The sequence below is a fragment of the Sphingomonas sp. BL-S-30 genome (assembly GCF_055521475.1).
In genome coordinates this window covers 2375966-2485965 of the sequence record NZ_CM145481.1, presented here as the reverse complement: position 1 = coordinate 2485965, position 110000 = coordinate 2375966, and the positions used below count along the sequence as shown (strand labels likewise).

The 110000-nt window shown below is 65.9% G+C and carries 116 protein-coding genes and 2 tRNA genes (2 of these 118 running past the window's edge); 60 read left to right on the top strand and 58 right to left on the bottom strand.

Annotated elements, in window-relative coordinates; all coding sequences use genetic code 11:
• Window positions 1-1592 carry the 3' end of a LamG-like jellyroll fold domain-containing protein gene (locus ACZ1I5_RS11560; RefSeq protein ID WP_465173950.1) on the top strand. 2152 nt of this gene lie to the left of the window's left edge, so 1592 of the gene's 3744 nt are visible here — the last part of the coding sequence; the start codon falls outside the window, past its left edge; it ends in the stop codon at window positions 1590-1592.
• Between the two features lie 7 nt (window positions 1593-1599).
• Here ACZ1I5_RS11560 and ACZ1I5_RS11555 read toward each other — a convergent pair whose 3' ends face one another.
• The gene (locus ACZ1I5_RS11555) at window positions 1600-2496 is read right to left on the bottom strand and encodes a LysR family transcriptional regulator (protein ID WP_465173828.1); all 897 of its coding nucleotides are present in this window, start codon (window positions 2494-2496) and stop codon (window positions 1600-1602) included.
• 104 nt (window positions 2497-2600) lie between these two features.
• Between ACZ1I5_RS11555 and ACZ1I5_RS11550 the strand changes: the two genes are divergently transcribed.
• A complete protein-coding gene (locus tag ACZ1I5_RS11550; protein WP_465173827.1) occupies window positions 2601-4214 on the top strand; it encodes a family 43 glycosylhydrolase in 1614 nt (537 codons plus the stop codon).
• A 6-nt stretch (window positions 4215-4220) separates the two neighbouring features.
• Here ACZ1I5_RS11550 and ACZ1I5_RS11545 read toward each other — a convergent pair whose 3' ends face one another.
• From ACZ1I5_RS11545 to ACZ1I5_RS11515, 7 genes are all read right to left on the bottom strand, one after another.
• On the bottom strand, window positions 4221-5216 hold the full coding sequence (locus ACZ1I5_RS11545; protein ID WP_465173826.1) for an alpha/beta hydrolase: 996 nt from the start codon (window positions 5214-5216) through the stop codon (window positions 4221-4223).
• Between the two features lie 76 nt (window positions 5217-5292).
• Window positions 5293-8247 carry a TonB-dependent receptor gene (locus tag ACZ1I5_RS11540; RefSeq protein WP_465173825.1) on the bottom strand — a complete coding sequence of 985 codons (2955 nt, stop codon included), beginning with the start codon at window positions 8245-8247 and terminating at the stop codon, window positions 5293-5295.
• 272 nt (window positions 8248-8519) lie between these two features.
• Window positions 8520-10073, bottom strand: a complete 1554-nt coding sequence (locus tag ACZ1I5_RS11535) for a carboxylesterase/lipase family protein (RefSeq protein WP_465173824.1) — start codon at window positions 10071-10073, stop codon at window positions 8520-8522.
• On the bottom strand, window positions 10060-11067 hold the full coding sequence (locus ACZ1I5_RS11530; RefSeq protein WP_465173823.1) for a sugar kinase: 1008 nt from the start codon (window positions 11065-11067) through the stop codon (window positions 10060-10062). The genes ACZ1I5_RS11535 and ACZ1I5_RS11530 overlap by 14 nt, the downstream gene beginning before the upstream one ends.
• A gap of 67 nt (window positions 11068-11134) precedes the next feature.
• The gene (gene kduD, locus ACZ1I5_RS11525) at window positions 11135-11893 is read right to left on the bottom strand and encodes a 2-dehydro-3-deoxy-D-gluconate 5-dehydrogenase KduD (protein ID WP_465173822.1); all 759 of its coding nucleotides are present in this window, start codon (window positions 11891-11893) and stop codon (window positions 11135-11137) included.
• Window positions 11894-11997: 104 nt separating this feature from the next.
• Complete coding sequence (gene kduI, locus ACZ1I5_RS11520) at window positions 11998-12837, bottom strand: 5-dehydro-4-deoxy-D-glucuronate isomerase (RefSeq protein ID WP_465173821.1); 840 nt, start codon at window positions 12835-12837, stop codon at window positions 11998-12000.
• A 90-nt stretch (window positions 12838-12927) separates the two neighbouring features.
• Entirely contained in the window at window positions 12928-13947 is a 1020-nt protein-coding gene (locus ACZ1I5_RS11515; RefSeq protein WP_465173820.1) for a LacI family DNA-binding transcriptional regulator, read from the bottom strand.
• A 177-nt stretch (window positions 13948-14124) separates the two neighbouring features.
• Here ACZ1I5_RS11515 and ACZ1I5_RS11510 point away from each other — a divergent pair, with 177 nt between their 5' ends.
• The gene (locus ACZ1I5_RS11510; protein ID WP_465173819.1) at window positions 14125-14919 is read left to right on the top strand and encodes a 2-keto-4-pentenoate hydratase; all 795 of its coding nucleotides are present in this window, start codon (window positions 14125-14127) and stop codon (window positions 14917-14919) included.
• A 22-nt stretch (window positions 14920-14941) separates the two neighbouring features.
• Window positions 14942-16249: an MFS transporter gene (locus ACZ1I5_RS11505; protein ID WP_465173818.1), complete on the top strand. Its 1308-nt coding sequence runs from the start codon at window positions 14942-14944 to the stop codon at window positions 16247-16249.
• A gap of 3 nt (window positions 16250-16252) precedes the next feature.
• Here the strand turns inward: ACZ1I5_RS11505 and ACZ1I5_RS11500 are convergent, their stop codons facing one another.
• Window positions 16253-17383, bottom strand: a complete 1131-nt coding sequence (locus tag ACZ1I5_RS11500) for a nucleotidyltransferase domain-containing protein (protein ID WP_465173817.1) — start codon at window positions 17381-17383, stop codon at window positions 16253-16255.
• A gap of 262 nt (window positions 17384-17645) precedes the next feature.
• On the opposite strand from ACZ1I5_RS11500, the gene ACZ1I5_RS11495 reads away from it, so the two are divergent.
• The 9 genes from ACZ1I5_RS11495 to ACZ1I5_RS11455 all read left to right on the top strand — a co-directional run bounded on the left by ACZ1I5_RS11495 (window position 17646) and on the right by ACZ1I5_RS11455 (window position 25957).
• Window positions 17646-17939 (top strand): TrbC/VirB2 family protein, encoded by a 294-nt coding sequence (locus ACZ1I5_RS11495; protein ID WP_465173949.1) that lies wholly within the window; start codon window positions 17646-17648, stop codon window positions 17937-17939.
• Between the two features lie 3 nt (window positions 17940-17942).
• The gene (locus ACZ1I5_RS11490; RefSeq protein WP_272627477.1) at window positions 17943-18227 is read left to right on the top strand and encodes a VirB3 family type IV secretion system protein; all 285 of its coding nucleotides are present in this window, start codon (window positions 17943-17945) and stop codon (window positions 18225-18227) included.
• Complete coding sequence (locus tag ACZ1I5_RS11485) at window positions 18206-20578, top strand: VirB4 family type IV secretion/conjugal transfer ATPase (RefSeq protein WP_465173816.1); 2373 nt, start codon at window positions 18206-18208, stop codon at window positions 20576-20578. Before ACZ1I5_RS11490 ends, ACZ1I5_RS11485 begins: the two co-directional genes overlap by 22 nt.
• Window positions 20578-21843: a TrbL/VirB6 family protein gene (locus ACZ1I5_RS11480; protein ID WP_465173815.1), complete on the top strand. Its 1266-nt coding sequence runs from the start codon at window positions 20578-20580 to the stop codon at window positions 21841-21843. Before ACZ1I5_RS11485 ends, ACZ1I5_RS11480 begins: the two co-directional genes overlap by 1 nt.
• The gene (locus ACZ1I5_RS11475; RefSeq protein ID WP_465173814.1) at window positions 21840-22691 is read left to right on the top strand and encodes a VirB8 family type IV secretion system protein; all 852 of its coding nucleotides are present in this window, start codon (window positions 21840-21842) and stop codon (window positions 22689-22691) included. The genes ACZ1I5_RS11480 and ACZ1I5_RS11475 overlap by 4 nt, the downstream gene beginning before the upstream one ends.
• Window positions 22688-23383, top strand: coding sequence for a TrbG/VirB9 family P-type conjugative transfer protein (locus ACZ1I5_RS11470; protein WP_465173813.1), 696 nt, complete (start codon window positions 22688-22690; stop codon window positions 23381-23383). The genes ACZ1I5_RS11475 and ACZ1I5_RS11470 overlap by 4 nt, the downstream gene beginning before the upstream one ends.
• Window positions 23383-24501, top strand: coding sequence for a TrbI/VirB10 family protein (locus ACZ1I5_RS11465; protein WP_465173812.1), 1119 nt, complete (start codon window positions 23383-23385; stop codon window positions 24499-24501). Before ACZ1I5_RS11470 ends, ACZ1I5_RS11465 begins: the two co-directional genes overlap by 1 nt.
• 62 nt (window positions 24502-24563) lie before the next feature.
• Entirely contained in the window at window positions 24564-25496 is a 933-nt protein-coding gene (gene virB11, locus ACZ1I5_RS11460) for a P-type DNA transfer ATPase VirB11 (protein ID WP_465173948.1), read from the top strand.
• Window positions 25497-25546: 50 nt separating this feature from the next.
• Window positions 25547-25957 carry a hypothetical protein gene (locus ACZ1I5_RS11455; RefSeq protein ID WP_465173811.1) on the top strand — a complete coding sequence of 137 codons (411 nt, stop codon included), beginning with the start codon at window positions 25547-25549 and terminating at the stop codon, window positions 25955-25957.
• A gap of 374 nt (window positions 25958-26331) precedes the next feature.
• Here ACZ1I5_RS11455 and ACZ1I5_RS11450 read toward each other — a convergent pair whose 3' ends face one another.
• The gene (locus ACZ1I5_RS11450) at window positions 26332-26706 is read right to left on the bottom strand and encodes a hypothetical protein (RefSeq protein WP_465173810.1); all 375 of its coding nucleotides are present in this window, start codon (window positions 26704-26706) and stop codon (window positions 26332-26334) included.
• Window positions 26707-26819: 113 nt separating this feature from the next.
• Here ACZ1I5_RS11450 and ACZ1I5_RS11445 point away from each other — a divergent pair, with 113 nt between their 5' ends.
• Both ACZ1I5_RS11445 and ACZ1I5_RS11440 read left to right on the top strand, forming a co-directional pair.
• The gene (locus ACZ1I5_RS11445) at window positions 26820-27488 is read left to right on the top strand and encodes a DJ-1/PfpI family protein (protein ID WP_465173809.1); all 669 of its coding nucleotides are present in this window, start codon (window positions 26820-26822) and stop codon (window positions 27486-27488) included.
• A 40-nt stretch (window positions 27489-27528) separates the two neighbouring features.
• The gene (locus tag ACZ1I5_RS11440; RefSeq protein ID WP_465173808.1) at window positions 27529-27732 is read left to right on the top strand and encodes a hypothetical protein; all 204 of its coding nucleotides are present in this window, start codon (window positions 27529-27531) and stop codon (window positions 27730-27732) included.
• Window positions 27733-27914: 182 nt separating this feature from the next.
• Here the strand turns inward: ACZ1I5_RS11440 and pncB are convergent, their stop codons facing one another.
• Complete coding sequence (gene pncB, locus ACZ1I5_RS11435) at window positions 27915-29219, bottom strand: nicotinate phosphoribosyltransferase (RefSeq protein ID WP_465173807.1); 1305 nt, start codon at window positions 29217-29219, stop codon at window positions 27915-27917.
• A 58-nt stretch (window positions 29220-29277) separates the two neighbouring features.
• On the opposite strand from pncB, the gene ACZ1I5_RS11430 reads away from it, so the two are divergent.
• From ACZ1I5_RS11430 to ACZ1I5_RS11405, 6 genes are all read left to right on the top strand, one after another.
• Entirely contained in the window at window positions 29278-29862 is a 585-nt protein-coding gene (locus ACZ1I5_RS11430; RefSeq protein WP_465173806.1) for a cysteine hydrolase family protein, read from the top strand.
• 98 nt (window positions 29863-29960) lie between these two features.
• The gene (locus tag ACZ1I5_RS11425; protein WP_465173805.1) at window positions 29961-30284 is read left to right on the top strand and encodes an ArsR/SmtB family transcription factor; all 324 of its coding nucleotides are present in this window, start codon (window positions 29961-29963) and stop codon (window positions 30282-30284) included.
• Window positions 30281-30691 (top strand): SRPBCC family protein, encoded by a 411-nt coding sequence (locus tag ACZ1I5_RS11420; RefSeq protein ID WP_465173804.1) that lies wholly within the window; start codon window positions 30281-30283, stop codon window positions 30689-30691. Before ACZ1I5_RS11425 ends, ACZ1I5_RS11420 begins: the two co-directional genes overlap by 4 nt.
• 30 nt (window positions 30692-30721) lie before the next feature.
• On the top strand, window positions 30722-30931 hold the full coding sequence (locus ACZ1I5_RS11415; RefSeq protein ID WP_465173803.1) for a hypothetical protein: 210 nt from the start codon (window positions 30722-30724) through the stop codon (window positions 30929-30931).
• Between the two features lie 13 nt (window positions 30932-30944).
• Window positions 30945-31346, top strand: coding sequence for a DUF1801 domain-containing protein (locus tag ACZ1I5_RS11410; protein WP_465173802.1), 402 nt, complete (start codon window positions 30945-30947; stop codon window positions 31344-31346).
• Window positions 31347-31506: 160 nt separating this feature from the next.
• On the top strand, window positions 31507-32646 hold the full coding sequence (locus ACZ1I5_RS11405; protein WP_465173801.1) for a vWA domain-containing protein: 1140 nt from the start codon (window positions 31507-31509) through the stop codon (window positions 32644-32646).
• Between the two features lie 71 nt (window positions 32647-32717).
• On the opposite strand, the gene ACZ1I5_RS11400 is transcribed toward ACZ1I5_RS11405, so the two are convergent.
• Window positions 32718-32794, bottom strand: a tRNA-Arg gene (locus ACZ1I5_RS11400).
• An 84-nt stretch (window positions 32795-32878) separates the two neighbouring features.
• Between ACZ1I5_RS11400 and ACZ1I5_RS11395 the strand changes: the two genes are divergently transcribed.
• Both ACZ1I5_RS11395 and ACZ1I5_RS11390 read left to right on the top strand, forming a co-directional pair.
• Window positions 32879-33622, top strand: a complete 744-nt coding sequence (locus tag ACZ1I5_RS11395) for a queuosine precursor transporter (RefSeq protein WP_465173800.1) — start codon at window positions 32879-32881, stop codon at window positions 33620-33622.
• Window positions 33582-33956, top strand: a complete 375-nt coding sequence (locus ACZ1I5_RS11390) for a hypothetical protein (protein ID WP_465173799.1) — start codon at window positions 33582-33584, stop codon at window positions 33954-33956. Before ACZ1I5_RS11395 ends, ACZ1I5_RS11390 begins: the two co-directional genes overlap by 41 nt.
• 15 nt (window positions 33957-33971) lie before the next feature.
• On the opposite strand, the gene ACZ1I5_RS11385 is transcribed toward ACZ1I5_RS11390, so the two are convergent.
• From ACZ1I5_RS11385 to purS, 3 genes are all read right to left on the bottom strand, one after another.
• Window positions 33972-34043 (bottom strand) — tRNA-Cys (locus ACZ1I5_RS11385).
• Between the two features lie 321 nt (window positions 34044-34364).
• Complete coding sequence (gene purQ / locus ACZ1I5_RS11380; protein WP_465173798.1) at window positions 34365-35033, bottom strand: phosphoribosylformylglycinamidine synthase subunit PurQ; 669 nt, start codon at window positions 35031-35033, stop codon at window positions 34365-34367.
• A complete protein-coding gene (purS, locus tag ACZ1I5_RS11375; RefSeq protein ID WP_465173797.1) occupies window positions 35030-35260 on the bottom strand; it encodes a phosphoribosylformylglycinamidine synthase subunit PurS in 231 nt (76 codons plus the stop codon). The genes purQ and purS overlap by 4 nt, the downstream gene beginning before the upstream one ends.
• Window positions 35261-35403: 143 nt before the next feature.
• On the opposite strand from purS, the gene ACZ1I5_RS11370 reads away from it, so the two are divergent.
• Complete coding sequence (locus tag ACZ1I5_RS11370; protein ID WP_465173796.1) at window positions 35404-35553, top strand: hypothetical protein; 150 nt, start codon at window positions 35404-35406, stop codon at window positions 35551-35553.
• 18 nt (window positions 35554-35571) lie between these two features.
• Here the strand turns inward: ACZ1I5_RS11370 and purC are convergent, their stop codons facing one another.
• The 5 genes from purC to ACZ1I5_RS11345 form a co-directional block, all read right to left on the bottom strand.
• On the bottom strand, window positions 35572-36351 hold the full coding sequence (gene purC / locus ACZ1I5_RS11365; RefSeq protein WP_465173795.1) for a phosphoribosylaminoimidazolesuccinocarboxamide synthase: 780 nt from the start codon (window positions 36349-36351) through the stop codon (window positions 35572-35574).
• A gap of 99 nt (window positions 36352-36450) precedes the next feature.
• Window positions 36451-37317, bottom strand: a complete 867-nt coding sequence (locus tag ACZ1I5_RS11360; protein ID WP_465173794.1) for a DUF4349 domain-containing protein — start codon at window positions 37315-37317, stop codon at window positions 36451-36453.
• 85 nt (window positions 37318-37402) lie between these two features.
• Window positions 37403-38617, bottom strand: coding sequence for a kynureninase (kynU, locus tag ACZ1I5_RS11355; RefSeq protein ID WP_465173793.1), 1215 nt, complete (start codon window positions 38615-38617; stop codon window positions 37403-37405).
• The gene (locus ACZ1I5_RS11350; RefSeq protein ID WP_465173792.1) at window positions 38614-39507 is read right to left on the bottom strand and encodes an alpha/beta hydrolase family protein; all 894 of its coding nucleotides are present in this window, start codon (window positions 39505-39507) and stop codon (window positions 38614-38616) included. The genes kynU and ACZ1I5_RS11350 overlap by 4 nt, the downstream gene beginning before the upstream one ends.
• A 46-nt stretch (window positions 39508-39553) precedes the next feature.
• On the bottom strand, window positions 39554-39736 hold the full coding sequence (locus ACZ1I5_RS11345) for a hypothetical protein (protein WP_465173791.1): 183 nt from the start codon (window positions 39734-39736) through the stop codon (window positions 39554-39556).
• 113 nt (window positions 39737-39849) lie between these two features.
• On the opposite strand from ACZ1I5_RS11345, the gene gcvA reads away from it, so the two are divergent.
• Window positions 39850-40749: a transcriptional regulator GcvA gene (gene gcvA, locus ACZ1I5_RS11340; RefSeq protein WP_465173790.1), complete on the top strand. Its 900-nt coding sequence runs from the start codon at window positions 39850-39852 to the stop codon at window positions 40747-40749.
• A 55-nt stretch (window positions 40750-40804) separates the two neighbouring features.
• Window positions 40805-43057, top strand: coding sequence for a DNA topoisomerase IV subunit A (parC, locus tag ACZ1I5_RS11335; RefSeq protein WP_465173789.1), 2253 nt, complete (start codon window positions 40805-40807; stop codon window positions 43055-43057).
• A gap of 19 nt (window positions 43058-43076) precedes the next feature.
• Here the strand turns inward: parC and ACZ1I5_RS11330 are convergent, their stop codons facing one another.
• From ACZ1I5_RS11330 to ACZ1I5_RS11315, 4 genes are read right to left on the bottom strand one after another with little or no spacing between them, the layout of a single operon-like run.
• Entirely contained in the window at window positions 43077-44282 is a 1206-nt protein-coding gene (locus ACZ1I5_RS11330; protein ID WP_465173788.1) for a CCA tRNA nucleotidyltransferase, read from the bottom strand.
• Window positions 44270-44872, bottom strand: a complete 603-nt coding sequence (locus tag ACZ1I5_RS11325; protein WP_465173787.1) for a CoA pyrophosphatase — start codon at window positions 44870-44872, stop codon at window positions 44270-44272. The genes ACZ1I5_RS11330 and ACZ1I5_RS11325 overlap by 13 nt, the downstream gene beginning before the upstream one ends.
• Window positions 44869-45435 (bottom strand): DUF1285 domain-containing protein, encoded by a 567-nt coding sequence (locus ACZ1I5_RS11320; RefSeq protein WP_465173786.1) that lies wholly within the window; start codon window positions 45433-45435, stop codon window positions 44869-44871. The genes ACZ1I5_RS11325 and ACZ1I5_RS11320 overlap by 4 nt, the downstream gene beginning before the upstream one ends.
• A gap of 37 nt (window positions 45436-45472) precedes the next feature.
• A complete protein-coding gene (locus ACZ1I5_RS11315) occupies window positions 45473-45985 on the bottom strand; it encodes a GNAT family N-acetyltransferase (RefSeq protein ID WP_465173785.1) in 513 nt (170 codons plus the stop codon).
• 91 nt (window positions 45986-46076) lie between these two features.
• On the opposite strand from ACZ1I5_RS11315, the gene ACZ1I5_RS11310 reads away from it, so the two are divergent.
• The 3 genes from ACZ1I5_RS11310 (at window position 46077) to ACZ1I5_RS11300 (ending at window position 47480) form a co-directional block, all read left to right on the top strand.
• Entirely contained in the window at window positions 46077-46709 is a 633-nt protein-coding gene (locus ACZ1I5_RS11310) for a glutathione S-transferase family protein (RefSeq protein ID WP_465173784.1), read from the top strand.
• A 61-nt stretch (window positions 46710-46770) separates the two neighbouring features.
• Window positions 46771-47142 carry a dihydroneopterin aldolase gene (locus ACZ1I5_RS11305; protein ID WP_465173783.1) on the top strand — a complete coding sequence of 124 codons (372 nt, stop codon included), beginning with the start codon at window positions 46771-46773 and terminating at the stop codon, window positions 47140-47142.
• Window positions 47139-47480, top strand: coding sequence for a Rossmann fold domain-containing protein (locus ACZ1I5_RS11300; protein ID WP_465173782.1), 342 nt, complete (start codon window positions 47139-47141; stop codon window positions 47478-47480). The genes ACZ1I5_RS11305 and ACZ1I5_RS11300 overlap by 4 nt, the downstream gene beginning before the upstream one ends.
• On the opposite strand, the gene ACZ1I5_RS11295 is transcribed toward ACZ1I5_RS11300, so the two are convergent.
• A complete protein-coding gene (locus tag ACZ1I5_RS11295) occupies window positions 47477-48316 on the bottom strand; it encodes a hypothetical protein (protein ID WP_465173781.1) in 840 nt (279 codons plus the stop codon). The two genes, ACZ1I5_RS11300 and ACZ1I5_RS11295, sit on opposite strands and share 4 nt — an antisense overlap.
• Window positions 48317-48540: 224 nt before the next feature.
• Here ACZ1I5_RS11295 and ACZ1I5_RS11290 point away from each other — a divergent pair, with 224 nt between their 5' ends.
• The 5 genes from ACZ1I5_RS11290 (at window position 48541) to ACZ1I5_RS11270 (ending at window position 51645) form a co-directional block, all read left to right on the top strand.
• Window positions 48541-49200: an energy transducer TonB gene (locus ACZ1I5_RS11290; RefSeq protein WP_465173780.1), complete on the top strand. Its 660-nt coding sequence runs from the start codon at window positions 48541-48543 to the stop codon at window positions 49198-49200.
• 86 nt (window positions 49201-49286) lie between these two features.
• Window positions 49287-50069 (top strand): MotA/TolQ/ExbB proton channel family protein, encoded by a 783-nt coding sequence (locus ACZ1I5_RS11285; protein WP_465173779.1) that lies wholly within the window; start codon window positions 49287-49289, stop codon window positions 50067-50069.
• A gap of 92 nt (window positions 50070-50161) precedes the next feature.
• Window positions 50162-50647, top strand: coding sequence for an ExbD/TolR family protein (locus tag ACZ1I5_RS11280; protein WP_465173778.1), 486 nt, complete (start codon window positions 50162-50164; stop codon window positions 50645-50647).
• 27 nt (window positions 50648-50674) lie between these two features.
• Window positions 50675-51103, top strand: coding sequence for an ExbD/TolR family protein (locus tag ACZ1I5_RS11275; RefSeq protein ID WP_465173777.1), 429 nt, complete (start codon window positions 50675-50677; stop codon window positions 51101-51103).
• A 185-nt stretch (window positions 51104-51288) separates the two neighbouring features.
• Window positions 51289-51645 (top strand): tetratricopeptide repeat protein, encoded by a 357-nt coding sequence (locus ACZ1I5_RS11270; RefSeq protein WP_465173776.1) that lies wholly within the window; start codon window positions 51289-51291, stop codon window positions 51643-51645.
• Between the two features lie 28 nt (window positions 51646-51673).
• Here ACZ1I5_RS11270 and dcd read toward each other — a convergent pair whose 3' ends face one another.
• From dcd to ACZ1I5_RS11245, 5 genes are all read right to left on the bottom strand, one after another.
• Entirely contained in the window at window positions 51674-52228 is a 555-nt protein-coding gene (gene dcd, locus ACZ1I5_RS11265; RefSeq protein WP_465173775.1) for a dCTP deaminase, read from the bottom strand.
• Between the two features lie 126 nt (window positions 52229-52354).
• Complete coding sequence (locus ACZ1I5_RS11260) at window positions 52355-52693, bottom strand: RcnB family protein (protein WP_465173774.1); 339 nt, start codon at window positions 52691-52693, stop codon at window positions 52355-52357.
• Between the two features lie 264 nt (window positions 52694-52957).
• A complete protein-coding gene (locus ACZ1I5_RS11255; protein WP_465173773.1) occupies window positions 52958-53416 on the bottom strand; it encodes a cytidine deaminase in 459 nt (152 codons plus the stop codon).
• On the bottom strand, window positions 53413-54102 hold the full coding sequence (locus tag ACZ1I5_RS11250) for a glycoside hydrolase family 25 protein (protein WP_465173772.1): 690 nt from the start codon (window positions 54100-54102) through the stop codon (window positions 53413-53415). The genes ACZ1I5_RS11255 and ACZ1I5_RS11250 overlap by 4 nt, the downstream gene beginning before the upstream one ends.
• Window positions 54103-54106: 4 nt before the next feature.
• Window positions 54107-54589, bottom strand: coding sequence for a UPF0262 family protein (locus ACZ1I5_RS11245; protein WP_465173771.1), 483 nt, complete (start codon window positions 54587-54589; stop codon window positions 54107-54109).
• A 126-nt stretch (window positions 54590-54715) separates the two neighbouring features.
• Here ACZ1I5_RS11245 and ACZ1I5_RS11240 point away from each other — a divergent pair, with 126 nt between their 5' ends.
• Window positions 54716-56206: a replicative DNA helicase gene (locus tag ACZ1I5_RS11240; protein ID WP_465173770.1), complete on the top strand. Its 1491-nt coding sequence runs from the start codon at window positions 54716-54718 to the stop codon at window positions 56204-56206.
• Window positions 56207-56349: 143 nt separating this feature from the next.
• On the opposite strand, the gene ACZ1I5_RS11235 is transcribed toward ACZ1I5_RS11240, so the two are convergent.
• The 9 genes from ACZ1I5_RS11235 to ACZ1I5_RS11195 all read right to left on the bottom strand — a co-directional run bounded on the left by ACZ1I5_RS11235 (window position 56350) and on the right by ACZ1I5_RS11195 (window position 64358).
• The gene (locus ACZ1I5_RS11235; protein WP_465173769.1) at window positions 56350-57105 is read right to left on the bottom strand and encodes a phosphoadenylyl-sulfate reductase; all 756 of its coding nucleotides are present in this window, start codon (window positions 57103-57105) and stop codon (window positions 56350-56352) included.
• Window positions 57098-57523, bottom strand: coding sequence for a DUF934 domain-containing protein (locus tag ACZ1I5_RS11230; protein ID WP_465173768.1), 426 nt, complete (start codon window positions 57521-57523; stop codon window positions 57098-57100). The genes ACZ1I5_RS11235 and ACZ1I5_RS11230 overlap by 8 nt, the downstream gene beginning before the upstream one ends.
• Window positions 57524-57645: 122 nt before the next feature.
• The gene (locus ACZ1I5_RS11225; protein ID WP_465173767.1) at window positions 57646-59277 is read right to left on the bottom strand and encodes a nitrite/sulfite reductase; all 1632 of its coding nucleotides are present in this window, start codon (window positions 59275-59277) and stop codon (window positions 57646-57648) included.
• A 115-nt stretch (window positions 59278-59392) separates the two neighbouring features.
• Window positions 59393-59689, bottom strand: a complete 297-nt coding sequence (locus ACZ1I5_RS11220) for a DUF2849 domain-containing protein (RefSeq protein ID WP_465173766.1) — start codon at window positions 59687-59689, stop codon at window positions 59393-59395.
• Window positions 59686-60474, bottom strand: a complete 789-nt coding sequence (cobA, locus tag ACZ1I5_RS11215) for a uroporphyrinogen-III C-methyltransferase (protein WP_465173765.1) — start codon at window positions 60472-60474, stop codon at window positions 59686-59688. The genes ACZ1I5_RS11220 and cobA overlap by 4 nt, the downstream gene beginning before the upstream one ends.
• Before the next feature lie 68 nt (window positions 60475-60542).
• On the bottom strand, window positions 60543-61871 hold the full coding sequence (locus ACZ1I5_RS11210) for a glycoside hydrolase 5 family protein (protein ID WP_465173764.1): 1329 nt from the start codon (window positions 61869-61871) through the stop codon (window positions 60543-60545).
• A gap of 96 nt (window positions 61872-61967) precedes the next feature.
• Complete coding sequence (locus ACZ1I5_RS11205; RefSeq protein ID WP_465173763.1) at window positions 61968-62483, bottom strand: hypothetical protein; 516 nt, start codon at window positions 62481-62483, stop codon at window positions 61968-61970.
• Window positions 62480-63073 carry a hypothetical protein gene (locus ACZ1I5_RS11200; RefSeq protein ID WP_465173762.1) on the bottom strand — a complete coding sequence of 198 codons (594 nt, stop codon included), beginning with the start codon at window positions 63071-63073 and terminating at the stop codon, window positions 62480-62482. Before ACZ1I5_RS11200 ends, ACZ1I5_RS11205 begins: the two co-directional genes overlap by 4 nt.
• Before the next feature lie 4 nt (window positions 63074-63077).
• Window positions 63078-64358, bottom strand: coding sequence for a YadA C-terminal domain-containing protein (locus tag ACZ1I5_RS11195; protein ID WP_465173761.1), 1281 nt, complete (start codon window positions 64356-64358; stop codon window positions 63078-63080).
• Between the two features lie 155 nt (window positions 64359-64513).
• On the opposite strand from ACZ1I5_RS11195, the gene ACZ1I5_RS11190 reads away from it, so the two are divergent.
• Window positions 64514-65677, top strand: a complete 1164-nt coding sequence (locus ACZ1I5_RS11190; protein WP_465173760.1) for a helix-turn-helix transcriptional regulator — start codon at window positions 64514-64516, stop codon at window positions 65675-65677.
• 69 nt (window positions 65678-65746) lie between these two features.
• Window positions 65747-67393: a hypothetical protein gene (locus tag ACZ1I5_RS11185; protein ID WP_465173759.1), complete on the top strand. Its 1647-nt coding sequence runs from the start codon at window positions 65747-65749 to the stop codon at window positions 67391-67393.
• Between the two features lie 29 nt (window positions 67394-67422).
• Here ACZ1I5_RS11185 and ACZ1I5_RS11180 read toward each other — a convergent pair whose 3' ends face one another.
• On the bottom strand, window positions 67423-68607 hold the full coding sequence (locus ACZ1I5_RS11180; RefSeq protein WP_465173758.1) for a cytochrome-c peroxidase: 1185 nt from the start codon (window positions 68605-68607) through the stop codon (window positions 67423-67425).
• Window positions 68608-69322: 715 nt separating this feature from the next.
• On the opposite strand from ACZ1I5_RS11180, the gene ACZ1I5_RS11175 reads away from it, so the two are divergent.
• The 3 genes from ACZ1I5_RS11175 (at window position 69323) to ACZ1I5_RS11165 (ending at window position 76162) form a co-directional block, all read left to right on the top strand.
• The gene (locus ACZ1I5_RS11175) at window positions 69323-69925 is read left to right on the top strand and encodes a response regulator (RefSeq protein WP_465173757.1); all 603 of its coding nucleotides are present in this window, start codon (window positions 69323-69325) and stop codon (window positions 69923-69925) included.
• Window positions 69922-71718, top strand: coding sequence for an ATP-binding response regulator (locus ACZ1I5_RS11170; protein ID WP_465173756.1), 1797 nt, complete (start codon window positions 69922-69924; stop codon window positions 71716-71718). The genes ACZ1I5_RS11175 and ACZ1I5_RS11170 overlap by 4 nt, the downstream gene beginning before the upstream one ends.
• 784 nt (window positions 71719-72502) lie before the next feature.
• The gene (locus ACZ1I5_RS11165) at window positions 72503-76162 is read left to right on the top strand and encodes an autotransporter outer membrane beta-barrel domain-containing protein (protein ID WP_465173755.1); all 3660 of its coding nucleotides are present in this window, start codon (window positions 72503-72505) and stop codon (window positions 76160-76162) included.
• A 237-nt stretch (window positions 76163-76399) separates the two neighbouring features.
• Here ACZ1I5_RS11165 and ACZ1I5_RS11160 read toward each other — a convergent pair whose 3' ends face one another.
• The 3 genes from ACZ1I5_RS11160 to ACZ1I5_RS11150 all read right to left on the bottom strand — a co-directional run bounded on the left by ACZ1I5_RS11160 (window position 76400) and on the right by ACZ1I5_RS11150 (window position 81251).
• Complete coding sequence (locus tag ACZ1I5_RS11160) at window positions 76400-76942, bottom strand: DUF5681 domain-containing protein (RefSeq protein ID WP_465173754.1); 543 nt, start codon at window positions 76940-76942, stop codon at window positions 76400-76402.
• A gap of 424 nt (window positions 76943-77366) precedes the next feature.
• Window positions 77367-79781 carry a TonB-dependent receptor plug domain-containing protein gene (locus ACZ1I5_RS11155; RefSeq protein ID WP_465173753.1) on the bottom strand — a complete coding sequence of 805 codons (2415 nt, stop codon included), beginning with the start codon at window positions 79779-79781 and terminating at the stop codon, window positions 77367-77369.
• 99 nt (window positions 79782-79880) lie between these two features.
• Complete coding sequence (locus ACZ1I5_RS11150; RefSeq protein ID WP_465173752.1) at window positions 79881-81251, bottom strand: protein adenylyltransferase SelO; 1371 nt, start codon at window positions 81249-81251, stop codon at window positions 79881-79883.
• 37 nt (window positions 81252-81288) lie between these two features.
• Here ACZ1I5_RS11150 and ACZ1I5_RS11145 point away from each other — a divergent pair, with 37 nt between their 5' ends.
• The 11 genes from ACZ1I5_RS11145 (at window position 81289) to queE (ending at window position 92041) form a co-directional block, all read left to right on the top strand.
• Complete coding sequence (locus ACZ1I5_RS11145; RefSeq protein ID WP_465173751.1) at window positions 81289-82179, top strand: alpha/beta fold hydrolase; 891 nt, start codon at window positions 81289-81291, stop codon at window positions 82177-82179.
• A gap of 34 nt (window positions 82180-82213) precedes the next feature.
• Entirely contained in the window at window positions 82214-82972 is a 759-nt protein-coding gene (locus tag ACZ1I5_RS11140; protein WP_465173750.1) for an SDR family oxidoreductase, read from the top strand.
• Window positions 82969-84084, top strand: coding sequence for a glycoside hydrolase family 130 protein (locus ACZ1I5_RS11135; protein ID WP_465173749.1), 1116 nt, complete (start codon window positions 82969-82971; stop codon window positions 84082-84084). The genes ACZ1I5_RS11140 and ACZ1I5_RS11135 overlap by 4 nt, the downstream gene beginning before the upstream one ends.
• A 48-nt stretch (window positions 84085-84132) precedes the next feature.
• Window positions 84133-85269: a glycosyltransferase gene (locus ACZ1I5_RS11130; RefSeq protein WP_465173748.1), complete on the top strand. Its 1137-nt coding sequence runs from the start codon at window positions 84133-84135 to the stop codon at window positions 85267-85269.
• A 66-nt stretch (window positions 85270-85335) separates the two neighbouring features.
• Window positions 85336-86739: an NAD(P)H-dependent flavin oxidoreductase gene (locus tag ACZ1I5_RS11125; RefSeq protein WP_465173747.1), complete on the top strand. Its 1404-nt coding sequence runs from the start codon at window positions 85336-85338 to the stop codon at window positions 86737-86739.
• Between the two features lie 128 nt (window positions 86740-86867).
• Window positions 86868-88040 (top strand): acetylornithine transaminase, encoded by a 1173-nt coding sequence (locus tag ACZ1I5_RS11120; protein WP_465173947.1) that lies wholly within the window; start codon window positions 86868-86870, stop codon window positions 88038-88040.
• Window positions 88018-88965: an ornithine carbamoyltransferase gene (gene argF / locus ACZ1I5_RS11115; protein WP_465173746.1), complete on the top strand. Its 948-nt coding sequence runs from the start codon at window positions 88018-88020 to the stop codon at window positions 88963-88965. Before ACZ1I5_RS11120 ends, argF begins: the two co-directional genes overlap by 23 nt.
• Before the next feature lie 126 nt (window positions 88966-89091).
• Window positions 89092-90006, top strand: coding sequence for an Hsp33 family molecular chaperone HslO (hslO, locus tag ACZ1I5_RS11110; RefSeq protein WP_465173745.1), 915 nt, complete (start codon window positions 89092-89094; stop codon window positions 90004-90006).
• A 95-nt stretch (window positions 90007-90101) separates the two neighbouring features.
• Window positions 90102-90536: a DUF3617 domain-containing protein gene (locus ACZ1I5_RS11105; RefSeq protein WP_465173744.1), complete on the top strand. Its 435-nt coding sequence runs from the start codon at window positions 90102-90104 to the stop codon at window positions 90534-90536.
• 172 nt (window positions 90537-90708) lie between these two features.
• Window positions 90709-91398, top strand: a complete 690-nt coding sequence (gene queC / locus ACZ1I5_RS11100; RefSeq protein ID WP_465173743.1) for a 7-cyano-7-deazaguanine synthase QueC — start codon at window positions 90709-90711, stop codon at window positions 91396-91398.
• Between the two features lie 10 nt (window positions 91399-91408).
• Window positions 91409-92041, top strand: a complete 633-nt coding sequence (gene queE, locus ACZ1I5_RS11095) for a 7-carboxy-7-deazaguanine synthase (RefSeq protein ID WP_465173742.1) — start codon at window positions 91409-91411, stop codon at window positions 92039-92041.
• 9 nt (window positions 92042-92050) lie between these two features.
• Here the strand turns inward: queE and ACZ1I5_RS11090 are convergent, their stop codons facing one another.
• The 3 genes from ACZ1I5_RS11090 to lipB form a co-directional block, all read right to left on the bottom strand.
• Window positions 92051-92734: a hypothetical protein gene (locus tag ACZ1I5_RS11090; RefSeq protein WP_465173741.1), complete on the bottom strand. Its 684-nt coding sequence runs from the start codon at window positions 92732-92734 to the stop codon at window positions 92051-92053.
• Between the two features lie 161 nt (window positions 92735-92895).
• Complete coding sequence (locus ACZ1I5_RS11085) at window positions 92896-93147, bottom strand: hypothetical protein (protein WP_465173740.1); 252 nt, start codon at window positions 93145-93147, stop codon at window positions 92896-92898.
• An 89-nt stretch (window positions 93148-93236) separates the two neighbouring features.
• On the bottom strand, window positions 93237-93917 hold the full coding sequence (gene lipB, locus ACZ1I5_RS11080) for a lipoyl(octanoyl) transferase LipB (protein WP_465173739.1): 681 nt from the start codon (window positions 93915-93917) through the stop codon (window positions 93237-93239).
• Between the two features lie 117 nt (window positions 93918-94034).
• Between lipB and ACZ1I5_RS11075 the strand changes: the two genes are divergently transcribed.
• Window positions 94035-94850, top strand: coding sequence for a hypothetical protein (locus ACZ1I5_RS11075; RefSeq protein WP_465173738.1), 816 nt, complete (start codon window positions 94035-94037; stop codon window positions 94848-94850).
• Complete coding sequence (locus ACZ1I5_RS11070) at window positions 94847-95593, top strand: hypothetical protein (protein WP_465173737.1); 747 nt, start codon at window positions 94847-94849, stop codon at window positions 95591-95593. The genes ACZ1I5_RS11075 and ACZ1I5_RS11070 overlap by 4 nt, the downstream gene beginning before the upstream one ends.
• Here the strand turns inward: ACZ1I5_RS11070 and ACZ1I5_RS11065 are convergent.
• The 3 genes from ACZ1I5_RS11065 to ACZ1I5_RS11055 all read right to left on the bottom strand — a co-directional run bounded on the left by ACZ1I5_RS11065 (window position 95560) and on the right by ACZ1I5_RS11055 (window position 97602).
• The gene (locus tag ACZ1I5_RS11065; protein ID WP_465173736.1) at window positions 95560-96156 is read right to left on the bottom strand and encodes a GNAT family N-acetyltransferase; all 597 of its coding nucleotides are present in this window, start codon (window positions 96154-96156) and stop codon (window positions 95560-95562) included. The two genes, ACZ1I5_RS11070 and ACZ1I5_RS11065, sit on opposite strands and share 34 nt — an antisense overlap.
• A 4-nt stretch (window positions 96157-96160) precedes the next feature.
• A complete protein-coding gene (gene hemF / locus ACZ1I5_RS11060) occupies window positions 96161-97021 on the bottom strand; it encodes an oxygen-dependent coproporphyrinogen oxidase (protein ID WP_465173735.1) in 861 nt (286 codons plus the stop codon).
• 128 nt (window positions 97022-97149) lie between these two features.
• Window positions 97150-97602: a tRNA (cytidine(34)-2'-O)-methyltransferase gene (locus ACZ1I5_RS11055; RefSeq protein ID WP_465173734.1), complete on the bottom strand. Its 453-nt coding sequence runs from the start codon at window positions 97600-97602 to the stop codon at window positions 97150-97152.
• Window positions 97603-97648: 46 nt separating this feature from the next.
• On the opposite strand from ACZ1I5_RS11055, the gene ACZ1I5_RS11050 reads away from it, so the two are divergent.
• The 6 genes from ACZ1I5_RS11050 to ACZ1I5_RS11025 all read left to right on the top strand — a co-directional run bounded on the left by ACZ1I5_RS11050 (window position 97649) and on the right by ACZ1I5_RS11025 (window position 101600).
• Complete coding sequence (locus tag ACZ1I5_RS11050) at window positions 97649-97786, top strand: hypothetical protein (RefSeq protein WP_465173733.1); 138 nt, start codon at window positions 97649-97651, stop codon at window positions 97784-97786.
• A complete protein-coding gene (gene petA / locus ACZ1I5_RS11045) occupies window positions 97787-98371 on the top strand; it encodes a ubiquinol-cytochrome c reductase iron-sulfur subunit (RefSeq protein WP_465173732.1) in 585 nt (194 codons plus the stop codon).
• Between the two features lie 10 nt (window positions 98372-98381).
• Window positions 98382-99671 carry a cytochrome b gene (locus tag ACZ1I5_RS11040; protein WP_465173731.1) on the top strand — a complete coding sequence of 430 codons (1290 nt, stop codon included), beginning with the start codon at window positions 98382-98384 and terminating at the stop codon, window positions 99669-99671.
• A 15-nt stretch (window positions 99672-99686) separates the two neighbouring features.
• Window positions 99687-100532 carry a cytochrome c1 gene (locus ACZ1I5_RS11035; RefSeq protein WP_465173730.1) on the top strand — a complete coding sequence of 282 codons (846 nt, stop codon included), beginning with the start codon at window positions 99687-99689 and terminating at the stop codon, window positions 100530-100532.
• On the top strand, window positions 100507-101094 hold the full coding sequence (locus ACZ1I5_RS11030) for an adenine phosphoribosyltransferase (RefSeq protein WP_465173729.1): 588 nt from the start codon (window positions 100507-100509) through the stop codon (window positions 101092-101094). Before ACZ1I5_RS11035 ends, ACZ1I5_RS11030 begins: the two co-directional genes overlap by 26 nt.
• 131 nt (window positions 101095-101225) lie before the next feature.
• A complete protein-coding gene (locus ACZ1I5_RS11025) occupies window positions 101226-101600 on the top strand; it encodes a hypothetical protein (RefSeq protein ID WP_465173728.1) in 375 nt (124 codons plus the stop codon).
• 19 nt (window positions 101601-101619) lie between these two features.
• Here the strand turns inward: ACZ1I5_RS11025 and ACZ1I5_RS11020 are convergent, their stop codons facing one another.
• The 5 genes from ACZ1I5_RS11020 to ychF all read right to left on the bottom strand — a co-directional run bounded on the left by ACZ1I5_RS11020 (window position 101620) and on the right by ychF (window position 106302).
• Window positions 101620-102069, bottom strand: coding sequence for a MaoC family dehydratase (locus ACZ1I5_RS11020; protein WP_465173946.1), 450 nt, complete (start codon window positions 102067-102069; stop codon window positions 101620-101622).
• A 2-nt stretch (window positions 102070-102071) separates the two neighbouring features.
• Window positions 102072-103307: an alkaline phosphatase family protein gene (locus ACZ1I5_RS11015; protein ID WP_465173727.1), complete on the bottom strand. Its 1236-nt coding sequence runs from the start codon at window positions 103305-103307 to the stop codon at window positions 102072-102074.
• 119 nt (window positions 103308-103426) lie between these two features.
• Window positions 103427-104788, bottom strand: coding sequence for a hypothetical protein (locus ACZ1I5_RS11010; RefSeq protein WP_465173726.1), 1362 nt, complete (start codon window positions 104786-104788; stop codon window positions 103427-103429).
• A gap of 52 nt (window positions 104789-104840) precedes the next feature.
• Window positions 104841-105161, bottom strand: a complete 321-nt coding sequence (locus ACZ1I5_RS11005) for a hypothetical protein (protein ID WP_465173725.1) — start codon at window positions 105159-105161, stop codon at window positions 104841-104843.
• Between the two features lie 40 nt (window positions 105162-105201).
• Window positions 105202-106302 carry a redox-regulated ATPase YchF gene (gene ychF / locus ACZ1I5_RS11000; RefSeq protein ID WP_465173724.1) on the bottom strand — a complete coding sequence of 367 codons (1101 nt, stop codon included), beginning with the start codon at window positions 106300-106302 and terminating at the stop codon, window positions 105202-105204.
• 182 nt (window positions 106303-106484) lie between these two features.
• On the opposite strand from ychF, the gene ACZ1I5_RS10995 reads away from it, so the two are divergent.
• Window positions 106485-107084, top strand: coding sequence for a hypothetical protein (locus tag ACZ1I5_RS10995; protein WP_465173723.1), 600 nt, complete (start codon window positions 106485-106487; stop codon window positions 107082-107084).
• 13 nt (window positions 107085-107097) lie between these two features.
• On the opposite strand, the gene ACZ1I5_RS10990 is transcribed toward ACZ1I5_RS10995, so the two are convergent.
• The 4 genes from ACZ1I5_RS10990 to ACZ1I5_RS10975 all read right to left on the bottom strand — a co-directional run.
• On the bottom strand, window positions 107098-107703 hold the full coding sequence (locus ACZ1I5_RS10990; RefSeq protein WP_465173722.1) for a TIGR02466 family protein: 606 nt from the start codon (window positions 107701-107703) through the stop codon (window positions 107098-107100).
• The gene (gene pth, locus ACZ1I5_RS10985; RefSeq protein ID WP_465173721.1) at window positions 107700-108275 is read right to left on the bottom strand and encodes an aminoacyl-tRNA hydrolase; all 576 of its coding nucleotides are present in this window, start codon (window positions 108273-108275) and stop codon (window positions 107700-107702) included. The genes ACZ1I5_RS10990 and pth overlap by 4 nt, the downstream gene beginning before the upstream one ends.
• Window positions 108276-108368: 93 nt before the next feature.
• Entirely contained in the window at window positions 108369-109073 is a 705-nt protein-coding gene (locus tag ACZ1I5_RS10980; RefSeq protein ID WP_465173720.1) for a 50S ribosomal protein L25/general stress protein Ctc, read from the bottom strand.
• A 245-nt stretch (window positions 109074-109318) separates the two neighbouring features.
• Window positions 109319-110000: the 3' portion of a TraB/GumN family protein gene (locus ACZ1I5_RS10975; protein ID WP_465173719.1), read on the bottom strand. The gene runs 221 nt beyond the window's last position; the window shows 682 of its 903 coding nt (coding positions 222-903); its start codon lies off the right edge, out of view; the stop codon is at window positions 109319-109321.

Sequence of the window (110000 nt, the reverse complement as noted above, 5' to 3'; positions counted from 1 at the left end):
ACCGGCAGGTGCCCTACGGCGATTTTGGCGGCGGCATTTCCGACGATACCGATCTGGTGCAGCAATGGCCGGGCCTCGCGCTGATGGGCGTCGAGCCGGACAAGATCAACGCATCCGTCCGCGCGCTGTCCGATGCGGCCCATGCCAATGGCATGATCACCAACGGGCTTGGCACGATCACTACCGACGAGCTCCACGCCTATGAGGAGGGGCTGAACAGCGATGCCGAGCGGCTCTATCTCAACTGGGGCGAGCCAAAGGCAGTCGAGCGGCTGATGGCGACGACCCGGGCGCTGGGCGGCGTCATCCTGAAGAACCCGGCCGGGCACCTGCATTTCGCCAGCAACTGGTATGGCGGGCAGAAGATGTACCGCGAGGGGCCATGGGAATGGCAGAAACCCTATAGCTTCACCGTGATGCACGGCCCGATCCTGATGGGTCTCTATAACGGCAATCCGTCGGCTCGGGGGCTCGTGACCGGCGTGGTCGATGGCTGGATGGCGCATGGTAGGCAGGACAAGGATGGGAACTGGGCCTATCCCAACGAGATCAACTGGCACACGGATGCCGAGCGCGTGGGTGATGGCGGCGGGGTGGCGACGCCGCTGCAATCGGCCTGGGCGGCGTGGCGCTTCACCGGCAACGAGACTTATCTCCGGCCAATCCTGGCGCGTACCGCGAAGAGCGGTCCGGGCTCACTTGCCGATATCAACGAGAATGCGGTCGATGCGCTTGGCCGAGGGAAGGACTGGGGCAAGGCGTTGACCGCCAGGGCGGGCGGCGGCGGGGCGTTCGAGCGCTATGCGGCGTGGAACGCGACCGGCGACACCAAATGGCTCGACGCGCTGCATGCGGATGCCATCGCCGACAAGGCGCAGCATCAGTATATGTATACCGAGGGGCATTGGTGGTCCGACCGGGTCGATCAGCCCAATGAGATCCTGCAGCGTGAACGGCTGGGCGGCGTGGCCCTGCGCCGCAACCAGAACTGGCCGGGCAACAGCGTGAGCTGGCGCTTCGCCGATCCGGGCGCAGCGGAGCAGGTCGCGATCCTGGTGCCGGGCGCGACCATGGGCAGGTTCAAGGTAATCGCCTGGAACACCAGTGGCCGTCCGCAGAGCGTCGCCATGACGGCGTGGAACGTGACCGCCGGGCGCTGGACGATGAGCGGGCCGGCCGGCGCGTGCGAGGTCGCGCTCGAACGCAGCGCGTCGATCCCGCTGGTCTTTGCGCCGGGCGAGAATGTCTTCGAGTTCGCGCTGGCGACGCCGGGCCTGCCGACGGAGCGGCGCGCCGATCTGGGTATCGGCGTCGACGATGTGGTGGTGGCGAAGCGGGCGGTGACGGTGACCGTGCACAGCCTCGGCGCGATCGACGCGGTGGGCGGGACGGTGTCGCTCGAGGATGCGGGCGGCAAGATGCTGGCCACGGCACCAATACCCCCGCTCGCCGCGCCGCTGGATCTTCAGCCGAAGACCGCGAAAGTGAAACTGGCGCTGCCCGCTGGTGCGGTGCGGGTCCGCGTCGCACTGGCGGGCAATGCGCCGGAGACGACCTTGCTCAACAATGTCGTCGTGCTCCCGGTCAAATAGGCCCGTGTCAGGTCAGGCTGGCCCAGAAACGCTCCGCCGCGGCGGCTTGCGGCGCGATCGGGCGGAACAGGCCGATCTCGATCGGCACATCCCAGTCCGGCCCGCCGGCGCGAACCAGCATGCCGCTCGCCATTTCCTTCGCCGCAAGCCCGGCGGGAAGCCAGGCGATGCCACGGCCCTCGCGCGCCTTGCCGAGCAGGGTGGCGGCAAGCTGCGCGGCGAAGACGCTTTCCAGCGCGGGCACGCGATCGGTGATGCCATGCGCGGCGACGATCTGGCCGAGCCCGGATTCCGCGGTGTAGGACAGCAGGGGCAGGGTGCCCGTCGTCCTGTCCAGCGACCAGCGGGGCGACCCGGCCGGATCGGGCGCCACGAGCGGCACCAGCGAGTCCATGCCGACCACGATCGAGGTGAACTGGCTTGGCTCGAACCGGCTCGTCGCCAGTGCGTGGCGGTGACAGAGCAGGAATTGCGCCTGGCCTTGCAGCATCAACTCTTCGCACGCGGCAAGGCTATCGGAAAACAACCGCATGGGGCCGATCGGCGCGCGCTGTTCGATCTGCCGGATCCAGCCCGGGAAGAAGGAGAAGGCAAGCGCGTGAGTCGCGGCGAAATGCAGCGTGGTGTTGTCGCTGTCGCGCGCCTCGCCCACTTGCCGCGCGTCCCGGCGCAGCCGATCGATCGTTTCGATCAGGCCGGCCGCGCCGCGTTCGAACTCGAGGCCGGCGGCCGTCATCGTCACGCCGCTGGACGAGCGGATGAACAAGGCGGTGCCGATCCACTCCTCGAGCGCGCGGATGTGGCGGCCAAGGGTAGGTTGTGCGACACGGCGTGCCTCCGCCGCCCGCGAGAAACTGCCGCTTTCGGCAAGCGCGACGAAATCCTCGATCCACGCCAGTTCCACGCCGTTCCGACCTCGCCTTGCCCCGATCGGAAGTGGAATAGCAGGATGCGGTACGGAGGCCTACCGGTGCTGAAAGCGCGCGCTGCGGACATGGGAGCCCGATGATGACGGACGACACTGGCGGCGGGATCAACCGGCGCGACATGTTCGGCACGGCCTTGGCCGGTACCGCGGTCGCGCTGATCGGCACGGCGGAGGCCGAGGCCGCGACCCGGAAGCCGGCGGTGCCTGACTGGCGGCGCGGCTATGATCGTCAGCGTGTCGCTGACCTGGGCGACGGGCGCTTCCTCAATCCGCTGCTGGCCGGCGACCATCCGGATCCGGCGATCCTGAAGGACGGCGGCGACTATTACATGACCTTTTCCAGCTTCGATTCCTATCCGGGGCTGACCATCTGGCATTCGCGCGACCTGGTGAACTGGCAGCCGCGCATCGCTGCGCTGACCCGCAATATCGGGTCGGTATGGGCCGTCTCCCTGGAGAAGCATGAGGGGCGCTATTTCCTCTACATCCCGGTCAAGGCGACCCCCAATTCGATCTGGGTGATCTGGGCCGATCATGTCGACGGCCCATGGAGCGATCCGGTCGATCTGGGGCTGCACCGCCATATCGACCCCTGCCATGCGGTGGGCGAGGACGGATCGCGCTGGCTGTTCCTGTCGGGCGGCGACCGCATCCGGCTGAGCGCCGACGGCCTGTCGACGGTCGGTGAGGTCGAGCATGTCTATGACCCATGGCACTATCCCGACGATTGGGACGTGGAGGGCTTTTCGCCGGAGGGACCCAAGCTGGTCCGTCATGGCGGCTGGTTCTACATGATCACCGCGGTCGGCGGCACCGCCGGCCCGCCGACCGGGCATATGGTGATCGCGGCGCGGTCCCGCTCGATCCACGGCCCATGGGAGAATTGCCCGCACAACCCGCTGGTCCGCACCGTCGACAATGAAGAGAAATGGTGGTGCCGCGGCCATGCTTCACCGGTCGAGGCGCCCGACAAGAGTTGGTGGTCGATCTATCACGGCTATGAGAACGGCTTCTGGACGCTCGGCCGGCAGGCGTTGCTCGACCCGATCGAATGGACTGCCGATGGCTGGTTCCGGATGAAGGGCGGCGATCTCTCGGCGCCGATCGCCAAGCCGAAGGGCGGTCAAGCGCTGCCGCACGGCCAGCCCCTGTCCGACGATTTCAGGACGCTCGCGCTCGGCGGCAAATGGAATTTCTTCAAGCCGGGTCCGAGGGAAAGCGCGCGCGCGCGCGTCGATAACGGCGCGCTGATCCTCACCGCCAGCGGGATAGCCCCGGTCGATTCATCGCCGCTGCTGCTGATAGCGGGCGACCTCGGCTACCAGTTCGAATGCGATATCGAGATCGCGCCGGGCGGCACGGCCGGGCTTGTGCTGTTCTACGACGAGAAGCTCTATTGCGGCCTCGGCTTCGATCAGGATCGCTTCGTCACGCACCAATATGGCATCGAGCGCGGCAGGCCGGCCAATCCGCACGGACGCAGGATGCGGATGCGGATCTCCAACAAGCGCCATATCGTTGCGATCCACACCAGCGGGGACGGGGGCAGGACCTGGGCACGCTTCGATCGCGGCATGGAGGTGTCGGGATACCACCATAATGTCCGTGGCGGTTTCCTGATGTTGCGGCCCGGCCTCTATTCGGCCGGAGCTGGTGAGGCGCGCTTCTCCAACTTCACCTATCGAGCGCTGTAGTCACCATCAGGCGAAGCCCTGAGTCCTGGCCCAGTCGACGAACAGCTCGGGCCATGCCGCGACCGGCTTGCCGATCGTCTTGCGCAGCCCGAAGCCGTGGCCGCCATTGGTGAACAGGTGAGTCTCGACGGTCACGCCCTGCGCCTTCAGCGCGGCGCGGAACATCAGGCTGTTCTCGACCGGCACCGTCGGATCGTCCTCGGCATGGAGCAGGAAGCAGGGCGGGGTCTGTTTCGTGACATTGTCCGCGGGCGTGTGCGCCCTTTCCAGTGCCGGACTCGCGTCCTTGCCGATCAGTTGCTCGCGTGAGCCCGCATGGGCGACCGGCAGGCTCATCGACTGCACCGCATAGATCGGCGCGGCGAGGAACGGGCGCGCGCTGAGCCGGTCGGCGGCATCGACCGGATCATAGGTCTTTGCCGCAAAGCGCGTGGCGAGATCGCAGCACAGATGGCCACCGGCGGAAAAGCCCATCGCTGCGACGCGCTCGGGATCGATCGCGAACTCCCGCGCGCGCGACCGGATCAGCCGCATCGCGCGCTGCGCATCCGACAGCGCGACGTCAGGTCCGGCCTTCCATCCGTCGCCCGGCAGGCGATAGAACAGAACGAACACCGTATACCCGCGTGCGCTCAGCCAGCGGGCGATCTCATACCCTTCCTTGTCGACCACGATGCGGACATAGGCGCCGCCCGGCATTGCGAGCACGGCGGCGCCATTGGAAATGCGCGGCCTGAACACGACCAAGCGCGGGCGCGCGATGCCGCGGACCGCACGATCGGGAAGATCGGGATCGGTGCTGCGTTGATCGACCGTCTCGACCGGCGGCGTGGCGGGCATGCCCGGCGCGCCCTTCGGCCAAAGATCGATCGTCTCCACCGGATCGGGCAGGCCGGGCACGGGTGCGTCTCCCGCCTTTGCCGGAGGAGGGGTTTGCGCGCGTGCGCCGGCTGTGACGCTTGCGGCAAGAGTCCCGAGGATCAGGTCGCGACGATCGAACATGGAACCTCCGAAGAAAAAGAAACGGACGCTGCCCGGATAGGCAAGCGTCCGTCAGGATAGTCCAGGGGAGGCGGACTTACATCTTCACGCGCGCGCCCACCAGGATCGTACGCCCGAAATGGTTGTTCTCGTAACTGCGGTTTGCGTCGTTGTCGTTGTAGCGATAGCGATATTCGTCGGTCAGGTTGACGCCTTCGACTGACATTTCGAGCCATTCGGTAAAGCGATAGCGCACCGAGGCATCAATGTTGATCGTCGAGCCATAGCCTTCGAACAGGTTGCCGTTGGCGCTGCCCTGATCGACATACGGACCGCGGTAGCTGACTGAGCCGCGTGCGCTGAACTTCTTGTCTTCATAATAGAGCGTGCCGTTTATGGCGGTCTTGGACAGTCCATACAGAGTCGTCGAGCGTGTGGTCGCGACGTTCGGCCCGAACGCGCCGGTCGCGGTCTTCACCACAACCACTGGGCCAGCCAGTGTGTAGGATGCGCTCGATTCGATAAACGTGGCGTTGGCGATGCCGCCGAAGTTCGAGAGGAAGCCAGGCAGGAATTTGAAAGGCGCCTGGATCGACAATTCGATGCCTTTCAGGCTCGCGCCCGACCCGTTCACGTTGCCGGTAATCGTGTAGATCTGGTTTGGATCGAAGTTGATATAGGCCGGTGAACTGGTCGGCAGCACCGACTTCGGGAGGCCAGTAGACGCGAACGTCCCGCTATAGGTTTGCGCAACCGGGAAGCTATCAACATTCTTCTTGAAGACCGCGACCGACGCGATCGACTGCGGCGCGAAATACCATTCGAGCGCGAGGTCGTAGGCGGTCGCCCGGAACGGATTGAGCAGCGGATTGCCGAAGGTGATGCGATAGTTGAACCCGTCGACCGAACCGCCCGGTGTCAGATTGCCCAGAGTTGGGCGCGTGATGACCCGCGAGATCGCGCCGCGCAACACGACGCTTTCGGTCGGAAATAGCGCGACGTTCACCGACGGCAGCCAATCGTCATAATCGCGCGTGACCGTTACGCCGGTTCCGCTGTTCAGGCCGAACGAAGACTGGTCGGTATGGGCATAACGAACGCCGGCATTGGCCGCATAGCGCAGGCCGAAGAGATCGCCCTTCACATCGACCTGGAAATAGCCGCCCTTCACCGTCTCGGTCACGCTTCGGGTATTGCCCGCGTCGACCAGTGGTGTGCGGCTGTACAGCTTGGTCAGGTTCGCCGCGGCGTCGATATTGGGAACGAGCCAGGTCGTGGTGGTGCCCGCTGGCTGGCCGGCATCGCCCAGTTTGACGGTGTCGGACAGCGCCGATGTCGCCTGGAAGCCGTAGATCGCGCTTGGACCGAACACCGTGTTCGCCGAACAGGTCAGGGTGCCCAGCACCAGGTCGGCACCGCCATTGCCGCACACTGCGGTGTCGCGCAGGAACCCGGCGGTGTTGAAGCTGAAGCGGCGATAGACCCCGCCCGCCTTGAGTGTGAAGCCCTCCGTCACGTCCCACTCCGTGCGCAGCTGAGCGGTGCGGAACTTGTTGGTCGTGTTCGACGGGCGATCGCGGATTTCGGCGAGCTGGAAGTTGGCCGGATCTGTCACGCTCGTGCCGAAGGTCAGCACCGGGGTGGCCATGTTGCTGTAATCATATTTGTACCCGGCGGCGTCCCGGTCGTCATAGACGAAGGTCGTCTCCACCGGGATGTCCGCGCTGGACTTCGAGAAGCCGCCGAGCAGGGTGAAGCGGAAGCTGTCGGTGACGTCCTGATCCCAGGTGCCGCCGAGCTGGTAGAATTCGGTCTGCGACTTGCGCAGATAATGTTCGGTGCGGACCCAGGCGTCGTTCAGCGTCGCCGAGATCATGTTATTGTTGCCGTCATAGACGGGGTTGAGCACGTCGATCGAGCGTTCGTTGCTGCGCAGCAGGACCTCCGCCCATTTCTCTTCGCGCTCCTCCTTGAAGCGCGAATAGAGGCCGTCGATCGAGATCTTGGTCGAATCCGTGGGCGCGAACTGGACGCTGGCGGTGATGCCGAGGCGCTCGCGGCGGTGATCGACCACGCCGTAGCGCGGGATACGCGGATGGAAGGCGAGCGCCGCCTTGTCGCAAGCCGCGTTCTGGAAATAGGTACCGCCGGTATTGGTCTTGGCGGTCGTCGGGGCGCCGGCTGCATTGGTGTTGAAAAAACACGGCGTGCCATCGACCGAGTCGAAGCGCGCCTGCGCCCAACGAACCGAGTTGTTGCCGAGCTCTAGCGTGTTGATCTTCGAATAGGCGGCGGAAACCGATGCACCGAAGGTGCCGGCATCGTTGCGCCACGACAGCAGACCGGCAAAGCGCGGACCGACATTGTTGCTGAGATCGTTATACGACGCCTGGGCGGAGAGGGCGCCGGTAAAGCCGACCTTGCCCGCGAGCGGGTTGCCGGTGTTCAGGTCGACCACGGCGCCGAGCGAGCCCTCGTCAAGCGAAGCCTCGGCCGTCTTGTGGACGACGAGCGAGCTGAACAGCTCCGAGGCGAAGACGTTGAAATCGAAGGCGCGGTCGCGGTTGGCGCTGGCGCCGTCGGTCGAGGTGGCGACCGTTTCCATGCCGTTGACGCGGACTCGGGTGAATTGCGCGCCCAGACCGCGCACCGTGATCGCGCGGCCTTCGCCGCCGTCCCGCTGGATGGTGATGCCCGGGATTCGCTGCAGCGACTCGGCCAGGTTCTGGTCGGGGAACTTCGCGATATCCTCGGCAACGATCGCGTCGACGGCGGAAATCGAGTCGCGCTTCAGGGTCAGCGCTTGTTCGAGCGAGCGGCGGAAGCCGGTGACGACGATATCTTGTTCGTCGGTCGCGGGCACGTCCTGCGCCGCGGCATCCTGCGCGGCGACCGGCTGGGCCGGGGCTGGAACGGCCTCTGGTTCGGCTGGCTTGAGCTCGGCCGCGAAGGCCGCCGCCGGCATGAACAGGCCGATCGCCAGCGCGCCAAGCGAAGCGCCTGCAATATTGCGAGAAATCGCGCCTCGCGAGGCCCGGACTGCATTCCCCATTTACCCACTCCCCATCTGCGTCGCTTTGCGACGTTGCTGACACCGGTAGCCGGAGAGAGCAGTTCAGCTGCTCATCCGGCCCGTCGGCACGTCAGGAGAGGGGAGGCCATAATGTGGCCAGCGATTCGCCCTCTCCTTCGGTGACCAATCTCCGTTGATCTTCCTCGGCCCCAACTTGTCGCCTTTGGTAACCGGTGTCAATGGTCAGAGGCAATGATCTGCGTCAGTCCGTAACGAGGCAATGCCGCACGGCTAAGCTGTCGCGAGCGGGTTCAGGATCCCGGCTGGATATAGGGAATGCGCGCAAATAGCTCGCGCTGCCATTGGCGCGGATCATTCTCGACTCGGCTGCGCGCGTCGAAGATCATCGTCGGACGGCAGACCAGGTCATAGACCGGCCATTTCGGCAGCCCGGCATGGTTCGGATTGCCGGCCCTGGTGAAGGCGACGAAGCTTTCCTGCATCGCGGCCGAGGCGGCGCGGGCATCGGCCGCAGTGCCGGTCTGCGAGCCCTTCGCGCCGAGCGTACCGAAGACCAACGCGATATCGAGGGAGTGATAGGCGCCGCGCCGCGGATCAGTGCGCGAGGTGAAGTCAAGTTGATAGACCCAGGTCTTCGTCTTCGCCCGGGCTCGCTCCTCCGCCTCGATCACCTGGCCGCGCCAGCTCCGTCCGGCGGTGGTCGCCCGGTAGAAGATCTCGGTCGGCGACCAATCGGGGAATTTCGCGCGATATTCGGCAACCACCCATTCAGGCAGCACATCGATCCGCAACTCGGGTGCGATACGTTCGGCGAGATTGTCCCAGTTCAGCGTCTGCACCCGGGGCGAATCGGGCGAGATGAAAGCGCGCGTTTCGTCATGGGTATTGCCGAGGATCATCGGGATCGCGTTCGACTGCGGATTGGCATCGGGCCAGAAAGGGTGACGGACCAGCCATTTCATATCGAGCACCGGCCCGAAATAGACGCCGCCGCCGAGGATCGGGTCAGTCGCGTCGAGCGCGTCGACCAGCTTTCCGGCCGGCATGGCCAGAAGCGTGGAGAGATCGGCAGTGCCGAGCTTCGCGAGATAGGCCTGGGCGCGGCGGGTGGCGTTGAGCGGGCCGGAGGCGGTGACCTGCTGGCCGCTCATCGTCGCGGCGCGGTGGAACAGGCCTTTGGCGGCGGGCATGCCCATCATCGTCGCGATCTTCGCGCCGCCGCCCGACTGGCCGAACACCATCACGCGCGAGGGATCGCCACCGAACGCCGCGATATTGTCGCGCACCCATTGCAGGGCGAGGATCAGGTCGAGCTGGCCGTTATTGCCGCTGTCCGGGAAACGCGGGTCGAGCCGCGCGAGATAGAGATAGCCGAAGGCGTTGAGCCGGTGGTTGACGGTGACGACCACGACATCGCCGCGCGCGGCCAGCACCTGCCCGTCGTTCAGCGCATCGGTGCTGCTGCCGTTCGAATAGGCGCCGCCATGAATGTAAAGCATGACCGGCTTCTTCGCGGCCGGCCCGGCCTCCGCGGTCCAGATATTGAGGAACAGGCAGTCCTCGCTCTGCGCGCCGTAGCGATCGTCCTTTTGCGGCGCGACCGGGCCAAAGGCCCGAGCGGTGATGGTCTCGCCCGGGCGCGATACCGGGCGGGGCGGCTGGAAGCGCTCGGCAGTGCCGTAGCGGATACCGCGAAAGACGAGTACGCTGCCCTCGGTCGATCCAACGAAATTACCTGACGGCGCCCGAACGCTGGCCGATGGGGCAGCCCGAGCCGAGCCGGCAAGGATCAGCGCCGCGCCGGCGCCGATCACGCCGCGTCGGGAGACGTCAGCGGCGGACATCGAGCCCGCCGGAGAGATAGGCGTCGATATCGGCCTGGCGGAACAGGCTGGCATCGCCGGGCAGCGAATGCTTGAGCGCGGTAAGGGCGAGCCCGGTACGCGCGGCCTCAGTGATATCGCCCCCCGACCGGAGCGCATGAAGCACACCGACGGCGAAGGCGTCGCCCGCGCCGATCCGGTCGACGATCCCGGCGAGCAGCACTTCGTCGGTCTGGGCATGCTCGGTGCGGCCATCGATCCGGGCCGAGAGGCGGTGCCGGTCGGCATCTTCGACGTGACGCGCGGTGGAGGCGATCAGCTTGAGCTTGGGGAAGGCGGCAAAGGCCGCCTCGGCCGAGGCGAGGCGCCGATCCTCGCCGTCGCCGCCGAAATCCTTGCCGAGCAGCAGCGCGACGTCGCGGTGGTTGCCGAACATGATGTCGGCATGCTGCACCAGCCTGGTCAGCACGCCGCGCGGATCGCTGTCCCAGCTTTCCCAGAGGCGCGCGCGGTAATTGCCGTCGAACGAGATCGGCACGCCGCGGGCGCTCGCGGCTTCGGCGGCGGCGATGGCGGCTTCGGCCGGAACCGGGCCAAGGGCAGGGGTGATGCCGGAGAGATGCAGGCGGTCGGCGCCTGCGAGCAGCGTGTCCCAGTCCCAGGCGCTGGCGGGCGCCTCGGCGAAGCTGGAGCCGGCGCGGTCGTAGACGACGTCGGTCGCGCGCATGCCGGCGCCGCTGGTGACGAAATACAGCCCCATGCGATCGCCACTGAACTGGATAGCCGAGCAATCCACGCCGTTTGCCCGCAGGCCGGAGATGGCGGCGCGGCCAAGATCATTGTCGGGGACGGCGCTGACCAGGCTGACATCATGGCCGAGGCGGGCAAGGCCGCTCGCCACATTGGCTTCGGCGCCGGCGATCCACACGTCGAACCTGGGCGTCTGGAGCAGCAATTCCCGCCCCGGAGGCGAGAGGCGCAGCATGATTTCACCAAAGGCGACGAACTTACCCATTATCCACCTGCTGCTCCGTTCGGACCGAGCCTGTCTAAGCCCTTCTCTTCGGCGGAAGTGCAAGAGTTCATCGCGCCAGCCAACCGCCGTCGACCGCGAGGATATGGCCCTGGACATAATCCGCGCCGGCCGATGCGAGGAAGACCGCCGCACCGCCAAGATCGCTTGCATCGCCCCAGCGCCCGGCGGGAATGCGTTCGAGGATCGAGCGGTTGCGCGTCTCGTCGGCCTGAAGTGCGGCCGTGTTGTTGGTCGCGATATAGCCGGGCGCAATCGCGTTGACGTTCACGCCCTTGCCCGCCCACTCATTGGCGAGCAGCTTGGTGAGTCCGCCGATGCCCGATTTGGAGGCGGTATAGCTCGGTACGCGGACGCCGCCCTGGAAGGTGAGCATCGATGCGATGTTGATGATCTTGCCGTGACCCTGACCGATCATGTGGCGGCCGGCCGCCTGGCACAGGAAGAAGACCGATTTCAAATTGGTGTCGACCACCGCATCCCAATCCTCCTCGGTGAAATCGACCGAATCAGCGCGGCGGATGATGCCGGCATTGTTGACCAGAATGTCGAGGCCGCCGAGCTTCTCCAGCGTTTCGTCGATGACGCGCTGGACCGGCTCGATGGTGGAGAGATCGGCGGAGACGATTGCTGCCCTACGGCCCAGGGCGCGGGCCTTCTCAATGGTTTCCTCCGCAGGCGTACGGCCGACCGCCGCGATATCGGCACCGGCGGCGGCAAGGGCGAGCGCGATCGCCTGGCCGATGCCGGTATTGGCGCCAGTGACGATGGCGACCTTGCCGGTGAGGTCGAAGGGGTTGGTGGGCATCCTAAATCCGTTCGTTTCGAGCGAAGTCGAGAAACATGTCCTGGCGCGCCGTCACAGTGTCTCGACTTCGCTCGACACGAACGGAGAAGGGATTCCTTCCAGCGTTACGCCAGCTGGCAGATATCCAGCACGTTCATGTCGGTATAATCCTGGTTCTCGCCCGCCATCGCCCAGATAAAGGCATAGGCCTTGGTGCCGGATCCCATGTGGATCGACCAGGGCGGGCTGATCACCGATTCCTCGTTGGCGACGACGATGTGCCGCATCGCCTCGCCTTCGCCCATGAAGTGCATGACGCGGTCATTGGGACCGTCGAGTTCGAAGTAGAAATAGATCTCGCTGCGGCGCTCATGGATATGCGGCGGCATGGTGTTCCACACGCTGCCGGGCTTGAGCACGGTCAGGCCCATGACGAGCTGCGCCGAATCGCACACGCCGGGGATGACGAGCTGGAAGATGGTGCGCTCGTTCGATTCCTCCAGGCTGCCGCGCTCCAGTGCATTCGCATCGGCGATCGAGAGTTTGCGCGTGGTGAAGCCCTTATGCGCCGGGCAGGAGGCGAGATAGAAACGCGCGCCGGCGCCGGAGAAGACGACCTCCTTCGCGCCCATGGTGACGTAGAGGCAGTCCTTGTTGCCGAGCGTGAAGCTCTCGCCATCGACGAGGACCGTGCCATCCATATTGCCGACATTGACGATCGCCAGCTCGCGGCGTTCTAGAAAGGGATGGCCGACGGCTGAGGCAGGCTCGGTCTGGTCGGGCAGTTTGACCGGCGTCTCCGCCACCTCGACCCCGCCGATCACGAAGCGGTCGGCATGGGTATAGTTGAGTACGCACTCGCCAGCGCGGAACAGGCCTTGGATCAGATAACGGTCGCGCAGCTCGTCGTTCGAGACGCACTCCATCATGTCGGGGTGCGTGGCGTAATAGGTACGATCGAACATCAGGGTCCCTCCAGCTGCGCCTTCGCAGCGCATGATTCTTCGACACGCGGGGTAACCGGTGTCAGCCCCTTTCGCAATATCAGTCGCGGATCAATCGCGGGGCGGTGCGACGGAACCGCGGCGAATGAGCGTCGAGCGGAACATCGACGGTTCCTCGACCACCTCGTCACCGTCCGCGGTGAGCTTCAACGCGGCGGAGCGGGCCATGGAAATGATCGGCCAGCGCACCGTCGTCAGCGGCGGCCAGATATGCGCGGCGATCGGCGTATCGTCGAAACCGATGATCGACAGGTCGCGCGGCACCTCGATCCCGCGCTGGCGCGCGGCATGGAGAACGCCCGCCGCCATCTCGTCATTGCAGGCGAAGATCGCGGTCGGGCGCGGCATCAGGTCGAGCAGGCGATCGGCCGCCATCACACCGGATTCGAAGGTGTAATTGCCCTCCGCGATCATCGAGCGGGGCAGGGTGATCTTCGCGGCGTTCAGTGCCTGCTCGAAGCCCTGGCGCCGTTCGCGCGCGGAGCGGAAGCCGTGCGGGCCGAGCACCAGGCCGATGCGCTTATGGCCTTGGTCGATCAGATAATCGACCGCTGCCGTCACCGCCTCGCAGTCGTTGGACGCCACCATATGCGCGGGGTCGTCAAGCTCGGCCGATCCCATGCGCACATAGCGGCAGCCGATATCGTCGCACAGCTTGGCGAGCTGGTTGTTCTCGCTGACCGGGGGCAGCAAAACCACGCCGAACAGCCGCTGCCGCTCGAGAAAGTTGCGGACATCGTCGAGCATCGTTGCCGATCCGCGGTCGATCGGGCGGACGACCAGTTCGAACTCCGTGCCGTGCAGCGATTCGAGAATACCCTGCTGGACGTTCATCACCATCTGCGCGTTCGGATTGTCGTGGATCAGCCCAATCAGGAAATTGCGCCGGAGCGCGAGCGCCCGGGCCTGGGGATTGGGGACATAACCTAGCCCGCTAATCACCCCTTCGACATGCTTGCGCGTATCGTCGCTGAGCAGCGGCGACCGGTTGATCACCCGGCTGACCGTCTTCTTCGAGACGCCCGCGATGCGCGCGACGTCGTTGATCGTGGGAAGGCCCGTTTTACGCATCATGAGAGGGCATAGCGCCTATCCCGGCAAATCGCCAAATGCGCGTCGCAACCGCAACAATCCGCGCTGTCGGAAGGGCGATGGCGAAACAGCCAGAACCGGTCCTTGTCATTGACACCGGTTTACCTTAGGGTCCTACATGAAAGCGCCGGGAGCGCGTGCGGGAGGGTTACCAGGGTGGATTCCACCGATTTCGCCCATGAAGTGGGTCATATTGCTCAATCATTCGTCGAGGCGCGCCGCGCCGGGCGGTCCTTGCCGGACTATCCCGGCACCGTGCCGGTCGCCCTGGCCGATGCCTATGCCGTGCAGGACGCGGCGATCGCGCTGAACGAGGCCGAGATCGGCGGCTGGAAGGTCGGCCGGATCAATCCGCCGATCGACGGCGTCGACCGGCTCGCCGGCCCGATCTTCACCAGCCAGATCGTGGCAGCGACTGACGAGCCCGTGGCGATGCCCGTGTTCGTCGGCGGTTTCGCCGCGGCCGAGGCCGAATTCCTGCTGCGGATTGGTGCCACGCCGCCCGCCGGCAAGACTCGCTTCAGCCATGAGGAAGCGGCCGCGCTGATCGATTCGGTGCATGTCGGGATCGAAATCGCCAGCTCGCCGCTGGCGGCGATCAACGATCTGGGCGCCGCGGTGACGATCTCCGATTTCGGCAACAATAACGGCCTCGTCATCGGGGCCGCAATCCCGGACTGGCGCAATGCGGATATCGATGGCTGGCCGCTCGCGGTGGCGATCGATGGCGAAGTCATCGGCACCGGCAAGGCGTCGGACATGCTCGACGGCCCGGTCGGCGCGGCGCGATTCCTGTTCGAGCTGATGGCGGCGCGGGGCATCGCCCTAAAACCCGGACAATGGATTTCCAGCGGTGCGGTAACCGGCGTACACGCGGTGAAGATCGGCGAGCGGATCGAGGCGCGTTTCGGTGCGGATCTCGCGGTGGAATGCACCATAAAGGCCTCGTAAAGGGGCTCTTCGGGAGAGAGTGATGGCTGAATCGGCGATGCCGGAGATGACTGGGCCGGAGGTCGCCGACGCGGCGGCAAGCCGGATGGGCCGGTATCGCTGGGTGATCTGCGGGCTGCTCTTTGCGGCCACCGCGATCAACTATGTCGACCGGCAGATGATCGGCGTGCTCAAGGCGCCAATCTCGCAGGATCTCGGTTGGAACGAGACCGATTTCGCCACCGTGATCATCTGGTTCCAGGCGGCCTATGCCCTCGGCTATGTCAGCTTCGGCTGGTTCATCGATCGGCTCGGCGCACGCATCGGTTATTCGGTCGCTTTCATCATCTGGACGCTCGGCCATACCTTGTGCGGCTTTGCCGGCAGCGCGGCGCAATTCTCCGCGGCACGGTTTGTGCTCGGCATCGGCGAATCGGGGAACTTCCCGGCCGGCATCAAGGCAGTGTCCGAATGGTTCCCGGCGAAGGAACGCGCGCTTGCCACCGGCATCTTCAACGCGGGCGCCAATATCGGCGCGATCGTGACGCCGGCGGTCGTACCGTTCATCGTCGTGTCGATGGGGCTCGGCTGGCGCATGGCTTTCATCATCACCGGCGCGGCCAGCCTGGTATGGCTGGTCGCCTGGATCGCGATCTATCGCCGCCCGCGCGAGCAGCCGCGCGTCTCCGCCGCCGAGCTTGCCTATATCGAAAGCGATCCGGCGGATCCGCCGGAGAAGATCGGCTGGGGCCGCCTGCTCGGCTATCGCGAGACCTGGGCCTATGCGCTGGGCAAGTTCCTGATCGACCCGATCTGGTGGCTCTTCCTGTTCTGGACGCCCGATTTCCTGTCCAAGACCTATCATCTCGACCTGAAAAGCTTCGGGCCGCCGCTGATCGTGATCTATCTGATCTCCGATCTGGGCAGCGTCGCCGGCGGCTGGTCGTCCTCGACGATGATGAAGCGCGGCTTCTCCGCCAATACGGCGCGCAAGCTGACCATGCTCGCCTGCGCCTTTCTGGTGATGCCGATCTTCTTTGCGCAATATGTCGACAATCTGTGGCTCGCGGTCGGTATCGTCGGGCTGGCGACGGCGGCGCACCAGGCATTCTCCGCCAACCTCTACACTATCCCGTCGGACATGTTTCCGCGCGGGGCGGTAGGGTCGGTTGTCGGCATCGGCGGTACGGTCGGCGCGATCGGCGGCATGGGGATGGCGTGGTTTACTGGCTATATCCTGCAGACCACTGGCAGCTACACGTTGATCTTCGCGGTCGCGGGCAGTGTCTATCTGATCGCCGTCGGGGTGGTGCACCTGTTGTCGCCGAGGCTAGCCCGGGTCCAGCCCTGAGGGTCAGGCGGGCCGTTTGCGGGGCGACCAAGGGGATCTCTTCCAGATCCACAGCGGCAGACGCAGCACCGGATAGAGAATGCCAAGCCCCGCGGGCAGGCGCAGCAGCGCCACGTCCTCGGCGGGAATCGCGATTCGCCGGAGATGCGCCCAGGCATCGCGCCAGCGCGACAGGGTCAGCAGCGTCGCGCTCGGCTCCACCACTGAGTTCCACGGTGTGTCGGCCAGCTCGCGCGCACCGCCGCCAGCCGTCATCACGCGCAGGGCAAGCGCGTTCAGCAGGTTGAGCCGGATCGATCTAGGGCCGACGAAATTCGGGGGCAGGGGCGTGCCGAATACGGCATTGGCCAGCATGATCGCCGAGGCAGCCGGCCGCGCCGCCCCGCCGGCCTGCGCTGCCGCCCATAGTTCCGCGCCGCCGTCCTGGCTGGTGCCGAGCAACGCGGCGATGTCGGCCAGCCATTTCAGCCGCGCCCAGGCATGGCCCGAACCATGCACGCACAGATAAGCGAACAGCGGAGGGTCGGCGAGCGTGCGCAGCGCGCCGGCACCCGGTATCGTGACCATTTGGTGCTCGCTTGCCGGGGGCATGCCACGATCGCCGGCAGCATCGGAAAGCCGCCAGTGGAGCTCGATCGACACCTTGCGCTCGCGGTGACGATGCGCGCTGTCCTTCGAGATCGCCTGATAGGTTCTGAGCGCACCGGGCGGGAGCGGCCGGCCCGGCGCGGTCATCACATAGCCGGCCTGGTCGAGCACTTCCCAGGCGCGGGCGACGTCGGCGGATGGCACGACCATGTCGATATCGATCGAATCGCGGACAGCGATTGAGCTATAGGCGCGTACCGCCAGCGCAGATCCTTTGAGGAACAGCGGCTCGATCCCCGTCTGTTCGAGCAGGCCCTGAAGCCGCAGGGCCTCGCCCGTATTTCGCAGTGCCGCCGCCATGGTCCGGTACGCGCGTTCGGTGATGCCCGGCGGCACGGCAAGGCCGGCATTGGCCAGGCCTTCGCTGACCAGGCCGGCCACGCGGTGGCGCGCGGCGATGCGCTCGACAAATCCCCAATCCACCCCGACCGCCGCCATCGCGACGATGCGGTCAGTGCGCTCATCCGAGAACGGTCGAACGACCAAAGCGCATACAAGCGCGAATTCGGGGGATGTATCGAGGCGAATTGTACGTGCTGCCTGATCTTGCGACGGGGTGGGTAGCGTCTAGCATCGCCGCTGAAAAAGGGCGATTGGCAATCTTCCGGGACGGTTTCGCCATCAGAAACCCGTCGCCGAAAGCTGTTGGCAAGTGCCAAGCCAGCGCGCAAAGTCGAAATCGGGCGAATCAGACTGTTACGCGGGGATGTAAGGGTTGAACGGCAAGAAAGTACGCGGCGGTGGCTGGTTGGCCGCTGCCTGGGCGACGATCCAGTCAAGTGCCGCACTGGCGCAGGATTCGCTCGCCGACCCGCAAGGCTCGGGCGCGATCGTCGCTGCCGTGCGCTGGCTTCAGGGCACCTTGCTCGGCACGGTCGCGACGGTCGTCGCGGTGATCGCGGTCGCCTCGGTCGGTTTCCTGATGCTGACCGGACGGATTAACTGGCGTTACGGCGCGACCGTGATCCTGGGCTGTTTCATCCTGTTCGGGGCGGCCAGCATCGTCGCCGGCATCCAGTCCACCGCCAGCGCCGGATACTGAAGCATGAACGGGCTGGAGCGGGACCCGCTGTTCGTCGCGCTCACCCGGCCGCAGATGTTCGCTGGCGTCACCTATAGCTATTTCGTGTTCAACGCGGTCATCGCGACTGAGCTGTTCCTGATCTTCCACGCCTTCTGGGTGCTGGGCGTCGCCCTGATCGTGCATCTGGTCGGCGTGGTGCTGTGCGTGCGGGAGCCGCGCATCTTCGACCTGTGGCTCACGCGCCTCGGCCGCTGCCCGCGCGTGCGCAATCACAAGATCTGGCGATGCAACTCCTACCGCCCCTGACATCCGACCCGCGGGCGGTCGCCCGCGAGAAGTCAGCGGGATCCCATCTTCCCTATGCACGGCACGTCGACGATCACACGATCGAGACGCGCGACGGGCTGCTCATGCAGTTCATCCACCTGCGCGGGCTGCTGTTCGAGACGGCGGACACTGACGAGATCAATTACCGCAAGGTGCTGCGCGACGCGATGTTGCAGGCGATCGGGTCGTCGCGCTTTGCGCTCTACCACCATGTCATCCGCCGTCAGGCCGAGGTGGAACTGCCGGCCAAGTTCCCGGACGCGTTCTCCGGCCAGCTCGATGCCGCGTGGCGGGCGCGGCTGGCGGGCAAGCAGCTTTACGTCAACGACCTGTTCCTGACCCTGATCCGCCGGCCGTTACAGGGCCGGGTGGGGGTCGCCGATCGGGTGCGCGGCATGTTCGGGCGGGCAACGACGACGTCGGAGGCGGTGTCGGCCAACGAACTGCGCCAGCTCGACGGTGCACGCGACGCCTTGCTGGCGCAGCTCGGCAGCTACGCGCCGCGCCTGCTCGGGGTGTATGAGACCAAGCAGGGCGTTTGCTCGGAACCGCTCGAATTCCTGTCCGCGCTCTACAATGGCGAGATGCGGCCGGTGCTGATGCCGATGCAGGATGCCGGCAGCTATATCCCCTATCGCCGTATCAGCTTCGGCGAGGAGACGGTCGAACTCGGGCCGGCGGGCAACACGCAGCGCGGATTTGTCGGCATGGTCTCGATCAAGGATTACCCCGCGCAGACCGCGCCGGGCATGCTCGACGAGTTGCTGCGGTTGCCGTTCGAGTTGACCGTATCGCAATCCTTCGGTTTCGTCGATCGCCAGGCGGCGCTGGGCAAGATGAACCTCGCGCTGCGCCGCATGCGCTCGGCCGAGGATGAAGCAGTGAGCCTGCGCGGCGAGCTGTCGAGCGCCAAGGATGACGTCGCGGCCGGGCGTGCGGGTTTTGGCGAGCATCACATGACGGTCGCGGTGCGTGGTGATTCGCCGGCCGCTGTCGATGCGGGCGTGGCCGAGGTTCAGGCGTCGCTGGCCGATCTCGGCATCATCGCGGTGCGCGAGGAGATTGCGCTGGAACCGGCCTTCTGGGCGCAGTTCCCGGGCAACTTCAAATATATCGCGCGGCGCGGGCTGATCTCGACCGGCAATTTCGCCGGGTTCGCCAGCAGCCATAATTTCCCGCTCGGGCGGGCCGAGGGCAATCACTGGGGCGACGCAGTGACGTTGCTCGAGACGACCGCGGCGGGGCCTTATTATTTCAACTTCCACCAGGGCGATCTGGGCAATTTCACCGTGATCGGACCGTCGGGCTCGGGCAAGACGGTGGTGCTCAATTTCCTGCTCGCCCAGGCGCGGAAATTCCATCCTCGGGTGATCTTCTTCGACAAGGATCGCGGGGCCGAGCTGTTCATCCGCGCGATCGGCGGCCGCTATGACCTGTTGCGGCCGGGCGAAGCGTCCGGGCTCAACCCGCTGCAGATCGAGGACAATCCCGCCAATCGTCAGTTCCTGATCGACTGGGTCCAGCAGCTTGCGGGCGGCGCCGACATCGATGAGGTGGCGAAGATCAAGGACGCGGTCGATGCGAACTTCGCCCAGCCGCGCGAGCATCGCCGGCTGCGCCATTTCGCCGAACTGTTCCGCGGCGGGCACCGCCCGCACGCCGCCGATCTCTGGGCGCGGCTGCGGCCGTGGTGGGGCGAGGGCGAGCGCGCCTGGCTGTTCGACAATGACGAGGATCTGACCGATCTGTCCGCCGAGGCGGTCGGCTTCGACATGACCGCGATCCTCGACGATCCCGCGGTGCGCACGCCGGCGATGATGTATCTGTTCCACCGCGTCGAGGAGCGGCTCGACGGCACGGCGGCGATCATCGTCGTCGACGAGGGATGGAAGGCGCTGGACGACGAGGTGTTCGTCCGCCGCATCAAGGATTGGGAGAAGACGATCCGGAAACGGAACGGCATCGTCGGCTTCGCGACCCAGAGCGCGCAGGACGCGCTGGAGAGCAGGATCGCCAGCGCGATCATCGAGCAGGCCGCGACGCAGATCTTCATGACCAACCCGAAGGCGCGGGCGGCGGATTATGTCGACGGCTTCGGCCTGACGCCGCACGAGTACGAGATCGTGCGGACCCTGCCCGACGATGCACATTGCTTCCTGATCAAGCACGGCACCGACAGCGTGGTGGCGCGGCTCAACCTGTCGGGCGAGCGCGATATCCTGACGATCCTGTCGGGCCGCGAGCGCACTGTGCGGCTGCTCGACGAGATCCGCGCCGAGAGCGGCGACGATCCGCAGAGCTGGATCCCGCGTTTGCTGGAGCGTGCCTGATGACATGCCCGTCGATCTCGCCCGGCGGCCCCTTTCTCAGCGGCGTGCTGAGCTACGTCGATTGCCAGGCCCAGACGATCGGCGAGAATGGCTATCACGCGCTGACCGCGCCGGGATCGACCGTCGCGGTGCTGCTGACCGGGCTGCTGACGATCTTCGTCGCGCTGTTCGGCTATCGCATGATCCTGGGCCAGACGCCCGGCACGCGCGAGGGCGTGATGGCGCTGGTCAAGATCGGCGTGGTGCTGGCGCTGGCGACGAGCTGGCCGGCCTTCCGCACGCTGGCCTATAATGTCGCGATGCACGGGCCGGCCGAGCTGGCGGCGAGCATCGGTGGTTCGGCGGGCCTGCCCGGTTCGGATGGTGGTCTGGTCGGGCGGCTGCAGGGGGTCGACAATGCCCTGGCCGAACTCCAGCGGATCGGCACCGGCAAGCCGGCGGATGCGGAGGAGATTGTCGGGCCGACCCAGCCGCTGACGCCGCAGCAACAGCAGCGGGAGTACTCGCGGCTGCAGCAGCTCCAGCAGAAGCCGCGCTGGGATCCGACGCGCGATGCGACGATGCTCAGCGAGTCGCGGACGCTGTACCTGACCGGGACGATCGCGTCCTTTGCCTCGGTGCGGGTGGTCGCCGGGCTGTTGCTGGCGCTCGGGCCGTTGTTCGCGTTGTTCCTGCTGTTCGATACGACGCGCGGGCTGTTCGAGGGCTGGGTGCGCGGGATCGCCGGCGCGGCGCTGGGCGCGCTGTCGACATCGATCGTGCTCGGCGTCGAACTGGCGCTGATGGAGCCATGGCTGATCCAGATCCTCGAATTGCGCCGCCAGAATATCCCGACCCCGTCGGTGCCGACCGAGTTGCTCGCGCTGACCCTGGTGTTCGTACTGACTCTGCTCGCGGCGCTGATCGCCACGGCGCGGGTTGCCCAGGGGTTCCGCATGCCGGCGGCCGTGCGCAGCGCCGCGTCGCGCTGGGCTGAGGCGCTCAAGGAGCGGGCGCCGCAGCCGGCGCTCGCTGGCGCAGGACAGCATGAGATCGCCGATCCGCGGACGCGCGCGCATTCAGTCGCCGATGCTGTTGACGCCAGCCAGCGGCGCGAGGCGGGCATGTCGCCGCCGCCCCCGGCGCAGCTCGCCCATCAGGGGACGACCCAGGCGGTGTCGCGTGATATTCCGGTGGCGGCGCCGGTGCCGCTCGGTCAAAGCTATCGGCGCCGCACGCGCGGGCGCGTATCGGCCGGCGCGTCCCGGCGGGACAGGAACGCATGAAGAAGACCTCACGAGACTCGCTCGACGCTTATTACCGGGAGGCGGAAAGCTGGGCGAGCGACCGGCAGGACATGCTGCGCGCGTCGCGCCGCAATGCCTGGATCGTCGCGGCCGCGGCCGGCACGATCGCAGTGTGCGAGGCGATCGCGCTGATCGTGCTGATGCCGCTCAAAACGGTCGAGCCCTATACCTTGCTGGTCGATCGCCACACCGGCTTCGTCGAGGCACTGAAGCCGCTCGACGCCAATCGCATCGCGCCGGACAAGGCGCTGACTCAGTCGTTCCTGGTGCAATATGTCATCGCGCGCGAGAGCTTCGACATTGCCGCGCTGCAGGCCAATTACCGCAAAACGACGCTCTGGTCGGCCGATCCGGCCAAGGCCGAATATGTGTCGAGCGTGCAGGTGTCCAACCCGTCCAGCCCGCTCGCCCGCTATCCGCGCTCGACGGTCGTCAGCACGCGCGTGAAGAGCGTCTCTCCGCTGGGCGGCAATTCGGCTTTGGTCCGCTTCGATACGCAGCGCCAGGACGCGGGCGGTCACATCATGCCCGCTCAATCCTGGGTAGCGGTGATTCGTTATCGCTTCTCGGGCGAGCCGATGACGCGCGAGGACCGGTTCGTGAATCCGCTCGGCTTCCAGGTGACCGGCTATCGCCGCGACGCCGAGGACGTGACGCCGGTCGAGCCCGCGGCCCCGGCCACGACGGTGATCGATTCCTCGACCACCACGACCACGACGACCACTGAAGCCCCGGTACGGGATGGCGTGCCGGCGACGGCACCGCCCAGTTTCCCGCCGCCGCAGCGGGTGCCGAACCGGCCCTCGCGTCCCGAGGTCGAGCTTTGAGGATCGCGCTGGTCCTGCTCGCGCTGCTCCTGCCGGTGGCGGCGACGGCGCAGGTGCGCCCGACCGCCGGGCCGGGCGACCCGCGCATCCAGACCGTGCCCTATGATACCAACCAGGTCGTGCAGCTCCAGGTGGCGACCGGCTATCAACTCACCGTCGAGTTCGCGCTGGACGAGCGGATCGAGAATGTCGCGGTCGGCGACAGCGGCGCGTGGCAGGTCACGTCGAACAAGCGTGGCGATCACCTGTTCATCAAGGCGGTGCAGCCGGGCATCACCACCAACCTGACCGTGCTGACCGACGCGCGCAGCTATATGTTCGATCTCGCGCCGCTCTACGGCCCGCTGCCCGACATGGCCTATACGGTGCGCTTCACCTATCCGCCGACCGCGGTGGCGACCGTCGCCGACGCGCCGCCGGCCGTGGAACCGGGCCGCTACAAGCTCGGCGGGGCGCGCGCGATCCGCCCGTCCCAGATCGATGACGATGGCGAGAAGACCTATATCGTCTGGCCGGCCGACAAGCCGCTGCCGGCGGTCTTCGCGATCGACGAGAAGGGGCGGGAGATGCTGGTCGACGGCCATATGCGCGACGGCCAATATGTGATCGACAGCGTCAAGCCGAAGCTGCTGTTCCGGCTCGACAAGGATCTCGCAAGCGCGGTGCGCGTGAAGCCGAAGGCGAAGCGCTGATGGCGAGTTCGCTCCCGGCCAATGGCGGCGATCCGCGGATCGGCCCCGATGGTGAAGCCAGCGTCCGGCCGGTCGTCGCCATGCCGTCGGCGGGCATGCCCCGGTGGGTGTTCGCTGTCGGGCTGGGTGTCTTCGCGATCCTCCTGTTCAGCATCCTCGACATGCGCCGCCGCGCGCTGACCGCGCCCCCGACCAAACCGGGCTTCGCGGAAAGTCTCGGTGGAGCGGCGGCGCAGCCCGCGCCGCTGTTCATCCCGCCCGAGCCGGCACCGCCGCCGGTCGCGGTGGAAACCCCACCGCCTCCGCCGCCCCCCCCGCCACCGCAGCGGATCCAGCAGCCGCAGATCGTCTACGTACCGCAGCCCATGCCGCAGCCGCCCATGGCGGCCCCGCCGCCGGCCCCGTCGCGCGCGGCGGGCGATCCGGCGCTGATCATCGATACGACGACGGGCGAGGCGACCGCGTCGCCCGTTGCCGCCGATGGCGCGGCGGGCGCCACCGCGACCGGCGACAGTGGCGGCGCGGCGCTTGCCACGCGTGCCCGGGCGACGGTGATGCGCCACCGCCCGACCACGGTACCGCAGGGCACGCTGATCCCCGCCGTGCTGGAGACGGCGCTCGATTCGACCCGGCCCGGCCTGGCGCGCGCGCTGGTCCAGCGCGACGTGCGCGGCTTCGACGGCAGCAAGGTGCTGATCCAGCGCGGCAGCCGGCTGATCGGTGAATATCGCGCCGATCTCCAGCCCGGCCAGAATCGCGCGACGGTGATGTGGACCCGGCTCGTTCGTCCGGACGGGGTGACCATCGCGCTTGGTTCGCCCGCGGCCGATCCGCTTGGCCGGGTCGGCATCAAGGGCAAGGTCAACAGCCATTTCTTCGAGCGATTCGGCTCCGCGATCCTGCAGTCGACGCTCGATGTCGGCGTCAATCTCGCCTCGCGCATCGGCAATTCCAATTCGCCGGTGATCGTCGCGTTGCCGAGCACTTTGCAGAATGCGACGGGCGGGCTGACCCAGACTCAGCAGATCCAGCCGACCCTCAAGGTGAAGCAGGGCACCGCGATCAGCGTGTTCGTCGCGCGCGACCTGGATTTCACCGGCGTCGAGACCAAGCGGTGAGCGCGCCGGCGCGGGACGACCGCCCGGTCTATCTGCGCAGCTATCTGTCGCCGCTGGCGGGCATGCTCGAGCGCGCCGATGTGACCGACATCTATGTCAACCGGCCGGGCGAGATATGGGTCGAGACGACCGGCGGCACGATCGAACGGCACGAGGCGGCCGGGCTCGACGAGGCGACGCTGTCGCGGCTCGCGCGCCAGATCGCGGCCCTGTCGCACCAGGGCATCAGCCGAGAGCATCCGCTGCTCTCGGCGACCCTACCCGATGGTGCGCGCGTCCAGGTGGTCGGGCCGCCGGCGACGCGCGGGCCGCTCGCGCTCGCGATCCGCAAGCATGTCTCGCCCGATCTGGCGCTCGGCGATTATGTCGCGAGCGGCGCCTTTGACGACACGCGGCATGGCGAAGAAGATACCACGGATATCGACCGTACGCTGACGATGATGCTGGATGCGGGCGACATCGCCGGCATGCTCGTCAAGGCAGTGAAGGCGCGCAAGAACGTGCTGGTCTCGGGCGGCACCTCGACCGGCAAGACGACGTTCCTCAACGCGCTGATCCGCGAGATCCCGGCGGACGAACGGCTGATCCTGATCGAGGACACGCCCGAGCTCCATCTCCGCCACGACAATGCCGTCGGCCTTCTCGCCGCGCGCAGCGCGCTGGGTGAGGCGCGGGTGAGCGCCGACGATTTGCTCGGCGCATCCCTGCGCATGCGGCCCGACCGGATCATCCTGGGCGAGCTGCGTGGCGAGGAAGCCTATGCCTTTCTGCGCGCGGTCAATACCGGCCATCCGGGATCGATGACCACGGTCCACGCCGACAGCGCGGAGCGCGCGGTCGAGCAGATCGCGCTGCTGGTGTTGCAGACCGGCACCCGACTCAATCGCGACGATGTGCTCCATTATGTCCGCAGCACGGTCGATGTGTTCGTCCAGCTCGCCCGCGCGGGCGGGCGGCGGCATGTCGCCGAGGTGGTGCTGCGGCGGCGGGTTTAAGGATTTTCCGTTCATGTTGTGGTCGGGTTGCGCCGGTCTATAAGGCAGGGATGACCCGTTTGATTTCGCTGCGCTATCGCGTGCTCCCGATCGCACTTGCCCTTGGTGCGGGAGCCTCCTGCCTGTCGACGGCGTGCTTCGCGCAGTCCGCGCCGGCTCCCGAGTCGGCGCCTGCACCGACAATGGCGCAGCCGGTGCGTCCTTCGACCGGTGACACGATTCGCCTGACGGACGAGCAGCGGGACGCAATACTGAACAACAATACGGTCGAAAGTGCCGCCGCCGCACGTGGCGAACTGAGGGACTCGGAAATCGCCAGGCCGGGTATCCATGGCGAGGTCGGCGTCATGATCGGATCGCAGGGCGCGCGCGGCGTCTATGGCACCGCGGACATTCCGCTGGGCGAAAACGCAGGGGCCACCGTGTCGTTCGAAAGCAGCAGCTTCGGGCATCGCCGATAGCATTCATTCCGGGCGATCCATCGGAAGGCGCCCCGGGCCTCCTGTCGGCAGATCGACCCTCAGCACGGCGTTACGAAGCCGAGGCGCACCGGCCAGAATTCCCTGTTATTGCCGATTAACAGGGAAATTTGTTTTTCTTCGGCCTTTATGACCCGTTCTTAGGTGTTATTTCCTTTCTATAATAGCGGTTTGTGCTGAATTCCCTGTTATCGAAGAACAGGGAATTTCATTTCAGGAACAGGGAAATTCTCGCCGAACAGGGAAATTCGATTTCGATCGCCATGAGAAAGAGCGTGGACGGACGTTTCCATCCGACATCATGCTGCGCCACTTCTCTCGAATGTTGAATCGATCCGCCGGCGCGCAAGCGGGAATCAGGCTTCGGCGCGATTCCGAGGGCGCAGCGGGTTGCGCGGCCGCAGGGTATGCGCGCAGGCGGCATGGCCGTTCGCTTTGTCGGACTCGTCGCCGGGGATCCGGCCCGTATCGGGGATCGCCATCCAGGTGATGCCCTGCGCGGTGCAGACCTCGACGAAATGCGCCGCGGGGCCGGCCGCCTGAACCGGGGAGGCGGACAATATCAGGAGCGCAGGGCCGACCAGCAGGAGACCCGTGCGCTCGCCGGAAAGACGGCGGCGCACATGGCCCGCCTCCCCGTCGCAATGAGTCTCTTCCCCGGCCGGCACGCAAGGCCCTTTCCCGAAACGGCGGCGATCCGCGGTCGCCGCGCCGCTGACCGGTGTCACCATGAAGCGCTTTGCGCCGTTCTACGACCGCAAAAAGCCTCGATATGGCGTCAACGTCGCACCGGCCGGGCCGGCAAGGCGCTATGCTCCGCCGGTCAGGGTGGAGGATGCGGGTGATGGACGCGAAGGGCAGCAAGCCGATCATCGGCATGCCGGTATATGATTCAGTCGACATGCTCGACGTCTGCGGGCCGTACGACATGTTCGTCTGGGCCGGGTTCCAGGTCGAGCTGGTCGCAGCGGAAAGCCGCATGCACTGTTTCCGCGAAGGCTTTCGCTTCGAGGTGGTCAAGAGCTTTGCCGAAGCGAGCTCGAACTATGCGGCCTTGTGGTTACCAGGCGGCGACCCGACCGCGCTGAATGTGCAGATGAAGAACGAAACCTATCTCTGTTTCCTGCGCGACAAAGCGGCGGTCACGCCGTTGGTCGCGTCGGTGTGCGAAGGCGCGATGCTGCTCGCCGCGGCGGGGCTGCTTGATGGCTATGAGGCGACGACTCACTGGGCCTTTATTCCGTGCCTCAAGCGCTTCCGGCATGTGAAGGTGGTTGAGGGCCACCCACGCTATCATCTCGACCGCGACCGGCTGACCGGCGGCGGCATCTCCTCCGGGCTGGACGAAGCATTGCGGCTGATCGAGTTGCTGATGGGGACCGCCGTCGCCGAACAGGTCCAACTCACGACTCAATATTTCCCGTGCCCGCCGGTCGGCGGAGTAATTCCTGACACCAGGGATTGTCCGCTCGATGAGGCCGGCGAGCAGGTGCCGCTCTGCATTCCCTGCTGACGGGCTTGCGATCGGCCGGCGCGCGCCGCATCAAGCGCTGATGCGAACCACCTCCGACAGCGTTTCCGTGCGCCTGTATCATCTGTCCGACGGCCATGACGGGGGAGGGGCGTCGACCCTGTTCTACGGCCCGCTCGGCGAAGCGATGGCGATCGCCGCGGCCCAGCCGGAGGAGGTGCAGGAGGGGCTGTTCCTGGCGACCGACAATGATGTCGTGGCGTATCTCGATTTGATCGAGGGGTAGGTCGTCCTCGGCTGAGATCAGTCGCTTGTCTGCACCCTTTGGCTTACCCGGCGAAGGCCGGGGCCCAGTCGGGGGACGATCGTGGCAAGGTGCTGTGTGTCGTTACAACTACCTTTCCAGCTGGGCACCGGCCTTCGCCGGGGAGCGGGAAGTGGCGGTCGCATCGGCGCGGCGCGGCCCGACTAGACGACAACCTCACTCTCGACGCGGCCCGCATCCCCGAACACGCGCAGATAGCGCGCGATCTCGGCCGGATCGCCGGTCGCCTTGGCGGGATTGTCGGAGAGCTTGACCGCCGGGCGGCCATTGGCGCTCGTTACCTTGCACACCAGGGAGATCGGCTCGAGCCCTTCATTGCCGCGCGGATCGCAGCCGCGGAAATCATTGGTCAGGTTGGTGCCCCAGCCGAAGCTCATGCGCGCCCGGCCGTGGAAATGGCGATAGGTGCGCTCGATCGAGTCCACGTCCATCCCGTCGGAGAAGATCAGCAGCTTCTCGCGCGGATCGACGCCGTGGCGTTGCCACCAGGCGATGATCTGCTCGCCGGCCTCGATCGGCGGGGCGCTGTCGGGGCGGAAGCCGGTCCAGTCGGCGACCCAGTCGGGCGCATCGGCCAGGAAAGCGGTCGTCCCGAAGGCGTCGGGCAGCACGATCAGCAGGTTGCCGGCATAATGCTGGCGCCATTCCTCCAGCACACGATAGGGCGCGGCGGCGAGCTCGGCATCGTCGCGGGCGAGGGCGGCGGCGACCATCGGCAATTCATGCGCGTTGGTGCCGATCGCCTCGAGGTCGCCATCCATCGCCAGCAGCACGTTGGAGGTACCGATGAAGCGATCGCCGAGCCCTTCCTTGAGCGCCTCGACGCACCAGCGCTGCCAGAGATGGCCGTGGCGCCGCCGCGTGCCGAAATCGGAAAGCACGAGATCGGGCAATTGCTTCAGCCGCTCGACCTTGTCCCAGAGTTTCGCCTTGGCGCGGGCGTAAGTGACGTCGAGCTCGAAGCGGCCATGGTTGCGCAGGGTCGCGCGCGAGCGAAGCTCGTTGATGATGGTGAGCGCCGGGATTTCCCACATCGTCGTATGAGTCCAGGGCCCGGCGAAGCGCAGCTCGTACTGGCCGTCGACGACATGGAGCTCATAGGGCGGCAGCCGGAACTCGGCGAGCCAGGCGATGAAGTCCGGCGCGAACATCCGCTCCTTGCCGTAGAAACTGTTGCCGGCGAGCCAGATCAGCTCCTTCTTGCCGAAGCGCACGGTGCGGGCATGGTCGAGCTGGGCGCGCAATTCGCCTTCGTCGATCGTATCGGCCAGCCTGATCGTCTTCGTCCGGTTGAGGACCGAGAAGGTCACCTCTACATCGGCATGCAGATGCCGGATCATCTGCAGCATGAGCAGCTTGTAGAAATCGGTGTCGAGCAGGCTGCGCACGATCGGATCGAGCCGCCAGCCGTGATTATAGGTGCGCGTCGCGATATCGGTCAGGACCATGACAGGCTTTTCCCGGCAAATGCCGCGGGCGTCTACCCAACAAATGCCGGAGCATGAGATGAAGAAGATCGTGATCGTCGTCGATACCCAGGCCGATTTCATGAACCCGGACGGTGCGCTCGCGGTGGCCGGCGCCGATATTCTGGCCGGACCGATGAACGCCTGGCTCGGCGCGCTGCGGCCTGACGACACAGCTTCGGTGCTGTTCACCTTCGACACGCATTTCGCCGATACCTATCCGCTGTCGGAAGAAGCGAAGGAATTCCCCATTCACTGCGTTCGCGAAACACCCGGCTGGCGCAATGTGCTCGACCCGGGCCTGGTCGATCCGGCGATCCCGACCTGGCGGCTGGAAAAGGGCGTGTTCGCGATGTGGCAGGAGGATGGGCTGAGCGTCGAGCCGATCGGCGGCGGCGCGCCGGTGGATCGCGATGCCTTTTTCCGCGACCTGAAGGCGTCCGGCGTCGAGGAAGCGACCGTGATCGGCGTGGCCGCCGATTATTGCGTGCGCTGGGCGATCGACGGGCTGGTCGAGCGCGGTTTTCGCGTGAGCGTGCCGGAAGCCCTGACGCGCGGCATTGCCCGCCCGATCGATCAGGTGCTGGCCGAGGATTTCGCGGGGAAGGACGTCGCCCTGGCTTGACGGCGGCAACGGCGCGCCCGGCCGGCCGTCCCGCGCTTGACTCATTCATAGCCCGGCAGTTATGCGTCAATCAATAGCCACGGGGTTATCGATTGCGGATGACGGACGCGCAGGACATGCTTTTCAGGACGCTCGCCGATCCGACGCGTCGCGCGCTGTTCGAGCGGTTGTGCCGCGACGGGGAGCAGACCGTGCGGGCGCTGACGGCGCGCGCGGGGGTCTCGCAGCCGGCGGTCTCCAAGCATCTCGGTGTCCTGAAACAGGCCGGGCTGGTGCGCGACCGGCCCGATGGGCGTCTGACGCATTATAGCGCCCAGCCTGGCGCGCTGGCGCCGCTGATCGACTGGACGAGCCAGATGGCCGGATTCTGGCAAAGCCGGTTCGACGACCTCGAAGACCTGCTCAAAAGGATGGACCAATGACCGATACCGCGACCGAAACGCGCACCGTCACCGTCGAGCGCGACATCGCCTATCCGCCGGAAAAGATCTGGCGCGCGCTCACTCAGCCGCATCTGATCGAGGAATGGCTGATGAAGAACGACTTCAAGCCCGTAGTCGACCATCGTTTCCATCTCAGCGCCGACTGGGGCGGCGTCGACTGCCGCGTGCTCGAGGTCGAGCCCAACCGGACATTGTCCTACACCTGGGATGGAATGGGCCTCGAAAGCGTGGTCACCTGGACGCTCAGCCCCATAGCGACCGGCACGCGCCTGCGCATGGAACAGACCGGCTTCAAGCCGGACCAGCAACAGGCCTATTTCGGCGCCAAGGCCGGGTGGCCGCGCTTCTTCGGCAATCTGGAGCAACTGCTGGCCCGGGCCGACTGAGGTCGGCGCCGTGCTTCGAAAGGAGACGCCATGTTGAGCATGTGGATCCGCCAGGCCCATCGCTGGCTGTCGATCATCTTCACCGCGACGGTGATCGCCAATTTCGTCGCGATGGCATTGGGCACACCGCCGCCCTGGATCGTCTATTCCCCGCTGCTGCCGCTCTTCCTGCTGCTGTTCAGCGGCCTGTACATGTTCGTGCTGCCCTATGCCCGGCGGCGTGGCGGACGAGCGGCATGAGGAGGAATGGCCGATGAGCGCGAGCGAAACCGAGGGCGCCGATCCCTCCCGCCTGATCGACGCGCGGATAACGGAGCTTGGCGACTGGCGGGGCGAGATGCTCGCCCGGCTGCGCCGCCTGATCCTTCAGGCCGATCCCGGCATGGTCGAGGAATGGAAGTGGCGCGGCGTGCCCGTGTGGTATTGCGGCGGCATGATCTGCACCGGCGAGACCTACAAGGCGGTGGTGAAGCTGACCTTCGCAAAGGGCGCGTCGCTGGAGGATCCGACGGCTCTGTTCAACGCCAGCCTGGACGGCAATGTGCGGCGTGCCATCGACTTCCATGAGGGCGATACGGTGAATGAGGCTGCGCTGACGGCGCTGGTCAAGGCCGCCGTTGCGCTGAACGCATCGGCGGCGAAGCCCCGGCGTTAGCCCGCTGCGCCGGGGGAACGCTGACGCGGCGGTTCCATGTCTGCAGGCGGGTGTCTCTGCTCCATTGCCGCCTGACACATCTACGCAGTGCGCACGGGCCGCACCCGATTCCGATCCAGCGGCGTTATTGTCGGTTGTTTAGGGAAACGTCATGCCTCGCTTGATTCATGCCCGATCGGCTGCACTGCTTGCCCTGGCGCTCGCGCTCTGCGCTTGCAGCGGCAAGAAGGACACGGACTCCGCGAAATCCCAGGCCGCGACCGATACCGCGCCCGCCGATCTCCACGCGGCCGCGCGCGCCTATGTCGACAGCTTCATTACCGAAGACCCGGACCGTTGTTTTGGAAAGGTCGAGCTGGAGCACGCGGTGCTGGAGGGACGTCGAAGCTCGATCGGCCCGACCGTGCCGCCGACCCGCGTGATCATCGCGATCGACGGGTCGGGCTCGATGGCCGGCCGGATCGGCGGCCAGACCAAGCTGGAGCTGGCGCGGCAATCAGCGCTGGGCTTCATCGACGGCCTTCCGGCCACCGTGCAGGCCTCGCTGCTGGTGTTCGGCCAGCAAGGCGACAACAGCGAGGCCGGCAAGGCGAAGTCCTGCCGGGGCGTCGACGTGCTCGCGCCGATGTCGACCGATCGGGTGGGGCTTGCCGCGGCGGTGAAGCAGGTTCGCGCCACCGGCTGGACGCCGCTCGCCGCCGGGCTCGAGCGCGCGCAGTCGCTGCTCGGGACCGCGGCCAAGCCGGGCGAACAGGTTATCTATGTCGTCTCCGATGGCGAGGAGACCTGCGGCGGCGATCCCGTCGCCGTCGCGCGGCGGATCAACGGAAGCACCACGCGCGCGGTGGTGAATGTCATTGGCTTCGGACTGCCATCAAAAGCAGCGGCGGCGCTCAAGGGGGTCGCCGATGCCGGGGGCGGCGGCTTCGTCAACGTCTCGACCCGCGCGGACTATGATCGGACCATCGACACGGTGCGCGACTCGAATCGCCGGGCGGCCAACATCGTTCGCACGAGCGACGCGATTGCCCACAACGCGGTCAATAGTTCCGACGTGAGTGCCCATGCCTCGACGTGCGTCAGCGATCTGCTGGATGGTGAAAGCAAGCGTATGAGCGATGATCTTTCGGTTCGATGGAAGCGCGGCGAGAAAGTGCCGTTCGCGGGCGAGGCGCTGACGCTGCAACGGCAGCGCCATCGCGCGCTGCTCGACCGCGGCATGGCGTTCTCGAAGCAGCTGAGCGGTGACGCGGACGCGGCCCGGGACCAAATGGATGCGGCAGCGAACGCGGTTCGCTGAAATGTGATGGAGCCGGCTTTCACCGAGCGGAAGCGCGCTCTGGCGCAGGTCTCGTCCATCGATTGAAGAACTGGCGCGCCCGGCAGGAGTCGAACCTGCGGCCTCAAGATTAGAAGTCTCGTGCTCTATCCAACTGAGCTACGGGCGCGCGATGGCGCGGGGATTAGCGCGGATTGCGCGGAGGCGAAACCGGCTTCATAAAATGCCTGCACGAACTTGGGGGAAAGCCGGCATGGCGGATGGTGGCGGGCTGAAGGCGGTCAGCGCGGGGGAGGTGGCCGGAGGCCATTTCCGCTATTATGATTTCGTGATGGCCGCCTTCGTCGCGATCATCCTGCTGTCCAACGTGATCGGCGCGGGCAAGGTCGCGGTGATCGACCTGCCCGGTATTGGCCTGTGGCCGTTCGGGGCCGGCATCCTGTTCTTTCCGATCAGCTACGTCATCGGCGATGTGCTGACCGAGGTCTATGGCTATGCCCGGGCGCGCCGCGTGATCTGGGCGGGTTTCGTCGCGGTCGCCTTCATGGCCTTCATGTCCTGGGTCGTCGTCGCGCTGCCGCCGTCGCCCGACTGGAAGAACCAGGCGGCCTATGAGGTGATCTTCGGCCAGGTGCCGCGCATCGTGTTCGCCTCGATGATCGCCTTCTGGGCGGGCGAGTTCGTCAATTCCTATGTCCTCGCCCGGATGAAGGTCTGGACCGGGGGCAGGCATCTGTGGACCCGCACGATCGGCTCGACGATCGTGGGGCAGGGGGTGGACAGCCTGATCTTCTATCCACTGGCCTTTCTGTATGCCGAGGGCTGGACCAACGACCTGATGCTGAAGGTGCTGGTCACGCAATGGGTGCTGAAAGTGTCCTGGGAAGTGCTGCTGACGCCGGTCACCTATCTCGTCGTCAATTTCCTGAAGCGCCGCGAGGGCGTCGACGTGTTCGATGACGGCACCGATTTTACGCCGTTCAAAGCGCGTGTTTGATCATCTCAGCGCCTTCCAGCAAGGCAAGCTCTGGCTGACCAACCATACCGGCCTCTCCAAGGATGCGCTGCACGTCTATATCGGCCTGCTGATCCTGCTCGGCGCGGCGCGACTGTTCAAATGGCGAGTGGGCGACTGGCGACCTTTTCTGGTCGTCGCGGCCCTCGCTCTGGCGGGAGAGGCCTGGGACTTGCGCGACCTGCTCGTGATCAATGCCAGACCCGATTTTCCGGCGAACTGGCACGATATCTGGAATACCTGCTTCTGGCCGGCCGCGCTCACGCTGATGCTGCGATACACAAACCTGTTCCATCGCCCGGAATTAACCGAATAGGTTTCATGCAAGGGGAGTCCGAGGCCGGAATCGAACCGGCTCATGGCGGAATTGCAATCCGCTGCGTTCCCATTTCGCCACTCGGACGGCTGCTGCCCTCAGGAGTGACCGGCGGGATTTGCACCCGCTAGCACCGGAATCACAGACCGGCCGCGCACTCTATTGCGTTCGGCCACGCCTGAAGGCAGCAGAATTTAGGGGTTTTTTGAAGATCGGGATGGAGATGCGAGGTGCCGCTGGCGAAGCGCTATCCCAATCCCGCCACGGCCCGGAAAATGGGCGTGGCTATGCGAGCGTCAATGTCGACAGCTGGCGGGGCGCGGTTGCGCGAAAATCATGGTGATAGCCATGGCGTGGCTATGCCAGCAGGCAATCCGGAATGCAATAGCCTATTTGGCTAAATCGGGCTCAGGCGCCGACCGTTTCCAACAGGCCTTGGAACAAACGCCGGCCGTCCACGCCGCCATGGGCTGCTTCGATCCGGCGCTCCGGATGCGGCATCATGCCGAGCACATTGCCCGCGGCGTTGAGCACGCCGGCGATCTTGCGCGCGGAGCCGTTGACCTGGCCGGTATAGCGGAAGGCGACGCGGCCTTCGCCCTCGAGCCGGTCGAGCGTCTCGGCATCGGCGAAATAATTGCCATCATGATGCGCCACGGGGACGGTGATCGTCTCGCCCTGGCCATAGCGGCTGGTGAAGGCAGACTGGGCGTTGGCGACGGTCAGTTCCACGTCGCGGCAGACAAAATCCAGGCCCTCGTTGCGCATCAGCGCGCCGGGCAGCAGGCCCGCCTCGGTCAGCACCTGGAAGCCGTTGCAGATGCCGAGCACCGGCAGGCCGCCGTCCGCCGCCTCGATCACCGCGCGCATGATCGGCGATCGCGCGGCGACTGCGCCGGAGCGGAGATAATCGCCATAGGAGAAGCCGCCGGGCAGCGCGACCAGCCCGGTGCCGTCGGGCAGGCTGGTCTCGCCATGCCACACCATGGCCGGCTTCACCCCGGTGACGGCTTCCAGCGCGACGGCGATGTCGCGGTCGCAATTGGAGCCCGGAAAGACGATGACCGCTGTCTTCATGCCCGTTCCACCCGGTAGTTTTCGATCACGGTGTTGGCGAGCAGCTTGCGGCACATCTCGTCGATGCTCGCGTCGCTGGTGCCGTCGTCCACATCGAGCTCGATCAGCTTGCCGGCGCGGACATCGTTGATCCCGGCAAAGCCGAGGCCGTCCAGCGCCTTGTGGATCGCCTTGCCTTGCGGATCGAGCACGCCGTTCTTCAGCGTGACGAAGATGCGAAGCTTCATGAGCGTTTCCTGGGCTTGGGATTGGTTGGCGACCCTATGGCGAGCGCAACGCCCTGCCGCAAGCTTCATGGAAAATTTACGTGAGTAGCCCAGCCTTTCGGCGGCGCTCTCTCTGGGGCGGGGCGCGACAAGGAGTTTCGGCCATGGCCGGTCTGGCAATGATCATGTTCATCACGCTGTTCGCGTTCGGCGGGCAATATTTTGGCTGGAGCGATCCGGGCGGTCGCGTCCAGCTCGCCCTGTTCAGCGCCTATGTGTTCGGCATCATCTGCGGGTACCGCGTGAAGGGCTGAAGCCCGGACGGCCGGGGCTTATTTGCCCTTGCTGAGCCGGTGCTTTTCGAGATCGAGGACCGCGCCGTCGGCGCCTTCGGGTAGCAGGCCGAGGCGGCGCGCGACCTCCTGATATGCCTCGACTTCACCGCCGAGATCGCGGCGGAACCGGTCCTTGTCGAGCTTCTCGTTGGTTTCCATGTCCCACAGGCGACAGCCATCGGGGCTGATCTCGTCGGCCAGGATCACCCGGGCATATTCATTGTCCCAGAGACGGCCGAATTCCAGCTTGAAGTCGACCAGCCGGATGCCGATCCCGGCGAACAGGCCGCACAGGAAATCGTTCACGCGAATGGCGAGGTCGGCGATGTCGTGCATCTCCTCCTGGCTCGCCCAGCCGAACGCGGCGATATGCTCGTCGGTGATCATCGGATCGTTGAGCGCATCGTCCTTGTAATAATATTCGATGATCGTGCGGGGCAGCTGCGTGCCCTCCTCGATGCCGAGGCGCGTCGACAGCGACCCCGCCGCAACGTTGCGGATCACCACTTCGACTGGGATGATCTCGACCTGACGGATCAGCTGCTCGCGCATGTTGAGGCGGCGGATGAAATGGGTCGGCACGCCGATATGGCCGAGCAGGGTGAAGATATGCTCGGAGATGCGGTTGTTGAGCACGCCCTTGCCGCTGATCGTGCCCTTTTTCTGGGCGTTGAACGCGGTTGCGTCGTCCTTGAAATACTGGATCAGCGTGCCGGGTTCGGGACCCTCGTACAGGATCTTGGCTTTGCCTTCGTAAATCTGGCGGCGGCGAGCCATGATGGCGTTACCCTCGGAAAATGAGCAGCCCCGGCGGCGCGGAAGCGCAGGCCGGGGCCGGAAGACCGGCGCTATATCGGAAGGGGGACGGTGGTGCAATCAGCTTGGCGGCGGCTCCGCCCTCGATCCTCGCCCGAAAGACCGGGGCATGCGCGCGCCAAGCCGCCGCCATAGCCACCATCCCAGTGCGGCGAGGACCAGCCAGGGGGCGAGGAAGATGAGCAGGCGCAGGATTGCGCCGATTCCGATCAGGAAAGCGCTGGCTGATGCGACGAAGGTGTCGCCGATCCCGTTGCCGACATGGCCCGCCGCCGCAGCAGCAGCACTATACTCGATATCGATCGTCGACATCGCGACCCGGCCCTGTAGCTCGGCAAGCCAGCCGCGCGCCTGGTCGATCTCCTCCTGGGCCGCAGCGACGCTGCGTTCCGCCTCGACCAGTTCGGCAACACTTCCCTTGCGGGTGCGCAAGACTTCGGTCAGCCGCTCGACCAGCATTTCGCGCTGCCGCAGCCGCGCCTGCGTGTCCGACAGGGCCTTCGACACGTCCTCGGCCGCGATCGACTGGCTGACCGCGCGGCCGCCGGCACCCGACACGGCCTTTTTGAGCGCGGCGCCAAACTGACGGGCCAGGGCGCTCGCCACACGAATCTTGAGGGTCGCCTGGGAGATGCTTGCGTCGGCGGCCTGATTGTCGAGCGCGAGAACCTGACACCGCGCCGCGCCAAGTTGGTCGCAGAGCGCGACATGGGCTTGCTGGGCTTTCGCGATGGACGTTCCGGGCAGGACGAACGCATATTTGTAGCTGTATGCCATCTTCGGGACGGACACCGCGATGGCTGCGGGCGCCCCCGATGCGGCGGATTTGGCAACTGCTGCCGTTGCCGGTTCAGCCACGTCATGGCTACTCGCAGCCTGGTCCGGGGCGTCGGACGGTTTGGAACAAGCGCCGAGGCACAGCGCCAACAAGATCACGTACCGCATCGCCGCTCTCCCGATCGACTGTTACACTGTCACATCGATAGAATATTGTGTCAATGCCGCCGCGGCATCAGGTCACTGCGTTCCGATTCGAAAAGACCGGGTCGCGATAGGTGCCGGTTATGAGCAGGTCGCGCAGTTGATCTCCTGCGCGCGCGATGTCCTCGAAACCGAGATAGAGCGGGGTCAGCCCGAACCGCAGGATATCGGGATCGCGAAAATCGCCGATCACGCCACGGGCGATCAGGGCCTGGCACAGCGCATGGGCCTCGGGATGACGAAAGCTGATGTGGCTGCCGCGCTGCGCCGCATTGCGGGGCGAGACGCACTCCAGCCCGAGGTCGTCGCCGATCGCGGCAAAGGCGTCGAACAGCGCGGCGCTCTTGGCCCAGACCCTGTCGGCCGGCACGGCGGACCAGATGTCCACGCCGGCCTCCAGCGCAGCGAGGCCCAGGATCGGCGGCGTTCCCGTCAGCCAGCGAGTCATGCCTGGCGCCGGGCGATAGCCGTCCTCGAACTGGAACGGCGCGGCATGGCCCATCCAGCCCGACAGGGGGTTGGTCAGCCTTTCCTGCCATTGGCGGTTCACATGCAGGAAGGCGGGCGCACCGGGACCGCCGTTCAGATATTTATAGCCGCAGCCGACCGCGAGATCGGCGCCGGCCCCGTTAAGGTCGACCGGTACCGCCCCCGCGCTATGGCTGAGATCCCACAGGACGAGCGCGCCGGCGGCGTGCGCGCGCTCGGTCCAGGCGGCCATGTCGAACCGCTCGGCGGTCTTGTAATGGACATGGGTGAGCAGCAGCAGCGCGGTGTCGTCGCCCAACGCCGCGCCGATCGCCTCGCGCGGCACCGCCTTCAGGGTCGCGCCGGGCACGCAGGCAACCGCGCCTTCCGCGATGTGCAGGTCAGTCGGGAAATTGCCGAGCTCGCTCACCACCACGCTGCGCGCCGGGTCGAGCCTGAGTGCCGCGACGATCAGCCGGAACAGATTGGCCGAGGTCGAATCGGCGACGATCACTTCGTCCGCCTCGGCGCCGATCAGCGGGGCGATCTTCGCGCCGATCCGGCGCGGTGCCTCGATCCAGCCCTCGTTCCAGCTCCGGATCAGCCGCTCGCCCCATTGCCGCTCGACCATGTCGTCCAGCGCCGTGATGGTGGCACGGGGCAAGGGGCCGAGCGAATTACCGTCGAGATAGATCACTCCCTCGGGCAGCGCGAACCGGTCGCGGAACCCGCGCAGGGGATCGGCGGCGTCACGCGCCAGCGCATCGTCCAGCGTCACTGGTCGAACGCCGCGCGGATCAGCCGGCGGGTTTCGAGCCAGGCCGACGTGTCGGGCGTCACCAGCTCGACATGGCCAGTCGCGGGCACGAAATGCAGCGCGACCGGATCGCCGGCCTGTTTCGCCCGGGCTTCATAACCGGTGGCGAGCCTGACCGGGATGATGCGGTCCTCGCGGCCATTGACGAGGTCCTGCGGTACCCCGATCGGCAGCAGGCGTGGAACCGAGGTGTCGGCATAGACGTCAGGCCGGGTGCCCGGCGCGCCGACGAGCTGGGCGACGACATCGACGCCGCAGCCATTGTCGGGGCTTGCGGCGGTTGCTTCGAGATCGGGAAGGCCGCCCAGGCTGATGACATGCGCGATCAGGAGCGGTGCGGCGGCCCACAATGGGCTGGCGTTGGGAAGCTTAGGCCGCGCGGCGAGCCACAATGCGAGATGGCCGCCGGCGGAATGACCGACCGCGACGATCCGCCTGGTATCGAGGTGAAAGCGTTCGGCGTTTGCGGCGAGCGCGTCGGTCGCTGCGCCCGCATCCAGAAAGGTGCCCGGATAACCGCCGCCCGGACGGTCCACGCCGCGATAATCGATGTTCCACACCGCGATCCCGTGATTGCGGAGATCTCCGGCGATCCAGTTCATCAGGCTGCGATCGGCGATGCTCGTCGTCCAGCAGCCACCATGAACCATCAACACCGTCGGAAAGGGTCCTTTGCCGGCGGGCAGCCAGACATCGACCTTCTGCATCTCGTCGCCACCATAGGCGATCGTCGCGTCGGGTTTGGGTCGGGGACGGGCCGAAAGATCGTCCCAGGTGAGCAGGGGAGGGTCGGTCGCGGTCATCACCGCGGGGATCAACGCGAGAAGCGCGATCGAGGCAAGCCGTAACATGCTCCCCCGATACGCGCTTCACACCATACTGTCCAAGCCGGTCGCCTCAGGCGGCAGGCTCGCACGCTGCCTTGTCGCGCTGGCTCCGGCGGACGAGCCAGGGCGCCTCGAACTGATAGGCGGTGAGCTTGTCGAAGGTCTCGGCCACGGCGCGAACCAGCTTATGGATCGCACTGCTCAGCTGGCGGTGATTTTCGGCCCAGGCCTGGCTATGGAAATCGTCGCGCATCGCCATTCTCCTCTTTGCTCTGGCGTTGACCACAGGATGGTTATGCGTCCGTTCGTAACGCGACGCCAACAAATCATTGGACATGATCCATAAGGCTGCCTTATTCGTCAGACATGCGCCGCATCCCCCCTCTCTCCGCCGTTCGCGTGTTCGAGGCCGCCGCGCGGCACGAGAATTTCACGACCGCCGCGGCGGAACTCGGCATGACCCAGGCAGCGGTCAGCTATCAGGTGAAGCTGCTCGAGGAGCGGCTCGGCGTGCCGCTGTTCCGCCGGGAAAAGAAGCGCGTCGTGCTGACCGAGGCCGCACGACGCATCGCGCCGCAGGTCGGCCGCGCCTTCGATGCGCTCGATTCGGCCTTCGCCACGATCCGCGCCGAGGATGAGGGGTTGCTGACCGTTTCCACCTCCAACACATTCGCCAATACCTGGCTGGCCTGGCGGCTCGGCAGCTTCCAGATGGCGCATCCCGACATGGCGGTGCGCCTGCTGACCAGCGACGCCCTGTCCGATTTCGCCACCGACGATGTCGACATCGCGATCCGCGCCGGCCGGGGCCCCTGGCCCGACCTGTCACAGGACCTGCTGCTCCCGATCGATTTCACCCCCATGTGCAGCCCCGGTTTCCTCCGGCGCCATGGCCCGAGCTTCGAGCCGGCGGATCTGCTGCGCCTGCCGCTGATCAGCCCGCACGACCCCTGGTGGTCGCATTGGCTGAGGGAGGCCGGGGTCGATGCGCCGGACACGCTCCCCCGGCCCGGCGTCAGGCTCGATTCCCAGGCGCATGAGGGGCACGCCGCGATGGCGGGGCAGGGCATGGCGATGCTCACGCCCTTTTTCTGGCGCAACGACCTGGCCGAGGGGCGGCTGGTGCGGCTGTTCGACCAGGTCTCGACCCGTGGCTACGCCTATTGGCTGGTCTGCCCGGAACCGCGGCGCAGCGTGCCCAAGATCAAGCGATTCCGCGAATGGCTGCTCGCGGAGCTTGCCCGCGACCTCCCCAGTCCAGTCTGACGACGATCGCGTGTGACGGTAGCGTCAGCGGACTCGGCCTGCTAACCGGGGGCCAATGCCTACCGACATCCTAGAGCCCGATCCCTTCAATGCCATTGTCGACGCGCCGTTCGACAGCGCCTTGTCCGAGCGATATCTCGTCTATGCGCTGTCGACGATCACCGCGCGCTCGCTGCCGGATGTCCGCGACGGGCTGAAGCCGGTGCACCGCCGCCTGTTATGGGCGATGCGGCTGCTGCGGCTCGATCCGGCGCAGGGCTACAAGAAATGCGCGCGCGTCGTCGGCGACGTGATCGGTAAATATCATCCGCATGGCGACCAGTCGGTCTATGATGCGATGGTCCGCCTCGCCCAGAGCTTCGCCATGCGCTATCCACTGGTCGACGGTCAGGGCAATTTCGGCAATATCGATGGCGATAACGCCGCTGCCTATCGCTATACCGAGGCACGGCTGACTCAGGTCGCGATCGACCTGATGGACGGCCTCGACGAAGACGCCGTCGATTACCGCCCGACCTATAATGGCGAGGAGCAGGAGCCCGAGCTGTTCCCGGGCATGTTCCCCAACCTGCTCGCCAATGGCGCGGCCGGCATTGCAGTGGGCATGGCGACGAGCATCCCGCCGCACAATGCCGCTGAATTGTTCGAGGCGGCGATCCTGCTGATCGACCAGCCCAATGCGAGCGACGCGCAGGTGCTGGAGCATGTCACCGGCCCCGACTTCCCGACCGGCGGCCTCGTCGTCGACAGTGCGTCGGCGATCGCCGAAGCCTATGCCACCGGGCGCGGCGGTTTCCGCGTCCGCGCGCGCTGGCATGTCGAGGATCAGGGGCGCGGCACCTGGAACGCGATCGTAACGGAAATTCCGTACGGCGTGCAGAAGGGCAAGCTGATCGAGCAGATCGCGACGATCATCAACGACAAGAAGCTGCCGATCCTCGCCGATGTCCGCGACGAATCCGATTCCGAGGTCCGCATCGTCATCGAACCGCGCAGCCGCACGGTCGACGCGACGATGCTGATGGAAAGTCTGTTCCGGATGAGCGACCTGGAGAACCGGGTCAGCCTGAACCTCAACGTGCTGGACGCGCGCCGCACGCCGCGCGTGATGTCCCTGCGCGAAGCGCTGCTCGGCTGGGTCGATCACCAGTTTATCGTGCTCCAGCGCCGCACCGCGCATCGGCTTGCCAAGATCGCCGACCGGATCGAGCTGCTCGACGGCTATATCATCGCTTTCCTCAATCTCGACCGGGTGATCGCCATCATCCGTACCGAGGACGAACCCAAGCCGGTGATGATCGCCGAGTTCGAACTCAACGACCGCCAGGCCGAGGCGATCCTCAATATGCGCCTGCGCTCGCTGCGCCGGCTCGAGGAAATGGAGCTGCGCAAGGAACGCGACGGACTGGAAACCGAGAAGGCAGGACTGGAAGCCTTGCTCGGCAGCGACGCGCGCCAGCGCACCCGGCTCAAGCGCGATTTCGGCAAGCTGCGCGACCGCTATGGCCCCGAGACAGTGCTGGGCAAGCGGCGCACCACGATCGAGGAAGCCGCGCCCGCCCGCGAGATTCCGCTCGAGGCGATGATCGAGCGTGAGCCGATCACCGTGATCCTGTCGCAGCGCGGCTGGATCCGGGCGATGAAGGGCCATATCGAGCCCGCCGCCGCGGCCGAACTGAAGTTCAAGGAAGGCGATGCACCCTTCCTGCATTTTTCGGCGCAGACCACCGACAAGATCCTGCTCGCGGCCGAGAATGGGCGTTTCTACACGCTGGCGGCGGACAAGCTGCCCGGCGGACGCGGCTTTGGCGAGCCGGTGCGCGCGATGATCGACCTCGACGGCGATGTCGGGATCGTCGAGCTGATGCCGGCGAGCCGGACGGAGAAGCTGCTGGTCGTCGCGACGGACGGGCGCGGCTTCATCGTCAAGACGGCGGATACGATCGCCGAGACGCGCAAGGGCAAGACGGTCGTCACGCCGCGCCTCGGTGCGAAGCTCAAGGTCGTCCGGCCGGTCGATCCCGAGGCGGACTATGTCGCGGCGATCGGTGACAATCGCCGGATGCTCGTCTTTCCGATCACCGAGCTGGCCGAACTGGCCCGCGGCCAGGGCGTCCAGTTGCAGCGTTATCGCGACGGCGGCCTGTCCGATGCGATCACCTTTATCTTCGCCAATGGGCTGAGCTGGGCGATGGGTGGCGAGACCGGGCGGACGCGGACCGAGACCGATCTCGCGCCGTGGCGCGCGGCGCGGGGCGCGGCGGGGCGCATGCCACCCACCGGTTTCCCGCGCGACAATCGCTTCTGAGGCAAAGGAGCCGGCGCGCTTATCCGCTGCCGGCGGAGCGCAGGGCTTCCTCGGCCGCCGCGTCGGCGATCTGATTGACGCGCGCGGCATCGGGGAAGCCCTCCGCGATCCACTGCTCTTCCACCAGACGGAGCGTTCTCGCGACCTCGGGCCCCTTGCTCAGCCCCCGTTCGACCAGCGCCCCCCCCGTCAGCGGCAGGGAAGGGGCCTTCCATTCGATCAGTGATGCAGCCTCGTCCTCGGGCCGATCCGACAGCAACAGCCGGTCGATCGCCAGATCGGCGCCGATCCGATAGCCGATCACCGTCGCTGGTTCGGTTCCGGCCGGTTCGGTGGCGCTGATCAAGCGGCGCCGCTCGACCTTGGACAGCTTCAATCTGGCACCGATATCGTCCGCCACCCGTGCGTCGGCCGGAATCAGTGCCGCCAGCCGGCGGATCGGGTCAGGCGCGATTCCCGCCGCCGCTTCGCGCTCGGCCAGTCGTTCCAGTCGCCGGACGCTGGTGATCTCCGGCAATACGGGCACGAAGATGCCGCGGTCGATCATCAGCTCGACCACCCTTATTGCGTGCACCGCGACCAGCAGACGCAGCAGTTCGGCGGCGATCCGTTCGCGCGAGAGCGCCATCAGATCGTTCGCCCGCGCGGAACAGGCGTCGAGCCCGGCCGCATCCGGCGCGTCGCCGAACCGCGCATGGAATCGAAAATAGCGCAGGATGCGCAAATGATCCTCGGCGATGCGCTTCAGCGGATCGCCGATGAAGCGGACCCGCCTCGCCTCGAGATCGTCGATCCCGCCGAAATAATCGAAGATCGCGCCGGTCAGCGGATCCGCATAGAGCGCATTCATCGTGAAATCGCGCCGCGCGGCGTCTTCCTTCCAGTCGTCGGTGAAGGCGACGGTGGCATGCCGCCCGTCCGTCGCGACGTCGCAGCGCAGCGTCGTCACCTCGATCGGCCCGCCCGGCAGCACCACCGTCACCGTGCCATGCGCCAGGCCGGTCGGGACCACCTTGATGCCCTTGTCCTTGAGCAGCGCCATCACCTGTTCGGGCGAATAGGTCGTCGCCAGATCGACATCGGCCACGTCGATCCCCAGCAACGTGTCGCGCACCGCGCCGCCGACGAAGCGCACCTTGCCCTCCGCCGCGCCGAGAACCCGGCAAAGGTCCGTCAGCCCTTCGCGCGTCCGCCATCCGGCGTGGGGTAGGGTCACCCGTTCCATCGCAGCCGCCGGGAAAGGTTGACGATCATCGCGGCGGTCGCGCCCCAGATGCGGTGCCCGGCCCAGTTGATCTCGTAATAATGCCGGTTGCGGCCCTGCCATTCGACAGTAGCCTCGACATGGTTGGCGGCATCGAGCACGAAATCCAGCGGGACCTCGAACACCTGCGCCACTTCGCCGGCACTGGGCACCAGGATCAGGTCGGGCGGGACGATGCCGATCACCGGGGTCACCTCGAATCCGGTGACGGTGCGATAGCGGTCGGCCTCGCCGATCACGAGCACCCGGTCGCGCGGCAACGCGATCTCCTCCTCCGCTTCGCGCAAGGCCGCGTCGATCGCGCCGCTGTCGCCGGGATCGATCCGGCCGCCGGGAAAGGCGATCTGGCCGGGGTGGCGCGACAGGGTATCGGTGCGCTGGGTCAGAATCACGCCGGGCTCGGGGCGGTCGGTCACGGCGACCAGCACCGCCGCGTTCATCAGCGGCGTGGACTGGTCGAGCTCGAGATCGCGGTGATCCCCGGTCAGCAGCACCGTGTCGATGCCATGCCCGGTCTCGAGCGCGTGGCGGAGGCGATCGGCAAGGCTCATTCGGACGGCTCCAGCGGGAAAAAGGCGCCGTTGCTCCACACGCCGGGCGGCACATCGTCGTGCGCCAGCGCCATCGCGGCGAGATCATAATAGACGGAACGCGCGACCAGCGCCTCGAGCCCGCCGCGCACATGCAGATAGGGACGGGGACCGTCCTCGCGCTCCTCGAAGCGCAGCGGATGGTCGCCACCGGCGGTCACCAGGTCGCCGGTGTTCAGCCGGAACGCCAGCCGGGTATCGCGCCCTTCGCCTTCGGCTTTCATCTCGACCGCGACAAAAGGGACGTCCTCCACCGCGATGTCGAGCTTCTCGACCGGGGTGACCAGCACATAGCTGCCATCCGCCTCGCGCCGCAGGATCGTCGAGAACAGCCGGACCATCGCCTGGCGCCCGATCGGCGATCCCTGATGGAACCAGGTGCCGTCGCGCGCGATGCGCATCTCGCTGTCGCCGCAATGCGTGGGGTTCCAGCGTTCGACCGGGGGAAGCTTCCGCTCCTCGGCCAGGCGCGCGATATCGGCGAGCGACAGCGCGGCAAGATCGGGAAGCGGGTCCATCGGCATTGGTTCGCGGTAGGACAGCCCCGCCCGGGCGTAAAGCTCAGGCGAGCGCGGCGACGCGTGGGCCGAGCATCCCCGCGCCCGTCGGCACCGAATCGCCCAGCGCCAGCAGCCGGCGCTGCTCGACTGACCCCGGCACACGCCATTTGGCGGTCCGGTCGGCGGTGAAGCCGAAGAAGCGGCCATAATATTCCGGATCGCCGATCAGCATCAGCGACTCCGCCTCGCCCGTGGCGACCGCTGCGTTCAGCGCGCAGAGCATCAAGTCGCGCCCGATGCCGTCGCGCTGCCGCGCCGGCTCGACCGCGACCGGGCCGACCATCACCAGCGGCACGTCGCGGCCGTCATCGCCGCTGAACAGGATCGGCCAGCACTGGATCGTGCCGACGAGCGCGTCCTGCTCGAACGCGGCGAAGCTCAGCCGGGGAATCGCGGGCATGCCCTCGCGAATCCGATAGGCGGTTCGCTCGTGCCGGTCCGTGCCGAACGCGCGGTCGAGCAACTGCTCCACCGCTTGCGGTTCAACTTCGGAAATCGGCGCGATCCTGATCAATGGAGTGGCTCCTGCGAGTCCCGGCATGGACGCACGGGGCCGCGCGCTTTAGCCTCCGTCAGCCTGAACGCAAGCCGAATTGAGTCGTCCGATGAAGCTGTACGATGCCGAATTCGCCCCAAGTCCGCGGCGCGTGCGCATCTTCCTGGCCGAGAAGGGCATCGAGATCGAACGCGTGATGGTCGATCTGCGCCGGAACGAGCAGCTCGCCGATCCCTATCTCGCGGTCAATCCACGCGGCGCCGTGCCCGCGCTGGAGCTCGACGATGGCGAGGTCATCTGCGAATCGGCCGCGATCTGCCGCTATTTCGAGGCGGTGCAGCCGGCGCCCGCGCTGTTCGGCACCACGCCGCTCGATATCGGGCGAATCGAATCCTGGACCAGGCGAATCGAATCGGACGGCTATGCCGCCGCCGTCTATGCCTTTCGCAACGCGCATCCCGCCTTCCAGGATCGCGCGGCACCCGGCAAATGGCCGGCCATGCCGCAAATTCCGGAGCTCGGCGCGCGGGGCCTCATCATGTGGGGCGCCTTTATCGACTCGCTCGACGCGCGGCTGGCGGATCGGGACTGGATCGCGACCGATGCCTTCAGCTTTGCGGACATCACCGCGCTGGTGACGATCGATTTCGCCCGCGCCGCCAGATTCAAGGTGCCCGAGGGCTGCCGGGCGGTTGCGCGCTGGCATGCGGCGGTGAGCGGCCGGCCAAGCGCCACCGCCTGACGCGGCTTTCCACCGCGCCGCCATCTGCTATGGCGCCGGCCACATTATGAAAGGTCCGCGCTTGGACGATCGTCTCAGCCTTGAAGTGCATGATCTCGAGGTACCGGTCCTGACCGGCATCTATTCCGAAGAAACCCATTTGCCGCAGCCGCTGCGCATCTCGCTGACGGTCGATCTCGATTGTCCCGCGCATTTTGCCCCGGATTCGCCGCTCGGCGCGACCAAGAACTATCTCGATCTGAAGCGCGCGGCGACGACGGCGCTGCCCCCGGGCGTGCATTTCACCCTGGTCGAGGGGGTCGCAGATCATATCGCCGAGACATTGTTCCTGCAGGACCGGCGCGTCGCGCGGGTCAAGGTGAAGATCGTCAAGCTCGCGATCGCCGAGGACGGCGAATCGATTGGCATCACGCTCGTCCGCCACCGGAAATGATCCTGGAGGAAGCCGTTCGCGATTCGCTTGCGACGGTTTCCGGCGCCACCCTGGTCAGCGCCCGGGCCGGGCAGGCGGGGGAGGTCGTCGAAATATTGCGCGGGGCGGAGGGTGAAGTCGTCCTGTTGCTGATCGATTCGTCGATCGCGCCGATCGAGCGTGCCATGCTGCTCGCCGCGATCGGCGCGCTCGCGGTCGAGCTGGCGCCGGATGCCCGAATCGGCGCGATCGACGTGGCGGCTGGCGCCGCGCCGGACGACGTGATCGCCGCGGCCCGGTTTCTCGCCACGGCGCGCTCTACCACGGGCCAGGTGCTGACGGTCGCGGGGTCAGCCTAGCGAGTGCACGGACCGAGCGAGCGAAGCACCAGGCGATAATCCTCGCGCGCGATGGCGGCATCGCTTTCAGCCAGCGACGCGAGGCTGGCGGCGGGCAGGGCCGGCGGCAGCGCGCAGGCGAGGCGGTACCACAACAGCGTATCGCGCGCCGGCGGGCCTGCGCCGTCGCCCACCAGCTCGCTCAGTGCCACCGACCAGCGCGGCGGCTCGCCCTGGCTGCGCTGGATGCCCAGCGAAACGGGCCGTCCGTCAGCGGTGGTGAGGAATATCTGAGTCTCGCCCGAGCCGGGCAGGTCGCCCGTCACATGGAAGGCGTTGCCGATGCCCGTCACCTTGGGCGGGGTATCGGGGCTGAGCGTCTCCTGGATGATTCGCCGGGTCAGCGCGTCGGCCGCGGGCGTCCAGTCGCGCTGAGCGTCAGGCCGTACCAGCTGGACGAGCGCCGGATTGCCCGCGACCGGCCGGGCGAACAGCAATACCCGCAGCTTGCGCAATTTGGGCAGCTGCCCGCGCGCGTTGACCGGCACGTCGAGGACATAGGCGATTCGCTGCGGCGATGCTGCAGCGCCGCGAATCAGTGCCAGGACATCGGCCTCTATATAAAGTCGGGCACTGCCGGTCGCGACGCCTGCCGCATCCGGGCCTTTCAGCCGGGTGGCGCCGCGGATGGTCGCATCGACGATCGTCGGGGACGCCAGGACCAGATCGGCATAGTCCGCGTAAGGTGGTGTAATTACCACCGAATCGGCGGGAATCGGCGGGCGCTGCTGGGCCGGGGCTGCGGTTGCGACGACCGCGAGGGCCACCGCGAGGGCGATTTTGGGAACGGGAATCATCGGCCAAGAGTTAGGCTTTTGTACCGATTTTATACAGAAATAATTCTGCCACGTTGGGTTTGTACGTTTGTTGCGTGAGACAAAGCGTTTGCGTCAGGGTTTGGGGGGTCATATAGGATCGCCCCTGTCCAAGGATACATCAGCCCATGACAGGCGGATCGAACGAACGGACGTTACGGATCGGCGATACGCGTCGTGTACGGATAGAGGAGTTTCGTTTCTGAATGGCTTATGCTGACCGTAATGTAAGCGGCAACCGCGTGGTGGCGATCGTGATCGTGTCGGTGATCGTCGCCGTCATGGGTTACGCCTTCGTCACCGGTCTCACGTACAAGTACGTGAAGGCTATGTCGGAGAAGTTAAAGACCTTCGACGTCGAGGAGCCGCCGCCCCCGCCGCCCGATGAGCCGCCGCCCCCGCCGCCAGATCAGCCGCTCGAGCCGCCCCCGGTCGTCTCGCCACCGCCGATCGTGACGACGAACGCGCCGCCGCAAGTCGTCATCCAGACGGTGCAAACTCCGCCGCCGGTATTCGTGCCGACGCCGGTCGCTGCGCCACCGCCACCGCCGCCGGCCCCGCCACGCGTTTCGCAGGCAGCCGGACTCAAGGGTAACCCGGGCCAGTTCTTCAACAATGATTCCTATCCGTCGGAAGCGATTCGCGCCGGTGCCCAGGGTCGTGTTGTTGCAAGGCTGACCGTCGGTACCGATGGCCGTGTGACCGCGTGCACGATCTCCACCTCGAGCGGTAACAGCTCGTTGGACGATACCACGTGCCGCATCGCGCGGAGCAGGGTGCGCTACACCCCGGCAAAGGACGAGAATGGCCAGCCCATGGTCTCGACCGCCAATCTGCCGGTCAAGTGGGTGCTGCCCGAGGATTGAGGGTAAGAGTCGGCCCGGCGCGTCGTGCCGGGCCGTTTCTCGATGATATGACAGTTAAAAATACAGCCTAGAGGAAACCAACCAAAATGCTCACCACCATCCTTGCGGCCGGCGCCGCAGCAGCCGCCCCCAAGGGCGACAACCCGTACGGTCTGGTCCCCGCCCTTCGTGAAGGCGGCCTGATCTCGCAGACCGTGTTCGGCATTCTCGTGCTGATGCTTTTCGTCTCGCTCTACATCCTCTTCACCAAGCTGTTCGAGCAGCAGAAGGTGATCAACCAGCACAAGCGCGTCAGCGGTGGCTTCTGGAACGCCAGCAGCCTGCGTGAGGCTTCGGCGAAGCTCGAGAAGAACTCGGCCTACAAGCAGATCGTCGATGACGGCCTGTCGGCTCAGGAGCAGCACACCCGCCTGACCGATCCGGTCGAGGCTCACGACTGGCTGCACGGCTCGCTGGCGCGTTCGGAAGCGTCGATCAACTCGCAGCTGAACTCGGGCCTGGCGTTCCTCGCGACCGTCGGCGCGACCGCACCGTTCATCGGCCTGTTCGGTACGGTTATCGGCATCTACCGCGCGCTCATCAAGATCGGCGCTGCCGGTCAGGCATCGATCGACGCCGTCGCCGGCCCGGTCGGTGAGGCGCTGATCATGACCGCTCTCGGTCTGGTCGTCGCCGTTCCGGCGGTGCTCGCCTACAACTGGCTGCAGCGTCGCAACAAGTCGATCGCCGAAGACCTGAACGCGTTCTCGAACGACGTGCTCGGTTACCTGGCGTCGGACGGCGCGGTTCGCCCGGCGGTTGCGGTCCGCAAGGGTGCGGCAGCTCCGGCAGCGAAGCCGGCCGCTGCGACCACCACGGCAGCACGCTGATGACGGGGCGGGGCGGCGCTCATTGGCGTCGCCCCGCCTCCTCGCCGCCGGAGTTTCCCGGTGGCGCAGTTGCAAGGATAGGATAGTCCTCAATGGCAATTAGCGTTGGCGGCGACGGCGCCGAAGAAAAGCCGATGTCGGACATCAACACGACTCCCATGGTGGACGTCATGTTGGTTCTGCTCATCATCTTCCTGATCGCGGTGCCCGTCGTGTTGCAGTCGGTGAAGCTGAAGCTTCCCGATATTCGTTACGACCCCACGACCACGAAGCCCGAGAATGTATCGCTCTCGATCCTGCAGAAGCCCGATGGCACCTGCGGCATCTACTGGGGTACCTCGCCGGTGACTCATACGGAGCTGCTCGATCGCGCGGTGGCGAAGCTGAAGGCCGAGATTGCGCGCCAGGGCGGCGTCGGCAATCCCGATCTCGAACTTCCCGAAGCGCATATCCGCGGTGACGTGAACACGCCGTATCGCTGCGTTGGCGGTGCGATCTACACGATGCAGATGGCAGGCTTTGCCAAGGTCGGCTTCATTTCCGAGCCCCCGCCCGGCGGCAACGCCGAGCGGATGTGACCGGTCAGAGCTTAGGAGTAATTTGATATGGCAATGAGCGGTGGCTCCGATGACGGCCAGCCGATGATGGATCTGAACACGACGCCGCTTATCGACGTCATGCTCGTGCTCCTCATCATGTTCATCATCACCATTCCGATCCAGACGCATGCGGTGAAGGTCGATCTTCCGATCAACGACCCGAACAACCAGCCGCCGCCGATCGATCCGCAGAAGAACAAGGTCACGATCGATCCGGCGGGCACGATCGCCTGGAACGGCGCGCCGGTCGACAAGGTCACTCTCCAGCAATATCTGGAAGCGACCAAGGGCATCAACCCGGAGCCGGAGCTGCATTTCCAGCCGGATCCCCAGGCGCGTTATGCGCGGGTTGACGAAGTTCTTGCGGTCATCAAGCGCTCCGGCGTGACCAAGCTCGGGTTCATCGGCAACGAGCAGTATCGCAACGACTTCTGATCGATCTGATCGAACGAAAGCGGGAAAGGGCGGTCCTCAGGGACCGCCCTTTTTTTGTTGCCTGAAAACCCGCGCTGCATCTGTAACCGTTCTGTCGCAAAACTGTTGCGGCAGAGTCATTGAAGTGACACAACAGTGTCATAAAAATGAAACCTTTCGTGGAAAGGTCGGTAAGGAGAAGAACAATGCGTATCGGTTTTGGAGTGCTGATTGCCGGAATTGTCCTGGCTGGTGCGGGCAGCGCAGCTGTCGCGAGCGACCGCACCGGATTCAGCGCGATCAAACAGGGCGATTTCAATACGGCTGAGCGAACCCTGCTCGCCGAGCGCCGCATCTATCCCTCACGTCCCGAGCTGATGCTCAACCTGGCAGCGGTCTATCGCAACACTGGCCGGCAGGACGAAGCACGGGCGCTGTATCAGGCGGTCCTGGCTCAGCCGGATGCGCTGATGGACGTCACGGCCGAACGGACGGCCTCGTCCCATTCTCTCGCGAACGCGGGGCTTTCCCTGCTCAACGCGCGGCAAATGTCCTCGCGCTAGGCGTGGCGCATCATGATCGTGCCGGGGCTCAGAGCCTCGGCAGGGTCACGCCGCGCTGGCCCATATATTTGCCGGCTCGGTCGGCATAGCTCGTCTCGCAGGGCTCGTTGCCCTCCAGGAACAGGAACTGGCAGGCGCCTTCGTTCGCGTAGATCTTCGCGGGCAGGGGGGTGGTGTTCGAGAATTCGAGCGTCACATGCCCCTCCCAGCCGGGTTCCAGCGGCGTGACATTGACGATGATCCCGCAGCGCGCATAGGTCGATTTGCCGAGGCAGATCACCAGCACGTCGCGCGGCACCCGGAAATATTCGACGGTCCGGGCCAGCGCGAAGCTGTTTGGCGGGATGATGCAGACATCGGTCTTGCGATCGACGAAGCTGTTCGCCGCGAAGTCCTTCGGGTCGACGATCACGCTGTCGATATTGGTGAAGATCTTGAACTCGTCGGAAACGCGCGCGTCATAGCCATAGGATGACAGGCCGTAGGAGACACAGCCGTCGCGCTTCTGGCCGTCCACGAACGGTTCGATCATGCCGTTGGCGAGCGCCTGCTCGCGAATCCAGCGGTCCGACATGATCGACATAAAACGCCTCCCTTTAGCCGTCCGCTTTCGCGGGAATGGCCGTCCGGGGCAAGACCGATCCGCGCCAAAACGACAACGGCCGACGCGCCTTGCGAGGCGGCCGGCCGTCATGCGTATCGTCAGTGTTTACTGGGTTAGGATGCTGGCGATCAGCCCAGTCGCGACGGCGACGAGCAGATAATCGCCGCTGTTGTTGTTCTCCCGCACCCATTGATACCCGCGCGGCGGCGTGCGCAGGCCGCGACGGTTCCAGTCGCTGACGACATAGCGGCGCTGATTGCGCGCGAGCTTCTGCCCCTTGCGCCATTTGTGGCCGCGCGAGGCGCTGACCTCGTGCCAGGACGGGCGCTGCTGCTGGCCATGCGCCTGCGGATGGGAAGGCTGGCGATGCTGCGCCATGGCCGGCACGCTGACGGACGTGACGAGCAACGCGGCGATGACGCCGGCGCGAAAGATGTTCTTCATGGGGGAGGTTCTCCTGATTGACCTGCTCAATACGACCTCGGGGACAGGACGTTCCAAAAGGCCCGATAGGGCCGTTTTATTTCGCTATAATAATGACATGTGGACGGGCGATCCCGGCAACTGGCGGGGTGGAATTTCGCGAGCCGATGATGTCACGCGAAGGCGCGAAGATTTTGGACGAGGTGTCTCGGGGTTTCTCGGCGCGGCAGACAGTACAACAACCGTGACGCCTGAGGCCGTCGCAGAACAGCAACACCCTGACAGTCAGTCGATTCCCAGATCGCCCGGCCCGAAGGCGTGCGGCAGCAATTCCGACAACAGGTGCCGCTCATGGGCGTCGCCTTCAGCGCCCGCGCACCACACCACGATATCGCGCTTGCCGAGTTGCGCCGCCTCGTTGATCACCTGGCGACAGCGGCCGCACGGCCCCACGGGCTTGGTGCCGGTGGGCTTGCCCGCCGAGTCCATCACGCCGCCGATCACGCCGATCGCGACCACGTCGCGCAGCCGCCCCTGGGCATTGGTCGTGGCGAGCGCGACCGTCTCGGCGCAGAGCGACAGGCCGTAGCTCGCATTCTCGAAATTGGTGCCGGTCACCACGCTGCCGTCGGTCAGCAGCACCGCGGCGCCGACGCCGAAGCGCGAATAGGGGGCATGGGCGTGGAGCGCCGCCTCGCGCGCGGCGGCGATCAGGCGATCGCGCTGGGCGGTCTCGTCCGTCACGGCGCCACCACGTCCCAGCGCACCGGCCCGTCGATCCCGTCGATCCGTCGCATGTCGTTCGCCTGCCACATCCGCCACGGCCTTGCCGTATAATCGGGCGGAATGAAATCCTGCACTGCCCAGATGGTCCGCGGGATCGCGCCGGTCACCTGATAGGCCGCCTCGAACCGCCGGCTGATCTTGATCAGCGCCGGCTTGCCGCTGTGCGCCTCCACCATGGTCAGGAAGCGCCGCAATTCATCCAGCACGACATCGCGCGCCGGCCGGACGCCGCAATCCGGCGCGAAATCGATCTCGACCGCCGGGGGCAGGGCGTCGCTGTCGCGCGGTACCGTGGTGATGAAGTTATTCGCTTGGGCAGCGCCGGGCCGGCACAGCGAATAGACGTGCAGCGCTCCGCGGCGCATGCCCGACGCCTGGAGATCCGACCAGTTGGTCGCGAAGCGCCCGTCGCGCCCGTTGGCACCGTACGTCGCGCGCAAATAGGCGAAATCCGCGCCGCCGGCCTTCACCGTCGACCATTCGACCGCGCCCTGCTGCTCGGATATATCGACGCCCTGAAAATCATATCTGTCGGATGGGCGCCAGGCGCGTGCGCCGATCCAGCCGGCCGTCGCGGCCAGCAACAGGCCGACAGCGACCATCCCGGCGCGCCGCAGCCGGCCGCCCCAGGTGCGCCTGGCCACGCCGTCAGCCCTTGATGTGCAGGACGCAGATCAGGGTGAACAGCCGCCGCGCGGTGTCGAAATCGATCTCGATCTTCCCCTCCAGCCGTTCCTTGAGCAATTCGGCCGCCTCGTTGTGGATGCCGCGGCGCGCCATGTCGACCGTCTCGATTTGCGCTGGCGTCGCGTGCCGGATCGCCTCGTAATAGCTGTCGCAGATGGCGAAATAGTCTTTGATCGGTCGCCGGAAGCGCCCCATCGCAAGGACATAGGTCTCGAGATGCGATTCGTCTTCGCGGTGAATCGCGATCGCCAGCCGGCCTTCCTCCACCGCCAGCGCGATCCTGAACGGCCCGGCATAGCCATCGGGATAGGCGCGCTGCGGACAGAAATAATTGCCCTCGACCAGGTCGAAGATCGCGATTCGCCGTTCCTGCTCGATATCGGCCGAGCGCCATAATATGGTGCGCTCGTCGAGGGATACGGCGATGATGCGCGGGTCGGCCATGACGTTCCCGTAAAGGGGAAGGCCGCCGGGAACAACACGCTCGCTTCACCGGGCGCCGGGAACTTATCCCCGTTATTGTACTGCGCGGTCACTTGAGCCCGCGCGTGACCTCTGTGAAAGACGGCCATGGCCACAGCGATCCTTCCGACCCCGATTCTACCCGAAGCCCAGACTCTCCCCCAGAATGTCGAGGCCGAGGCGGCGATGCTCGGCGCGATGATGATCGACAACCGGCTGGCCGACGATCTGGTCGACAAGCTCGAGCCCGACCATTTCTACGAGCCGGTGCACGGCCGTATCTTCGCGGCGATCAAGCAGGCGCGCGGCAACGACATGCTCGCGACCCCGGTCACGCTCCGCCCGATGTTCGAGGCGGACGAGGGCATGAAGGAACTGGGCGGCCCCAGCTATCTCGCTCAGCTCACCGGCTCGGGCGCGGGGCTGATCGGCGCGCGCCAGTTCGCGCAGCAGATCTACGATCTCGCCATGCTGCGTACGCTGGTGACGGTCGGCCGTGGCCTGGTCGATCGCGCGCTGGACACCTCGGAAGAGGTCAATCCACGCCTTCAGATCGAGCTCGCCGAAGAGGAGCTGTTCAAGGTCGCCGCCGATGGCGGCACCGAGAGCCAGGTGAAGAGCTTCGCCCAGGCGACCACACTCGCGGTGAAGATGGCGCAGCGTGCGCTCAACTCGGGCGGCAACCTGTCGGGCGTCACCACCGGGCTCGATTCGGTCAACGCCAAGATGGGCGGCATGCATCATTCGGATCTGATGATCCTCGCCGGTCGTCCCGGCATGGGCAAGACCTCGCTCGCTACCAACATCGCCTTCAACGCCGCGCAGCGCTGGATGCGCGACATGCAGGACGGCATCGCGCCCGAGGAATCGGTCGGCGCCAAGGTTGCCTTTTTCAGCCTCGAAATGTCGGCCGACCAGCTCGCGACGCGTATCCTGTCGGAACAGGCCCGGATCAGCTCGGAGGCGCTGCGCATGGGCAAGATCAGTCGCGCCGAGTTCAACCAGCTCGCGGCCGCCGCCGCCGACCTGGAGAATCTGCCGCTCTATATCGACGACACCGCCGGCCTCAGCATCGCCGCGCTGCACACCCGCATGCGCCGGCTGCAGCGGCGTCACAACAACCAGATCGGGCTGGTGGTCGTCGATTACCTCCAGCTGCTGACCGGCTCGGCCAAGGCCTCGGGCGACGGCCGCGTGCAGGAAATCTCGGAGATCAGCCGCGGCCTGAAGACGCTCGCCAAGGACATGAACGTTCCCGTGATGGCGCTCTCCCAGCTCAGCCGCGCGGTCGAACAGCGCGAGGACAAGCGCCCCCAGCTATCGGATCTGCGCGAATCGGGCTCGATCGAGCAGGACGCCGATATCGTGATGTTCGTGTACCGCGAGGATTATTACGTCGCGGCGAAGGAGCCCAAGCGCCCGGTCGAGGGCGACAGCGCCAAGATCTTCGAGGATCACGCGCAATGGGCGACTGACATGGAACGCGTGTTCGGCCTGGCCGAACTGATCATCGCCAAACAGCGCCACGGCGCCACCGGCAAGGTAATCCTCAAGTTCGAGCCGAGCGTGACGCGGTTCTCGGATTTCGTGGGCTATTAAATTCTCCCTCTCCCCTTGTGGGAGAGGGAAGGGGCCCAAGCGAAGCTTGGGAAGGGTGAGGGGGACACTCGATTGTCTCGAACCTCACTCCCCCTCATCCGGCGCTGCGCGCCACCTTCTCCCACAAGGGGAGAAGGGAAGATTCAGAAAACCGGCTCTTCGCCCGGCTTGTCGACATGAATCCCGCACTCGACCTTGTCCCACCCGCGCCAGCGCCCCGCGCGGGGGTCTTCGCCCGGCTGCACCTTGCTGGTGCAGGGCTGGCACCCGATCGACAGATAGCCTTCCGCCTCGAGCGGATGGCGCGGCAGGTCATGTTCCGCGAAATAGGCTTCCAGATCGGCCTTCACCCAATCGCCGAGCGGATTGATCTTCAGCCGCCCGTCCTCGACCTCGAAGCGCGGGATGTTCTGGCGGGTGACTGACTGGAATGCCTTGCGGCCCGAAATCCAGCTGTCGAGGCCGGCCTTGGCCCGCTTCAGCGGCTCGACCTTGCGGATGTCGCAGCAGCCATCGGGGTCGTAGGACCAGCGCAGCCCCTTGTCGTCCTTCGCCGCGAGCACCGCCGCGTCGGGCTCCACCACCCAGCTGTTGGTCAGCCCGAAGGCTCGCACCAGCGTTTCGCGGTATGCCAGCGTCTCGGGAAACATCTTCAGCGTATCGACGAAGATCGCCGGCACGCTGGGGTCAGCACGGGCGACGAGGTGCAGCAACACCGCGCTTTCCGTACCGAACGAAGAAACGACCGCCGTCGTGCCGAGCGTGCCGTCGGCGAACAGCGCCTTCAGCATGGTCAGCGTATCGACCCCCGCGAAGCGCGCGTTGAGCGCGTCCGCATCCGCCTGCGTAAAAGCGGGCCGGGCATCGATGACGTCGATCTTCCGCGCAGCTTCAGCCATGCCGCAATTTCCATACCGGCACGGCGCCGTCCGCCGCTGCCTGATAGACATGCTCGTACCGCGCCAGCGACGCCTGCAGCGTAGCCGCGTCGATCTCCGCCTCGGGTGCGAAGCTGTCGAAGCCGCAGCGCTTCATCAGCGGGATCTGGTCGACCAGCACATCGCCCGCCGCGCGCAGCTCGCCGGTATAGCCCGCCTCGCGCAGCACCCGCGCCGAGGAATAGCCGCGCCCGTCGCGGAACTTGGGGAAGCTCACTTCGATCAGCGCGATTTGCCCCAGATGCGGGATCAGCGCGCGCGCATCGTCGCCCGCTTCGATGCGGACCGCGGTGGCGTTGGTCTGCCCCATGAAGGAATCGAGCGTGACCGCGGGCTCGTCATGCGCGGCGTCGTCGCGAAAGCGGAGTAGGTCACCCATGATAAGACTCCGTCCCCATCCGTTCGTGTCGAGCGAAGTCGAGACACATTGAGCGCACGCCCGCTGCCTGTTTCTCGACGTCGCTCGAAACGAACGGAGAAGGGAGAGCGAAAGGAAGCCGATCACCCATAGATCGCCTCCTTGAACGGGTCGATGCCGACTCGGCGATAGGTGTCGAGGAAGCGTTCGCCCTCTTCGCGCAACAGCACATAACGATCGGTCACGCGCTCGACCGCATCGACGATGCCGTCCTCGTCGAAGCCGGGGCCGGTGATCTTGCCAAGGCTGGCATCTTCCGCCCCCGATCCGCCGAGCAGCAGCTGGTAATTCTCGGTGCCTTTCTTGTCGACGCCGAGGATGCCGATATGACCGGCATGGTGATGGCCGCAGGCATTGATGCAGCCGCTGATCTTGAGTTTCAGCTCGCCCAGGTCGCGCTGGCGCGCCGGATCGGCGAAGCGGCTGGCGATCTTCTGCGCGACCGGGATCGAGCGGGCATTGGCCAGGCTGCAATAATCCAGCCCCGGGCAAGCGATGATGTCGCTGATCAGGTCGAGATTGGCCTCGGCCAGCCCGCCCTCGCTGAGCGACTGCCACACCGCGTACAGATCGGCCTTGCGCACATGCGGCAGCACGATGTTCTGCGCATGCGTCACGCGCAGCTCGTCGAACGAATAGCGCTCGGCCAGCGCCGCCATCAGGTCGATCTGCTCCGCCGTCGCGTCACCCGGGATGCCCCCAGCCGGCTTCAGGCTGATATTGACGATGGCATAGCCCGGCTGCTTGTGCGGCTTGACGTTCTGGTCGAGCCATACCGCGAAATCAGGGTCGCTGCGGCTGACCAGCTCGCTTGCGCCCTGCTCGAAGGCGGGCGGCGCGAAGAAGGCAGTGATGCGGTCGAACTCGGCCTTGGGCGGGTCGATGCCCAGCGCCTTCACCGCGAGGAATTCCTCTTCGACCTGACGGCGATATTCGTCGGCGCCCAGCTCATGGATCAGGATCTTGATCCGTGCCTTGTACATATTGTCGCGCCGGCCATAGCGATTGTACACGCGCAGGCACGCCTCGACATAGCTGAGCAGATCGTCGGCACCGACGAAATCCTTGATCTCGGGCGCGACCATCGGCGTGCGCCCCATGCCGCCGCCGACGAAAATCTTGCCGCCCAGTTCACCGTCCCGCTCGAGCAGCTGGATGCCGATATCGTGCAGCCGCATCGCCGCGCGGTCCTCATCGGCCGCGATCACCGCGATCTTGAATTTCCGGGGCAGATAGCTGAATTCCGGATGGAACGTGCTCCACTGGCGCAGCAGCTCGGCCCAGGGGCGCGGATCGGCCACTTCGTCCGCCGCGGCGCCGGCATATTGATCCGACGAGATGTTGCGGATGCAATTGCCGCTGGTCTGGATGGCATGCATCTCGACCGTAGCGAGATCGGCCAGGATATCCGGCGCATCGGCCAGCTTGATCCAGTTATACTGGATGTTCTGCCGCGTGGTGAAATGCCCGTACCCGCGATCGTACTTGCGCGCGATGTGCCCGAGCATGCGCATCTGCCGTCCGTCCAGCGTGCCATACGGAATGGCGACACGCAGCATGTACGCATGAAGCTGCAGGTACAGGCCGTTCATCAGCCGCAACGGCTTGAACTGGTCCTCGGTGATCTGGCCGGCAAGGCGGCGCTTCACCTGGTCGCGGAATTCCTCGACGCGGGCATCGACGATCGCCTGGTCATATTGGTCGTATTTATACATCAGAGAATATCCACAACCGTTCGCCCTGAGCTTGTCGAAGGGCTGCCCTTCTTCACTTCGGTCGAAAGAAAAGAGCAGGGCTTCGACAAGCTCAGCCCGAACGGAAGAAGGGTTTTCATATCACCCAGCTCCCCGCGGCCGGATCGGCGGGCTTCAATGTCAGGTCGAGCCGCACCGTTGGCCCCAGCGCACGGACGCGGTCCTTGATATGCGCCGGGCGGGGCCCCTCGGGCGTCGCGGTCGCATCGATCACATAGGGTGCGTTGACGCGGCGGGCGCCTTCCTCGGCGCCGGCGATCGCCTCGCCCTGGTCGCCGACATCGACCGACTCCTCGACATGGCGCGACCAGCCCTGGCCGGTCCACCAGATCACATCGCCGGTCGGCAGGTCGTTCCCGGTCAGCAATTTCACGCGACACTCTCCGCAATTCGGGCCCAGCGGCCGAGCTTGTCCTCGGCATCCGACAATTCCACGACTTCGCCCACGACGATGATCGCCGGGCTCGCCACCTTCTCGCGATCGACCATCGAACCGAGATCGGCGAGCAAGGTCTTGATCGCGCGGCTGCCCGACAGCGTGCCGCGCTCCAGCACCGCCACCGGCATGTCCGGTGCCACGCCGTCGCGCATCAGCTTGTCGGCAATGTCGTTCGCGGTCGCGACGCCCATATAGATGACGAGCGTGCGGCCCTTGCCGGCCAGCCCCGACCAATCCTGCTCGGTCAGGCCCTTGCACTGGCCCGCCACGAAGCTGACAGCGCTGCTATGGTCGCGGTGCGTGAGAGGCAGCATCGCCTCGGCCGCGCAGCCCAGCGCCGCCGACACGCCGGGAATCACTTCGACCGGCAGCCCGGCCGCACGAACCGCTTCGACCTCTTCACCGCCGCGCCCGAAGATGAACGGGTCGCCACCCTTCAGCCGCACGACGATCGCGCCGGTCTTCACATGCGCGACGATCAGCGCGTTGATTGCCTCCTGCGGCAGCGTATGCCGCGCACGCTGCTTGGCGACCGAAATGCGCTGCGCCGAGGCGGGCGCGATATCGAGCACGCGCGAATCGATCAGCCCGTCATGAACCAGAATGTCCGCGGTCTTCAGCGCCTCGACCGCACGCACGGTCAGCAGCCCGGGGTCGCCCGGGCCAGCACCAACAAGGATCACGCGCCCGCGCGCGGAAGGATCGAGAAGGCTTGCCATGGGGAGTGCAGATGGTCCCCGGGCGGGCGGGCCGCAACGGATGCTTGCTTGGGGCGTCCTTAGCGAATCTATGCCACTGGTGTGGCGATCGCCGCAGCGTGCGCGCGGATGATCGCGCGGGTCGAGGCGTCGCTGTCGAATACCCCGTACCAGCCCTGCGGCTCATGCGGCGGATCGCCCAGCCAGGCCGTGTCGCCGGGCACGAAGCGATGATCCGCATGCGCCGCCCGGCCTTCGCCCGACCAGGCCCAGAAATTGCTGCCAGCGACCGGACCGCCGCGCGCGACATCGGCCTCCACCGCGCCATAGATCTGCCGGTAATAGCGGTCCTTGAAGGCCGTCGCCGCGGACGGATCGTAACTGCCCCCGTCGCGCGGATAGCCGAATTCCTCGATCACCAGCGGCTTGCCCAGCTCGGTCGCGATGCGGACATGCCGCGCGATATAATCGGCGACCTTGGCTGCGCCTGCCTCCTCGGTCCCCGCCAGGTTCTTCGCATCGACCCAGCCCCAGTTGAGCGGCCAGATATGGCAGGTGAGATAATCGATCTCCGGGATCCGATGTTCCGCCTTCACGAGCGCCTCGCGCTCCAGCGCCCCCTTCAGCCCCTCGCTCCCGGTCGAGACGAGCTGGCGCGGCGCGAGGCCGCGGATCAGTCGCGCGGTGCCCTGCACCCAGGCCTGGAAGGCAGGCAGGGCGGCCAGCCCCACCGCGTCGCTGCCCGCCGGCCGCGGCTCGTTGGCGAGCTGCCACGCCATGATCGTCGGGTCGTCCGCATAAGCCGTGCCGGTGACCTTGTTGGTGCGCCCGACGATCGCGCGGATGTGGCGGTGGTACAGCGCGACCGCGTCCGCCCGGCCGTAGAAGCGGGAGACATGATCCGGGAATTCCGGCCAGGGATGCGCCGGATCGTTCATGTTGATGAAGCGACCCTGGTCGACATAGCTGAGATAGGTCATCATCCCGCCCGACCATTCCCAGAAATTGGTCAGGTAGAGCACCGCGCGCATCTGCCTTTTGCCCATCTCGGCTAGCAGGAAATCGAGCCCGCCCAGCAGTGCCGGGTCATAGTGACCGCGCCCGTCATGCATCGCCGGCTCGACTGCGTTGAGCAGCGGCGATTTCTCGGAAGAGGCCAGCACGCGCAGATTGGTCACGCCCATCGCGGCCAGCGCATCCAGCTCGCGCTTCAGCCGCGCCCGATCGCCATAAGCCGCATCGGCCCCGAGCCACGCGCCGTACCACATGTTCGCGCCGGCATAGCGATAGGGCTTGCCGTTGATGGTAAAGCGTATCCCGTCGCGTTTTACGAAGCGATCAGGGCCGTTCGCAGCTACTGCCGGACCCGCGAGCGCCAGCGTGATGCCGGCACTGACCACCTCTCTCCGCGTGAACATGGTCCCTCCTGTCTATCGTTGGACAAGAGGATAGCGCGCGGGACGGGGATTGAAAGGGGCGGGGCTGTCGGTTGAGCCCGCCCGCGCCATCGGCCGTCACCAGAATCGCCCCCCATAAAGCTTCAGGCCCGAGGTCCCCGCGGCCGGTGTACCGTCGCGGATCGTCGCTGCATCCGGCGTGAGCGCGATGGAACGGGGCAGCGCGTCCAGCACGCGCTTCGCGGTGGCGCGGTCACCGACATTGGCGCTGAGCAGGCGGGGCGGGGCGGCGTTGAGGAACAACAGGTACACGCTGCCGAACCAGTCGCGAACCTCGATATGGTCGATGGTCGCAAAGGGCAGCCGGCCTTCCCGGAACAGCTTGAAATGGATGGCATCGGGCGCGATCGCGAAGCGCGGATTGATGCTGTTGTGCGACTTGCCGCCAAGCAGGCCGCCCTGGTGCCGGTACAGCGCGCGAACGGCGATGGTGATCGTCCCGTCCGGCGCGGTAACGGGCGGCGCGGGCTGCGATATCTTCCCCCTGCGCAGGATCACGACGATGCCGATAGCCGCTAACAGCAGCGCCGTCGTGGCGCCGTGGAACAGGAGCTGGCTCGCCGCCGTGTTCATGGCCGGACCGGATCGGGTTCGACCAACTGCATCCGGGCGAGCATGGCGCGGGCCTCGGGCGAGTCGGCGATGGGCTCGAGCCGGGGCGAGGTGCGCACCAGCCCCATCGACGTCCGGATCGCGAAGATCATCACAGCGCCCGCCACGACATCGATGTTGAGCGGCGCGACCGCCGAGGGGCCGGGCGCGCCGGGAATATCGGCGAAGAGGCGGTGCGTGCCCGCCGGCAATGCCATCATGGTGAAACGCTTCGGCATCAGCTGGGCGATCACCTCATCATCGACCGATACGTCGAAGCCGATCGACCCCGCGGCATTGCTCCTGTCGCGCATCATGACGACCCAGCCGGCCCCGGGCGTTGGCGGAAAGGCGAGCAATGCCGCTTTTCGGGCATCGTTCGCCACTGGCATCCGGCGATTGCGCGCCAGCGCGTTCAGGCCGGTGAACAACCCCGAGCCGAGGACCATCGGCAGCACGAACTTGGTCGCGCCGAGGTCCAGGCCCGGAGTACTGGCCTCGGCGAGGATCAGTAGCGTGAAGAGAACGCCGCCGACGGCGAACGCAATCGCGAGATTTCCGAGCGTCTTCATCGCTCTAGAGACCAAAGCTGATGCCGACGCGCCCGGCGGTCGATCCGCGCACGGTCGACCCGCCGACGCCGGCATTGATATAGACCTTGGGGCTGACGCGGCCGACGACCGATCCCGAAAAGCCCTGTTGTCCGCGATAGGTCGCCAGGTTGAACGACATCGAAATATTGCTGTCCGGCACGATCATCGTACCGCCCAGCGCCACGGCCGCCGCGATGCCGCCATTGGCTTCCTGGATGTTCCGGCGCAGCCCGTTGACCGACCTCTGCAGCCCGCCGACCTGATCCTGCAAGGTCCCGATCTGGTTCGACTGGATGGTGTTCACTGCCTCGATCGCCGTCATCCGCGCATCCTGGCTGACATTCCTGGCCTCGACCGAGGTCAGGCGCGTGTTCTGGGTGACGTTCTCGGTTTCGACTCCGGTCAGCCGCGTGTCCTGTACCGTGTTGACGCTCTCGACACTGGTCAGTCGCGTGTCCTGCACCGTGTTGACGCTCTCGACATTGGTCAGCCGCGAGTCCTGCTGGACGTTCTTCGCCTCGACGGCGGTGATGCGCGTGCCCTGATCGTTCACCTGGTTGGTCAGGTTGGTGACGTTGCCGGCGACGCTCCCGATGGCGTTGTCGACATAATCCTTGTTCGCCGCGTCGGTCCCCGCGATCGGCGCGCCGACATTCTGGATGCGGTTTCCACCGGCGTCGATCGTGGTGCCAGGGGTGATCGCCAGCTTGCCGCTGATCGTCACCGACGAATTGAACGTCGATTTCGCCACTCGGAGCTCGGTTATCTCGGCGAGGCCGGTCGCAAAGCTGTTCGAAGACAGCGATCCCCCGAAACTGCCGTTGCCGGTGGCGGCGAGCGACCCTGTGTTGATGCTCTTGGTGGCCAGGTTGCCGACGTTGCTGATGGAGTTCGTATTGAGCTGGTCCACGGTCGTGAAACCGGCGAAATGCGCCTGGCCGTTGAATTGCACGCCCTCGTTGAAAATGGCGCCCCCGTTGAAGGTCGCCAGGCCGTCGGCACCGTCGAGAATGATTTCCCGCCCGGCGGGGCCGACCGTGATCCTGGTGTCGTTGGAGTAGATCGGGAAGCTGTCGCAGCCATCCTCGTCACCAAAGCCGATCATGCCGTTCGAGGAGCAGATCGCCTGCTGGCCTCCTCCCGCGGCTGGCTCGATCCGGACCTGGGCCGCAGCGGGCAGCGGGACGAGCGCGGCGGCGAGTGCGAGGCCGCCCAGGCCGGCCGGCCAGGCGCCATGGTGACGCAGCCAGAATTCATTGATCATCGACGAAGCCTTTCCCAGAATTGCGCGGGTTACTGACTCCCGAACTCTCCCTGGCGGACGTCTCGCCGCCGGATTCATTCGGTCGTTGCCTGGCTTATGGTCGGGCGGTACCGTGCCCCGCGCTCTTCGTTTGGGTAGGAGGTTGCAAAATCGCCATGCAGTTTGTGGTCGCCAATGCCCTGCCCGATGACCGGTCTCATCAGGATCGGCTGCCGCTTGCATGGGAGACGCTCGATCGGCTGATCGGCCAGATCTACGAATGCGCGCTCGACCCGTCCCAGTGGAACGCGACGCTCGAGCAGATCAGGCTGGCGCTGTGCCCGCCCGAATGGCGATCCGCCTTTCTGATGCTGGAACGACGCAATCCTCCCAGCGCCAGGTTCATCGCATGGACCAATATCGGGCCGGGCGTCGAGGCCATGTACAGTGCGGTCTTCGCCTATAACAATCCCTGGTCGCAGCGCGCCTGGCCGGCGCGCAACGGGCAGTTGATCGACACCGACGAGATCCTGCCGCGTGAGGAATTCCGCAAGACCGGCATGTACCGGAATTTCCTTGCGTCGATGAATGTGGACCGGACGCTGTGTCTCATGCTCGATCGTCGCGAGGGCGAGCGTCTCGGCTTGTTGCTGATCGGCCCGGGCGATGCGGATCTCGTGCTGCTGCGGCGCGGGCTCCGCGTCCTTGGCCCGCATATTCAGCGCGCGGTGCGGATCAGCCACCGCATCGCCAGCCTCGAAGTGGCGGCGGGGGCGGCGCGGGCGGCCGCCAACCGGTCGCGCTACGCCCTGATCAGCCTCGACAGGGATTTCGCCATCCTGTCGGTCAATGATCGCGTCGCGCATTATGAGGCAACCGGCCTCATCACGACCGCGGGCGGCAGGCTGGCCTTTGTCGATCCGGCCAGCCAGCAAAAGCTGGCCGCCATGGGCTCGAGCCCGTCCCGGGACGACCTTGCCTTCCACGCGACGGACCGGGCGGGGCGGGAGCATCCGGTGCTCGGCGTGCTGATCGTGCCCAAGACCATTCCCTATATCGGCGGCGCCATTCCCGATGCCGCGATGATCGTCACCATCGGCAGCGGGGTGGGCGAGGGGCCGGTCATGAGCATCGACCGGCTGGCGCAATGGTTCGGGCTGACACCGACCGAGGCGCGCGTCGTCGACGCGCTGGTCGACGGGCAAACCCCGCAGGATTATGCCAGCCGCAATGGCATCAGCATCAACGCGGTGCGGTTCCACCTGAAGCACATCTTCCTCAAGACCGAAACGGCCAGCCAGGCGCAACTCGTCGCCCGGATCGCGAACATGCCCCGGTGATTCGCCGGTAGGTTGTCACCCGCACGGGAAGCGGTGCATTTCGTGCGACGGAGGCGTAAGCTGGCGCGCATGAGCCACGATCCAGTCCTGCCCGGTCAGCTTTCCGACCCACTCGTTTCCCGCCGCAGCACGCTGGCGATGTTGTCGTCGACCGTGCTGCTCGCCGCCTGCGGCAGCAGCAGCGGCGGGTCCCCCACGCCCACGCCGGCCCCCGCACCGACGCCGACTCCGACACCCACGCCGACCCCGACGCCCGGGCCGGTGACGGGTCCCGCCTGGTTCGGCTATGGCCATGACGCGCAGCACAGCGCGGTCAGCGCGATCGCGTCGCAGGATCTCGGGCGTGTCGCATGGTCGTCAGCCGTCGACCTGGCGCCGCAATATACGGCGGGCGGTGCGCTGCTCACGCATTATGGCTCGCCGGTGGTGACGACTCACAACACGGTCGTGATTCCAGTGAAGACGGCTGCCACCGGCGGTTACCGCGTCGAAGGGCGCAACGGGGCGAACGGCGCGCTGATCTGGTCGGCGACCACTGACTATGTCACGCCGCCGCACAATTGGGTGCCGCCCTACAACGCGCTGCTCACGCAGCAGGGGCGGCTATATGCGCCGGGCGCGGGCGGCAAGCTGATGATGCGCGCGGATGCGGATGCCGCCACCGGCACGCTCGCGGCGCAGCTTTTCTATGGCGCGACTACCTATAACGCCAATCCCGCGGCATTCGACGGCACCGTGTTCGTCAACACGCCGCTCACGGCCGATGCGCTGGGCAACATCTTTTTCGGTTTCCAGGTGACCGGCACCAACCCGGCGGGACTGGTCAGCGGCATTGCGCGAGTCGCGCCCGACGGCACCGGCATCTGGGTTGGCGCGGCTGCGGCGGCCTCGGATTCGTCGATCCAGAAGCCCGTAACGAATTGCGCGCCGGCGCTCTCGGTCGACGGCGGCACGGTCTATATCGCGGTGAACCGAGGCTCGACGAGCGCGACGCAGACGGGTTTCCTGCTCGCGCTCGACAGCACCACGCTCGCCACGCGCGCCAGGGTCGCCCTGACGGATCCGAACCTGCTCGCGCCCGCGCGCCTCAGCGACGACGGCACGGCAACGCCGGTGGTCGGGCCCGATGGCCGGGTGTTCTACGGCGTGCTGGAATCGGTGTTCCCGTCGCATAATGCGCGCGGCTGGCTGCTGCAGTTCGACGCCCTGCTCAATCCGGTGGGCGTGCCGGGCAGCTTCGGCTGGGACGTGTCGCCCAGCGTGATCCCGGCGTCGATGGTGCCGTCCTACACCGGTACGTCGACCTATCTGCTCGCGCAGAAATACAATAATTATGCCGGGGTGGGCACGGGCGACGGGCTGAACCGGATCGCCGTGCTGGATCCGAAGACGGGCCAGGCCGATGCGATCGTGCCGGGCGTGCAGGTGATGCGTGAAGTGCTGACGATCCTCGGGCCCACGCTGGACGGCACCACGGCCACGTCGCGGCGCGAATGGTGCATCAACACCATGGCGGCCGATCCGGCGCGCAAGTCGATCCTCGCCAACAATGAGGACGGGGTGCTGTATCGCTGGGACCTCGCCACGAACACGCTGTCGCAGAGCGTGCGGCTCAACCCCGGACTCGGCCAAGCTTATACGCCGACACTCGTTGGCGCCGACGGTGCGGTCTACGCGATCAGCAACGCGACCTTGTATTCGATCCGCGCGATTTAGCCTTGCGCCCGGTCAGGCGGTGGGCGTGCTCACCGCCGGAACGGGTCGCCGAAGCGCGCATCCGTCGTGAGGACGGGGTCGCTCAATGTCATCAGGAACGCCACCAGCGCTGCCCGATCCGCCGCGCCGAGGTTCAGGCGCTGCGGCCTGCCGCCGCGTCGCAGGCGATGGTCGAGCGCCGGGCCTTGCTGGACACCGTGATCGTAAAAGTCGATCACGTCCGCCAGCGTCGTGAACCGTCCGTCATGCATATAGGGCCCGGTCAGGCCGACACTGCGTAGCGATGGCGCCTTGAACAGCCGGGTCTCGCCGGCGTCCAGCCCGTTGCTCCGCGCGTCGGCCGCCAGCGCGAAGGTCGGGGGTAGGTGGCAGGCCGAACAGCCGGCGCCGCCCCGCGCGACCCCAATCATGAACAGCTGCCGGCCACGATTTTCCTGCGGCGTGAAGTTCGGCAGGTCGACATCCAGCGCGCGGTTCGGCCGGGCGGGCGAGAAGACCTGCGCATAACCCATATCCCACCGGCTGGAGCGCGAGACCATCGCGCGCACGAATTGCGCGAGCGCCTGCTGAATGCGCGGCTCGGTGACCGTGGGGCTGCCGAACGCCCAGGTGAACAGCGCCGGATAATAGGTCGTCGCACCCATCTTGCGGATCAGCGCATCGAAACCGCCCGCGGCACCACCCCAGCCCAGTTCGACCAGGCTGTGGAACGGGTGGCTCGCCTGCGCTTCCACGCTCGCCGCGCGCCTGTCCCAGAACATCGAGCCCGGTCGCCAGTAGCGCAGATTGCCCAGCCGCATCGCGTGGAAGTCAGTGGTGGCGGCGCTGCTGATCCCGTTGCTGAACCGCATCGAATCGGTAAAACCGAACGCCTGCCGGTGGCAGGAGGCGCACGAGGCTCTGTCGTTGGTGCTCAGCTTCAGGTCGTAGAACAGCACCCGGCCCAGCGTGGCCACCCGATCATTGACGGGGTTGGACGCCGGGCTGTGGTCGAGCGCCGTCACCGACCGGTCGAAATAGGCGGGAAGCGTCGGCGCGGCATAGTTCGCGACATGAGCGAAATCGACCGTGGTGGTCCGTGCGACACCCGCAGGGGTGACGGGCTGCCGATCGCTCCGCCCGTCGCCGCACCCGGCCAGCGCCAGAATGAAGGCGCTCGCGGCCAGACGTCCGATCCACCCGCGCGTCTTGGCCTCGTGCTCGCGGTTGATCATGACGGATCCTCTCGTACGGCGCATTCCCTGACAATGGCCGGCTCTCCCCCAGCTCGAGGCCCAACTCGTGACGGAAATCGACCGTCGCGTCGCGATCTTCGACGACGACGCCGATATTGTCCATGCGTTTGACCGCCACCGGGCTCGCCTCAATGGCCCTGGCTTGCCCCGTCAAAGCCATGGAGGGTTGCATCGGGGAACAATCGTTACGGCCTGCGCATGCCCCGCCGGAGTTCTCGATGTTTGAGCCGAAGAGGAAATTGCTGTTCACGAGCGATCGTGGAGAAATTCCCTAATTGAAAGGCGGCGATCGAACGATGGCCGTGTCCCTGCCTTCTTTACTCTTTCGCCATTTTTTGCGCGATCGGCGGTGAATGAGCGAACCGCAAACGGTACAAGTGCCGATATAGTACAGGCCATCCCATTTCACCCTGTTCCGATCAGGAGTATGCCGGTTTAGCCCGCACAGAATAAGGCGTATCACTGAGAGGGGCACAAATACTTCCTTGCCGAAAGCGATGCTACGTGCGCCGCGACTCTCCGCCATCACGTGACGTGCGGACGTGCGCCTGCCGCCTCCTGACGGGAACCAGAAAACCGGTGCCGAGCGAGACGTCGAAGCGTTTTTACATCGGCTTGAAAACGCTCGCTATAGTCCATCTGGACTGCCTTGTGTTGGGGACTATCGCCGCCGATCGCGTTACAGTCGCTTTCCATGGACGAGCCCATTGTTCTCATCATCGACGATCATGCGCTGTTCCGCTCGGGCGTCGCCGCCTTGCTTTCCATCGGGCTGCACAATGCAAGGATCTGCGAGGCGGGCTCTCTCGAAGAGGCGCTGGCCTATAGCGGGATCAACCCGTCGATCCTGATCCTCGACGTCCAGTTGCATGGCATCAGCGGCCTGCAGGGCATGCCTTCCCTGCGGCGCAAATGGCCCCATGCCAGGGTCCTGGTGGTGTCGGCGTTCGACACCCCCGATGTCATCGCGGATGCCCTGGCGCTGGGCGCCGAAAGCTTTCTCGCCAAGACCGAACGTCCCGACCGGATGATTGCGGCACTGCGCCGCATGCTGGATGGCCCGGCCGGCAAGCCCGTCGCGCGACCGGCGGACATGACACGAACCGCCCTGACGCCACGCCAGACAGAGGTGCTCGATCTCGTGTGTCAGGGATTGTCCAACAAGATGATCGCGCGCCGCCTCGGCCTTTCCGAACATACCGTCCGCGGCCATGTTCAGGCCCTGCTGGCGTCGCTCGGCGCGGCGACCAGGACGGAAGCTGCCTTTGCGGCCCGCCGCCTGGGGCTCATTCGGTGACGGCGCTGGCCCGCGGCGCCGTGCGCACCGAACAGGTGCGGATGGTGCTTGAAGGGGTCGGCGCGTCCCTGGCCGTCGGCATCCTGCTTCCCAGCCTGCTGGTCCTCGTCCTCAAACAGTCGGCGCCCCATCCATTGCTGGCAAGCTGGTATGTGGCGTTTCTCGCCGGACGCTGGTTGATGGTGCTGGCCGCGCGGCAGCTGCTGCGGTCCGGCGACTATCGCCGCCTTGGCCGGCGCGTCGAATTTGGGCTGGCGCTGCTGAAAATCTACGAAGGCTGCCTGTGGGGCGCGCTGCTCTGGATCGCGCTTCCCGCGTCGGACCCGGCGATCAGCATCGTGCTCCTGTCGCTGCTGTGCGCCATTTGCGGCAATGCGGTGGCATTGCTCGCGCCGCTACGGGATCTCTACCTGGCGCTGGCCCTTCCGATGCTGGCCTTCGGGTTCACCCGATTCTGGTCGATGGGGACCACGCCGTACCGCGCGCTCGCGCTGTGCTGCATCCTGTATGTCGCCGGCCTTTACGGCCAGTCGCGTCTCGCCAATCGTCGCATTCGCGACGTCATCATGCTGCAGTTCGAAAACGACCGCCTGGTCGATCAGCTGCGCCGTGAAATGGGCCTGGCGCAGGAGGCCCGCTTCGAAGCGGAGCGCGCCAATACCGCCAAATCCCGTTTCCTCGCCGCCGCGAGCCACGATCTTCGCCAACCCGTGCACGCGTTGGGGCTGTTCCTCGAGGCGCTGGCGCACAGCCGGCTGACTCCGGCGCAACGGCACACCGTGGAAAGTGCGCAGACGGCGAGCCTGGCCTCGTCCGAGATGCTGAACACGCTGCTCGACTTCTCGCGCATCGAGGCTGGCGTGATCGTGCCCAACATCCGTGATTTTCCGCTTCAGCCGCTGTTCGACAAGCTGGAGAACGAGCTGGCGCCGATGGCCGACGCGAAGCAGCTGATCTACCGGTCGCCGCAGACGCTGGCCTGGGTGACCTCCGACAGCGTGCTTCTCGAACAGATCCTGCGCAATCTCATATCCAACGCCATCCGCTACACGATGCGCGGCGGGCTGTTCATCGGGTGCCGCCGCCGGTCCGGCGCGGTGTCCATCGAAATCTACGATACCGGCATCGGCATCGCCGAACATGCGCAGGCCGACATTTTTTGCGAATTCCTCCAGCTCGGCAATCCGGAGCGCGACCGTCAGAAGGGCCTGGGGCTGGGCCTCGCCATCGCACACCGGCTGGCCGCCTCGCTCGATCATCCGCTGTCCCTGTCGTCCGTGGTCGATCGTGGCAGCGTTTTCCGTGTCAGGGTGCCGCTGACGTCCCCAAGCGACGAAGCCCTTGGGTCCGGGCAGCTTCCCGACCCGGTTCCGCTGGGGCAGCTTGCCGGGCGGACGTTCCTGGTGGTCGACGATGACGCGATCGTGCGGGCCGGCATGCGCCACCTCCTGCGCAGCTGGGGCTGCGAATGCCACGCGGCGGAATCGCAGGGTGCGGCCATCGATCTGTTGTCGCACTATCCACGGCCGGACGCGATCATCTGCGATTATCGCCTGCAGGACGGGCAAACCGGCGCCGATGTGGCGGCGACGCTCCGCCACTATCTCGGCGGCGACATTCCCGCCTTGCTGATCACCGGCGATACCGCCCCCGAGCGGCTGCGCGAGGCAATGCTCAGCGGGCTGCTCCTGATGCACAAGCCGGTCTCGCCGGCGCAACTGTATCAGCATCTCTGCCGGCTGGTGGCCGAATCTCCGCCGACCGCCGCGCATTCGGCGGCAGTGACACGATAGAGATGGCAGGGCGGGGGCGCTACTGCGTGGTCGGTGCGTAGTGGTCCAGGCGATAATAGCCCCGCGATCCTGAAGTACAGCAAAGCGGTCTTCTTTGCTTATTTGGGGCTAACCCAATGCGTCAGCAGACAACCACAGCAGGACCGCGAATTCGACAGTGAATGCGCGCATCCGCACTCGGCCTCGCGATTTGAGCGCGCTGTCAAAAGGGAGATGGCAGAAGGGGAACTGGCTCCGGTCGATCTTGATACAATCGTTAGTCCGAGTGTGCGGTTTGAAGCGATTTTCGTCCTTTGGAACAAAGTATCGTGTCGATGATTTCAATGTCCTGACTCTGCGTGTTTTTTAAAAGGGGTCCAGTGATGAAGAAGACATTTGGGTTCGGCATGACCGCCGGCCTGATTCATTATCCGCGTGCTACTCCGCAAGGCGATAACGGGCCGCTGACGCTACGAAGCGAATGTCGAAGCCGCTGCCGACAATCTGGATCACGCCGCTGACAACGCGGGGCGTTCGCTGCTGCATCCAGTTTCCAGAACCGCGTAGCCGGCGTTCGTGCCGACGGCAAAAACAACGCCGAAGGTAAGAGCGCGCACGATCCCGATACGAGCCTGTAGAATAGTATTTAGATCAGTTTTGCTGATGAGTGACAGAATTACTATAGTCTCGATATTAATAACTTACATTCGATATTTATAATACAACTTTAGGTGAGCAATTAAACGACGAGCTGACAATCAAGACATAACTGCGTTTCTATAAAAATAAAGCAAGGGAGAGTAGGATGAACATCAAGCACGCAAAGACCGGTACGAGTCTGCTCGCGATAGGCAGGGGGCTGGCACCGGTCGTGATCGCCGGCGCCAGTTTTGCCGTCGCCGCGCCTGCCCAGGCACAGACCGCCTGTCTGCCGATCGCCGGCATCAACATTCTTTGCACCGGTGGCGGAGCGCCAGCCGATCCGCTCACGCCCGTGCTTGACCTTCCGCCGATCGCCGGACCCGTTGTCGTGACGCTCGGCGACGGATTCCAGTCGCCCGACACCGTCGTCCTCTCGACGGTCGGCGCCGCCGCCGACATCGTGATCAATCCGGTCGGTTCCGCCGTGATCAACACCACCGGCGAGCGCGGCCTTGATCTCAATGCGGGCGGATCGATCACTGCCCGCATCACGAGCATCACCACCAGCGGCAACGGCGCTACGGGGGGTCTGTTGCGCGCCGTCGATGACGTGCTGTTCACCGCCGACGACCTGATTTCCACTACTGGCGACAATGCGCCCGGGCTCGACATTCAGGGCAGCAATGTCACCGTCAACAGCAACATCATCCGCACTACCGGCAACAATTCGAACGGCGTGCAACTGGTCTCGCTTGACGGCCCGGTCAATCTCGATGCTGATCTGATCGATACCAGCGGTAATCTTTCGACGGCGACGCTGATTCGCTCCGCCGGCGCGGTCAACGTCAATGTCGGCGTATTGCGCACTCAAGGCTCGCAGGCGCTCGGGCTTGATATCGCAACCAATCCGGCGACCTGCGTTCTGCTCGGGACTGGCGGCTGCGACGTTACCGCCGCTGCTGACCAGATCACCACCAACGGCTTTGGCGGCATCGGCGCGCTGGTCACTGCAGCAACCGGCACGACGACCGTCAATGTCGATACGCTCCAGACCGGCGGCGACGAGGCGGCGGGCCTCGACCTCTCCGCCGATCCCGTGGTGTGCGCGACACTCGGAGCCGGCGCGTGCGACCAGAATTTTACGGTCGGCTCGCTGACCACGCAGGGCGACAATTCACCAGGCGCCCTCATCCGGGCGGCGGGCAATATTACCGGCAACGTGAATCTGCTCACCACCAACGGCAACAATGCCGCCGGTTTGGACCTTGCCTCGGACCCTGATGCCTGCATCCTGCTGGGCGCGGGCAATTGCGGAACGTCGTTCAATATCGGGCAACTCACCACCACCGGCGATGGGTCGACCGGCGTGCTTGCCCGCATCGCTGGCCCGACCACGGGCCGAATCGGCGTGCTGGGCACGACCGGCGACAATGCCACCGGCATCGACATCGTCGGGGATCCCACTGCCTGCGTGCTTCTGGGTAGCGGCGCCTGCGACGTCGATCTCGCCGCGAACCGGGTGACGACGCAGGGCGACGGCGCTGCCGGCGTGCTGATCAATGCACCCGCCAACATCCTCGCCAATATCGGCCTCATTTCGACCTCGGGCGACAACGCGACCGGCCTCGGCATCACGACAGATCCGGCGGCATGCCTGGTTCTGGGGCCGGGATCGTGCGGCATCACCGCGGTCACCGGTCCGGTGACGACCGGCGGTGACAATTCGCCTGGTATCGAGGTGGTGGGCGGCAACGACCCGATCTCGGTCACGCCCGGTCCGGTCACCACCGGCGGGGACAATTCCCCCGGCGTGATCGTGACCGGCAATGGCCCGATCACCGTCGTCACCACCGGACCGGTAACCACCACCGGCAACAACTCGCCTGCCATTGACGTCAATGGCGGGGCTGGCCCGGTCGTGGTCAACACGACCGCCGGCCCGATCACGACCAGCGGCAGCAATTCGGACGGCATCGACGTCTCCACCACGACGGGCAATCAGACCATCGTGGCCGGCCCGATCAGGGTGACTGGCCCCGGCTCGGACGGCATCGTCGCGGTCAGCCCGGGGTGCAGCGCCATCAATATCACCGCGACAGGCGCGGTGACCTCGGCACAGGGCGTTGGCATTCTCGCCTCAAGCGCATGCAGCGTGACTGTGACGACGTTGCCGGGCGCGCCGGTTTCCGGCCGGCTCGCGGGCATCGACGTGACCTCGGGCACGGGCGCGACGATCACCGTCGGCGATGTCGTGTCGAGCGCGACGGGCCCGGCGATCGATGTGGACGGCGCGCCGGCGCTGGTCACGATCACCTCGACCGGCACCGTGAACGGCTATGTCGACCTGACCGACAGCAATGACGTCCTGACCAATAACGGCAGGTTCAACGCGACCGCGAACAGCGCATTCGGCGCCGGGGCCGACCGCGTGGTGAACCGCGGCATTTTCAACGTGCGGCCGGGTGCCGCCACCGCGGGCACGATCACTCTGGCGGGGCTCGAGAATTTCGACAATAGCGGGCTTGTCGATCTGCGAAACGGGGTCAGTGGCGATACGCTGGCGCTCCCTGGCAACTTCACCGGTTCGGGTGCCTCGACGCTCGGCCTGGATGTGGCGCTGGGCGGCGCAACGCCCACCGCCGACCGGCTGGTTCTTGGCGGCGCGGCGACCGGCAGCACGACCATTCTGGTCAATCCGCTGACTGCCAATCCCGGCCTGCTGGTGAACAATCTGGTCCTGGTCGATGCGGGCGCGGGAAGCTCGGCGACCGCCTTCAATCTCGGCGGCCCCGCCACGATCGGCCTGGTCAGCTACCGGCTGGCTTATGATCCCGCCAGCTCCAACTATGCCTTGTTCGGTACGCCGAGCAACCGCGCGTATGAGTTCCTGAAGGCGGACGAAGGCGCGCGCCAGATCTTCTATCGCACCAATGACGCCTGGTCGGGCCATATGCGTGACCTTCGCGACGCCGGCGGTGCCGCGGCCGACGAATCCCGGCGCGGGTCGGCCTTGTGGGGCCAGATGTTCGGATCCTTCAACAGGAACCGCTCGAGCCAGAGCACAAACGTGTTCGGACAAGCCCAGAATATCGTCACGAACAATCTCCAGGACTTTTTCGGCGGCCAGATCGGTTATGATTTCGGCGGGGTGAGCGAAGGCCGGGGGTTCGTGTTCGGCCTTACCGGTGGTTATGCCAATTCGACCGTCACCTTCAGCGGCAATGCCGATCGTTTCGTCTACAACGCCGTCAACGCCGGCGCCTATGCCAGCGGCAATGTCGGCCCCGTCTTCCTGAACGTGCTGGGCAAATATGAGCATTACTGGCTGGATATCGTGATGCCGGGCATCGCCAGCCGCCAGCACGTGAAGGGTGACGGCTATGGCGGCAAGGCCGAGGCGGGCCTGCGGTTCGGCGGGTCGGGCTTCTTCGTCGAGCCCGGCGTCTCGATCGAATATGTCCGCACCAGCCTCGGCACGCTTCGCGTCGATCCCACCACGATCGATTTCGACGGGAGCGACGGGCTGCGCGGCGCGGCCGGGCTGCGGATCGGCACCGTCATGACCTCGGGCGCGACCCGCACGAGCCTTTATGCCGGTGGCAGCGCGGTGCACGAGTTCAAGGGACAACGCGGCCTGGACTTCGCCAATGGTGGTCAGACGGTCGGGCTGCGCAATGACCGGATCGGGACGTACGGGCACGGCGTGATCGGCGTGAACATCGTGTCGAACGGCAATGTCAGTGGCTTCATCGAAGCGAGCGGTGACTTGAGCAAGACCTATAAGGGCGGCGGTGGTCGCGCCGGACTGAGCATACGCTTCTGACGGTAATCGGATCGTCCAGGCCGAGCGACGGAGTTTGGTGCGTTCAGGTGTCGAAATGAAGCGGGAATAGACCTGCCTGGCTCATTGACCTTGGACGCACCGTTCCGGTTTCGGAGGGCCGTAAGGTGCGTGAGGTTTTGACGAAGCGGCCGCAAACTGGCCGGTCGGCTTCCGGCCAAGCGCTGAAGTAGCAGATGCCAAGCGACTCTGGTTGATCCAGCCGCTTGGTCCCCGCCATCACCCTACCTCATCCCCATCCCCAACATCCCGGATCACCACCGACCCAGACCGTGCGTCGATCACGATCTCCTCAGCATAGGGATCATAACCCTTGTCCCCGTCGCGTTCCCGCCGCTTCGCCGCCCATTCCTTGTCGGCGCGTTCGGCCACGTTGAAGATCGCCAGCTGTGCCCGCTTCTGCTGCGCCTCCGCTTCCTGCACCAGCGCGGCCCAGCGGCGTTGCGCGCTCGCATTGCCGTTGAGCGCCGCGGCACCGATTGCGCGGAGCACCGCCCGGTTCATTGGCATCCGGGTCACGCTGTCGCCGTCGCGCACCTCGACCATGCGATAGGCTTCCTCGAGGATCAGCTGCCGCGTCGGCTCGGTCGCCCCGCGCAGCCGGTCGCCCGGCGCCCCGGATCGGCGCGGCGGGCGGCCCGCCGGATTGCCCGATTGCCCCGGCTGGAACTGGTATTCGACCGGCGGCTTGTCCCGCTCCGCACGCCGGGTCCCACTCGCGGTCGTGCCCGGCTTGCTCGATTCAATGCTCTGTCGCGTCATGTCATCGTCCCATGGATGAAGGATCGCAGCATGAAGCCAGCTTCCGCCGGACATTTGAATCGACGCGCACCGTTTGGCGCCGGGTCATGCCCTGTTCCGCCCGGGCACGTGCCCTGTTCCGCGCCGTTCCGGCCCTGTTATCGCGGAACAGGGCATGTGCCGCACAATATATTGATATATATAGATAATATCTCCAACAAAGTTGGAGGTAACAGGGCTGGAAAAATATCGCTGCCCTGTTTCGCCCTGTTCCTGTTGGCAGCACCGCGCGGGGCTGCATCCGGGCCTCGCGACTCGGCCACCCGGCTTCGCGCGTTCGCATGCCAATCGAATCGCCTGAACCATGGCGTCGGTCGACATCCGTCCGCAAACATCGGGCTTCAGCGCACCGATGCCGCCGATCGTGAAAGCCGAACCGCGCGCCTCACCGGAAGGCGAGGGTCGCCCGCGCGTAATAATAGCCGCCGTTCACGCCGAACGCCGAGAAATTGGGATAGACCTCCACCGCCGGGCTGCCGGCCAGCGCCGCCACGCGCAGGCCGTCCTCGTTCACGCGCTTCGGGCGCTTGTCGAACAGGTTGTTCGCGCCCACGCTGAGCGTCAGCGCCTTGCCCAGCCGGTGCGAGAGGTCGAGGTCAGTGATGAACGCCGTGCCCGTCCGGTCGAGATAATAGGTACCGTCGCCGGGGTCGGCATAGCGCGAGGCGTCGCCATAAAGGCTTTCCTTCAGCGCCACCGTCCAGGGGCCTTTGGTATACACACCGGCAAGGATGATCTTGTATTTGGGCGACGCGGTTTCCAGCGTCGACAGCGCCACCTTGTCGAACAGGCTCTGCCCGGACGCGGCCAGCTGGGCGGGGGTTGCGCGGATCTTGGTCACTACGGTCTCGCTGTAATTGCCCGCGAGCGACCAGTCGATCCGGCCCGCATCGCCCAGCCCGGTGGCGACGTTCAGCACCACGTCCACGCCGCGCGTACGCGTGTCGATGCCGTTGGAAAAGACGTTGATCCCCGAAAAGGGCACATTCTCCAGCACATTGCCATTGGCGACGATCGCGGCGTTGACCGCCGCCGATCGTACCACGCCGGCATAGGTGCCGTACAGCGTGCCGCTGGCGACCACCCGGTCACGGATGCCGATCTGATAGGCGTCGATGGTAAGCGTCGCGCGCGGCGCGATCGTCGCCACCATGCCCAGGCTGACATTGGTCGAATGCTCGGGCGCCAGCGGATCGATCCCGATCAGCCGGGCAGCGGCGGCATTGGGCGGCAGCTGGACGAAGGCGGAATTGGGCTGGACATTGGTCGCCGAATAATAGGCTTCCGCCAGGGTCGGCGCCCTGAAGCCGGTGCTCGCGGTGCCGCGCAGCGCGACGGTCGGCGATACGGCGTAGCGCGCGCTGATCTTGCCCACCAGCGTCTCCCCGAAATCGGAGAAATGCTCCAGCCGCCCGGCCAGGTTGACGGTCAGGTCGGTTACGGGCTTGATCGACGCCTCGGCATAGAGCGCGGCGTTGCGGCGGCTATGGCTGCCGGCATCGGTCAGCGAGAAGCCGGGAAAGGATTGCGAGCCCGCCTTGTAGCGCGAGGCCGCATCGCCTTCCTGCAAGCTGTAGGTCTCGCGCCGGTATTCGGCGCCCAGCGCCAGCCCGACCGGCTCGCCAAGGCCGATCTCGATCTGGCGGCGCAGGTCGAGATTGGTCGTCCACTGAGTCGCCTTGAATGCCCCGGCATCGAAATCGGTCGGCGTCTTTCCGGTGTCGTTGAACAGGTCGATATTGGCCGATCCGGTCACCGCCACCCGGTTGTCGTTGACGCCATAGGTGCTGCTCAGGTCCCATGCCCATCCGACCAGGTCGCCGCGCCCGCCGATCGTGGCGGCGGCATCGTCGGTCTTCAGCCGGTCGACCGGGTTGAACCCCTGGGGATAGAGTTGCGGCAATCGCGTCGGCAGCCGGAAATTGGCCCAGCCGCCCGCCTTTTTGTGGCCATAGGTGCCGAACGCGTAGATTTCGACATCGGGCGAGACGTGAAAGCCCGCATTCGCGCTCAGCAGGTGCAGCGTGTAGCGCGCATCGCCGAACACCCGGTTGAGATAGGGGTAGCCCGGCAGGGTGCGCCATTCGGGGTGCGCGCCGGAGGCGATCGCCTGTTCGACTCGCGCATCGGGGCCGCCGGCATTGCTGTAGTCATGGAACCGCGTCTCGGCGGTCAGGTTGAGAAAACCCTGGTCGCCCAGTGCCAGGCCGAGATTGGCCGAGGCACCGATGGTCTCGCCATCGCCCTGGAAATATTGCCCGGCATGGACGCTCGCCCTGCCGCCCGACGCAGAATCGTCCAGGATGATGTGGACGACGCCGGCAATCGCGTCCGATCCATATTCCGCCGCGGCCCCGTCCAGCAGCACTTCGACGCGCTCGACCGAGGCCATCGGAATGAAGCTCAGGTCCGGCGCCGCGCCGCCCTGGAACGCGCTCGACAATACAGACAGGTTGGCGGTGCCGTGGCGCCGCTTGCCGTTGATCAGGATCAGCGTGTGGTTGGGCGACACGCCCCTCAGCCGCGCCGCCAGTGTCTCGTTGGCGAGGTCGTTGCCGACCGCCTGGGTGTTGAACGAGGCGAGCGTGGTCGACAGCGCGCCCATCAGGCTCGGCGATCCGGCGCGGTCCAGCGTTGCGGCGTCGAGCACCTGCACCGGCGCCGGGCTGTCGATCGCGCGCAGGCCGGTGGTCCGTGTCCCCGTGACGATCACCGGGCTCTGTTCGGGTTCTTCCTGGCCGAAAGCGGGTTGCGCCGATCCAAGCACCGCTACCGCGGCACCCAAGCTGATCCTGATCATCGATGTCCCCCAACCCCAATGGCCGGGGGAGTAGCTGATCTTGCGCCCTAAATCGCCCTATTTCGGATCACGCACGTGACGGCGCGTCATGCAGCCGGGTCAGCCGCCCGACAGCGCCTCGCCCATCGCGCGTATCGCCGCGACCTTGGCGTGAAGCACGGACCAGTCGTCGCGCGCGTCGATCGCCGACCAGATCTCCTCGACTTCCTCGATCAGCATCGAGCATGGGGCGCCGCGCCAATAGGCATGGCGGCGGTCGCCGCGCGCCTGATAGGGGCCGAGGATCGCGCGCACCTCGTCGAACGTCGCATCATAGCTGTCGGGCAGCGCCCCGCCGAACGCGTCGAAGAAGAACCGGTCGATCGCCATGTTCCCGCTGCGCAGCGCGCGCTCCACCGCCTGCACTACGGCGCGGTCGCTCTCCGGGTCGCGCGGCACCAGCCCCAACCGCCACAGGATCGCATCGGACACCGCGGGCTGATAATGCTCGCCGAACCGCTCGAGCACGGCGATCAGCGGCTCCGCCTCGCTGATCAGCCGCAGCGACACCGCAAGCTGCATCGCGTCCCAATGGATCGCCTCGGGCTGGCGCCCGAAGGCGTACAGCCCGGCATGGTCGAAATAGGCCGCGGTGAAGCCCGGGTCCCAGGTCGGGGCGAAGCGCCACGGGCCGTAATCGAAGCTCTCGCCGGTCACGTTGATATTGTCGCTGTTGAGCACCCCGTGGACGAAACCCGCCGCCATGTAGCGCGCCGCCAGCCGCGCCGTGCGCCGCACGACATGGTCGAGCAGCCTCACCGGTGCGTCGTCGCCCGCCTCCTCACCATAATAATGGCGCAGCACATAAGCGGTCAGGCGGCGGAGGCCGTCCTCGTCGCGGTTGTAGGCCAGCCGCTGGAACGTGCCGATGCGGATATGCCCATGGCTCAGCCGCACCAGCACCGCGGAACGGGTAGGGGAGGGCTCGTCGCCGCGCTCCAGCGCTTCGCCGGTCTCGATCAGCGAGAAGCTGCGCGAAGTCTCGACGCCCAGCGCCTCGAGCATCTCGGTCGCCAGCACCTCGCGCACGCCGCCCTTCAGGGTCAGCCGCCCGTCGCCGAACCGGCTCCACGGCGTCTGGCCCGATCCCTTGGTGCCCAGGTCCATCAGCCGCCCGCGATCGTCCCGCAGTTGCGCGAACAGGAAGCCGCGCCCGTCGCCGATATCGGGATTGTACACGCGGAACTGGTGTCCGTGATAGCGCAGCGCCAGCGGCTGCGTCAGGCTGCCCTCGAGCGGCTGGAACCGCCCGAAATGCGCGATCCATTCGGCGTCGCTCAGCCCGTCCAGCCCAAGGCTCGCCGCAGCCCGGTCGTTGCGGAAGCGCAGCCGGGTCTCGGGGAAATCGGCCGCGGCGACCGGGTCGTAAAAGCCGTCCCCCAGCTCCAGAATGGCGGTTTCGGGCCGATATGCTTGCGGGGGCAGGGTCATCCGGCGATATGGGAGGCGCAAAGCACAGGATGCAACCATGTCGGCGCCAGAAAATCTTACATGGGTAAATCGATATTGGTGGTCGAACGATGGCCTGCGCCTCCACTATCGCGATTATCCGGGGCGCGAGGATCGCCCGCCGATCCTGTGCCTGCCGGGACTGACGCGCAACGCGCGCGATTTCGAGGATCTCGCCGCGCGGCTGTCGCCCGACTGGCGGGTGATCGCGGTCGATCTGCGCGGGCGCGGTGAAAGCGCCTATGCCAAGGACCCGATGAGCTATGTCCCGCTCACTTATGTCCAGGATGTCGAGGGGCTGCTCGGCGAGCTCGGCGTGTCCTCCTATATCGCCTTCGGCACCTCGCTCGGCGGCATCGTCACCATGCTGCTCGCCGGCACCGCGCGGGAGAAGATCGTCGGCGCACTGCTCAACGATGTCGGGCCGGAGATCGAGACGGCCGGCCTGTCGCGCATCCGCACCTATGTCGGTAAATCCAATACCTGGCCGACCTGGATGCATGCCGCCCGCGCCGTGGCGGAGGCCAATGCCGACGTCTATCCAGCCTACGATATCGAGGAGTGGCTGGCCATGGCCAAGCGGCTCTACCGGCTCAACAGCGCGGGGCGAATCGTGCTCGATTACGACATGAAGATCGCCGAACCCTTCCGCGTCCCCGGCAACGAGGCCGGGCCGGACATGTGGAGCGCGCTCGCCCGGCTGAAGCAGGTGCCGACGCTGATCCTGCGCGGTGGCCGCTCGGACGTGCTCGGCGCGCGGACGGCCGAGCGCATGGCGGCCGCGCTCGACAATGCGGAACTGGTGACGGTCGATGGCGTCGGCCACACCCCGACGCTCGACGAGCCGGAGGCAGCGGCCGCGATCGATCGGTTGCTCGACCGGACGATGAGGGAACCGGCCACCGCCTGAACGCGTCTACCTCCCACATCAGCGGGAGGCTTTCATGCTCGATCTGTCGGATGCCCATACCGAGGTCGTCGGCCTTGCCGGCAAGCGTGCCCTGATCACCGGCGGCACCACCGGCATCGGCCGCGCCATCGCGGTGCTGCTCGCGTCCGAAGGCGTGCGCGTCTTCATCTGCGGCCGCGATCCGCGGCATCTCGACGACGCGCTCGCGCGCATCCGCGAAGTGGGGGAGGGCAGCGGCATCGCCACCGACCTCGCCGATCCGGACAATGTCGCTGCGTTTGTCGACAAGGCCGTGGCCTGGCTCGGCGGCCTCGACATCGCCGTGGTCAACGCGGCGATATCGGCCGAGGGGCTCAGCGACATGTCCGAACAGGACCTGCGTTACGCCATCGCGACGGATTTCACCGCCTATCTGCTCACCGCGCACGCGGCGGTGGAGAAGCTCGACGGGCAGGGCGACATCGTGCTGATCGGCTCGATGAGCGCCCATAAGCTGGGCCCGCACTCGACCGTCTATGCCGGCATCAAATACGGCATCCAGGGTTTCGCCGAGGCGTTCCGCCGCGAGATGGGGCCGAACGGCGTGAAGGTGGCGCTGGTCGAGCCCGGCAAGACCGGCGCCGACATGCAATTGCCCGATATCCCGCCCGAGAAGCAGCGCGCGATGATCCACAAGGACGAGATGCTGCGCGCTGAGGACATTGCCGTCGGTGTCCACTACATCCTCACTCAACCCAACCGCGCGGTCGTCCAGCAATTGACGATCACGCCCCGCATGCAGGCTGATGAATGACCTTTTCCTTCGACCGCCTCGTCTTCGCCCCTACTGACATCGACCTGTCGCGCTCGCCGCTCGCCGGCAAGCTCGGCGCGGAAACCTATATCCTCGGCGCCTTCAACCCGGGGATGACGCGGCTGCCCAACGGCAATCTGTTGCTGATGGTACGCGTGGCCGAGGCACTGCGCACCCCGATCTCGGACGGGCATATCCATGCGATCCGTTGGGAAGACGGGGCTTATAAGCTCGACGCCTGGCCGCTCGACTTCGTCGACACCTCCGATCCGCGCAAGTTCATGATGCGCGGCGGCGGCTGGAAGGTGATGGCGCTGACCTCCTTGTCCTGGCTGCTTCCGGTCGAGCTGTCGGCCGACGGCCGCGGCGTCGTCGCGGTGCATTACGACCGCGCGATCACCCCCCGCGCACCCTACCAATGTTACGGCGTGGAGGATGCGCGGATCAGCAAGGTCGGCGACCGCTATCTGATGACGACCTGCTCGGTCAGCCCGGAACGCCATTCGACCACGCTCTATTCCTCGGACGATGCGATGGAATGGACGCTCGAGGGCATCGTGCTCGACCATCAGAACAAGGACATGCTGATCTTCGAAGGCCTGATCGGCGGCAAGCACTGGGCGCAGACCCGCCCACTCGGCGACCTTTATTTCGCCTATCCGCCCGGCAGCGAATGGCGTGCCGGCCCGTCGATCAACCTCGCCACCTCGCCCGACGCGTTGCACTGGAAGCCGTACGACAAGCCCGGCATCCGCCCGCATTCGGCGACCATGGCGACCGCGCGCATGGGCGGCGGCACGCCGCCGATCCTGACCGATGATGGATGGCTCAGCCTGTGGCACGGCGTCGAGCCGCTCGGCGTGGTCGGCATTTACCGCACCTATTGGTCGCTGCTCGACCGGGACGACCCCTCGAAGGTGATCCGTACCAGCCATGATCCGCTGATCGAGCCGGCGCCCACGCTGACCGATCCGCTCAAGGAGCTGATGTACCTCGACAATGTCGTGTTCACGACCGGCATCGCGGACGCAGGCGATCACTATATCGTGGCGAGCGGCGAGGCCGACCTGGCGTGCCGCATCACCCACATCCCGAAGACCGCGTTCGCTTGAGCGGCAGGTAATGACGCACTCCTGTTTTCCCGCTAACGCACCCTCCCGATGCCGCAGCCCGTCAACATCCTGCACCTGCACTCGACCTTTGGCCCCAGCGATGCGGCGGCGCGCGCGGTCCGGCTGATGAACGCGTTCGGCGGCCATGCGCGCCACACCATCGTCTCCGGCATGCCCGACCAGCTCGGCGCGCGCGACGCCATCGCACCGGGCATCGCCCATGAGATCGCGCAGAACCCGCCGCCGCTCACCGGCAAACCCTCGGTCTCGCGCTACGAGGCGCTGGCCAGGTTCATGCGCCGCTTCGATCTGGTGCTGACCTACAACTGGGGCGCGGTCGACGGCGTGATGGCGCGGCGCGTCTTCTCGAAGGGCATGCCGCCGCTGGTCCATCACGAGGACGGCTTCGATGCCGATGAGGCGGGCGGGCTGAAGATCGAGCGCAACATGTACCGCCGCCTCGCGTTGCCCGCGGCACACGCGCTGGTCGTGCCGTCGCAGACCTTGGAGAAGATCGCGCAGAAGAGCTGGAAGCAGCCCGAAAGCCGCGTCCACCGCATCCCCAACGGCATCGCCACCGCGCTCTACGCGACGAAGCCCGATCCGAAGGCGATCCCCGGCTTCCGCCGCAAGCCCGGCGAAGTGGTGATAGGCACGATCGCCGACCTGAGCGCGGTAAAGGATCTGCCCGCCCTGGTCCGCGCCACCGGCGGTGTCTCGGCGCGCGTCCGGCTGGTCATTGTCGGGGAAGGGCCGGAGCGCGAGCGAATCATGGATACGGCCGAGGCGATGGGCATGGAGGATCGCCTCCATCTGCCCGGCTTCCTGCCCGATCCGCACCGCTATGTCGGCCTGTTCGACATCCTCGCGCTCGCGTCGAAGAGCGAGCAATTCCCCATCGCCGTGATCGAGGGCATGGCCGCCGGCCTGCCGATCGTCGCGCCCAAGGTGGGGGACATCCCCCGGATGGTCGCGCCCGAGAACCAGGTGTATATCGTCGATCGGGGCGAGGTCCGGTTGCGGGATTCGCTCCAGGCACTCGCTGGATGCACGCCCGCCGCGCGGGCTTTTGTCGGCGCCCGAAACCGGGCAAAGGCCGTCGCGGAGTATGACGAAACTGTCATGATCGCTCGATACAGGGCGCTTTACGAAGAGGCGATGGGCAGGCCAGGGGCCTTGGGCTGAGTCGTAATTCGCTCGCTAAGCGCAACCCAGACGCTATATCGAACGTATGTTAAAGTTGGAGGTCGTGTGTTCAAAGGTCTGAAGCCCATCATCTATAACGGCCAGGAAGTCTGGCCGCTGGTGGAGGGTGGAAAAGGCGTTGCCGCGACCAACCACGCGTCGGCCGGAGCCTGGGCTGCGGCCGGCGGAATCGGCACCGTTTCCGCCGTGAATGCCGACAGCTACGACCCCGACGGCAAGATCATCCCGCAGGTCTACCGCGCGCTCAATCGCCGAGAGCGGCACGAGGAACTGATCGACTATGCGATCGAGGGCGCTGTGCAGCAGGTCAAGCGCGCGTTCGACATCTCGGGCGGCAAGGGCGCGATCAACATCAACGTGCTGTGGGAAATGGGCGGTGCCCAGCGCATCCTGCACGGCGTGCTGGAACGGACCCGCGGCATGGTCGCCGGCGTCACCTGCGGCGCGGGCATGCCCTACAAGCTGTCCGAGATCGCGGCCTCCTATAACGTCAACTACCTGCCGATCATCAGCTCCGGCCGCGCGTTTCGCGCGCTGTGGAAGCGGGCCTATTCCAAGGCGTCGGACTGGCTGGCGGCCGTGGTCTACGAGGATCCCTGGCTCGCCGGCGGCCATAACGGCCTGTCCAACGCCGAGGACCCGCTCAAGCCGGAGGATCCCTATCCCCGCGTCAAGGCGCTGCGCGAGACGATGCGCGAAGGCGGCATTTCGGACGATGTGCCGATCGTGATGGCCGGCGGCGTCTGGTATCTGCGCGACTGGAACAACTGGATCGACAATCCCGAACTCGGCAGCATCGCCTTCCAGTTCGGTACTCGGCCGTTGCTGACTCAGGAAAGCCCGATCCCGGAAGGCTGGAAGGCCAAGCTGACGGATATCGAGGAAGGTGAAGTCCTGCTCCACCGCTTCTCGCCCACCGGCTTCTATTCGAGCGCGGTGCGCAATCCCTTCCTTCGCCTGCTCGAGGCACGCTCCGAGCGGCAGATCGCCTTCTCCACCCAGGAGGCCGGCGATCACATCTTCCAGCTCGACGTGGGCGTAAAGGGCAAGAACTTCTGGGTGACCCGCAACGATCTGTTGCGCGCGCGTCAGTGGTTCGGCGAAGGCTTCACCGACGCACTGAAGACCCCCGACAACACCCTGGTCTTCGTCACGCCCGAGGAAAAGGGCGTGATCCGCAAGGACCAGGCCGATTGCATGGGCTGCCTCAGCCAATGTGCCTTTTCGTCCTGGGCCGACAGCGAGACCAACTCGACCGGCCGCCTCGCCGATCCGCGCAGCTTCTGCATCCAGAAGACCCTGCAGGACATCGCCCATGGCGGGCCGATCGAGCAGAACCTGATGTTCGCCGGCCACGGCGCCTATAATTTCAAGAAGGATCCCTTCTATTCGAACGGCTTCGTGCCGACGGTGAAGCAGCTCGTCGACCGGATCCTGACCGGCGACTGACCGTGTTCGGGCCGCCTCGTCTGCAATATTGACGCAGGTGGCCCCACCCTCGTAAACACCCGCTCCGGGCGGCCCGGCTGGGCCGCCCTTTTCTATTGAGGAGACCTGCGGTGCCCATCACCCCACTCATGCCCGTCTATCCCCGCAGCGGGGTGCGGCCGGTGCGAGGCGAGGGCTGCTACCTGATCGGGGAGCAGGGCGAACGCTATCTCGATTTCGCCAGCGGCATCGCGGTCAACGCGCTCGGCCATGGTCATCCCAAGCTGGTCAAGGCGATCGCCGATCAGGCCGCGACGCTGATGCACGTGTCGAACCTGTACGGCAGCCCGCAGGGTGAGCATCTCGCGCAACGGCTGGTCGACGCGACCTTCGCCGACACGGTGTTCTTCACCAATTCGGGCGCCGAGGCGGTCGAGTGCGCGATCAAGACCGCGCGCCGCTATCATTACGCCAATGGCAATCCTCAGCGGCACACGCTGATCACCTTCGACACGGCCTTTCACGGCCGCACGCTCGGCACGATCAGCGCGACCAACCAGCCCAAGATGCGCGACGGGTTCGAGCCGCTGCTGCCGGGTTTCGCCTATGCGCAGTTCAATGATCTCGAAGGCGCGCTGGCGCTGATCGACGACAACACTGCCGGCTTCCTGGTCGAGCCGATCCAGGGCGAAGGCGGTATCCGCGCGGCGACCGAGGAATTCCTCCAGGGCCTGCGCAAGGCCTGCGACGAGCATGGCCTGTTGCTGGTGCTAGACGAGGTGCAGGCCGGCTATGGCCGGACCGGCAAGTTCCTGGCGCACGAGAATTACGGTGTGACGCCGGATATCGCCGCGGTCGCCAAGGGCATTGGCGCCGGCTTCCCGCTCGGCGCCTGCCTAGCGACCGAGGAAGCGGCCAAGGGCATGGTAATCGGCACGCATGGCTCGACCTATGGCGGCAACCCGCTCGCCATGGCGGCGGGCGAGGCGGTGCTCGACGTGATCCTGGAGCCCGGCTTCCTCGACAATGTCGTGACGATGGGCGACCGGCTACGCCAGGGGCTCGAGCAGATGATCCCCAACCACGATCAGCTGTTCGACAGCGTGCGCGGCAAGGGTCTGATGCTCGGCGTCAAGCTCAAGTCCGACAGCCGCCGCTTCGTCGCGCATTGCCGCGACAATCACGGCCTGCTGCTGGTCGCGGCCGGCGAGAATGTCGTACGCATCCTGCCGCCGCTGGTGATCGACGAGAGTCATATCGCCGAGTGTATCGAGAAGCTGTCCGAGGCCGCGCGGGTCTATGTGCCCGCGTCAGACGACTAGCGTGTCGCTCCGTCACTTCCTCGACCTGTCGGACGCGGGCGCTGACGGCATCGCCGCCATGCTGGCCGACGCGATCGATCGCAAGGCGGCGCGTGCCGGCTGGCCGAAGGGGAGGGCGGATGCCGACGCCCCGCTCGCCGGCCACACGCTGGCAATGGTGTTCGAGAAGAACTCGACCCGAACCCGTGTATCGTTCGACATGTCGATCCGCCAGCTCGGCGGCAGCTCGATCGTGATGGATGCCGGCACCACGCAGCTCGGTCGCGGCGAGACCGTAGCCGATACCGCACGCGTGCTCTCGGGCTATTGCGACGCGATCATGATCCGCACCGACGACCACAGGAAGGTCGAGGAGATGGTGGCCTATGCCAGTGTGCCGGTCATCAACGGCCTGACCGACTGGTCGCATCCGTGCCAGCTCGTTGCCGACCTGCTGACCATCGTCGAAAGCGGCAAGGCGCTGCCCGGGCTCAAGGTTGCCTGGCTGGGTGATGGCAACAATGTCCTCAACTCCCTGGTCGAGGCGGCGTCGCTGCTGCATTTCGATGTGATCGCGGCGTGCCCTCAGGGGTTTCAGCCGGATGAGGGCGTGATCGAGCGCGCCGCTGGCCGCGCCCGTGTCGTCGCCGATCCGCGCGAGGCAGTCGAGGGTGCGGACGTCGTCGTCACCGACACCTGGATATCGATGGGCCAGCTCCATGCCGAGACGAAGCTCGCGGCGATGATGCCCTATCAGGTCACCGAGGCGCTGATGGGCATGGCGAAGCCCGAGGCGAAGTTCCTCCACTGCCTGCCGGCGCACCGCGAGGAGGAAGTCGTCTCGGCGGTGATCGATGGCCCGCAGTCGCTGATCTGGGAGGAGGCGGAGAACCGGCTTCATGCCCAGAAGTCCATCCTGCGCTGGTGCTTCGGCCAGATCGGTTGATCGCCGCCCCGGCGCACCTATCTTCCTCCTACCAGAATCCCGTTCGCCCCGAGCCAGTCGAGGGGCCGTTCTCTCTTCGCTGAAGAAAGGACGGGGCTTCGATCAGCTCAGCCCGAATGGTATGGAATGACTCAGACAGAATCCCAGGACCTCGACCGCGCGCTCGGTTTCACCCTCCCCGGGCGCCACGCGCGCGGCCGGATCGTGCGCCTTGGGCCGGTGCTCGACGAGATACTCGGCGCCCATGCCTATCCGCCGGCAATCGAGGCGTTGCTTGCCGAAGCACTGACCTTGGCCGCGCTGATCGGATCGACGCTCAAGGACGCGGGCGGGCAACTCACGCTCCAGGCGCAGACTGAGGGCGGTGTCGTCAGCTTGCTCGTTTGCGACTATCGCGGCGGCGAGTTGCGCGGTTATGTCCAGTTCGACGAGGACCGGCTGGCGGAAGGGCCGGAGGACCCGACCCTGTTCGCCCTGTTCGGTCAGGGCTATCTCGCAATCACCTTCGATCAGGCGGCGACCCAAGAGCGCTATCAGGGGATCGTCCCGCTTGACGGTGCGACGCTGGCCGAAGCGGCGCAGAATTATTTCGTGCAGTCGGAGCAGATCCCGACGCTGGTCCGGGTCGGCATCGCGCGCGGGGCCGATGGCCGGCACGTCGCGGGCGGCCTGTTCCTCCAGCATCTGCCGGAGGGCGAGGACGGGCGCGAGCGCCTTCATACCCGGCTCGACCATCCCGAATGGGAGCATGTCGCGTTGCTCGGCCAGACCATGGGCGCCGATGAGCTTGCCGATTCGTCGATCTCGCTCGACACGCTGATCTGGCGGTTGTTCAACGAGGAGGATGAGGTCCGGCTGCTGAGCGACGCCCCGCTGGTGCGCGGCTGCCGTTGCTCGCCCGACTATATCGCATCGGTCCTGTCGCAATTTCCTCCCGAGGAACAGCGCTCGATGGCGGACGAGAATGGCATGATCGTGGTCGACTGCGCTTTTTGTGCGCGCAAATTCCCGGTGCCGGTGACCGATCATTACGCTGCCTGAACGTTGTTGAATCTCGTTCGCAACTGCGGCAGACAAGGGTGAGGGTCGCTGGCGTGATGCCCTGCAGGGGGCACCTGTAGCGAGCGAGGTTCTAGATGATCGATGTTCAGCGTATCGCGCGGCGTGCATTGGCCGGCCTGCTCCTTGCGGCAGGTCTCGGCACGGCAGCCCCTGCGCGTGCGCCTCAGCTCGCCGTGCTGACGCGCATCGAGACCGGCCAATGGCTGCTCCGCGAAGCCGGGTCGACCGCGCCCGGGCGTTCACTTTGCGTGTCCGATCCCGCGATATTGTTGCAGGTCGGCCATGTCGGCGCACAATGCTCGCGCTTCGTGATCGCTGACGCGGCCGATAGCGCGACGGTCCATTATACCTGCCCCGGGGCCGGCCATGGCCGCACCGCGCTGACGCTGGAGACCCCACGCCTGCTGCATCTGCAGACTCAGGGCATCGCCAGCGGCGCGCCGTTCGATCTGGATTACGAGGCCCGCCGCACCGGCGCCTGTGCGCCCAGACCGCCCGCCACGCGTTAACGCGTTGGTTACCGTGTCCTGCTAGACAAGGGGCGTGTCATCATCATCGGCACGGGTTTCTCCCTTTTGGCTCCGAGGAGCATCACTGGGTCGCTCAAGGGCGGCCCGTTTTTTGTGAGAGGGCGGCGCGGGATTGCGGAGCCGTGATGCAGGCCCTACCTCTCGGCCCATCATGACAAGTGCAACGACCCTGGCGGTCGCCCTGGTGTCGGGCGGTCTCGATTCGATGGTGGCGGCGGCGCGTGCTCGGGAGGACGGGCATCGGCTGCTCGCGCTGTCGGTCGACTATAATCAGCGCCACCGGCTCGAGCTCGATGCGGCACGGCGCGTCGCGGCGCTGCTCGAGGCCGAGCGTCATATCGTGCTGCCGCTCGATCTCTCCGCCTTTGGTGGTTCGGCGCTCACCGCCGACATCGCCGTGCCGAAGACTGGCGTAGAGGAGGGGATTCCCGTCACCTATGTCCCTGCGCGCAACACGATCTTCCTCAGCCTAGCGCTGGGCTGGGCCGAGGCGGCGGGCGCGCGCGACCTGTATATCGGCGTCAATGCGCTCGACTATTCGGGCTATCCCGATTGCCGCCCCGAATTCATCGCGGGGTTCGAGAAGCTCGCCGAACTCGCCACCAAGGCGGGGGTGGAGGGGCATCCGTTCCGCATCCATGCGCCGTTGCAGCACATGACCAAGGCGGACATCGTGCGCGAGGCGGCGCGGCTCGGGCTCGATGCCGGGATCAGCTGGTCCTGCTATGATCCGGCGCCGGGCGGCGTGCATTGCGGGCTGTGCGACAGCTGCCGCCTGCGCGCCAAGGGGTTCGAGGAAGCTGGTCTTCCCGATCCCACCCGCTACGCCGAAGTCGGCTGAGGCGCTCGCGATGAGCTATGCGGTCAAGGAGATGTTCCTAACCCTTCAGGGCGAGGGGGTGAATGCCGGGCGTCGCGCGGTGTTCGTGCGTTTCGCCGGCTGCAATCTCTGGTCGGGACGCGAGCAGGATCGCGCAACCGCCGTATGCCGTTTCTGCGATACCGATTTTGTCGGCACGGACGGCGCCGGCGGCGGCAAGTTCGCCGATGCCGGCGTGCTAGCCATGGCAGTCGCGGATCATTGGGGCGATGGCGCAGCCGAGCGCTTCGTCGTGCTGACCGGTGGCGAGCCGATGCTGCAGGTCGACGATGCGCTGGTCGATGCGCTCCACGCGGCCGACTTCACGATCGCGATCGAGAGCAACGGGACCATCCCCGCGCATCCCGGCATCGATTGGGTCTGCATCAGCCCCAAGGCGGGCAGTGTGGTCGTCCAGCGCTCGGGCGACGAGCTGAAGCTGGTCTGGCCGCAGGCCGGTACCGATGTCGAGGCGATCGAAGGATGGGACTTCCGCCATTTCCTGGTCCAGCCGATGGACGACGCGCGGATGGCAGAGAATCAGGCGGCCGCGATCGATTTCGTGCTCGCCCGGCCGCATTGGCGCCTGACCCTGCAGGCGCACAAGGCGCTGGGATTGCGCTAGAACGCCAGCCTAGTTGATCGCGCTCAGCTGGAAGGCGCCGCATTTCCTGGCAACCCAAAGGCCCTTCTTGTCCCAGCATTTCTGGTCGAAATTAGGCAGGCTGCCCGACTGCCGCACGAACAACATGCCACGCGGATAGCGCTGGTCGCCGGTGGGGATCAGGCTGTTGCGAAGCTCGCGGGTGCGGCCCTCGGCAATCGTGTAGAAGGAGCCGCGCGGTGCGAAGATCGCGTCGCGAGCGATCCGGGCCGCAGTCTGGCAAAACCCATATTGGGCGGCGACGGTGGTGAAGCTGGAATAGGTGCGGGTGCCGAACTGGTCGAGCGCGGTCTGCCCAGCCTTCACGGTCTTGCCGGTGCGAGCAAAATATTTGGTCAGCGTGTCGTAGGATTTCTTCAGCTCATCCCCGTGATTCATCAGGATCACATTGTAGTTGGCCTGAGTCATCAGCGTAGGTTCGAACTGGCATTGTAGCGCCGCCACGTTGAGCGCGGCGCGCATGTTCCACACCAGCGCCGCGCGCTGCTCCGCCTCGGTCGCACCTGGCAGTTCCTGGCCGAGGCCGGTCTCATGGCCACGTACCGCAGCCCCGCTCATGTCCTTTTCGACCAGGAAAAACTGCGCCGAAGCAGGCGCGGCGGCGAAAGCGCCAAGCGCCACGGCGGACGAACAAAGGATATGCAACAGCTTCATATTCGCCTCGTCACCCTCTCGAAGACACTATGCGGCGTGGTTAAGGCTTTTCGATTCCCAACCCAAGCCTTTTCCTTCCTAGCACTTTTTGGTCGCGGTTGAATCGAAAGGGCCGCCCGGTCGCCCGGACGGCCCCTGAATAATCAAACCCTGACGGGTGATTACTGGACGTTCGTCGTCGTCGTCGAGGTCTCGTTGGTCACGACGGCGGTGTCGTTGCCGAGCATGTTGCCGTCCATCGACGTGCTGTCGACGGTGGTCATGTTGTCCGAGATCGTGGTCTCGTTGCCCATCTCGGTGATGGTGGTGTCGTTGGTGGTGGTCGTCTCGGTCTTCGGGCCGCAGGCCGAAACCATCAGCGCCGCGCCGGCGATCATCGAACCGGTAACGACCTTGGAAATGAATGCACGCATTGGAAAGCTCCCTAGATAGTGGATTTGGAAGGCCTCGAGACCCTTAATACCCAAACCGTGGTGGACATTAGTCTGATATCGACCGCCCCTCAAGCCTCGTTTTGCCGGGGACAAGAAAGAGTGTGCAGGAACGCAGGACAGGTAAACGCGAGCGCTGAGTCAAAAGTTGCAAAATCCGAAGGCTTGCCGAGCGCCGCGGCGCTCGTCACCGGATAGTCGGGCAGCCCGCACGGCACGATCCCGGCGAAGTGCGACAGATCGGGCGAAAGGTTGACCGAGAAGCCGTGCAAGGTCGTCCAGCGCCGGACCCTCACGCCGATCGCGCCGATCTTCGCCTCCGCCGTGCCGCCGAGAGGCAAGGGCATATTGGTCCAGATGCCGATGCGGCCGGGCGCGCGGAAGGCATGAATGCCGATCTCCGCCAGTGCCGCGATCAGCCATCCTTCGAGGCTGTGGACGAAATGCCGCACGTCGCGACCGCGCTTGTTGAGATCGAGGATGAGGTAGCCGATCCGCTGTCCAGGCCCATGATAGGTGTAGCGCCCGCCACGCCCGGTCTGGACGACGGGAAAGCGCGGATCGAGCAACTCGGCGGGGTCGGCGCTGGTACCGCCGGTATAGATGGGCGGGTGCTCGAGCAGCCAGATCAGCTCGCGCGCCGCGCCGGCGGCGACGGCCGCCGCGCGCGCCTCCATGGTGGCGATCGCGTCGTCATAGGGTATTGGCGCCGGCTCGACGCGCCATTCGATCTCGTCGGGAAGGGAAGTCACAAGGGCCCGATTGCGCCAGTCGCGCGTCTAGCGCAAGGATTGGCGTGCCGCGGGAAGCTGCGCTAACAGGGCCGCGGCGCCGATGCGCCATGGGAGGGCGCGACGTTTATGGTAAGCATGGGAACGGTCTGGGATCGCACGACCGACTTCTTGGGGGACAATCTCTCCACGATTCTGCCGATTGCCTTCCTCGCGATCTTCCTGCCTTATGTCGCGCTAACACTTGCCATGCCGATCGCAGCTGCGGACGCCAGTCAATGGGGACTCTACGGCGTTGTGCTGCTGTGCTTTGTCGCGATGTCGTGGGGCAACCTGGCCCTTGTCGCTTTATCGCTCAATCCGTCGGACGGCGCAGGGGGCGCGAAACAGGCAGCGGCGCGTCGCCTTCTCCCTACCCTGATGTTGTCGCTATTGCTTGCGGTGGCCATGATCGCCCTGCTCGCCGTTGCGTTGGCGGTCATCCTGCCGCTCAGCGGAATCGATCTCCAGCGCGCCATGTCGGGCGGCCCGGCGGACATGCCGTCAGGCCGCGCCGGGATCCTCGGCCTGGGACTGCTTGCTTTAGTCGTGTGTCTGCTGTGGCTCTATGCCCGATTGGTGCTTTTCAGTCCGATCATGATCGCGGAGCGACGGGGAATTGGGGTGTTTTCGCGATCTTTCGCTCTGACCCGCGGCCTTGGCTTGAAGATCATGGGGGTATTGCTTCTCTATTCAATCGTCTCCTGGGTGGCAGCGAACGCGACGAAGTTCGTGTTCGGCTCGATCCTGCGCCTGCTCGACGAGCATGGCGGTGTCCTTACGCTCTCGACCATCGTCACGACGATCCTCGTCAGCCTGGTGACGACGGTCTTCCTGGTCCTCGCAGCCGCCTTTACGGGAAAGCTCTACCTGGCAGTGCGCGATGTGCGCGAGGCGATCGTCGACTCGCTATGACCCTTGATGTGAACGGCGTCTTCAGTGACGCCTGGCGGCTGTGGAAGCGCGATCGAGACCTGCTGATCGGCGTGGCGGGGTTCTTCCTGTTCGTGCCCGAACTGGCGATGAAGCTGTTCGTCGCCCTGCCGCCGGATCCGCCGAGTCCGCTCGACAAGGCGGCGCTCAAGGCATGGCTCGACGCCCTCGAATCCTGGTCTTCCCAGTTCAGCCTGATCGTCATCCTGCTGTCGCTGATCGCCTTGTTCGGGACCGTCACGCTCTTCACCCTCTATCTCGACCCGGAACGGCCGGACGCGAGGCGTGCCATGGCGCGCGCGCTGCGTCTGTTCCCGCGCTTCCTGCTGCTCTCGTTCCTCGTCGCGGTGCCGGTCTATTTCGGCCTGATGCTGCTGTACCTGCCGGGCTTCTACGCCCAGGGGCGCCTGATGCTGGCTTTCCCCGTGGTCGTGGCCGACCAGCCCAAGGGAGCGCGCGGCGCGATGTCGCGGAGCCTGATACTGACTCGCGGTCACGGCCTGGTGCTGGCCGGGTTCGCCTGCGTGACGTTGCTTGGCGGCAACCTGCTTTCCTGGCCGTTCGTGGCGCTCGGCAAGGCGCTTGACGGGGCCCCGATGGCCAATCCCGTGGTCGCCGTGCTGCTGGATATCGGCGCGGCGGCCGGCGCCACGGTCGGCGCGCTCGCCGGAATCCTGATCCAGATCGCGCTTTACCGGCGGCTGACGTCCAGCCGGGGAATCTGAGGCGCCGCGTCCGCCGGCAGCACGCCGATCGCGCGGGGATCGGCAAAGGTCTCCACCGTCCGCGAGATCGCGGTGAAACCCGACGCGCGATAGAAACCGAGCGCCGAGGGATGATCGAGCGTGCAGGTGTGTACCCAGACCCGCTCGATCCCCCTGGCCCAGCCGCGCGCGAGCGCCTCGGCCATCAGCCAGCGGCCAAGACCTTGCCCGGCGAGTTCCGGAATCAGGCCGAAATAGGAGATCTCGCATTGAGCAGGGGTGCGAAAATCGAGCTCGAGCATGCCGACCTCGAGGCCGGCCGAATCGACCGCCGCGAAGATCGCGATGCCCGCGTCATGGATGATCGCGGTGAGGGCGGCATCGTCCATCACCAGCCGCGAAAACCAAAGCCAGGGCGCGCCGATTCGTTTGAACAGCGCGCGATATTTGTCCGGCGAGGGGGCGGGCCAGGCGACGAGGCGCAGGCGGGAAGCGGGCATCGGCCGCAGCGGCGGCCGCTGGCGCATCTCCAGCGTGGTGACGACCGTCGCCACCTCGTGCGAAGGGACCGGTATCAATCCCACCCCATCACTCCCATGTGGCGACCGGCGGCAGGCTCATCAGGATCGCGTCGATATTGCCCCCGGTCTTGAGGCCGAACAGCGTGCCGCGATCATAGACGAGGTTGAACTCGGCATAGCGGCCGCGCCAGGCGCGCTGCGTGGCGAGATCGGCATCAGTGAACGTATCGCCCATGCGCCGCCGCACGATTCGCGGGAACGCGTCGAGAAACGCGCGCCCGACATCCTGGGTGAAGGCGAAGTTCGCCGCGAAATCCCCTTCGAGATGATCGTAGAAGATACCGCCGACGCCGCGATGTACCTGGCGGTGCGGGATGTAGAAATAATCGTCGGCCCATTGCCTGAAGCGCGGATAATGCGCGGGGTCGTGCCGGTCGCACGCCGCCTGCAGCGTGGCGTGGAAGTCCTCGGTATCCTCGGCTCGGGGCAGGGGCGGGTTGAGATCCGCGCCGCCGCCGAACCACCGCTTCGTCGTGACGAGGAAGCGCGTGTTCATGTGCACCGCCGGCACCTGCGGATTCGCCATGTGCGCGACCAGGCTGATGCCGGTCGCGAAGAATCGCGGATCATCTCCGGCGCCGTGGATCGACTTCGCGAAATCGCCTTCGAAGGTACCGCCGACGGTCGAGACGTTGACGCCGACCTTTTCGAACACCTTGCCCTTCATCACGCCCCTTACGCCGCCACCGCCGGGCGCGCCCGACGGATCGGTCCGGTCCCAGGCGAGATAGTCGAACCGCGCGTCCGACCCGGCCTCGGCCTCGATCGATTCGAATTCGGCGCAGATCCGGTCGCGCAGGCTTTCGAACCAGGCGCGGGCGGTGGATTGTTCGGAGTCGAGTAAAAACGCGTCAGTCAAAAAGGTCACCGTTCGTCCCGAGTGCCATCGAGCCTGTCGAGATGGCGTATCGAAGGACGTGTGTCTCGATACGGGTTCTCGACAAGCTCGAACCCTACTCGACACGAACGGAGTTAGAATCAACCCAGAGTTGAAACTCAGTGCTTCGGCCAGCCCCTGGTCTGGCGCAGCGCCTCGCCCAGCGCGATTCCCGCGGCGACCGCGACGTTCAGCGACCTTCTGCCCGCCGCCAGCGGAATGCGGACCGCCAGGTCGGCGCGCGCATGGACGTCCGGCGGCACCCCCGCGCTCTCGCTGCCGAGGAGAAGCACGTCGTCCGCCTGGAACGTGGCTTCGTCGATACGAACGCCGCCGCGTGTCGTCAGCAGCACGATCCGGCCGGGCACCCGTGCCTCGAACGCCGTCCAGTCGACATGGCGGACCACCTGCGCGGCATCGAGATAGTCCATGCCCGCCCGGGCGAGCGCGCGGTCGCCCCAGGCGAATCCCATCGGTTCGATCAGGTCGACCCCTACCTCGAGACAGGTGCAAAGCCGGAGGATCGTGCCGACATTGCCGGCGATATCGGGCTGGTAAAGGGCCACACGCATGCCGCTCGCATAGGCCTTTGTGCGCTCGCGTAACAACAGGGCTAAAATGCTGTTGGCAAAGCGTGCCGCCCGCGTCTATCAGGCCGCCAGCCTCCGTGGGGACGGAGGATCGGTGGGCGTGCGCGGACCAATCGCAACGCGCTTCTCCGAACGTCGCCGCGACCTGAAGTGCAAGGGCAAGTGAATGGCAATTGTTGATACCGCCGTACCGCCTGGGGAAGACCCGGCACCGTTCCATGAGGAGGTGGAAGATCCCCGCCGCCGCGATTTCATCAATATCGCGGCTGTGGCCTGGATCGGCGTCGGCGGCGCTGTCGTCGTGCTGCCCCTGCTCAACCAGATGAATCCGTCGGCCGACGTGCTCGCGCAGTCGACCACCGAGATCGATCTCGCGAAGATCCAGCCCGGCCAGGCGATCAAGACCTCGTTCCGCAAGCAGCCGCTGTTCGTGCGCAACCTGACGCCGAAGGAAATCGCCGAGGCCGACGCGGTCCCCGTGAGCGAGCTGCGCGACCCGCAGACGCTGGCGCAGCGTACCAAGGAAGGCCACAAGAACTGGCTGATCACGCTGGGCGTGTGCACTCATCTCGGCTGCGTGCCGCTGGGCGCGGGCGAAGGCGAGAATCGCGGGCCGTTCGGCGGCTATTTCTGCCCGTGCCATGGTTCGGCCTACGATACCGCAGCGCGCATCCGCAAAGGCCCGGCCCCGAAGAATCTGGCGGTGCCCGACTACACCTTCAATTCTGCCACCACCGTAACGGTCGGTTGAGGTACGCATCATGAGCTTTCCCTGGGCCAAGCATTACGCACCCTCCAACCCGCTGATGAAGTGGGTGGACGAACGGCTGCCGGTTCCGCGCCTCGTCTATAACGCCGTGGGCGCCGGCTATCCGGTGCCGCGCAACCTCAACTATTTCTGGAACTTCGGCGTGCTCGCCGGTGCCGCGCTCGGCATCCAGATCATCACCGGCATCGTGCTCGCCATGCATTATGGCGCGACGGCCGACGGCGCGTTCAACTCGATCGAGCACATCATGCGCGACGTGAACGGCGGCTGGCTGCTGCGGTATGCGCATGCCAACGGCGCGGCGATGTTCTTCATCGTCGTCTATATCCACATCTTCCGCGGCCTTTATTACGGTTCCTACAAGGCGCCGCGAGAGATGGTCTGGCTGCTCGGCGTGGTCATCTTCCTGCTGATGATGGCGACCGCCTTCATGGGCTATGTTCTCCCCTGGGGTCAGATGAGCTTCTGGGGCGCGCAGGTGATCACCGGCTTCTTCTCGGCGATACCCGTGGTCGGCGACTATATCCGCATCTGGCTGCTCGGCGGCTTCGCGCCGGACCAGGCCGCGCTGAACCGCTTCTTCTCGCTCCATTACCTGCTGCCGTTCGTGATCGCGGCGGTCATCATCCTGCACATCTGGGCGCTGCACATTCCGGGTTCGAGCAACCCGACCGGCGTCGAAGTGAAGGGCGAACAGGACACGGTGCCGTTCCATCCTTATTACACCGCCAAGGACGGCGTCGGCCTCGGCGTGTTCCTGGTGCTGTTCGCGGTGCTGATCTTCCTGGCGCCGAACTATCTCGGCCATCCGGACAATTACATCCCGGCCAACTCGCTCTCGACGCCGGCGCATATCGTGCCCGAATGGTATTTCTGGCCGTTCTACGCGATCCTGCGCGCCTTCACCTCCGACTTCATCCTGCCGGCCAAGCTGTGGGGCGTGCTGGCGATGTTCGGCTCGATCCTGCTGCTGTTCTTCCTGCCCTGGCTGGACAGCTCGCCGGTGCGTTCGGCCAATTACCGGCCGACCTATCGCACCTTCTTCTGGATCCTGGTGGCCGACGTCCTGATCCTGGGCTGGTGCGGCGGTTCGCCCGCGACGCCGCTCTACGTCATCCTCAGCCAGATCTGCGCAGCCTATTATTTCGCGCATTTCCTGATCATCGTGCCGATCATCTCGCGGGCTGAACGCCCCGCGCCGTTGCCGAACTCGATCACCGAGGCGGTGCTGGCGAAGCATGGTGGCACCTCGCCGGCGCAGACCGCGCTCGCGGCCGAATAAGGGGCAACAGGTACAATGGTCCGCAATCTTGCAATGCTGGTCGGTGCGGCGTTCGTCGTCGTGCTCGGCTGGGCTCTCTCCTGGACCGTCTGGGGCCAGATCACCGATCCGGCGGCACCGTCGATCGAGACGAGCGAATGGCACAAGCACCCCAAGGAGCTCGAGCTCGAGTCCAACGGCGTGTTCGGCAAGTTCGACAACCGCCAGCTGCAGCGCGGCTTCCAGGTGTTCAAGGAAGTCTGCTCGGCCTGCCATTCGCTGCATCACGTCTCGTTCCGCGACCTGCAGAAGATCGGCTATAGCGAAGCCCAGGTGAAAGCGATTGCCAACCAGTGGGTGATCGAGCAGCCCTCGATCAACCCGGATACCGGCGAGCCCGCGACCCGCAAGAACATCCCCTCGGATCATTTCCCGTCGCCCTTCGCGAACGAGATCGCGGCGCGTGCCGCGAACAACAACGCGAACCCGCCTGACCTGTCGCTGATGACCAAGGCGCGTCATGACGGCCCGGCCTATGTCTATTCGCTCCTGACCGGCTATCAGCCGCAGTCGGCCGAGATGCTCAAGCAGTTCCCGGACGTGAAGACGCCCGCCGGCCTGCACGCGAACCCTTATTTCGCGACGATGAACATCGCCATGCCGCCGCCGCTGACCAGCGAAGGCCAGGTGACCTATCTCGACGGCACCAAGCCGACCGTCGACCAGATGGCGAAGGACGTCGCGGCGTTCCTCGTGTGGACCGCCGAGCCGAACCTCACGGCGCGTCATTCCTATGGCTGGCCGGTGATCATCTTCCTGCTGATCTTCGTCTTCCTTGCCTGGGGAGCGTATCAGAATGTTTGGCGCGACATTAAGCACTGAGACCGCCAGTTCCGGGATCGGCGCGCCCGGCGCGAATGACGATCTCAGGGCGCTGATCCGCACGATCCCCGACTTTCCGAAGCCGGGGATCATGTTCCGCGACATCACGACCTTGCTGCTCGATGCGAAGGGGTTCGCCCTGACCATCGAGCGCATGGCCGCCCAGGTGGAGGGCAAGATCGATCTGGTCGCCGGGATCGAGGCCCGTGGTTTCCTGTTCGCGGCCGCGCTGGCGGCGCCGCTGAACGCGGGCGTGCTGCTGATCCGCAAGGACGGCAAGCTGCCCGGCGCGACGATCGCCGAAGACTATGCGCTCGAATATGGTACCGACCGGATCGCGATGCACGAGGATGCGCTCGCGCCCGGCGCCAGCGTGTTGCTGGTCGACGACCTGATCGCCACCGGCGGCACCGCGCGCGCCGCCGTCCGGCTGCTGCGCAAGGCCGGGGCCGTGGTGACTCAGGCCAGTTTCGCGATTGATCTGCCCAAGCTTGGCGGCGCCGACGCGTTGCGCGCGGATGGGATCGCGGTTCGCTCACTGGTGGCATTCGACGGCCATTGATCGGCGCGCCCTCACGGGCGTCGTTTCTTCGCGTTTGGCGCGTCGGAACCGTCGTCGGTTTTTCCCGTTGATGGCGCATCGAAGCGCCGCTGCCGCACCACATCGGCGCTCCCATCATGGGAGTTGCGTCAATGTCACCCTTCAAGCTTTCCGTCGCCAGCCTTGCCCTCGTCGCCGGGCTCGGACTCTCCGGCTGCGCCACCGATGGTTATGGCGGCGGTTATGGCAGCATGTCGGTCGGCTATGCCGGCGGCGACTGGGACCCCTATTATGGCGGCTATAGCGGCAGCCCCTATTGGGGCTGGAACAACGACTATTATTATCCGGGCACCGGCTATTACGTCTATGACCGGCAGAACCGGCGCCATCGCTGGAACGACAGCCAGCGCGGCTATTGGCAGGGCCTGTCGCAGAGCTGGCAGCGCGATCGCCGCGACATCCGTCCCGTCTGGCGCGACTATGGCGTGAACCGCGGCACCTATGGCGGCGGTCGCCGCCGCCGCTGATGACGGCGCGCCCGGCGGCTCAGCCGGCCGGGCGAGTCCGGATGAGGCCGATCGAGATGAAGGTCATCACCGGGACATCGTCCTGGTTGAGCACCGTCATCCTGCTGCGATAGCTGCCCATCTCGGGCCGGCTGTTCGAGGCGCGCTTGTCGAGGATCTCGGTCTCGCAGCGCAGCACGTCGCCGGGATAGACCGGTTTGAGCCAGCGCAGCTCATCGATGCCGGGCGAGCCAAGCCCGGCCTGCTTGTTTGCCTTCAGATTTGCGACGACCATCGACATGGTCATCGCGCAGGTCTGCCAGCCGCTGGCCGAGAGCCGCCCGAAATGCGTGGTCGCGGCTGCCTCGTCGGACAAATGGAAGGGCTGGGGATCATATTTCGAGGCGAATTCGATCACCTCGTCGCGGGTGACCTCGTAGCGGCCGAAGCGCGCCGTTGCGCCGACCACGATGTCCTCGAAATATTGCATGGTCACTTTGTCTCCGTCGGGGCGAGCAGAGGCGCGAGCGTGGCCGCGTCCCCGTCATTGGGCAAGGGCGCGACGCCGATCAGGCGCGCGAGCATGGGGTAGAGATCGACATTGTCGAATTTGGCGGGCACGCGACCATCACGGCGGAAGGCAGGGCCATTGACCAGGAACAGGGCAGTCATGTCGGGATCGTCGGGCTCATAACCATGATCGCCCTTGTTGGTCGGCATGCCGGGCATCACTTCGCCGCCCGCAGCGGCCTGGCAGACAAAGGCGCCGACCCGGGGATTGGCGCCGTAATGGAATTTCGCGGGGACCTCGGCCTTGCGCCAGCAGGTCATGTCCGGGTTGGGCGCGAGCAGGACGCGGGCGACTTCGTCCTCATGGCCCGGCATCGGATCGAGCGTGGCGAAGGGACCATAGCTTGCCAGTCGATAGCTTTCCTTCGGCAGGATCTTGTCGAGCGAGACGGTGCGTTCCGGCTGGATCGCGCGCATGCCGTGATCCGAGACGATGACGAGGTTGACCGGCTGCCCCATGCGATCGAGCCCCGATTTCAGGTCGCCGATCAGCCCGTCGATCAGCCGCACCGCATCGCGCGCCTCGGGCGCGAGCGGGCCGGACTTATGGGCCGCCTTGTCGACATCGTCGAAATAGATCACCACGAAACGGGGACGGATGTCGGCCGGGCGCCGCATCCAGTCGGTCACGGTCCGCACCCGTTGCGCGCTGGTGAAATTGGGGTCGAACCGGATCCAGTCGAATGGCCGCATGTCGCCATGCGCGGCTTCCTCGCCCGGCCAGAACATCGTGCCGGCATGCACGCCGTTCTTCTCCGCGGTGATCCACAGTGGCTCGGATTCGGCCCACCAGAAGGGATCGGAGCTTTCCAGTTCCTTGCTGTAGAAGCGCTGGCCGGGTCTTTTCGGGTCATACATGGTGTTGGCCACGATGCCGTTGCGATCGGGCCGTAAGCCAGTGACGAGCGTCGTATGGTTGGGGAAGGTGAGGGTCGGGAAGCTCGGCCGCATCGTTGCGCGGACGCCCTGCTTCGCCAGCGCGTCGAGCACCGGCGTATTGCCGCGGTCCATATAATCGGGCCGGAACGCGTCGATCGAGATCAGGATGGTGACGGGCGCGCGTTGCCCGGCCGCGGCCTGCACGATCGGGGCGGGGGGTGGCGTGGCGGCACAGGCGGAAAGCGCCAGTGCCGCCAGCGCCACGACCCATCCCGTCATGCTGGACCTGTTCCGGCATCCCCTTCGCGGCTCGGCGTCCTGGCTCATCAGTCCTCCAGCGCCCGCCGCTCGATGGACCCCGGGACAAGCCCGGGGTGACGGTGGGATTCGCGGTTCGCCTATTGCCCGAGCGAGAGCTTGGCGAACAGCGTATAACTGACCGGCGCGTCGCCATAAGCCGCATCGAGCGCGGCCGGCTTGGCATAGGCCGCCAGCGCCCCGCCCAGCGCTAGCCCGAACGGCCCGGGTAGCGGCAATCGATAGGCATAGCCGCCCTCGAATTTGCTCACCCGGAACATCCGGTCGTGCAGCGGATCGGTGTGATCGGGGAAGAGTTCGTCATTGGCGACATTCTCCGCGCGGCCGAACAGGGTGTGGTGCTTGCCGATGTTCCAGTTGGCCTCGGCCAGCCACGCCGTCGAGGTGCGGCCAGGCAGCGCCTTCTTGGCGGAAAAGGCGACCAGGGTGGACAGCCCGCCCTTGGCATATTGCACGCTCGCCGTGGTGTGCGCTTCGTTGCGGGTGGGTTCGAGCTGTTCGGGGCTCTCGATCCGGCCATGGCTGAGCTGAAGTGCCCATTCGGGCGAGGGCGTCCAGGTTGCACGCACGCTCCAGCTGTCGAGCTTCGGCGACTCGATGTTCCAGCGATACTGGTCCGGCTCGCGCCCGCGAAAGGCCGACGCCTCGAGCTGGAAGCGCGGCGTCGCCACGCCGGCCGTCACCACGCCATAAGTGATGTGCGTGCTGTCGAACCAGTGATGCGTGATCGGCGCGAGCGGCAGATATTGCGCCGACGCCCGGTGCATGAAGGCCGAGGGGCCGAGCGCCGGTTCCGCCACCGGCCCGCCATAGAGGAACAGGCTGGTGCCGGGCGCGACGTCCAGATCGACCCGGCCGGACAGTTCCATGAACAGGTCGTGCGGATGCTGGCGGTCGACGAGATGAGTCACGCCATCGGCGGTCTCTCCCGTCGCGAACAGGTTGGGATAGCCGTTCGCGCCCATCAGCGGCTCGAGGCTGAGCATGGTCTGGAAGCCGAGCCGGACGCCCGGCGCGACCGGGCCGGAGGCGGACAGCATCGCCATGGACTGGACGAACGCCATGTCGTCGCCGCGCGGCCCACTCTGATCGGTATAAGCGCCCCAGGCATAGCCGTGGAGCATCACCATCCAGTCCCCCGCGGGAAGATGCACACCCTGCATCATCCCTTCGTTGAACGGCAGGCGGGAGGTACCGGAACCATAAGCGATGGCGGGCATGGTCATGGCCGGGGCGTCGCCGGGCATGACCATGCCGGGATGGTGGTCGTGAGGGGCCTGGGGCGCGTCGGGCGCGGGTGCCGGCGTGTCCGGCTCGGGCGCCGGGGAGGGTGTCGGTGTCGGCGCCGGCATATGCATGCCATGGTCCATGGTCTGCGCCGATGCCGCCATGGGCACCAGCGCCGCCGCGGCCGTGGCCGCGAGCAACGTGAATCGAATCATCGGTAAAAACTCTCGCTAGGAGGAACATGATCGGGGCGGGCTGCCCCACGGATCATGCTTCCGCGCGCGGAGGCGGTGTGTCGGGCGCGGGCGCCTTGCCGGGATCGAAGGTGGCGGCGCGCGCGATGCAGATTTCGACGGTCCTGAGTTCGGGCCCATCCCAGACGCCGCTTTTCAAGGTCGATGGCGGAATGCAGCCGATACAGGCATGCCCGACCACGGCCTTGTCGTCATGCGCAGGCGCGACCGGCATCGGCGCGTCGTGATGCGACATCGCCATCCGCGGAGCCGGCGCATCATGGCACGACGCCGCGGCCATCGCGGGAAACGCAAGGGCGGCGAGCAGCAGCGACAGGATCAGCCGGGCGAGCATCAGGTCAGCAAAATAGGCCGGCGTAGAAGCATGAGCAACCTCAGACGTTGAAGCGGAACAGCATCACGTCGCCGTCCTGGACGACATAGTCCTTGCCCTCCGACCGCAGCTTGCCCGCGTCGCGCGCGCCGGCTTCTCCCTTGAACGCGACATAATCGTCGAAGGCGATCGTCTCCGCGCGGATGAAGCCGCGTTCGAAATCGGTGTGGATCTCGCCGGCCGCCTGCGGGGCCCTGGCGCCGACATGGACGGTCCAGGCGCGCGCTTCCTTCGGGCCGACGGTGAAGAAAGTGAGCAGGTGGAGCAGCTTGTACCCGGCGGTGATCACGCGGGCGAGGCCGGTCTCTTCCAGGCCCAGTTCCGACAGGAACTCGCCGCGCTCGTCGGGCGCCATGGTCGCGATCTCGGCCTCGATCGCGGCCGAGACGACGACAGCTTCGGCGCCTTCGGCCTTGGCCTTTTCGAACACCTTGGCCGACAGGGCATTGCCGTTGGCGGCATCACCCTCATCGACGTTGCAAACATACAGGACGGGCTTGGACGTCAGCAACTGGGCCTGAGCGAAGACGCGTGCTTCCTCCTCGTCCTTCGGCCTGGTCAGCCGGGCGGGCTTGCCTTCGCGCAGCAGCTCGAGCGCCTGGCCGAGCACCGAGACGGCGATCTTGGCTTCCTTGTCGCCCTGCGCGGCCTTTTTGGCGAAATTGGGCACGCGCTTCTCGAGGCTTTCCAGGTCGGACAGCATCAGCTCGGTCTCGACCGTCTCGGCATCGGCGATCGGATCGACCTTGCCCTCGACATGCGTGACATCGCCATTCTCGAAGCAGCGCAGGACATGGACGATCGCGTCCACCTCACGGATATTGCCGAGGAACTGGTTGCCCAGGCCCTCGCCCTTGGACGCGCCGCGCACCAGGCCGGCGATGTCGACGAAGCCGAGCTGAGTCTCGATGATCTTGGCCGAGCCGGCGATCGCGGCGAGCTGATCGAGCCGCTTGTCGGGCACCGCGACGTTACCGACATTCGGCTCGATCGTGCAGAACGGATAATTGGCCGCCTGCGCCGCCGCCGTCTCCGTCAGCGCGTTGAAGAGGGTGGACTTGCCGACATTCGGCAGGCCCACGATGCCGCATTTGAAACCCATATCGTCCCGCGATGAAAGTGAAGCGCGGCCTTTAAGGCGTGACGCGCCGAAACGCCAGCGACCTGCGTGTCGCGCGGATGCCTTTATCGTTCGCGCCGGTGAGGATCGGGTCGGTCGGTATCGTCTAACGGTACAAGCCAGGCTGAGCGATCATGCCGGGCGCACGGGGCGGGGGGCCGACGATGCGCGTAACTTTGGGGTTGGCCGTGATGGCCATGGGTGTGGCGACGCAACCGGCATGGTCGCAACAACAGGCGGCGCATCGCGCGGGGGCACCGCTTACCCTTCTCGTCGCGGGTCCGATCGTGCCCGGTCAGGGCGTTGCGATCGCGCCGAACGTCAGCCTGCGGGTGACGACGCCGCCGCTGATCGGCCGCGATCCCCTGGTTTACACCGACGGTCGCTTTCAGGAGCGCGTCGACAGCTCGATGATCGATTTCTTTCCCCTGGGCGAGGGGCTGCATCTATCGGCCGGCATGCGGCTGTTTGCGCGCCAGAATGCCGACCGGACCTATCGTGGCCTGGTCTATAGTCCCAGGGGGCGCGGGCTCGGCGGGATCGGCGGGCGCCGCTTCACCCCGGCCGCGACGATCGGCTATATGCGCCCCGTCGGCCCTGGCACGATATTGGGGTTCGAAGCGGGCGCGGTGATGGGCCGGCTGAACTCGGGCATGTCGGGGCGGCTGCGGCAGGCGGACGCGGACGGGAACGGGATGAGCGGACTCAAGCCCGTCACGGGGATCAACCGGATCGCTCACCTTACCTTCGGGTACAGGTTCTAGAAGCCGCGAGGGGCTACCAGCGATAGTTGAAGCTGATGCTGATCCGCTCGTCCTTCGAGGTGCCGGCCGGTACCTCGTGGCGCAGCCAGCTCTCCCATAGCAACACGCTGCCGGGCTCGGGCTCGACATAGACGAAGCTGCGCAGATCCTCCGGCGCGTCGTGGAGGCGAGTCGGGGCGGCCATCATCAGCGGCAGGCGCGGATCCTCCAGCTTGAGCGGCCCGGCACCCGGCGGCACCGCGATATAGGCCGTGCCCGACACGGCGCTGTGCGGATGGATATGGCCGGAATGCGTGCCGCCCGGCTTCAGGACGTTCACCCAGAAGCTGTCGAGTTTCAGCTTGCCGCCGCCCAGATCGAACGCACACTCGGCCGCGAAGGACGCGACATGTTTGTTGAGCCGCTTGACCAGCTCGCCGAAGGTCGGGTCGCGCTGCGGCAGGTCGTTGAGCGAGGCATAGCTGGTATAGCCACGATAACCGTTCGCCTTGGACCAGTGCCGTCCGGCCCGGTCGTCCTCCGCCAGCACGCGGCAGGCATGGTCCAGCTCCGCCACGAAATCGGGGTCGCCCAGCACGCCCTCATACAGCCGCGTCGCGAACAGGCTGCGCACCGTCATTTCGATTCTCCCAGCCGCAGCGCGACATCGCTCATGAAGCGGGCGTCATTGCCCTCGGCGAGCCATTTCGCCTCGGCCGCGACCGCGCCGAGCAGGTCGGCGAGCGAGTCCATCTCCGCCTTGGCGTAATTGCCCAGCACATAGGGGCTGACCTTGTCCTTGTGGCCGGGATGGCCGATGCCGATGCGCACGCGGCGGAATTCATTGCCGATATGCGCCTCGGTCGAGCGCAGGCCGTTATGCCCCGCGGTGCCGCCGCCGATCTTCACCTTGACCTTGAAGGGCGCGAGATCCAGCTCGTCATGGAACACGGTGACGTCGCCGACATCGAGCTTGTAGAAACGCATCGCCTCGCCGATCGAGCGGCCGCTCTCGTTCATGAAGGTCGCGGGCTTCAGCAGCAGGATCTTCTCGGGGCCGATCCGGCCTTCCTGAGTCCAGCCCTGGAACGCCTTTTTCACGGGGCCGAAATCATGCATGTCGGCGATGGTGTCGGCCACCATGAAGCCGACATTGTGCCGCTGCAGCGCATATTGCGCGCCGGGATTTCCAAGGCCGACCCAGAGTTGCATGAAGGTCCTTTACCCAAAGAAAAGGGGCAGGGAAGCCGTTGCTTCCGCTGCCCCCGATCCTGTCCCGCGCCGCTTAGGGCACGGATCGTTCGTTCAGCCTTCCGAGGCTTCGTCGTCGGTCGCGGCTTCGGCAGCAGCTTCCTCGGCTTCGACTTCGGCGACATGCTCGTCATGCGCCGCTTCGGCCAGGGCCTCTTCTTCGGCGACCTGCTCGAGCGTCTCGGACTTGAGCGCCGACGGTGCGATCAGCGTGGCGATGGTGAAATCGCGGTCGTCGATCGCCGACGTGACGCCCTTGGGCAGCTTCACGGTCGAGATGTGGATCGAATCGCCCACATCGGTGCCCTTGAGCGAGATGGTAATCTCGTCGGGGATCTCGGACGCGTCGCAGATCAGCTCGAGCTCGTGGCGAACCACGTTGAGCACGCCACCGCGCTTGATACCGGCCGATTCCTCTTCGTCAACGAACACCACCGGCACGTTCACGTGCACGGTCGCGTGCTCGGAGATGCGCAGGAAGTCGACATGGACCGGGCGATCGGTCACGACGTCGAAGGCGACGTCCTTGGGGAGGGTGCGCACGGCCTTGCCGCCGACGTCCACCATCACCACCGAATTCATGAAATGACCCGTCATGAGAAGACGCATCAGCGCCTTTTCCTCGACATGGATCGAGGCGGGGTCTTGCTTGTTGCCGTAGATCACGGCGGGTACGCGGCCTTCACGACGAAGCGAACGGGAGGCTCCCTTGCCAACCTGTTCACGCGTCTCGGCTGCGAGCGTAAGCTGATCGCTCATTGCAGTCTCCGATATGCTTGGTTCAAATCTCCGGACAGGCCTCCAGGGATGACCCTGACCGGAAGCGGGCGCCTATAGGGGAACAAGGAGTGAGAGGCAATCCCTTCACACCTCTCCCATCGGGAGAGGGAGGGGCCCAAGCGAAGCTTGGGAGGGTGAGGGTGACCGCAGTAGATTGTTACTCACCCTCATCCGGCGCTTCGCGCCACCTTCTCCCGATGGGAGAAGGGTTTTGGGAGAAGGATTTAGTACTTCACCCGCTTTGCGTTGAGCCGGTAGCCGCGGAGCTGCTCGAGCACGCTGTCCTTGCCCGCCAGATGCCCGGCGCCGACCGCGATGAACACCGTGCCTGGCTGCTTCATGCGATTGCTGATCCAGAACGCCCAGCGCTTGTTGCGATCGACCAGCAGCGCCTTCTTCACCTCGGGCGAGGCGTCGAGATCGTCGTTGAGCGTGCGGCCCAGCGCATCGGGGTCGCCTTTTGCCCAGCTGTCGACCATCGTGTTCATCGTCGCATCGAGCTTGGGCATCTCGTCGATGGTGTTGGTCAGGAAAGCGACTTGCGCCGGCATCGACAGGCTGTCGAAGATGTTGAGCTGTTCTTCCGCCGTCTCCAGCCCGGTCACCGGCTTGCCCTGCGCGGCGGCGGCCTTGCTGATCGACTGTTCCGGGCCATTGCTGACGTCATAGCCCTTTTTCAGCAGCGGCAGCAGCGACAGGTTGGTCGCGGCATACCAGGGCTCCATCGAGTCGAACGCGGTCGCGGGCAGGCCGAGATCGGTCAGCGCCTTGGCCAGCGCGGGGCGTTTCGCCTCTGGGAGGCGCTGAGTCAGCGGAATGCCGTCATGCGCGATGCCCTTGGCCATGACCAGCGCCTGCATGGCCGCGGCATCAGGCATGACCAGCTCGAGCACCACTTCCTTCGAC

Bases quoted from the DNA above. Each gene is read 5' to 3' on its own strand.
- ACZ1I5_RS11055 (WP_465173734.1), bottom strand. From the start codon at position 97,602: ATGCGTGTGGCCCTTTACCAGCCCGATATCGCCGGCAATGTCGGCACG.
- ACZ1I5_RS11210 (WP_465173764.1), bottom strand. From the start codon at position 61,871: ATGTTCACGCGGAGAGAGGTGGTCAGTGCCGGCATCACGCTGGCGCTC.
- ACZ1I5_RS11145 (WP_465173751.1), top strand. From the start codon at position 81,289: ATGTCGGCGCCAGAAAATCTTACATGGGTAAATCGATATTGGTGGTCG.
- ACZ1I5_RS10990 (WP_465173722.1), bottom strand. From the start codon at position 107,703: ATGACGGTGCGCAGCCTGTTCGCGACGCGGCTGTATGAGGGCGTGCTG.
- ACZ1I5_RS11140 (WP_465173750.1), top strand. From the start codon at position 82,214: ATGCTCGATCTGTCGGATGCCCATACCGAGGTCGTCGGCCTTGCCGGC.
- ACZ1I5_RS11075 (WP_465173738.1), top strand. From the start codon at position 94,035: ATGGGAACGGTCTGGGATCGCACGACCGACTTCTTGGGGGACAATCTC.
- ACZ1I5_RS11330 (WP_465173788.1), bottom strand. From the start codon at position 44,282: ATGGAACGGGTGACCCTACCCCACGCCGGATGGCGGACGCGCGAAGGG.
- ACZ1I5_RS11150 (WP_465173752.1), bottom strand. From the start codon at position 81,251: ATGACCCTGCCCCCGCAAGCATATCGGCCCGAAACCGCCATTCTGGAG.
- ACZ1I5_RS11165 (WP_465173755.1), top strand. From the start codon at position 72,503: ATGAACATCAAGCACGCAAAGACCGGTACGAGTCTGCTCGCGATAGGC.
- ACZ1I5_RS11325 (WP_465173787.1), bottom strand. From the start codon at position 44,872: ATGAGCCTTGCCGATCGCCTCCGCCACGCGCTCGAGACCGGGCATGGC.
- ychF (WP_465173724.1), bottom strand. From the start codon at position 106,302: ATGGGTTTCAAATGCGGCATCGTGGGCCTGCCGAATGTCGGCAAGTCC.
- ACZ1I5_RS11200 (WP_465173762.1), bottom strand. From the start codon at position 63,073: ATGAAGACGCTCGGAAATCTCGCGATTGCGTTCGCCGTCGGCGGCGTT.
- ACZ1I5_RS11295 (WP_465173781.1), bottom strand. From the start codon at position 48,316: ATGATTCCCGTTCCCAAAATCGCCCTCGCGGTGGCCCTCGCGGTCGTC.
- ACZ1I5_RS11245 (WP_465173771.1), bottom strand. From the start codon at position 54,589: ATGGCCGACCCGCGCATCATCGCCGTATCCCTCGACGAGCGCACCATA.
- ACZ1I5_RS11535 (WP_465173824.1), bottom strand. From the start codon at position 10,073: ATGTCCGCCGCTGACGTCTCCCGACGCGGCGTGATCGGCGCCGGCGCG.
- ACZ1I5_RS11225 (WP_465173767.1), bottom strand. From the start codon at position 59,277: ATGTATAAATACGACCAATATGACCAGGCGATCGTCGATGCCCGCGTC.
- ACZ1I5_RS11395 (WP_465173800.1), top strand. From the start codon at position 32,879: ATGGCGGATGGTGGCGGGCTGAAGGCGGTCAGCGCGGGGGAGGTGGCC.
- dcd (WP_465173775.1), bottom strand. From the start codon at position 52,228: ATGTCGATCATGTCGGACCGCTGGATTCGCGAGCAGGCGCTCGCCAAC.
- ACZ1I5_RS11090 (WP_465173741.1), bottom strand. From the start codon at position 92,734: ATGAAGCTGTTGCATATCCTTTGTTCGTCCGCCGTGGCGCTTGGCGCT.
- purS (WP_465173797.1), bottom strand. From the start codon at position 35,260: ATGAAGCTTCGCATCTTCGTCACGCTGAAGAACGGCGTGCTCGATCCG.
- ACZ1I5_RS11010 (WP_465173726.1), bottom strand. From the start codon at position 104,788: ATGATTCGATTCACGTTGCTCGCGGCCACGGCCGCGGCGGCGCTGGTG.
- ACZ1I5_RS11505 (WP_465173818.1), top strand. From the start codon at position 14,942: ATGGCTGAATCGGCGATGCCGGAGATGACTGGGCCGGAGGTCGCCGAC.
- ACZ1I5_RS11160 (WP_465173754.1), bottom strand. From the start codon at position 76,942: ATGACGCGACAGAGCATTGAATCGAGCAAGCCGGGCACGACCGCGAGT.
- ACZ1I5_RS11205 (WP_465173763.1), bottom strand. From the start codon at position 62,483: ATGAACACGGCGGCGAGCCAGCTCCTGTTCCACGGCGCCACGACGGCG.
- ACZ1I5_RS11370 (WP_465173796.1), top strand. From the start codon at position 35,404: ATGGCCGGTCTGGCAATGATCATGTTCATCACGCTGTTCGCGTTCGGC.
- ACZ1I5_RS11195 (WP_465173761.1), bottom strand. From the start codon at position 64,358: ATGATCAATGAATTCTGGCTGCGTCACCATGGCGCCTGGCCGGCCGGC.
- ACZ1I5_RS11485 (WP_465173816.1), top strand. From the start codon at position 18,206: ATGCAACTCCTACCGCCCCTGACATCCGACCCGCGGGCGGTCGCCCGC.
- queC (WP_465173743.1), top strand. From the start codon at position 90,709: ATGACAAGTGCAACGACCCTGGCGGTCGCCCTGGTGTCGGGCGGTCTC.
- ACZ1I5_RS11420 (WP_465173804.1), top strand. From the start codon at position 30,281: ATGACCGATACCGCGACCGAAACGCGCACCGTCACCGTCGAGCGCGAC.
- ACZ1I5_RS11310 (WP_465173784.1), top strand. From the start codon at position 46,077: ATGAAGCTGTACGATGCCGAATTCGCCCCAAGTCCGCGGCGCGTGCGC.
- ACZ1I5_RS11085 (WP_465173740.1), bottom strand. From the start codon at position 93,147: ATGCGTGCATTCATTTCCAAGGTCGTTACCGGTTCGATGATCGCCGGC.
- ACZ1I5_RS11005 (WP_465173725.1), bottom strand. From the start codon at position 105,161: ATGCTCGCCCGGCTGATCCTGTCGCTGCTGCTCGCCGCCCTTGCGTTT.
- ACZ1I5_RS11275 (WP_465173777.1), top strand. From the start codon at position 50,675: ATGGCAATGAGCGGTGGCTCCGATGACGGCCAGCCGATGATGGATCTG.
- purC (WP_465173795.1), bottom strand. From the start codon at position 36,351: ATGGCTCGCCGCCGCCAGATTTACGAAGGCAAAGCCAAGATCCTGTAC.
- ACZ1I5_RS11300 (WP_465173782.1), top strand. From the start codon at position 47,139: ATGATCCTGGAGGAAGCCGTTCGCGATTCGCTTGCGACGGTTTCCGGC.
- ACZ1I5_RS11175 (WP_465173757.1), top strand. From the start codon at position 69,323: ATGGACGAGCCCATTGTTCTCATCATCGACGATCATGCGCTGTTCCGC.
- ACZ1I5_RS11105 (WP_465173744.1), top strand. From the start codon at position 90,102: ATGATCGATGTTCAGCGTATCGCGCGGCGTGCATTGGCCGGCCTGCTC.
- ACZ1I5_RS11230 (WP_465173768.1), bottom strand. From the start codon at position 57,523: ATGGGTGACCTACTCCGCTTTCGCGACGACGCCGCGCATGACGAGCCC.
- ACZ1I5_RS11270 (WP_465173776.1), top strand. From the start codon at position 51,289: ATGCGTATCGGTTTTGGAGTGCTGATTGCCGGAATTGTCCTGGCTGGT.
- parC (WP_465173789.1), top strand. From the start codon at position 40,805: ATGCCTACCGACATCCTAGAGCCCGATCCCTTCAATGCCATTGTCGAC.
- ACZ1I5_RS11120 (WP_465173947.1), top strand. From the start codon at position 86,868: ATGCCCGTCTATCCCCGCAGCGGGGTGCGGCCGGTGCGAGGCGAGGGC.
- ACZ1I5_RS11545 (WP_465173826.1), bottom strand. From the start codon at position 5,216: ATGTTCGATCGTCGCGACCTGATCCTCGGGACTCTTGCCGCAAGCGTC.
- argF (WP_465173746.1), top strand. From the start codon at position 88,018: ATGTGCCCGCGTCAGACGACTAGCGTGTCGCTCCGTCACTTCCTCGAC.
- ACZ1I5_RS11260 (WP_465173774.1), bottom strand. From the start codon at position 52,693: ATGAAGAACATCTTTCGCGCCGGCGTCATCGCCGCGTTGCTCGTCACG.
- queE (WP_465173742.1), top strand. From the start codon at position 91,409: ATGAGCTATGCGGTCAAGGAGATGTTCCTAACCCTTCAGGGCGAGGGG.
- ACZ1I5_RS11025 (WP_465173728.1), top strand. From the start codon at position 101,226: ATGTCACCCTTCAAGCTTTCCGTCGCCAGCCTTGCCCTCGTCGCCGGG.
- ACZ1I5_RS11410 (WP_465173802.1), top strand. From the start codon at position 30,945: ATGAGCGCGAGCGAAACCGAGGGCGCCGATCCCTCCCGCCTGATCGAC.
- purQ (WP_465173798.1), bottom strand. From the start codon at position 35,033: ATGAAGACAGCGGTCATCGTCTTTCCGGGCTCCAATTGCGACCGCGAC.
- ACZ1I5_RS11415 (WP_465173803.1), top strand. From the start codon at position 30,722: ATGTTGAGCATGTGGATCCGCCAGGCCCATCGCTGGCTGTCGATCATC.
- gcvA (WP_465173790.1), top strand. From the start codon at position 39,850: ATGCGCCGCATCCCCCCTCTCTCCGCCGTTCGCGTGTTCGAGGCCGCC.
- ACZ1I5_RS11440 (WP_465173808.1), top strand. From the start codon at position 27,529: ATGCGAACCACCTCCGACAGCGTTTCCGTGCGCCTGTATCATCTGTCC.
- ACZ1I5_RS11530 (WP_465173823.1), bottom strand. From the start codon at position 11,067: ATGGGTAAGTTCGTCGCCTTTGGTGAAATCATGCTGCGCCTCTCGCCT.
- ACZ1I5_RS11240 (WP_465173770.1), top strand. From the start codon at position 54,716: ATGGCCACAGCGATCCTTCCGACCCCGATTCTACCCGAAGCCCAGACT.
- pth (WP_465173721.1), bottom strand. From the start codon at position 108,275: ATGCAACTCTGGGTCGGCCTTGGAAATCCCGGCGCGCAATATGCGCTG.
- ACZ1I5_RS11070 (WP_465173737.1), top strand. From the start codon at position 94,847: ATGACCCTTGATGTGAACGGCGTCTTCAGTGACGCCTGGCGGCTGTGG.
- ACZ1I5_RS11285 (WP_465173779.1), top strand. From the start codon at position 49,287: ATGCTCACCACCATCCTTGCGGCCGGCGCCGCAGCAGCCGCCCCCAAG.
- ACZ1I5_RS11290 (WP_465173780.1), top strand. From the start codon at position 48,541: ATGGCTTATGCTGACCGTAATGTAAGCGGCAACCGCGTGGTGGCGATC.
- petA (WP_465173732.1), top strand. From the start codon at position 97,787: ATGGCAATTGTTGATACCGCCGTACCGCCTGGGGAAGACCCGGCACCG.
- ACZ1I5_RS11390 (WP_465173799.1), top strand. From the start codon at position 33,582: ATGACGGCACCGATTTTACGCCGTTCAAAGCGCGTGTTTGATCATCTC.
- ACZ1I5_RS11550 (WP_465173827.1), top strand. From the start codon at position 2,601: ATGACGGACGACACTGGCGGCGGGATCAACCGGCGCGACATGTTCGGC.
- ACZ1I5_RS11020 (WP_465173946.1), bottom strand. From the start codon at position 102,069: ATGCAATATTTCGAGGACATCGTGGTCGGCGCAACGGCGCGCTTCGGC.
- ACZ1I5_RS11130 (WP_465173748.1), top strand. From the start codon at position 84,133: ATGCCGCAGCCCGTCAACATCCTGCACCTGCACTCGACCTTTGGCCCC.
- ACZ1I5_RS11135 (WP_465173749.1), top strand. From the start codon at position 82,969: ATGACCTTTTCCTTCGACCGCCTCGTCTTCGCCCCTACTGACATCGAC.
- ACZ1I5_RS10980 (WP_465173720.1), bottom strand. From the start codon at position 109,073: ATGAGCGATCAGCTTACGCTCGCAGCCGAGACGCGTGAACAGGTTGGC.
- ACZ1I5_RS11190 (WP_465173760.1), top strand. From the start codon at position 64,514: ATGCAGTTTGTGGTCGCCAATGCCCTGCCCGATGACCGGTCTCATCAG.
- ACZ1I5_RS11455 (WP_465173811.1), top strand. From the start codon at position 25,547: ATGACCCGTTTGATTTCGCTGCGCTATCGCGTGCTCCCGATCGCACTT.
- pncB (WP_465173807.1), bottom strand. From the start codon at position 29,219: ATGGTCCTGACCGATATCGCGACGCGCACCTATAATCACGGCTGGCGG.
- kduI (WP_465173821.1), bottom strand. From the start codon at position 12,837: ATGTTCGATCGTACCTATTACGCCACGCACCCCGACATGATGGAGTGC.
- ACZ1I5_RS11015 (WP_465173727.1), bottom strand. From the start codon at position 103,307: ATGACGGGATGGGTCGTGGCGCTGGCGGCACTGGCGCTTTCCGCCTGT.
- ACZ1I5_RS11280 (WP_465173778.1), top strand. From the start codon at position 50,162: ATGGCAATTAGCGTTGGCGGCGACGGCGCCGAAGAAAAGCCGATGTCG.
- cobA (WP_465173765.1), bottom strand. From the start codon at position 60,474: ATGGCAAGCCTTCTCGATCCTTCCGCGCGCGGGCGCGTGATCCTTGTT.
- ACZ1I5_RS11540 (WP_465173825.1), bottom strand. From the start codon at position 8,247: ATGGGGAATGCAGTCCGGGCCTCGCGAGGCGCGATTTCTCGCAATATT.
- ACZ1I5_RS11345 (WP_465173791.1), bottom strand. From the start codon at position 39,736: ATGCGCGACGATTTCCATAGCCAGGCCTGGGCCGAAAATCACCGCCAG.
- ACZ1I5_RS11350 (WP_465173792.1), bottom strand. From the start codon at position 39,507: ATGTTACGGCTTGCCTCGATCGCGCTTCTCGCGTTGATCCCCGCGGTG.
- ACZ1I5_RS11035 (WP_465173730.1), top strand. From the start codon at position 99,687: ATGGTCCGCAATCTTGCAATGCTGGTCGGTGCGGCGTTCGTCGTCGTG.
- ACZ1I5_RS11465 (WP_465173812.1), top strand. From the start codon at position 23,383: ATGGCGAGTTCGCTCCCGGCCAATGGCGGCGATCCGCGGATCGGCCCC.
- ACZ1I5_RS11475 (WP_465173814.1), top strand. From the start codon at position 21,840: ATGAAGAAGACCTCACGAGACTCGCTCGACGCTTATTACCGGGAGGCG.
- ACZ1I5_RS11490 (WP_272627477.1), top strand. From the start codon at position 17,943: ATGAACGGGCTGGAGCGGGACCCGCTGTTCGTCGCGCTCACCCGGCCG.
- ACZ1I5_RS11180 (WP_465173758.1), bottom strand. From the start codon at position 68,607: ATGATCAACCGCGAGCACGAGGCCAAGACGCGCGGGTGGATCGGACGT.
- kduD (WP_465173822.1), bottom strand. From the start codon at position 11,893: ATGCCCACCAACCCCTTCGACCTCACCGGCAAGGTCGCCATCGTCACT.
- ACZ1I5_RS11050 (WP_465173733.1), top strand. From the start codon at position 97,649: ATGCTGTTGGCAAAGCGTGCCGCCCGCGTCTATCAGGCCGCCAGCCTC.
- ACZ1I5_RS11030 (WP_465173729.1), top strand. From the start codon at position 100,507: ATGTTTGGCGCGACATTAAGCACTGAGACCGCCAGTTCCGGGATCGGC.
- ACZ1I5_RS11450 (WP_465173810.1), bottom strand. From the start codon at position 26,706: ATGGTGACACCGGTCAGCGGCGCGGCGACCGCGGATCGCCGCCGTTTC.
- ACZ1I5_RS11235 (WP_465173769.1), bottom strand. From the start codon at position 57,105: ATGGCTGAAGCTGCGCGGAAGATCGACGTCATCGATGCCCGGCCCGCT.
- virB11 (WP_465173948.1), top strand. From the start codon at position 24,564: ATGCTCGAGCGCGCCGATGTGACCGACATCTATGTCAACCGGCCGGGC.
- ACZ1I5_RS11040 (WP_465173731.1), top strand. From the start codon at position 98,382: ATGAGCTTTCCCTGGGCCAAGCATTACGCACCCTCCAACCCGCTGATG.
- ACZ1I5_RS11430 (WP_465173806.1), top strand. From the start codon at position 29,278: ATGAAGAAGATCGTGATCGTCGTCGATACCCAGGCCGATTTCATGAAC.
- ACZ1I5_RS11445 (WP_465173809.1), top strand. From the start codon at position 26,820: ATGGACGCGAAGGGCAGCAAGCCGATCATCGGCATGCCGGTATATGAT.
- ACZ1I5_RS11155 (WP_465173753.1), bottom strand. From the start codon at position 79,781: ATGATCAGGATCAGCTTGGGTGCCGCGGTAGCGGTGCTTGGATCGGCG.
- ACZ1I5_RS11515 (WP_465173820.1), bottom strand. From the start codon at position 13,947: ATGCGTAAAACGGGCCTTCCCACGATCAACGACGTCGCGCGCATCGCG.
- ACZ1I5_RS11320 (WP_465173786.1), bottom strand. From the start codon at position 45,435: ATGCCGATGGACCCGCTTCCCGATCTTGCCGCGCTGTCGCTCGCCGAT.
- hslO (WP_465173745.1), top strand. From the start codon at position 89,092: ATGACTCAGACAGAATCCCAGGACCTCGACCGCGCGCTCGGTTTCACC.
- ACZ1I5_RS11480 (WP_465173815.1), top strand. From the start codon at position 20,578: ATGACATGCCCGTCGATCTCGCCCGGCGGCCCCTTTCTCAGCGGCGTG.
- ACZ1I5_RS11425 (WP_465173805.1), top strand. From the start codon at position 29,961: ATGACGGACGCGCAGGACATGCTTTTCAGGACGCTCGCCGATCCGACG.
- ACZ1I5_RS10995 (WP_465173723.1), top strand. From the start codon at position 106,485: ATGCGCGTAACTTTGGGGTTGGCCGTGATGGCCATGGGTGTGGCGACG.
- ACZ1I5_RS11185 (WP_465173759.1), top strand. From the start codon at position 65,747: ATGAGCCACGATCCAGTCCTGCCCGGTCAGCTTTCCGACCCACTCGTT.